107 protein-coding genes and 1 rRNA gene (2 of these 108 cut by a window edge) are annotated in these 111,987 nt (G+C 50.6%); 58 read left to right on the forward strand and 50 right to left on the reverse strand.

Features of this window, described 5'->3' with window-relative positions:
• On the forward strand, window positions 1-621 hold the 3' portion of the coding sequence (locus tag H027_RS0107950; protein ID WP_024871932.1) for a helix-turn-helix domain-containing protein. It extends 198 nt beyond the left edge of the window; only the last 621 of its 819 coding nucleotides appear in the window; its start codon lies beyond the left edge, outside the window; its stop codon occupies window positions 619-621.
• A 33-nt stretch (window positions 622-654) separates the two neighbouring features.
• Here H027_RS0107950 and rloA3 read toward each other — a convergent pair whose 3' ends face one another.
• On the reverse strand, window positions 655-1,170 hold the full coding sequence (rloA3, locus tag H027_RS0107955; protein ID WP_152536703.1) for a retropepsin-like aspartic peptidase RloA3: 516 nt from the start codon (window positions 1,168-1,170) through the stop codon (window positions 655-657).
• A 532-nt stretch (window positions 1,171-1,702) separates the two neighbouring features.
• On the opposite strand from rloA3, the gene ilvG reads away from it, so the two are divergent.
• The 5 genes from ilvG to ilvA all read left to right on the forward strand — a co-directional run bounded on the left by ilvG (window position 1,703) and on the right by ilvA (window position 8,083).
• Window positions 1,703-3,352, forward strand: coding sequence for an acetolactate synthase 2 catalytic subunit (gene ilvG / locus H027_RS0107965; protein WP_024871934.1), 1,650 nt, complete (start codon window positions 1,703-1,705; stop codon window positions 3,350-3,352).
• Window positions 3,349-3,615: an acetolactate synthase 2 small subunit gene (gene ilvM / locus H027_RS0107970; RefSeq protein ID WP_024871935.1), complete on the forward strand. Its 267-nt coding sequence runs from the start codon at window positions 3,349-3,351 to the stop codon at window positions 3,613-3,615. Before ilvG ends, ilvM begins: the two co-directional genes overlap by 4 nt.
• Before the next feature lie 12 nt (window positions 3,616-3,627).
• Window positions 3,628-4,551: a branched-chain amino acid transaminase gene (locus H027_RS0107975; RefSeq protein ID WP_024871936.1), complete on the forward strand. Its 924-nt coding sequence runs from the start codon at window positions 3,628-3,630 to the stop codon at window positions 4,549-4,551.
• Window positions 4,552-4,688: 137 nt separating this feature from the next.
• Window positions 4,689-6,539: a dihydroxy-acid dehydratase gene (gene ilvD, locus H027_RS0107980; RefSeq protein WP_024871937.1), complete on the forward strand. Its 1,851-nt coding sequence runs from the start codon at window positions 4,689-4,691 to the stop codon at window positions 6,537-6,539.
• Window positions 6,540-6,541: 2 nt separating this feature from the next.
• Window positions 6,542-8,083 carry a threonine ammonia-lyase, biosynthetic gene (gene ilvA / locus H027_RS0107985; protein WP_024871938.1) on the forward strand — a complete coding sequence of 514 codons (1,542 nt, stop codon included), beginning with the start codon at window positions 6,542-6,544 and terminating at the stop codon, window positions 8,081-8,083.
• A 48-nt stretch (window positions 8,084-8,131) separates the two neighbouring features.
• On the opposite strand, the gene H027_RS0107990 is transcribed toward ilvA, so the two are convergent.
• Window positions 8,132-9,079, reverse strand: a complete 948-nt coding sequence (locus H027_RS0107990) for a GlxA family transcriptional regulator (RefSeq protein WP_024871939.1) — start codon at window positions 9,077-9,079, stop codon at window positions 8,132-8,134.
• Between the two features lie 95 nt (window positions 9,080-9,174).
• Here H027_RS0107990 and H027_RS0107995 point away from each other — a divergent pair, with 95 nt between their 5' ends.
• Entirely contained in the window at window positions 9,175-9,744 is a 570-nt protein-coding gene (locus H027_RS0107995) for a cysteine hydrolase family protein (RefSeq protein WP_024871940.1), read from the forward strand.
• A gap of 46 nt (window positions 9,745-9,790) precedes the next feature.
• On the opposite strand, the gene H027_RS0108000 is transcribed toward H027_RS0107995, so the two are convergent.
• Both H027_RS0108000 and H027_RS0108005 read right to left on the reverse strand, forming a co-directional pair.
• Complete coding sequence (locus tag H027_RS0108000) at window positions 9,791-11,440, reverse strand: tannase/feruloyl esterase family alpha/beta hydrolase (protein ID WP_024871941.1); 1,650 nt, start codon at window positions 11,438-11,440, stop codon at window positions 9,791-9,793.
• 29 nt (window positions 11,441-11,469) lie between these two features.
• A complete protein-coding gene (locus H027_RS0108005) occupies window positions 11,470-11,979 on the reverse strand; it encodes a phenolic acid decarboxylase (protein WP_024871942.1) in 510 nt (169 codons plus the stop codon).
• 122 nt (window positions 11,980-12,101) lie between these two features.
• Here H027_RS0108005 and H027_RS0108010 point away from each other — a divergent pair, with 122 nt between their 5' ends.
• Window positions 12,102-12,995, forward strand: coding sequence for a LysR family transcriptional regulator (locus H027_RS0108010; protein ID WP_024871943.1), 894 nt, complete (start codon window positions 12,102-12,104; stop codon window positions 12,993-12,995).
• Here the strand turns inward: H027_RS0108010 and H027_RS18330 are convergent.
• Entirely contained in the window at window positions 12,943-13,908 is a 966-nt protein-coding gene (locus H027_RS18330; protein ID WP_161632451.1) for a LysR family transcriptional regulator, read from the reverse strand. The two genes, H027_RS0108010 and H027_RS18330, sit on opposite strands and share 53 nt — an antisense overlap.
• Before the next feature lie 84 nt (window positions 13,909-13,992).
• Between H027_RS18330 and H027_RS0108020 the strand changes: the two genes are divergently transcribed.
• Window positions 13,993-15,465, forward strand: coding sequence for an MFS transporter (locus tag H027_RS0108020; protein ID WP_024871945.1), 1,473 nt, complete (start codon window positions 13,993-13,995; stop codon window positions 15,463-15,465).
• 58 nt (window positions 15,466-15,523) lie between these two features.
• Here H027_RS0108020 and H027_RS0108025 read toward each other — a convergent pair whose 3' ends face one another.
• Entirely contained in the window at window positions 15,524-16,927 is a 1,404-nt protein-coding gene (locus H027_RS0108025; protein WP_024871946.1) for a glycoside hydrolase family 1 protein, read from the reverse strand.
• Between the two features lie 311 nt (window positions 16,928-17,238).
• Here H027_RS0108025 and H027_RS0108035 point away from each other — a divergent pair, with 311 nt between their 5' ends.
• Window positions 17,239-18,825, forward strand: coding sequence for a carboxylesterase/lipase family protein (locus H027_RS0108035; protein ID WP_024871947.1), 1,587 nt, complete (start codon window positions 17,239-17,241; stop codon window positions 18,823-18,825).
• A gap of 11 nt (window positions 18,826-18,836) precedes the next feature.
• On the opposite strand, the gene H027_RS0108040 is transcribed toward H027_RS0108035, so the two are convergent.
• From H027_RS0108040 to bfr (H027_RS0108050), 3 genes are all read right to left on the reverse strand, one after another.
• Window positions 18,837-19,523: a type 1 glutamine amidotransferase gene (locus H027_RS0108040; RefSeq protein WP_024871948.1), complete on the reverse strand. Its 687-nt coding sequence runs from the start codon at window positions 19,521-19,523 to the stop codon at window positions 18,837-18,839.
• A gap of 114 nt (window positions 19,524-19,637) precedes the next feature.
• On the reverse strand, window positions 19,638-20,105 hold the full coding sequence (gene bfr / locus H027_RS0108045; RefSeq protein WP_024871949.1) for a bacterioferritin: 468 nt from the start codon (window positions 20,103-20,105) through the stop codon (window positions 19,638-19,640).
• A gap of 9 nt (window positions 20,106-20,114) precedes the next feature.
• Complete coding sequence (gene bfr, locus H027_RS0108050; protein ID WP_024871950.1) at window positions 20,115-20,579, reverse strand: bacterioferritin; 465 nt, start codon at window positions 20,577-20,579, stop codon at window positions 20,115-20,117.
• Window positions 20,580-20,730: 151 nt separating this feature from the next.
• Here bfr (H027_RS0108050) and H027_RS0108055 point away from each other — a divergent pair, with 151 nt between their 5' ends.
• A complete protein-coding gene (locus tag H027_RS0108055; RefSeq protein WP_024871951.1) occupies window positions 20,731-20,928 on the forward strand; it encodes a (2Fe-2S)-binding protein in 198 nt (65 codons plus the stop codon).
• A 184-nt stretch (window positions 20,929-21,112) separates the two neighbouring features.
• On the forward strand, window positions 21,113-23,380 hold the full coding sequence (locus tag H027_RS0108060) for an EAL domain-containing protein (protein ID WP_024871952.1): 2,268 nt from the start codon (window positions 21,113-21,115) through the stop codon (window positions 23,378-23,380).
• Between the two features lie 15 nt (window positions 23,381-23,395).
• Here H027_RS0108060 and H027_RS0108065 read toward each other — a convergent pair whose 3' ends face one another.
• The 4 genes from H027_RS0108065 to H027_RS0108080 all read right to left on the reverse strand — a co-directional run bounded on the left by H027_RS0108065 (window position 23,396) and on the right by H027_RS0108080 (window position 28,071).
• Window positions 23,396-24,544, reverse strand: coding sequence for an MBL fold metallo-hydrolase (locus H027_RS0108065; protein ID WP_024871953.1), 1,149 nt, complete (start codon window positions 24,542-24,544; stop codon window positions 23,396-23,398).
• Between the two features lie 96 nt (window positions 24,545-24,640).
• Window positions 24,641-25,210, reverse strand: coding sequence for a TetR/AcrR family transcriptional regulator (locus H027_RS0108070; RefSeq protein ID WP_024871954.1), 570 nt, complete (start codon window positions 25,208-25,210; stop codon window positions 24,641-24,643).
• Window positions 25,211-25,271: 61 nt separating this feature from the next.
• A complete protein-coding gene (locus H027_RS0108075; RefSeq protein WP_024871955.1) occupies window positions 25,272-26,588 on the reverse strand; it encodes a cobyrinic acid a,c-diamide synthase CobB in 1,317 nt (438 codons plus the stop codon).
• On the reverse strand, window positions 26,578-28,071 hold the full coding sequence (locus tag H027_RS0108080) for a cobyric acid synthase (protein ID WP_237657934.1): 1,494 nt from the start codon (window positions 28,069-28,071) through the stop codon (window positions 26,578-26,580). Before H027_RS0108080 ends, H027_RS0108075 begins: the two co-directional genes overlap by 11 nt.
• 170 nt (window positions 28,072-28,241) lie before the next feature.
• Here H027_RS0108080 and H027_RS0108085 point away from each other — a divergent pair, with 170 nt between their 5' ends.
• A complete protein-coding gene (locus H027_RS0108085; RefSeq protein WP_024871957.1) occupies window positions 28,242-29,354 on the forward strand; it encodes an SDR family oxidoreductase in 1,113 nt (370 codons plus the stop codon).
• 17 nt (window positions 29,355-29,371) lie between these two features.
• The gene (locus tag H027_RS0108090; RefSeq protein ID WP_024871958.1) at window positions 29,372-30,142 is read left to right on the forward strand and encodes an SDR family NAD(P)-dependent oxidoreductase; all 771 of its coding nucleotides are present in this window, start codon (window positions 29,372-29,374) and stop codon (window positions 30,140-30,142) included.
• A 23-nt stretch (window positions 30,143-30,165) separates the two neighbouring features.
• Here the strand turns inward: H027_RS0108090 and xerC are convergent, their stop codons facing one another.
• The 5 genes from xerC to lptM are packed head-to-tail and all read right to left on the reverse strand — an operon-like array spanning window position 30,166 to window position 34,047.
• Entirely contained in the window at window positions 30,166-31,092 is a 927-nt protein-coding gene (gene xerC / locus H027_RS0108095; RefSeq protein ID WP_024871959.1) for a tyrosine recombinase XerC, read from the reverse strand.
• A complete protein-coding gene (locus tag H027_RS0108100) occupies window positions 31,085-31,783 on the reverse strand; it encodes a DUF484 family protein (protein WP_024871960.1) in 699 nt (232 codons plus the stop codon). The genes xerC and H027_RS0108100 overlap by 8 nt, the downstream gene beginning before the upstream one ends.
• A complete protein-coding gene (gene dapF, locus H027_RS0108105) occupies window positions 31,780-32,610 on the reverse strand; it encodes a diaminopimelate epimerase (RefSeq protein WP_024871961.1) in 831 nt (276 codons plus the stop codon). The genes H027_RS0108100 and dapF overlap by 4 nt, the downstream gene beginning before the upstream one ends.
• Before the next feature lie 15 nt (window positions 32,611-32,625).
• A complete protein-coding gene (lysA, locus tag H027_RS0108110) occupies window positions 32,626-33,876 on the reverse strand; it encodes a diaminopimelate decarboxylase (RefSeq protein ID WP_024871962.1) in 1,251 nt (416 codons plus the stop codon).
• Between the two features lie 15 nt (window positions 33,877-33,891).
• Window positions 33,892-34,047: an LPS translocon maturation chaperone LptM gene (lptM, locus tag H027_RS18665; protein ID WP_152536705.1), complete on the reverse strand. Its 156-nt coding sequence runs from the start codon at window positions 34,045-34,047 to the stop codon at window positions 33,892-33,894.
• A gap of 80 nt (window positions 34,048-34,127) precedes the next feature.
• On the opposite strand from lptM, the gene cyaY reads away from it, so the two are divergent.
• On the forward strand, window positions 34,128-34,442 hold the full coding sequence (cyaY, locus tag H027_RS0108120) for an iron donor protein CyaY (protein ID WP_024871963.1): 315 nt from the start codon (window positions 34,128-34,130) through the stop codon (window positions 34,440-34,442).
• Between the two features lie 10 nt (window positions 34,443-34,452).
• Window positions 34,453-34,737 (forward strand): Rdx family protein, encoded by a 285-nt coding sequence (locus H027_RS0108125; protein WP_024871964.1) that lies wholly within the window; start codon window positions 34,453-34,455, stop codon window positions 34,735-34,737.
• A 34-nt stretch (window positions 34,738-34,771) separates the two neighbouring features.
• Here H027_RS0108125 and H027_RS0108130 read toward each other — a convergent pair whose 3' ends face one another.
• Entirely contained in the window at window positions 34,772-37,261 is a 2,490-nt protein-coding gene (locus H027_RS0108130; RefSeq protein WP_024871965.1) for a class I adenylate cyclase, read from the reverse strand.
• Between the two features lie 181 nt (window positions 37,262-37,442).
• Here H027_RS0108130 and hemC point away from each other — a divergent pair, with 181 nt between their 5' ends.
• The 15 genes from hemC (at window position 37,443) to H027_RS0108205 (ending at window position 53,321) form a co-directional block, all read left to right on the forward strand.
• Entirely contained in the window at window positions 37,443-38,369 is a 927-nt protein-coding gene (gene hemC / locus H027_RS0108135; RefSeq protein ID WP_024871966.1) for a hydroxymethylbilane synthase, read from the forward strand.
• Window positions 38,366-39,094 carry a uroporphyrinogen-III synthase gene (locus H027_RS0108140; RefSeq protein WP_024871967.1) on the forward strand — a complete coding sequence of 243 codons (729 nt, stop codon included), beginning with the start codon at window positions 38,366-38,368 and terminating at the stop codon, window positions 39,092-39,094. The genes hemC and H027_RS0108140 overlap by 4 nt, the downstream gene beginning before the upstream one ends.
• A 17-nt stretch (window positions 39,095-39,111) precedes the next feature.
• Window positions 39,112-40,176, forward strand: a complete 1,065-nt coding sequence (locus H027_RS0108145) for a uroporphyrinogen-III C-methyltransferase (protein WP_024871968.1) — start codon at window positions 39,112-39,114, stop codon at window positions 40,174-40,176.
• A 12-nt stretch (window positions 40,177-40,188) separates the two neighbouring features.
• Window positions 40,189-41,358: a heme biosynthesis HemY N-terminal domain-containing protein gene (locus tag H027_RS0108150; RefSeq protein WP_024871969.1), complete on the forward strand. Its 1,170-nt coding sequence runs from the start codon at window positions 40,189-40,191 to the stop codon at window positions 41,356-41,358.
• 324 nt (window positions 41,359-41,682) lie between these two features.
• Window positions 41,683-42,903, forward strand: coding sequence for an ammonium transporter (locus H027_RS0108155; RefSeq protein ID WP_237657935.1), 1,221 nt, complete (start codon window positions 41,683-41,685; stop codon window positions 42,901-42,903).
• A 522-nt stretch (window positions 42,904-43,425) separates the two neighbouring features.
• Window positions 43,426-44,175, forward strand: coding sequence for a methyl-accepting chemotaxis protein (locus tag H027_RS17670; RefSeq protein ID WP_420804656.1), 750 nt, complete (start codon window positions 43,426-43,428; stop codon window positions 44,173-44,175).
• 8 nt (window positions 44,176-44,183) lie between these two features.
• A complete protein-coding gene (locus H027_RS0108165) occupies window positions 44,184-44,549 on the forward strand; it encodes a response regulator (protein WP_024871972.1) in 366 nt (121 codons plus the stop codon).
• Between the two features lie 10 nt (window positions 44,550-44,559).
• A complete protein-coding gene (locus H027_RS0108170; protein WP_024871973.1) occupies window positions 44,560-44,868 on the forward strand; it encodes an STAS domain-containing protein in 309 nt (102 codons plus the stop codon).
• Between the two features lie 9 nt (window positions 44,869-44,877).
• Window positions 44,878-47,079 carry a chemotaxis protein CheA gene (locus tag H027_RS0108175; protein WP_024871974.1) on the forward strand — a complete coding sequence of 734 codons (2,202 nt, stop codon included), beginning with the start codon at window positions 44,878-44,880 and terminating at the stop codon, window positions 47,077-47,079.
• Window positions 47,079-48,722 carry a methyl-accepting chemotaxis protein gene (locus H027_RS19360; protein ID WP_024871975.1) on the forward strand — a complete coding sequence of 548 codons (1,644 nt, stop codon included), beginning with the start codon at window positions 47,079-47,081 and terminating at the stop codon, window positions 48,720-48,722. The genes H027_RS0108175 and H027_RS19360 overlap by 1 nt, the downstream gene beginning before the upstream one ends.
• A 33-nt stretch (window positions 48,723-48,755) precedes the next feature.
• A complete protein-coding gene (locus H027_RS19365; protein WP_024871976.1) occupies window positions 48,756-50,399 on the forward strand; it encodes a methyl-accepting chemotaxis protein in 1,644 nt (547 codons plus the stop codon).
• A gap of 11 nt (window positions 50,400-50,410) precedes the next feature.
• On the forward strand, window positions 50,411-50,959 hold the full coding sequence (locus tag H027_RS0108190; RefSeq protein ID WP_081741438.1) for a chemotaxis protein CheW: 549 nt from the start codon (window positions 50,411-50,413) through the stop codon (window positions 50,957-50,959).
• 2 nt (window positions 50,960-50,961) lie between these two features.
• Window positions 50,962-51,777 (forward strand): CheR family methyltransferase, encoded by an 816-nt coding sequence (locus H027_RS0108195; protein ID WP_024871978.1) that lies wholly within the window; start codon window positions 50,962-50,964, stop codon window positions 51,775-51,777.
• Entirely contained in the window at window positions 51,774-52,247 is a 474-nt protein-coding gene (locus tag H027_RS18335) for a chemotaxis protein CheD (protein WP_024871979.1), read from the forward strand. Before H027_RS0108195 ends, H027_RS18335 begins: the two co-directional genes overlap by 4 nt.
• Before the next feature lie 15 nt (window positions 52,248-52,262).
• The gene (locus H027_RS0108205) at window positions 52,263-53,321 is read left to right on the forward strand and encodes a protein-glutamate methylesterase/protein-glutamine glutaminase (RefSeq protein ID WP_024871980.1); all 1,059 of its coding nucleotides are present in this window, start codon (window positions 52,263-52,265) and stop codon (window positions 53,319-53,321) included.
• A gap of 70 nt (window positions 53,322-53,391) precedes the next feature.
• Here H027_RS0108205 and H027_RS0108210 read toward each other — a convergent pair whose 3' ends face one another.
• The 16 genes from H027_RS0108210 to earP form a co-directional block, all read right to left on the reverse strand.
• Window positions 53,392-53,814 carry a F0F1 ATP synthase subunit epsilon gene (locus tag H027_RS0108210; RefSeq protein WP_024871981.1) on the reverse strand — a complete coding sequence of 141 codons (423 nt, stop codon included), beginning with the start codon at window positions 53,812-53,814 and terminating at the stop codon, window positions 53,392-53,394.
• A 17-nt stretch (window positions 53,815-53,831) separates the two neighbouring features.
• Window positions 53,832-55,220 (reverse strand): F0F1 ATP synthase subunit beta, encoded by a 1,389-nt coding sequence (gene atpD / locus H027_RS0108215; protein WP_024871982.1) that lies wholly within the window; start codon window positions 55,218-55,220, stop codon window positions 53,832-53,834.
• 32 nt (window positions 55,221-55,252) lie between these two features.
• Window positions 55,253-56,116, reverse strand: a complete 864-nt coding sequence (atpG, locus tag H027_RS0108220; RefSeq protein ID WP_024871983.1) for a F0F1 ATP synthase subunit gamma — start codon at window positions 56,114-56,116, stop codon at window positions 55,253-55,255.
• A gap of 44 nt (window positions 56,117-56,160) precedes the next feature.
• Window positions 56,161-57,702 (reverse strand): F0F1 ATP synthase subunit alpha, encoded by a 1,542-nt coding sequence (atpA, locus tag H027_RS0108225; RefSeq protein WP_024871984.1) that lies wholly within the window; start codon window positions 57,700-57,702, stop codon window positions 56,161-56,163.
• Between the two features lie 14 nt (window positions 57,703-57,716).
• A complete protein-coding gene (atpH, locus tag H027_RS0108230) occupies window positions 57,717-58,250 on the reverse strand; it encodes a F0F1 ATP synthase subunit delta (protein WP_024871985.1) in 534 nt (177 codons plus the stop codon).
• A gap of 14 nt (window positions 58,251-58,264) precedes the next feature.
• Window positions 58,265-58,735: a F0F1 ATP synthase subunit B gene (gene atpF / locus H027_RS0108235; protein ID WP_024871986.1), complete on the reverse strand. Its 471-nt coding sequence runs from the start codon at window positions 58,733-58,735 to the stop codon at window positions 58,265-58,267.
• Window positions 58,736-58,773: 38 nt separating this feature from the next.
• Entirely contained in the window at window positions 58,774-59,001 is a 228-nt protein-coding gene (gene atpE / locus H027_RS0108240; protein WP_015880175.1) for a F0F1 ATP synthase subunit C, read from the reverse strand.
• A 43-nt stretch (window positions 59,002-59,044) separates the two neighbouring features.
• Window positions 59,045-59,824, reverse strand: a complete 780-nt coding sequence (gene atpB / locus H027_RS0108245; protein ID WP_024871987.1) for a F0F1 ATP synthase subunit A — start codon at window positions 59,822-59,824, stop codon at window positions 59,045-59,047.
• Between the two features lie 8 nt (window positions 59,825-59,832).
• Window positions 59,833-60,222 carry an ATP synthase subunit I gene (locus H027_RS0108250; RefSeq protein WP_024871988.1) on the reverse strand — a complete coding sequence of 130 codons (390 nt, stop codon included), beginning with the start codon at window positions 60,220-60,222 and terminating at the stop codon, window positions 59,833-59,835.
• A gap of 206 nt (window positions 60,223-60,428) precedes the next feature.
• A complete protein-coding gene (locus tag H027_RS0108255; protein ID WP_024871989.1) occupies window positions 60,429-61,337 on the reverse strand; it encodes a ParB/RepB/Spo0J family partition protein in 909 nt (302 codons plus the stop codon).
• Between the two features lie 11 nt (window positions 61,338-61,348).
• Window positions 61,349-62,137 carry a ParA family protein gene (locus H027_RS0108260; RefSeq protein ID WP_024871990.1) on the reverse strand — a complete coding sequence of 263 codons (789 nt, stop codon included), beginning with the start codon at window positions 62,135-62,137 and terminating at the stop codon, window positions 61,349-61,351.
• An 11-nt stretch (window positions 62,138-62,148) separates the two neighbouring features.
• Window positions 62,149-62,778, reverse strand: coding sequence for a 16S rRNA (guanine(527)-N(7))-methyltransferase RsmG (gene rsmG / locus H027_RS0108265; protein ID WP_024871991.1), 630 nt, complete (start codon window positions 62,776-62,778; stop codon window positions 62,149-62,151).
• Window positions 62,779-62,782: 4 nt separating this feature from the next.
• Window positions 62,783-64,672 carry a tRNA uridine-5-carboxymethylaminomethyl(34) synthesis enzyme MnmG gene (gene mnmG / locus H027_RS0108270; protein WP_024871992.1) on the reverse strand — a complete coding sequence of 630 codons (1,890 nt, stop codon included), beginning with the start codon at window positions 64,670-64,672 and terminating at the stop codon, window positions 62,783-62,785.
• Between the two features lie 548 nt (window positions 64,673-65,220).
• On the reverse strand, window positions 65,221-65,676 hold the full coding sequence (gene mioC, locus H027_RS0108275) for an FMN-binding protein MioC (RefSeq protein WP_024871993.1): 456 nt from the start codon (window positions 65,674-65,676) through the stop codon (window positions 65,221-65,223).
• A 65-nt stretch (window positions 65,677-65,741) separates the two neighbouring features.
• Window positions 65,742-66,305 carry an elongation factor P gene (gene efp / locus H027_RS0108280; RefSeq protein ID WP_024871994.1) on the reverse strand — a complete coding sequence of 188 codons (564 nt, stop codon included), beginning with the start codon at window positions 66,303-66,305 and terminating at the stop codon, window positions 65,742-65,744.
• Between the two features lie 34 nt (window positions 66,306-66,339).
• The gene (gene earP, locus H027_RS0108285; RefSeq protein ID WP_152536706.1) at window positions 66,340-67,506 is read right to left on the reverse strand and encodes an elongation factor P maturation arginine rhamnosyltransferase EarP; all 1,167 of its coding nucleotides are present in this window, start codon (window positions 67,504-67,506) and stop codon (window positions 66,340-66,342) included.
• Window positions 67,507-67,604: 98 nt separating this feature from the next.
• Between earP and H027_RS0108290 the strand changes: the two genes are divergently transcribed.
• Together H027_RS0108290 and H027_RS0108295 are read left to right on the forward strand one after the other, a co-directional pair.
• Window positions 67,605-68,486, forward strand: coding sequence for a DMT family transporter (locus tag H027_RS0108290; protein WP_024871996.1), 882 nt, complete (start codon window positions 67,605-67,607; stop codon window positions 68,484-68,486).
• A 45-nt stretch (window positions 68,487-68,531) separates the two neighbouring features.
• Window positions 68,532-69,623: an AI-2E family transporter gene (locus H027_RS0108295; RefSeq protein ID WP_024871997.1), complete on the forward strand. Its 1,092-nt coding sequence runs from the start codon at window positions 68,532-68,534 to the stop codon at window positions 69,621-69,623.
• On the opposite strand, the gene H027_RS0108300 is transcribed toward H027_RS0108295, so the two are convergent.
• Entirely contained in the window at window positions 69,624-70,538 is a 915-nt protein-coding gene (locus tag H027_RS0108300; RefSeq protein ID WP_024871998.1) for a LysR family transcriptional regulator, read from the reverse strand.
• 169 nt (window positions 70,539-70,707) lie between these two features.
• Between H027_RS0108300 and H027_RS0108305 the strand changes: the two genes are divergently transcribed.
• From H027_RS0108305 to H027_RS0108340, 8 genes are all read left to right on the forward strand, one after another.
• A complete protein-coding gene (locus tag H027_RS0108305; RefSeq protein WP_024871999.1) occupies window positions 70,708-71,019 on the forward strand; it encodes a copper-binding protein in 312 nt (103 codons plus the stop codon).
• A gap of 129 nt (window positions 71,020-71,148) precedes the next feature.
• The gene (locus tag H027_RS0108310; protein ID WP_024872000.1) at window positions 71,149-71,472 is read left to right on the forward strand and encodes a hypothetical protein; all 324 of its coding nucleotides are present in this window, start codon (window positions 71,149-71,151) and stop codon (window positions 71,470-71,472) included.
• Between the two features lie 65 nt (window positions 71,473-71,537).
• On the forward strand, window positions 71,538-71,756 hold the full coding sequence (locus H027_RS0108315) for a DUF3820 family protein (protein WP_024872001.1): 219 nt from the start codon (window positions 71,538-71,540) through the stop codon (window positions 71,754-71,756).
• Window positions 71,757-71,943: 187 nt separating this feature from the next.
• On the forward strand, window positions 71,944-72,249 hold the full coding sequence (locus H027_RS0108320) for an ArsR/SmtB family transcription factor (protein WP_024872002.1): 306 nt from the start codon (window positions 71,944-71,946) through the stop codon (window positions 72,247-72,249).
• Between the two features lie 19 nt (window positions 72,250-72,268).
• On the forward strand, window positions 72,269-73,318 hold the full coding sequence (locus H027_RS0108325) for an alkene reductase (protein ID WP_024872003.1): 1,050 nt from the start codon (window positions 72,269-72,271) through the stop codon (window positions 73,316-73,318).
• Window positions 73,319-73,474: 156 nt separating this feature from the next.
• Complete coding sequence (locus H027_RS0108330) at window positions 73,475-74,077, forward strand: TetR/AcrR family transcriptional regulator (protein ID WP_024872004.1); 603 nt, start codon at window positions 73,475-73,477, stop codon at window positions 74,075-74,077.
• 216 nt (window positions 74,078-74,293) lie between these two features.
• Window positions 74,294-75,187 carry an NAD(P)/FAD-dependent oxidoreductase gene (locus H027_RS0108335; protein WP_024872005.1) on the forward strand — a complete coding sequence of 298 codons (894 nt, stop codon included), beginning with the start codon at window positions 74,294-74,296 and terminating at the stop codon, window positions 75,185-75,187.
• A 236-nt stretch (window positions 75,188-75,423) separates the two neighbouring features.
• A complete protein-coding gene (locus H027_RS0108340; protein ID WP_024872006.1) occupies window positions 75,424-76,128 on the forward strand; it encodes a DNA-binding protein in 705 nt (234 codons plus the stop codon).
• A 73-nt stretch (window positions 76,129-76,201) separates the two neighbouring features.
• Here H027_RS0108340 and mnmE read toward each other — a convergent pair whose 3' ends face one another.
• The 6 genes from mnmE to H027_RS0108365 form a co-directional block, all read right to left on the reverse strand.
• Window positions 76,202-77,563 carry a tRNA uridine-5-carboxymethylaminomethyl(34) synthesis GTPase MnmE gene (gene mnmE, locus H027_RS0108345; RefSeq protein WP_024872007.1) on the reverse strand — a complete coding sequence of 454 codons (1,362 nt, stop codon included), beginning with the start codon at window positions 77,561-77,563 and terminating at the stop codon, window positions 76,202-76,204.
• A gap of 108 nt (window positions 77,564-77,671) precedes the next feature.
• On the reverse strand, window positions 77,672-79,324 hold the full coding sequence (gene yidC, locus H027_RS0108350) for a membrane protein insertase YidC (RefSeq protein ID WP_024872008.1): 1,653 nt from the start codon (window positions 79,322-79,324) through the stop codon (window positions 77,672-77,674).
• A 3-nt stretch (window positions 79,325-79,327) separates the two neighbouring features.
• The gene (gene yidD, locus H027_RS18670; protein ID WP_081741440.1) at window positions 79,328-79,585 is read right to left on the reverse strand and encodes a membrane protein insertion efficiency factor YidD; all 258 of its coding nucleotides are present in this window, start codon (window positions 79,583-79,585) and stop codon (window positions 79,328-79,330) included.
• Entirely contained in the window at window positions 79,552-79,908 is a 357-nt protein-coding gene (gene rnpA / locus H027_RS0108355) for a ribonuclease P protein component (RefSeq protein WP_024872009.1), read from the reverse strand. The genes yidD and rnpA overlap by 34 nt, the downstream gene beginning before the upstream one ends.
• Window positions 79,908-80,045 carry a 50S ribosomal protein L34 gene (gene rpmH, locus H027_RS0108360; RefSeq protein WP_024872010.1) on the reverse strand — a complete coding sequence of 46 codons (138 nt, stop codon included), beginning with the start codon at window positions 80,043-80,045 and terminating at the stop codon, window positions 79,908-79,910. The genes rnpA and rpmH overlap by 1 nt, the downstream gene beginning before the upstream one ends.
• Window positions 80,046-80,293: 248 nt before the next feature.
• The gene (locus tag H027_RS0108365; protein ID WP_024872011.1) at window positions 80,294-83,764 is read right to left on the reverse strand and encodes an acyl-[ACP]--phospholipid O-acyltransferase; all 3,471 of its coding nucleotides are present in this window, start codon (window positions 83,762-83,764) and stop codon (window positions 80,294-80,296) included.
• Window positions 83,765-83,902: 138 nt separating this feature from the next.
• Between H027_RS0108365 and H027_RS0108370 the strand changes: the two genes are divergently transcribed.
• From H027_RS0108370 to H027_RS18345, 7 genes are all read left to right on the forward strand, one after another.
• A complete protein-coding gene (locus H027_RS0108370; protein WP_024872012.1) occupies window positions 83,903-84,658 on the forward strand; it encodes a helix-turn-helix domain-containing protein in 756 nt (251 codons plus the stop codon).
• 152 nt (window positions 84,659-84,810) lie between these two features.
• Window positions 84,811-86,196, forward strand: a complete 1,386-nt coding sequence (gene dnaA / locus H027_RS0108375) for a chromosomal replication initiator protein DnaA (protein WP_024872013.1) — start codon at window positions 84,811-84,813, stop codon at window positions 86,194-86,196.
• A gap of 17 nt (window positions 86,197-86,213) precedes the next feature.
• Complete coding sequence (dnaN, locus tag H027_RS0108380; protein WP_024872014.1) at window positions 86,214-87,317, forward strand: DNA polymerase III subunit beta; 1,104 nt, start codon at window positions 86,214-86,216, stop codon at window positions 87,315-87,317.
• Window positions 87,318-87,322: 5 nt separating this feature from the next.
• Window positions 87,323-88,396, forward strand: a complete 1,074-nt coding sequence (recF, locus tag H027_RS0108385) for a DNA replication/repair protein RecF (protein WP_024872015.1) — start codon at window positions 87,323-87,325, stop codon at window positions 88,394-88,396.
• Window positions 88,397-88,416: 20 nt separating this feature from the next.
• A complete protein-coding gene (gene gyrB / locus H027_RS0108390; protein ID WP_024872016.1) occupies window positions 88,417-90,837 on the forward strand; it encodes a DNA topoisomerase (ATP-hydrolyzing) subunit B in 2,421 nt (806 codons plus the stop codon).
• A 175-nt stretch (window positions 90,838-91,012) separates the two neighbouring features.
• Complete coding sequence (locus H027_RS18340) at window positions 91,013-92,026, forward strand: polyamine ABC transporter substrate-binding protein (RefSeq protein WP_024872017.1); 1,014 nt, start codon at window positions 91,013-91,015, stop codon at window positions 92,024-92,026.
• Entirely contained in the window at window positions 92,023-94,458 is a 2,436-nt protein-coding gene (locus tag H027_RS18345; protein ID WP_024872018.1) for a putative bifunctional diguanylate cyclase/phosphodiesterase, read from the forward strand. The genes H027_RS18340 and H027_RS18345 overlap by 4 nt, the downstream gene beginning before the upstream one ends.
• A gap of 10 nt (window positions 94,459-94,468) precedes the next feature.
• Here the strand turns inward: H027_RS18345 and H027_RS0108405 are convergent, their stop codons facing one another.
• The 4 genes from H027_RS0108405 to glyQ form a co-directional block, all read right to left on the reverse strand.
• Window positions 94,469-95,443 (reverse strand): GGDEF domain-containing protein, encoded by a 975-nt coding sequence (locus H027_RS0108405; RefSeq protein ID WP_024872019.1) that lies wholly within the window; start codon window positions 95,441-95,443, stop codon window positions 94,469-94,471.
• Between the two features lie 29 nt (window positions 95,444-95,472).
• Window positions 95,473-96,714, reverse strand: a complete 1,242-nt coding sequence (locus H027_RS0108410; protein ID WP_024872020.1) for a valine--pyruvate transaminase — start codon at window positions 96,712-96,714, stop codon at window positions 95,473-95,475.
• A 105-nt stretch (window positions 96,715-96,819) separates the two neighbouring features.
• Window positions 96,820-98,892: a glycine--tRNA ligase subunit beta gene (glyS, locus tag H027_RS0108415; protein ID WP_024872021.1), complete on the reverse strand. Its 2,073-nt coding sequence runs from the start codon at window positions 98,890-98,892 to the stop codon at window positions 96,820-96,822.
• 12 nt (window positions 98,893-98,904) lie between these two features.
• Window positions 98,905-99,819 carry a glycine--tRNA ligase subunit alpha gene (glyQ, locus tag H027_RS0108420; RefSeq protein WP_024872022.1) on the reverse strand — a complete coding sequence of 305 codons (915 nt, stop codon included), beginning with the start codon at window positions 99,817-99,819 and terminating at the stop codon, window positions 98,905-98,907.
• Between the two features lie 106 nt (window positions 99,820-99,925).
• Here glyQ and H027_RS0108425 point away from each other — a divergent pair, with 106 nt between their 5' ends.
• The 8 genes from H027_RS0108425 (at window position 99,926) to cbl (ending at window position 107,150) form a co-directional block, all read left to right on the forward strand.
• On the forward strand, window positions 99,926-100,501 hold the full coding sequence (locus H027_RS0108425; RefSeq protein WP_024872023.1) for a DNA-3-methyladenine glycosylase I: 576 nt from the start codon (window positions 99,926-99,928) through the stop codon (window positions 100,499-100,501).
• A gap of 16 nt (window positions 100,502-100,517) precedes the next feature.
• Window positions 100,518-101,528, forward strand: a complete 1,011-nt coding sequence (zntB, locus tag H027_RS0108430) for a zinc transporter ZntB (protein ID WP_024872024.1) — start codon at window positions 100,518-100,520, stop codon at window positions 101,526-101,528.
• A gap of 117 nt (window positions 101,529-101,645) precedes the next feature.
• Window positions 101,646-102,647, forward strand: coding sequence for a sulfate ABC transporter substrate-binding protein (locus H027_RS0108435; RefSeq protein ID WP_024872025.1), 1,002 nt, complete (start codon window positions 101,646-101,648; stop codon window positions 102,645-102,647).
• Between the two features lie 42 nt (window positions 102,648-102,689).
• Window positions 102,690-103,223, forward strand: a complete 534-nt coding sequence (locus tag H027_RS0108440; protein WP_024872026.1) for an RBBP9/YdeN family alpha/beta hydrolase — start codon at window positions 102,690-102,692, stop codon at window positions 103,221-103,223.
• A 219-nt stretch (window positions 103,224-103,442) separates the two neighbouring features.
• Window positions 103,443-104,279: a sulfate ABC transporter permease subunit CysT gene (gene cysT / locus H027_RS0108445; RefSeq protein WP_024872027.1), complete on the forward strand. Its 837-nt coding sequence runs from the start codon at window positions 103,443-103,445 to the stop codon at window positions 104,277-104,279.
• Window positions 104,279-105,094 (forward strand): sulfate ABC transporter permease subunit CysW, encoded by an 816-nt coding sequence (gene cysW, locus H027_RS0108450; RefSeq protein ID WP_024872028.1) that lies wholly within the window; start codon window positions 104,279-104,281, stop codon window positions 105,092-105,094. The genes cysT and cysW overlap by 1 nt, the downstream gene beginning before the upstream one ends.
• A gap of 17 nt (window positions 105,095-105,111) precedes the next feature.
• A complete protein-coding gene (locus tag H027_RS0108455; protein ID WP_024872029.1) occupies window positions 105,112-106,197 on the forward strand; it encodes a sulfate/molybdate ABC transporter ATP-binding protein in 1,086 nt (361 codons plus the stop codon).
• The gene (gene cbl, locus H027_RS0108460; RefSeq protein ID WP_024872030.1) at window positions 106,194-107,150 is read left to right on the forward strand and encodes an HTH-type transcriptional regulator Cbl; all 957 of its coding nucleotides are present in this window, start codon (window positions 106,194-106,196) and stop codon (window positions 107,148-107,150) included. The genes H027_RS0108455 and cbl overlap by 4 nt, the downstream gene beginning before the upstream one ends.
• 10 nt (window positions 107,151-107,160) lie before the next feature.
• Here cbl and tusA read toward each other — a convergent pair whose 3' ends face one another.
• Genes tusA through H027_RS0108480 form a run of 4 tightly spaced genes read right to left on the reverse strand, consistent with a single transcriptional unit; the run spans window position 107,161 to window position 110,889 of the window.
• Complete coding sequence (gene tusA / locus H027_RS0108465) at window positions 107,161-107,409, reverse strand: sulfurtransferase TusA (RefSeq protein ID WP_024872031.1); 249 nt, start codon at window positions 107,407-107,409, stop codon at window positions 107,161-107,163.
• Between the two features lie 39 nt (window positions 107,410-107,448).
• On the reverse strand, window positions 107,449-108,702 hold the full coding sequence (locus H027_RS0108470; protein ID WP_024872032.1) for an ABC transporter substrate-binding protein: 1,254 nt from the start codon (window positions 108,700-108,702) through the stop codon (window positions 107,449-107,451).
• Window positions 108,703-108,704: 2 nt separating this feature from the next.
• Entirely contained in the window at window positions 108,705-110,177 is a 1,473-nt protein-coding gene (locus H027_RS0108475; RefSeq protein ID WP_038149227.1) for an ATP-binding protein, read from the reverse strand.
• Entirely contained in the window at window positions 110,167-110,889 is a 723-nt protein-coding gene (locus H027_RS0108480) for a response regulator (protein ID WP_024872034.1), read from the reverse strand. The genes H027_RS0108475 and H027_RS0108480 overlap by 11 nt, the downstream gene beginning before the upstream one ends.
• Window positions 110,890-111,098: 209 nt before the next feature.
• On the opposite strand from H027_RS0108480, the gene hemG reads away from it, so the two are divergent.
• Both hemG and H027_RS0108490 read left to right on the forward strand, forming a co-directional pair.
• A complete protein-coding gene (hemG, locus tag H027_RS0108485; protein ID WP_024872035.1) occupies window positions 111,099-111,623 on the forward strand; it encodes a menaquinone-dependent protoporphyrinogen IX dehydrogenase in 525 nt (174 codons plus the stop codon).
• 315 nt (window positions 111,624-111,938) lie between these two features.
• Window positions 111,939-111,987: ribosomal RNA gene (locus H027_RS0108490) — 16S ribosomal RNA — on the forward strand (it continues 1,495 nt past the right edge of the window).

A 111,987-nucleotide genomic window follows, 5' to 3' on the forward strand; every position in this document is an offset into this window, starting at 1 on the left:
TGTCCCAGAAAGCAGACAATAGAATTTATGCCGTCGGCCAGCCTCGGCTTCATCGCCATCCGGTTTAAAAACGGACAGCTGCGCCATTTTACCGACCGTAATTTCCTTGAATTGCACGACAGTTTACCCGCGCTTACCACCTTATGGGGCCGGGAGGCGGAGGCATTACATGAGCAACTGTTGCTGACCACCTCCCGCGATACGCAGATCCACTTGATTGAGCAGTTTCTATTGATTCGTCTGCACAAACATCACCACAGTGGTGAAAACACGCTCGATCGCCTGATCGAACAGATTTATTACGCCCCCAATCAGCGAATCGAGTTGTTGAGTGCAAAAACAGGTTGGAGCCAGCGACATATCGAACGGAGTTTCAAGCAAGCCTTTGCGCTTTCGCCAAAACGATTCGCCCGTCTGGCGCGTCTCCACCACACGCTGCGGCAGATCTCGTTGCAACCCCAACAACATTTACTCGATATTGCGTTAGAAAGAGGCTTCAGTGATCAGCCACATTTCATCCATGAAGTGCAAACGATCACCGGCATGACGCCTGGAGAAATCCAGCGGTTACTGCGGCAGCAACCGCATTATTACAATCCGCCGTCCAGAATACCGACGTGAACCGGGAGCCGTATTCATCTGAATACAAATAGCTTATTTTGGGCAGGTTGGTTCGGTGGTGAACTGTTGTTTCACATCAATCAGGCCCAGATGCTCAATGGTGCGGCGACCAATCAACACCGGATATTTCATATCCGCACGATCGCGCAGGGTGAATTGTTCCTCATAGACCTGATTGCCAATACAAATCTGCATCAGTACCGCCGGACGATGATCAACGCCGCCGGCACCACGCAGGGTGACATTCCGCAACACGGCACGTTCATAGGTCATGCTGCGCGGCTGATTATTGTCATCCTGCACATCCACCACGAAACGCACCCAATCCTGACCATTTTTCGAAAAATGCTCCAAATCGCGGGCATCCAGTGATGAAGTCAGCGCCCCGGTGTCCATTTTGACATTCAAGGGCAAATTGCCCGGTAATAATAGGGCCTTTTCTATCCAGCCAAATACTTTTGGCGAAGATACGGAAGAGGTGGGTTCTGCTGCATTGACCATACTCGTGAATACCATCATGAACGCGATAAGAAATGCTCTGTAAACCATGCTAACTCCGGTGAGTGAAACCATCTTATAGAGCATAGCTGACGAAACTTAAAGCAAGCTGAAATCTGAAAATAGCATGGGCGACAGCGAAAAACCGCCCTCAGCGCGATATTGGTTGATCCCACCAAAAACAAAATCACAACAACCATGTTTAAGAGTAATGCCGGCGTTTGCTAGTCGATTATTCTGCTTTGTTGCCGATCTTATGGTTTTTTAAGCCAGTTAAAATGCCATCTCGCTTAAGAAATAAACAACCGTAAATTAAAAAAGATCTTGTATTCCCGAGCAGGAATATGCTAATTCTGTGTCACGCCCGCATATTATTGCGGAACAAACCGGATTTTTTGAATTTTATGAGCAAGATTCAGTCTCTGATTAGCATTATTGTGATCCTGGTCGTGGTGGTGATTATTCCACCGCTCGGGGCGCGATTAGCTACTCGCTAGTCAGGACGAAAAGACTCACAAACCCCCGAGCACACCACTCGGGGGTTTTTTTTTAAGCCATTTTTGCAGTCAAAAGGGACAAGGAAATGAACGGGGCCCAGTACTTAGTCAAAGCATTACACCAGCAGGGTGTTACCCAGGTTTTTGGTTATCCGGGTGGCGCGATCATGCCGGTGTACGACGCACTGTACGATGGGGGTATTCCTCACCTGTTATGTCGTCATGAACAAGGCGCGGCGATGGCCGCTATCGGTTACGCTCGGTCTACCGGTAAAGTCGGCGTCTGTATCGCCACCTCCGGCCCGGGTGCTACCAACCTGATCACCGGTCTGGCGGATGCACTGCTGGATTCGGTGCCGGTAGTGGCGCTGACCGGTCAGGTCGCCTCGCCGCTGATCGGTACTGACGCCTTTCAGGAAGTAGACGTACTGGGCCTGTCACTGGCCTGTACCAAACACTCGTTCATGGTGCAGTCAGTTGACGAACTGGGTCAGGTCATCGCCGATGCGTTCCGTATTGCCCGTTCCGGCCGCCCTGGCCCGGTACTGGTTGATATCCCGAAAGACATTCAGTTGGCCAAGGCTGAACTCGATACGCTGATGGAACTGGCTGCAGAACAGTTTGAAGAAGATGAACAAGAGGCCATCGTTGCCGCCCGCAAGCTGTTAAGCGAAGCGAAAAAACCGGTGCTTTATGTCGGTGGCGGGGTGGTTGCGGCCGATGCAGTGACAGAACTGCGCGAATTTGCCGCGGCCACACAGATGCCATCGGTGACCACGCTGAAAGGGATTGGTTCGCTTGATCCGAACTGCCCACATTTCTTAGGCATGCTGGGGATGCACGGCACCAAAGCCGCCAATCTGGTGGTACAGGAAGCCGATTTACTGCTGGTAGCCGGTGCCCGTTTTGATGATCGGGTAACTGGCAAGCTGGCGGCCTTTGCCCCGCATGCGAAAGTGATCCATCTGGATGTGGATGCCGCCGAAGTCGGCAAACTGCGTGCCGTCCAGGTGGCCTTGCACGGCGATCTGCGTCGCGTGTTGCCACAATTGGCCATGCCACTGAACATCTCCGGCTGGCGCGAACATTGTGCCGCGATGAAAAATGACTATCCATGGCGCTATGATCATCCGGGCGAACATATTTATGCCCCGTTGCTGCTGAAACAACTGAGTGACACATTACCGGAAAACAGTGTTGTATGCTGCGACGTCGGCCAGCATCAGATGTGGGTGGCCCAGCACATGCAGTTCAACAGCCCGCGCAACCACATTTCCAGTTCAGGTTTAGGCACCATGGGCTTTGGCTTACCGGCGGCAGTAGGTGCTAAAATGGCGCGCCCGAATGACGAAGTCGTCTTGGTCAGCGGTGACGGTTCCTTTATGATGAACGTCCAGGAACTCGGCACGCTGCGCCGCGCCAAACTGCCGGTCAAGATGGTGTTACTGGATAACCAGCGTCTGGGCATGGTCCGTCAGTGGCAGGAGCTGTTTTTCGACGCCCGCTTCAGTGAAACGATCCTGTCTGATAACCCTGATTTTGTGCGTCTGGCTTCCGCCTTTGACATCGCCGGTGAAACCATCACCCGCAAAGACGAAGTGCCTGCCGCCATTGCCAGAATGCTGGAATGCAAAGGCGCCTACCTGCTGCATGTGTCTATTTCAGCAGAAGAAAATGTCTGGCCTCTGGTTCCGCCAGGTGCCGCGAATCACGATATGATGGAGAGCAAACCATGAAGCAACATCAGCTGAATTTGATCACCGGTTCCCGTCCTGAAGTGCTGGAACGTGTGCTGCGCGTGGTGCGTCACCGTGGCTTTGCTCTGTGTCAGTTAAATATGGAAACCGTACCCGATAGCAGTTCCCTGCGTATTGCCGTGACCGTGGCGAGTGAACGCCCGATCCAGTTATTGCAGAGCCAACTGAATAAACTGATTGATGTCTTCCACGTAGAAGCATTGGATCAATCTGAACAATCTGCCTTAAAGATCAGCGCATAAGGAAATATAAGCATGTCACAGACTACAAAATACATTTGGTTCAACGGTGAAATGGTGGAATGGGATCGCGCACAGGTTCACGTGATGACGCATGCCCTGCATTATGGTTCTTCTGTATTTGAAGGCATTCGTGCTTATGACACTCCGAATGGCACTGCGATTTTCCGTCTGAAAGAACACATCCAGCGTCTGTTTGACTCCGCCAAAATCTACTGGATGGAAATGCCATTCGACAAAGCAGCGGTAGAACAAGCCTGCTGTGACATCGTGACCAAAAACGACATGAAGAGTGCTTACCTGCGTCCGCTGGCCTTCATCGGCAACGTCGGCTTAGGCGTATTGCCAAAAAGCGACAAGGTAGAAGTGATGATCGGCGCGCTGCCTTGGGGTGCTTACCTCGGTGATGAAGCGCTGTCTCAGGGCGTTGACGTCATGGTTTCCTCTTGGAGTCGTTTAGCACCCAACACCATCCCAACCGGTGCCAAAGCCGGCGGTAACTACCTCTCGTCACAACTGATTGCTCGTGAAGCCCGTCGTAACGGTTATGTCGAAGGCATCGCGCTGGACGTAAACGGCTACATTTCTGAAGGTTCAGGCGAAAACCTGTTCATCGTCAAAAATGGCGTGCTGTACACCTCCCCAACCACCTCCGGCATTCTGCCAGGCATCACCCGTGACAGCATCATGACGCTGGCGCGTGAACTGGGTTACACCATCCGTGAAGAATCGCTGCAACGCGAAGCGCTTTATCTGGCTGATGAAATCTTCATGTGCGGTACCGCAGCCGAGATCACACCGGTGCGTTCGGTTGATCGCATGCAGATCGGTGCAGGCTGCCGCGGCCCAGTGACCGAAGCGATCCAGAAAGCCTTCTTTGGTCTGTTCAACGGTGAGACCGAAGACAAATGGGGTTGGTTGACTCCGGTCAACAAATAAGAGCTATGCAGAAGGCGCGGATAACGGCGCCTTCTTGTTTTACAGAATCTGAATTCAGTCAATCTATTTAATACCGCCGGAATGCCCGCAGGCCGTCAGCCAAACTCCGCATTCCCACGGTCAACGAGGAAACAGTGATGCCTAAGTATCGTTCCGCGACTACCACCCAGGGTCGTAACATGGCGGGCGCCCGCGCCCTGTGGCGTGCCACCGGTATGAAAGACGGTGATTTCGATAAACCAATTATCGCTGTAGTGAACTCTTTCACCCAGTTCGTGCCTGGTCATGTGCATCTGAAAGATCTGGGTCAGCTGGTCGCCCGTGAAATCGAAGCGGCGGGCGGTGTGGCCAAAGAATTCAACACCATTGCGGTCGATGACGGTATTGCCATGGGTCATGGCGGCATGCTCTATTCTCTGCCTTCACGCGAACTGATCGCCGACTCCGTGGAATACATGGTCAACGCCCACTGCGCCGATGCGATGGTCTGTATCTCCAACTGCGACAAAATCACCCCCGGTATGCTGATGGCAGCGATGCGCCTGAACATTCCGGTGATTTTCGTTTCTGGCGGCCCGATGGAAGCCGGTAAAACCAAACTGTCAGACAAAATCATCAAGCTGGATCTGGTCGATGCAATGATCATGGCCGCCGACCCAACCGTCAGCGATGCCGACACCGCCGAAGTAGAACGCAGTGCCTGCCCGACCTGCGGTTCCTGCTCCGGTATGTTCACCGCGAACTCCATGAACTGTCTGACCGAAGCGCTGGGTCTGTCTCAGCCGGGTAACGGCTCGCTGCTGGCTACCCACGCCGACCGCGAACAACTGTTCAAGAGCGCCGGTCGTCGTATCGTCGAACTGACCAAACGTTACTATGAACAGAACGATGAAACAGCCCTGCCGCGCTCGATTGCCACCAAAGCGGCCTTTGAAAACGCGATCGCGCTGGATATCGCGATGGGCGGTTCGACCAATACCGTACTGCACCTGTTGGCCGTAGCGCAGGAGGGCGATGTCGATTTCACCATGGCTGACATCGACCGCATGTCTCGTCGCGTGCCGCACCTATGTAAAGTTGCGCCATCGACTCAGAAATACCACATGGAAGACGTGCATCGTGCTGGTGGTATCGTCGCCATTCTGGGCGAACTGAGCCGTGCCGGTCTGCTGCATACCGACGTGCGTAACGTGCTGGGCCTGTCACTGGCCGAGCTGATCGAACAGTACGACATCGCGCTGCATCCGTCTGACGACGTGAAGAAGTTCTACAGCGCCGGTCCGGCCGGTATTCCGACCACCGTGGCTTTCAGTCAGGATTGCCGCTGGCCAACGCTGGATGACGACCGCCAAGAAGGTTGTATCCGCAGCAAAGAATTTGCCTACAGTCAGGACGGTGGTCTGGCCGTGCTGGCCGGTAATCTGGCGATCGACGGCTGTATCGTGAAAACCGCAGGCGTTGATGAATCCATTCTGAAATTTGAAGGCCCGGCCGTGGTGTTCGAGAGTCAGGAAGATGCGGTATCCGGCATTCTCGGCGGTAAAGTGAAAGCCGGTGATGTGGTGATCGTGCGTTACGAAGGTCCGAAGGGCGGCCCAGGCATGCAGGAAATGCTCTATCCGACCTCTTACCTGAAATCCATGGGTCTCGGCAAAGTCTGTGCGCTGATCACCGACGGCCGTTTCTCCGGCGGTTCCTCTGGTCTGTCGATTGGTCACGTCTCTCCGGAAGCGGCAGCGGGCGGCAACATCGGTCTGATAGCCGATGGTGACCTGATCAGCATCAACATTCCGGCCCGTACCATCGACATCAAAATCAGTGATGCCGAACTGACTGCGCGCCGTGCGGAAATGAATGCCCGTGGCAAAGCAGCCTGGAAACCGGTCAACCGTGAACGTGCGGTCTCTTTTGCATTGCGGGCATATGCGAATCTGGCCACCAGCGCCGACAAGGGTGCCGTGCGTGATCGCAGCAAACTAGGGGAATAAGCATGAGCGACACACAACCGCAGGCCAGCGATTATCTTCGCAAGATCCTGCTGTCGCCGGTATACGAGGTGGCGAAAGTCACCCCGTTACAGACGCTGAAAAAAATCTCCGATCGTCTCGGCAACCATGTGGCGCTGAAGCGTGAAGATCTGCAGCCGGTCCACTCCTTCAAATTGCGCGGTGCCTATAACAAGATCGCCGGTTTGACTGAAGAACAACGCGCCAAAGGGATCATTGCCGCCTCAGCCGGTAACCATGCGCAGGGCGTGGCGTTGTCCGGTGCGAAACTGAAGATCCCGGCCGTCATCGTGATGCCGACCACGACCCCGGATATCAAGGTCGATGCTGTACGCCGCATGGGTGGCAACGTGGTGCTGTTCGGCAACAGCTTTGATGAAGCCTATGCCGAAAGCCGTCGTCTGGCGGCAGAACACGGTTATACGTTGATCCCACCGTATGATGATGCGGACGTGATTGCCGGACAGGGCACCATCGGTCGTGAACTGCTGGAACAGGACACCCGCCTGACCCATGTGTTCGTGCAGGTCGGTGGCGGTGGTCTGGCCGCCGGGATTGCGGTTTACATCAAGCAACTGCTGCCCAATATCAAGGTGATCGGGGTGGAAGCCGAAGGCTCGGCCTGCCTGAAAGCCGCGTGGGATGCCGGTGAACCGGTAACCTTACCGCGGGTCTCGCTGTTTGCCGACGGGGTGGCCGTGAAACGCATTGGCGATGAAACGTTCCGCGTATGCCGTCAATACCTCGATGACGTCATTACCGTCACCAATGACGAGATCTGTGCCGCCCTGAAAGACATCTTTGATGACACTCGCGCAGTCGCCGAACCGTCTGGCGCACTGTCACTGGCCGGTCTCAAGAAATATGTGGAAACCACGCACACCCGGGGTGCCCGCATGGCAGCGATCATGTCGGGCGCGAACGTCAACTTCCACAGCCTGCGCTACGTATCCGAACGTTGCGAACTGGGTGAAAAACGGGAAGGCGTGCTGGCGGTGACCATTCCGGAACGCAAAGGCGCGTTTCTGGAGTTCTGCCAGATCCTCGGCAATCGCATGGTCACCGAGTTCAACTACCGTTATTCCGCCGAAGCCGATAAAGAAGCCACCATTTTTGTTTCGGTACGCCTGAACAACGGCACCGAAGAGCTGTTGCAGGTGATCGCGGAACTGCAGAAATCGGGCTATTCGGTACTGAATATTACCGATAACAGTCTGGCGAAAAATCATGTGCGCTACATGGTTGGTGGCCGTCCGTGCAAACCGGTAAAAGAGCGCCTGTTCAGCTTCGAGTTTCCGGAACAACCCGGCGCGTTGCTGCGTTTTCTGGAAACACTGGGCACACTATGGAACATCACCCTGTTCCACTACCGGCATCATGGGGCTGACTACGGTTATGTGTTGTGCGCGTTTGAACTGAACGACGACGACATGCCAGCATTCAACCATCATCTGCAGGCTCTGGGCTACCCGTCGCGTGATGTCAGCGACGATGTCACCTACAAACTGTTCCTCGCACCACGCTGATTGCCGGTTGCTGCTTTGTGTTGAATCCCCCGCTTGCGGGGGATTTTTTTATCCGCCAAATCGCTGCCGGTAGGCCAGCGGCGACAAACCAAGCTGGGCTTTGAACAGCTTGTTGAACGACGCCCGATCATCGTAACCAATCTGCCAGATGATCTGCTCTACAGGCAGTGACGTGGTCTCCAGCAACTCGCGCGCTTTTTCCAGCCGTAAGTGCTGAAGATAGCGGCTGAGGGTCAGTTGTGTCGCCGCCTGAAAACGCCGCTGCAAGCTGCGCGGGCTCATCGCCGCCAGCCCCGCCAGTTGTGACAGTGGGCAGGGTTCGTGGTAATGCGTCTCCAGCCATTGCTGCAATTTAAGAATGACATCATCACCATGCTGTTTCGGTGGCTGAAAGCGCCGGTAATAACGCTGTTCGCGCTCACCACTATCCCACAACAGATATTTACTCAGCTGTGCCACCAGCGTGGCACCGTAATAACGGCGCACAATCCGCAGCGCCAAATCAAGCCAGGCCATGATGCCGCCAGCGGTGATCAGATCGGCCTCTTCGATAACGACTGCATCCAGATTTAAATGAACATTCGGAAACTGCTGGTGAAACATCTCCTCCAGCAGCCAATGGGTCGTGACCACGCGACCATCCAGTAATCCACTTTGCGCCAGCACACAGGCCCCTACACAGGCCGAAGCCAGCACCGCTCCGTGTTGATGTTGTTTATGTAACCACGCCGCTAACCAGTCCGGGCAAAGCGGTCTCTGTCCTGCACAGCACGGCGGTAAAATGACCACATCCACGCACTCGTCTGCGTGCCAACAAGGTAATGTTGATGGCAGACCTTCTTGCCCAGCCAACAGATAACGCCACTCCACCGGTCGTACGCTGTCATCCTGCGCACGGAAACGCTCGACGGCAGAAAATACCTCGCCCAGACCGTACAAGGCCGAGGGAAGCACCGATTCATACGCCACGATGGCAATACGCAGGCTGGCGGTCATTTGTCGTTTTACACCCTAAAAATGTCATTTACGCCAACAGCGTAAAACGCTTCGCTCGCTTAATCTAGTTTCACTGCAAATCAAAGGAGAAAAACATGAACAAGAGTGCGCTGTTAATCATCGATGTACAAAACGACTATTTCCCCGGCGGAAAAATGGCTCTGCATCAGCCGGAACTGGCTTTAGAAAAAATCACAGAATTATTGCAGTATTATCGTCAGCAGCAGTGGCCGGTGATCCATATTCAGCATGAGATGCACGATCGGCCGAACCGTCCAGCCGCGTTTTTCCTGCCACAGACGGAAGGACAACAACTGCATCCGGCCGTGTTACCCGCAGAAAATGAAACTCTGCTGATTAAGCATTTCCCCAGCTCCTTTGCCGGAACCGGATTATTAGACGTGTTGCGGCAACAGCAGGTGGAGCAGTTGATTATTTGTGGCATGATGACGCATATGTGTGTCGACACCACGACCCGAGCCGCGTTTGATTTAGGCTTTGACGTGCAGGTCGCTATCGACGCGACCGCCACCAAAGCGCTGGCCTTTGGCGGTGACACGGTGTCGGCCGATCAGGTGAAAAACACTGTCGCCGCCGCCCTGCATGGCACCTTTGCGCAGGTGCAAACTACCGACGCGATCCTGCAACAGTTGTCTCGCCCATAATGAAGGTCAGCCAGAGCGCACAGGTCGCCGCTCTGGCTGACAGGTGTTACAGACAGCGGTAAGAGCTGAGTTTATTCACATCGCCACCGGTGTAATGTGCGGTTTGCGGATAAGCACAAATCGGCTGATGTTTGCCGGGAAAGGCTTTCCCCGTGGCCGGTAACGATGCCGGTGCCTTGTTGATTTCCACCCAGGCCTGGATCGCGGTCAGCGGATCAAAGTTATCCAGTGCCGGACCATCGCCACAGTGGTTCATCCCCGGCACCATAAACAGACGCGACCAGTCACGCTGTTGGTTGATATCCCCTTTCGAGGTATTTGCAGTCGTGGTCTCATACCATTTTTGAATGTCGCTGGCCGAGAAAACCGGGTCAGACAGCCCCTGGAAAATCACCATCTTGCCGCCACGGGCGACATAGGTGCTCATTTCAGTGGCGATCGCATCATTCAGGGCGCCCATTTCATTCGTTTTTGCCGGATCACGGTCAAAATCGAATTTCGTCATGTCTGCCACCGATTGTGCCGGCGTCATGTAGTAATGGAACAGCGAATCGGTCCCCAGAATGATATTCAGCGCGTTGGGTTTTGTCGCATCGGTGGAAGAGCCGAGTTTCCACATCCGCCAACCCGGTGCGTTCACACCAGAGTCATACGGCCAGCCACTGTAAAGCGCATTGCCTGCACTGTCTTTCGCTCCGCCGAAAACCAATTTCAGCGCCTTAATTTTCTCGGCCGATAAGCAGTTCGCCGTCTGATCGGACTGACACTGCAACACCACCGGATCAAAATGGCAGGCTGGATAGTTATTGATGATGCCGTCTTTCAGGCCATCTTTGTCATCACAGGCGTTCAGCACCGCCTGACTCACCAGCGTCAAATCAGACTGCGTCAGCGCCTGCGATAAAACCGGACGTCCTTGCGCATCTTTCGGTGCCACCGCCAGTAATTTCTGGGTATCCCACGCTTCGCCAATCGCCGCCCAGCTTAAGTGAAATCCGGGGTTCCCGACTACAACCCCGTTAAACTCGGTCGGGTAGCGTTGGGCCGCCAGCATGGCTTCGCGGCCACCGTTGGAACAGCCCATGAAATAGGAATAGCGGATCGGCGCGGCGTAATAACTGTCGACCAGATATTTTGCCTGCTGGGTGACCTTGCCGATCGCGGCATAGGCATAATCGAGCCGAGCCTGCTGATCGACGGCAAACGAAGCATCACGACCTTCATGCCCGCCATCCATCGAGACTACCGCATAACCGCGTACCAGCGACGGCGTGGCGGTCGAACCATGGCTGGGCACACTGCCAATGGCCTGCCCGAGGAAACCGTCTAAGCCACCGCCACCCTGAAACATGAAGCGGCCCTGCCAGTTATCCGGCATCCGTAATTCAAAGCGAATGCCGTACTCTTTACCATCGGGTCCGGTATGTGCGCCAATCATACCGCGCACCAGACAATGCGCCGGCAACTGAAGACCATCACCACTGGCACCGGTGAGGGTAGTGCTTTTATCCAGTTGCACCTTCCCGGCTTTCACCCGTTCCGCCTGTGTGATTTTCACGCCCGGCAAGGCGTGCTGCGTCATTTGCTGACACGTCCCTGCACTTGGTGACCACTGTGCCGCCATCCCCTGTGAGGCACCTAGTACGCCTCCCGTCAGGCAAAGTAAACGCAGCCATTGTGCTGAATGTGAGTTCATAATTTTCCTTTGTTATGTGTGGGTTATCGTTATTTTTTTAGACTATTCGGAAAATCAGCGGGTAATTCACTGGCGGCGCAGGCAATCACTGACTCGTTGTTTGCACCGCACTCTTCAACGTAGGTGATCGTGGCAAATTCATCAATCACTTCGGTTGGATAGGCCGGGCCGGCCGCACGATATGATTCCATCAGCGGAATATGTTCATTCTGGAAGCAGACCGTTTTCTTCGGATCATTGATCACCCAGCGCGGGAAAAAGATAGTGCCGTGGAACAGTTTATCGGCCAGATTGACGATCAGGCTGACATCGGTGCCGGTCGGTTCGGTCCAGGAAATTTTGTAGACCTGTTTTGCCACCTGCACCATATACACATGCTGATCTTTGACCCAGCGATTGCCGACGATGCCACTGTGAATGCGATAATCGAGGGTTTCCGCGTTTTTCACATAAATCTCATAGTTCCAGCCGTTATCGTAGGTATAGACCAGATGTTTGCCGACAAATCCACTCAGATCGTGCTTTTCAAAACTGCTCATGATTGACTCCTGAAAAGTAAGGATATTCATTTTTCAACCACCAGAGTAAGATTCATAAATTAGATAAAAAAGCGCTCTTTTCCGATAAAAACAATCGAATTATCCGATGAGTTATAGGATGTATGCTGCCAAAATCGACATTGGAACAGTGGATCGTGCTGAAAACCGTGGTGGAACAGGGTGGCTTCGCGCAGGCGGCGACACAGCTCAACCGCAGCCAGTCCTCGGTCAGTTACGCCCTGCAACAGTTGCAGGAACGGCTCGGACTATCCCTGCTGAAAATTCAGGGCCGGAAAGCCGAACTGACTGCGGCCGGTGAAATTCTGCTGGCCCAGGTCACCCCGATCATTACCACCTATTTTGAGCTGGAGATGCAGGCTCAGAGTCTGCGACAGGGCATCAAACCCACCATTCATCTGGTGGTGGATACCGTATTTCCGAAAGATTATCTGTTTCAGGCTTTGCAGCAGTTCCAGCAGCAATATCCCAAGACCCAGGTGCATGTAACGGAGATAGTGCGCTCGGAAAGTGCCCAAAAGCTGGCGCAGGCGGATGCCGATCTCTACCTGATCTATATACCGGAACCGGAAAAACAGCCGGGTTCGCTGTTGCTGCATCTCGACTTTATTGCCGTCGCCCGCGCCGATCACCCGCTGCACCAGCAAAATACTCTGCTAACCCAGGCACAACTGGCTGCCTATCCGCTGATTGCGATCGCCGATCAGCAAACACAGCGGCAGGAAAAACGTAAAATTACGGCCTATTCCGAATGGATACTGACCACCGTTCCGGCAGCCGTCGAGGCGATCCGTCATGGGGTTGGTTATGGCTGGTTACCGTTGAATCAGATCCAGCCCTATCTGGAAAGTGGCGAACTCAAACCGCTGCCGGTGGAACAGCAGATCCGCTCCACACCGATCTATCTGCTGGTCAGCGAAGAACTGTTGTTTGACCCCACCGTTTCTACGCTGGCAGAGCTGGTGAAACAGTGTTGCGGTCTGCGAAATGCTGAATGATCCGCTCACGGATAAACTGCTGTACCGGATCATGCTCATGCAGCCGGTGCCAGATCAGATAAAGCTCTGCCCGCACCTGTTCCGGTTCAAATGGCCGCATCACCAACCCGTCAAACAACGGATGATCGACAACCATGATTTCCGGCAGGATAGCCAGCATCGGGCATTCACGCAGGATGGCCGGTATTGCGGTGATCCCTCCGGCGGTGGCCATGATCGGCCGGGAGAGCCCGTGAGCCGTGAAGTGGTTGTCGATAATGGTGGCCGTTTTATGGGAATAGTTTGATGCCAGCTGCGGCACGGTCGCCAGTTCGGCCAGTGACACCGGCTCGTTCAGTGTGAGCTGTTCGGCATGATAGATATAGACGAACCGGCTTTCGGTCAGCAACTGTTGCCGGAACGCCTCACTGAGTTCCCAGTCACCGCCGATGATGGCCATCTCCACCCGCCCCTGGGCAAACGCCTCCGTCAGCAGCGCCATCGGCACCGGCCGGGAGTGCAGATGAATACCGGGTGCCTGTCGGCGCAGTACGCCCAGCAACGAGGGCAGAATCAGGCGTTCCAGATGTTCATGGATCGCGATGTTGACCTCCTGCCGGATGGTCGCCGGATCAAACTGCGGCGGGTTGAGCTGCTGGCGGATCTGTTCCAACCAGGCTGAAACCTGGGGTGCTAGTGCAACGGTACGCGCCGTTGCCTGCATGCGTTGCCCCTGTTTGACAAACAACGGGTCACCGAGCATCTCCCGCAAACGGTTCAGGGCATGACTCATCGCCGATTGGCTTAAACCCACCCGTTGCGCGGCCCGGGTGACATTCCCCTGTTCGGTAAACAAAGCCTCCAGCACCACCAGCAGATTCAGATCCCAGTGGCGGAACTGCTGGAAAAAGGTATCAGAACGAGAACCATTCATTTTGTACATGCCTGATATGTGTATTATCCATTTGATTCATTATAGCGCGTTCTGAACAATGACAACTTCATGCGAGGTGTCATCATGTTGTACGCAGGTCCGTTAAATCCGCCCGTTATTCGTCAGTTACTCCGAATCAATATCAGCCTTATCGTGAGTGTGGAATTCATCCAGAACGCCATGCTGTCGTTTGCCTCCGCCTATCTGTGCGGCGGGTTGGGCATGACCCGGCATATGTTCAGCCTGAGCACCGCCGTTTATGCCGGCACCGCCATCATCATGATTGCCCAGCATCACTGGCTGGTCTCGCAGCTGGGTTACCGGCGTTTCATCCGTTATGCCCTGCTGTTTTTCGCCGTTGGCGCCCTGCTCTGTGCCAACGCGCATACCCCCGGTGCCTATCTCATCGGTCGTTTTATTCAGGCGATCGGCGGCTCGGCCTTCTTCACCGCGGCCCGGGTGCACGTGCAGTTTTTCCCGCCGACTCCGACCGGACGCGGTCTGGCGATCCGCTATATGGCGTACAGTCTCGTCGGTTGCAGTGCCTCAGCCGCGTTCATCGCGGCGATGCTGCTGGAGCATTTCAGTTGGCGGGCGCTGTTTCTGCTGCAATTTCCGCAACTGCTGCTGATTTGGTGGCTCAGCGGTAAGACCGTCAGCAATGTGCGCAAACAACGGCGTACCGGCCGCCTGCACCCCGGCAATATGCTGATGCTGGTCAGTGGCGTGTTTATCCTGCAATGGATCATCGAAAACATGCCCTATGACTTAAGCGAGTTTCGCCAATGGTTGCTGCTGGTGCCACCCGCTGGCATCGCGCTGGCCTGGTTTATCTGGCGCGAATATCAGCGTCATCATTCGTTGCTGCCGTTTCGCCATCTGTTTACCAGCCGCTATCTGATGGGGCTGTTTTATTACGGCATCTGCTATCTGGCACTCTCGTCGGTGAACTATCTGCTGCCGATCTTTCTGCAACAAGGCATGGGGTTCCCGGTACTCAATTGTGGCATCGTATTAAGCGGTGCGGGTCTCAGCGCCTTATTATTCACCTGGCTGCACCTGCGAATGGCAGCGCAGTACCCGCACCAGAAACATTTCCTGTTCTTTGCTTTCAGTTGTCTGGCGCTGTTCGGCTGGCTGTGTAGTCGTTTTACCCCACAGACCCCGCTCTTCGCCATGCTGCTGCCACTGGTGATCCTCTCCGGCTTCACGGCGATCGGTCAGGGGACGGCGGCCCTGAACACATTCCGTGAAACCGACATCCGGATCTTTTCGCAGGCTTATCAGACGAAAAACATGCTGCGCGAACTGATGAATTCCACCGGTGTCACGTTGACCAACGTCGTGTTGCAGCATCGGGAAGCGTTGCACTATACCCGGCTCGCGGAACAGCTCACGCCACAAACCAGTGCGGCCAGTTCTCTGTCGCTGTCCCAACTGGTCTCGCTGACACAACAGCAGGTCACCGTGCTGGCCAGTCAGGATCTGTTCATGCTGGTGGGTGTTGCCAGTGTGCTGCTGCTGTTATTCAGCGTATGGCAACGGCGGATTATCTGAGGCATTGCCTAAAGAAAAAGCGCCGATCAGGGCGCTTTTTTCAGGCAGATTACGGTGTTCAGGCTCCGTTATGGGCAATCAGGTTCTGATACCAGAAGAAACTTTTCTTCTTGGAACGTTTCATGTCTTTCAGATCAAACTCATCGCGGTTGACGTGAATGAAACCGTAACGCTTGCTGCAGCCCTGATGGGTGCTGACCAGATCGATGGCCGACCACGGGCAATAGCCAAACACATCGACACCGTCGCTGATCGCCAGCTGGATTTGTTCAATGTGCTGCTGCAGATAGTTGATGCGGTAACCATCATCGATTGAACCATCCGCCTCCACCTTATCGAAAGCGCCCAGCCCGTTTTCGGTGACAATCAGCGGCAACGCATAGCGTTCATAGATGTCTCGCAGCGTATTGCGGAAGCCGATGGGGTCGATCTCCCAGCCAAAATCGTTTTTCTTCAGGTTCGGATTGGAAGCGCCTTTATAAACACCCACTTCCCCCACCACGATCTGCTGGTCACCGGTCGAACCAACATCGCTGGCGTCGCCGCTGCTGGCAGCCACGGTCTGTGTGGAATAGTAGTTAAAGGCGATGAAATCCGGCTTCGCACTGGCCATGATCTCCATATCCCCTTCCTGAATATCCGGGGTCGCTCCGCGCTCTTCCAGGAAACTCCAAGCGATATTGTTGTAACGGCCATAGACCACCATATCCAGATAGAGCCAGTTGCGGATGGAAGAACAGTTGCTGGCCGCCAGCATATCTTCCGGCTTGGAACTGGCCGGATAAATGGCCGAAATATTCGGCGCCGGACCAATCTTGGCATGTGGCAGCAGCTCATGGCAGGTTTTCATCGCTTTCGCCTGCGCCAGCAGCATGTGATGGTTTTGCTGATACAAATCCTTCAGTGGATTGTCACCAGAGACGCTCTTCGTTCCGATGGCATCACCATGCAGGATCATCATGTTCTGCTCGTTGATGGTCAGCCAGTATTTGACCCGATCACCATACAATTCAAACAGGGTTTCACAGTAAAACGCAAACGCATCGACGGTCGCCCGGTTGGACCAGCCGCCTTTCTGTTGCAACGCATACGGCAAGTCAAAGTGGTAGATGGTGATAATCGGCTCGATGTTATGCGCCTTTAGCTCATTGATCAGGTTGTTGTAAAACGCCACGCCCAGCGGGTTAATCGCACCGGTGCCGTGCGGGAAGATGCGCGTCCAGGCAATCGAAAAACGGTACGCCTTCAACCCCAGCTCGGCGAACAGTTTCACGTCCTCTTTGTAATGATGGTAGTGATCACTGGTCACCTTAAAATCGGTGGTACCGGGAACCACCGGGGCCATATCAATGACTGACGGGCCTTTACCGTCTTTATCCCAGGCCCCTTCCACCTGATAGGCCGAGGTTGATGCTCCCCAGAAAAAATTGCCGGGAAAGGGTTTAAGTTTCTGATGCTGCATGCCGTTTCTCCCTGTTTTGTTACGCACAGAACACGTGCTGCGAATGAGATGATCTGATGAAACCAAATCAGCGATAACAGATATAAACACTGCTACAGGTTGTCCGACCATCGAAAAAAAACCGTTTTGTGATAGCACCGGCAAAAATGTAACCGGTTTCATTTTTTGCTTTGCATGCGGCAATGGCAACCACCCAACAAAAATCCCAAACGGTATGCCACCGGAAAATCCGCTTGCTGCTCTATACTTAAATGACTCAGGTGAACACTATCGGGCTGCCAATGTGGAACGCGTGTAAGACGATTCATTACATGAAGAAGCTTCTGGGCTGGGTCATACTACTTTCCTGCAGCACCTCAACCGAGGCCTTGCCGCTCATCACCACGGCTAGTGGCCAACTGCAAGGCGTCATGGTCAGCCATGATGTGGTCGCTTATAAGGGCATTCCTTATGCGGCACCACCTGTGGGCCAACTCCGCTGGCGGGCCCCCCAGCCGGTCACCCCTTGGTCGGGTATTCGTCAGGCAACCCAGTTTGGGCATGATTGTATGCAATATCCAACGCCGAAAGATCAGGCATTACCGAAGACTCACCTGTCTGAAGATTGCCTCAATCTGAATATTTGGATGCCTGCACAAACCACCCCACAGAAACGACCGGTGATGGTCTGGATTTACGGGGGTGGTTTTGTCGATGGCAATACGTCGGCCGATATCTACGACGGCACCGCATTTGCCAAACGCGGCGTCATTCTGGTCAGCATCAACTATCGGGTCGGCCGCTTCGGATTCTTCGCCCATCCAGCACTCAGCCAAGAAAATGCAGACGGCTTATTGGGTAATTATGGCTATATGGATCAGATTGCGGCCTTAAAGTGGGTTCAGAGAAATATTTCTGCCTTTGGCGGCGATCCGGATAACGTCACCCTGTTCGGTGAATCTGCCGGCGGTTATGCCATACACGTGCTGATGACCTCCCCTTTAGCAAAAGGGCTGTTTCATAAAGCCATTATTGAATCAGGCGGGGGGCGCGTAGAGGCAGACAGCAATATCCGGTTACAAAAGCCGAGCGACAATGGCTATCCCTCCGCAGAAGAAGCAGGATTGCGATTTGCAAGACGACATCATATTACCGGGCAGGATCGCCATGCCCTGGCCGCATTAAGAGCCTTGTCGGCCGACGATGTCATGGATCAGTTGAATATGGAAACGGATGAAAATAGCGAGGAAGGGCGAACTTTTGCCGGCCCGATGATTGATGGAAAACTGGTGACGACCTATCCCACTGATATCTATGAAGCCGGAGCCGGTATCGACATTCCGCTTATCGTCGGGGCGACCGGTAATGATATTGGTGCTGCCCCTGAAATCAGCACCATGTCACAGGCATTGGATATGCTGGGACACGCGCACAGCGAGCAGGTCAGACAGCTCTACAACCCGGATGACCTCTATATTTTCCCTGCAGTTAGCGACTTAATCGCCAGCGATCAGATGATGATTGAGCCCGCCAGATTCATTGCCAGAACAGCCGCAGCACAGGGGCAACCGGTATATGAATTTCGTTTTTCCTATGTTGCCAGCAGCCTGTGGGCCACCGTGCCGGGTGCCATGCATGCCAGTGAAGTGGCCTATGTGTTTAATACCTTACCTTCGGTGTTACTCGATAAGGTCAGCCAACCCGATCGGGCGATGGCAGAGCAGATACAACAATATTGGGTGAACTTTGCCCGCACAGGAGATCCGAACTCGCCCTCGTTACCGCATTGGCCCCGTTATGATCCGCAGAAAGATGACATCCTAATATTTTCGCCGAAGGGAGTAACCGAAACGCGTGCGCAACCCGATCCGTGGCGCCAGCGACTCGATCTGATTGAACAAACTGCGCCGCAATACTGACCGCCCGAGCACTACGCTCTGACAACATACTCCAGCACCTGTGTCATCCACTGTGCTAACTGCTGATAGTGTCGCGGCGATGCCGACAAGATCGCATCGGCATCCTGAATGAAGCGGCCTCCGATCAATTCATCGGCGCAATGCATTATCATGCTGCGGGCATTGGCTTCCGTGGTTTCGAGGTGACATTGCAAGCCAATGACCCGTTTGCCTAACTGGAAGATCTGGTTGTTACAGGCTTCACTGCTCGCCAGCAAGATGGCTTGCGCCGGTAATTCAAACGTTTCACCATGCCAGTGAAAGACATTCATACGTGGCGGTAAGGGTAAGACGTCACCTTCAGCAGGTACGCTTTCGATATCAAACCAGCCAATCTCTTTGGCATAGTTGGAATAAATGCGCGCCCCCTGCGAACTGGCAATCAGTTGTGCACCGAGACAAATCCCCACCACCGGCTTTTCCGCAGCAATAACTGCCGCCAGAAAGGCTTTTTCAGCCCGCAGCCAGGGATAATGCGCTTCATCATTGGCACTCATCGGCCCACCCAGCACAATCAGCAAGTCGACGTCAGCCGGCTCGGGTAACGGGTCATTGAAATACAGACGACAATAGCTGATCTCAGCCTGCTGTTGCTCTAACCAGGGTTGGATATTACCCAGCTCTTCAAAAGGGACATGTTGTAACACATACACACGCATGATGTTGTTCCATATCAGGGAGGTAAACGGCATGACCAGGCAATGAGTACACTAAAAACAATAAGATGCCGTCTGAATGCATCATAATCTCAATTCAGACAGCAGAAGGAAAGATTAAATTTGGGATTGCAGATAATTTTGCAGACCAATCTGATCGATGAGACGTAACTGTTTTTCCAGCCAGTACGCATGATCAATTTCCGTGTCTTCCAGCTGTTTTTCCAGCATTTCACGGGTCTGATAATCCTGTTCATCTTCACACAGTTTTATGGCGGCTTTCAGGTTTTTAACCACGCTGTATTCCAGCTCCAGATCGTTTTGCAGCATTTCCGGCACGGTTCTGCCGACATGCAGCGGTTCGCGTACGGTCATTTCCGGTGTGCCTTCCAGAAACAGAATCCGTTCAATGATCCAGGAGGCGTGCTGTTTTTCCTCATCAGATTCATGGCTGATACGCTCATATAATTTGCTGTATCCCCAATCCTGATACATCCTGGAATGAATAAAATATTGGTCGATGGCTGAAAGCTCACCGGCGAGTAATTTGTTTAACTCGGCAAGGATAATGGGTTTGCCTTGCATACCGCCTCCTTACATCTGACTTTGTAAATAGTTCTGAATGCCGGTCGTGGCAATCAGATTTTGCTGTGTTTCCAGCCAGTCGAGATATTCCTCCTCATATTCCAGGATCTCTTCCAGCAAATCACGACTGACAAAATCCGACGCCTGTTCCGCGACCACAATGGCTTCACGTAATAAGACGAGCTGATCCTGCTGCAGCGATAAATTACACTGCAGCATCTCTTCCGCATGTTCACCGATGCGCAAATATTCGAGATTCTGCAGATTAGGCAAACCGTCGAGAAACAAGATCCGCTCAATCAGCGCGTCAGCTTGTTTCATATCCTTAATCGATTTTTTGTAGTCATGCTCATTTAAGGCATTGAAACCAAAGTGGCGGAACAGGCGGGCATGCAGGAAATACTGATTGATTGACGTCAATTCCCACGTCAGAACCTTATTGAGCATAGCAATGACAACTTTCTCACCTTGCATAGCAGCTCCTCATGTGGTCACACGCTATACCATTTAGCCTAATCGCTATGGGGGATTTCGCAACTTTATCTGCCTAAAATTTCAGCAACCGCATTGCCAAAATCAATAATGAGAAGTATTATCAAATAAAGCACCTAGGTGGAGTCTGGTTATGATCATTTGTCATTGTCATGCCGTGAATGACCGACAAATTAAAGAAGCTATCGCGCACGGCATCGATAGTGTTCGCGGTCTTAACCGTGAGCTTAATGTCGGAAACACCTGTGGTCAGTGCCTGCCTCAGGTTCGCCGCGTACTCGAATCGACCTTAATGCAAATCGCCGAGCCGTCGCCCAAGAAAGTCGCCTGAGCGACACTCAACCACCATATCCTGATGCCGTTTTGGCACATCTCTTTACACCTCATGGGTGTTTTTCCGTTCTGTTTTCTCCAAATCTGGGTATCAACAAAATATTCTGCGGTTTGGTGTGCTGCATTTTACCTTAGGCTCAGATTGAGCCATGCTTACAGAATGTGGATCATGGAAAGAGCCTATGCTGTTAGAATTTATCAAAGGTATCGCACTGCTGTTATCCCTGTGTCTCTTGCAGGGGTTTAATGTTCGCCTTTGTCACCAGAAGCCACGTCTGGAACAAGCCATTGCGGGTCTGCTCTTCGGCGGCATCGCCGTCATTGGCATGATGAGCCCTGTCCAGTTGGCGCCCGGTGTTATCTTTGATGCCCGCACCGTGATCCTTAGCATGGCGGGTCTGTTTGGTGGCCCGGTAGTGGCAATTCCGGCAGCGGTGATCGCCGGCGGCTATCGTCTGTGGCTGGGGGGTGTCGGTGCCCCCATCGGCCTCACCACCGTGGTTGTCGCCGTCAGCAGCGGCTTACTGTATCGCCATCTGTCGCAACGCGGTAAGGTCAAAACCGGCGCCGTGGCATTATTGCTCTTCGGATTTCTGCTTCATGCTTTCATGGTGCTGATTTTTACGCAGTTTCCGGGCCTGTTGTTTAGTTCTGTGATCAGCCAGATCGCCCTACCCTATATCTTCACCTTTGCACTCGGCACCCTGCTGTTAGGGATCATGTTGCAGGATATTGTCAAGAGAACCCAGATGGAGCAGGCGTTACTGGATAGCGAAGCACGCCTGCGGGCCGTGATCCACGCGATCCCGGATATTATGGTGGTGTTGGATGAAGACGGCTATTACCGAGAGGTTCTCTCCTCTCCCTCGCATCTGTTTTACTCGTCCGCTTCCGAATTAGTGGGGCAGTCGCTGTATACGTTTTTACCCCAAGAAACTGCCGAGCGCCTGCTGACCTGCATTCGTGAAAGCCTGCGCACAGCAGAGCCGCAAGCCATTGAATATGAACGCGACACTCCCTTGGGTCATCGCTTATTTGAAGGGCGGGTGCAACCACTGGATTACCACCTTGGCGGAAAACGGATGGTGGTTTTTCTGGCCCGTGACATCACGGAACGGAAAGTGAAAGAAGATGAAATCAGTTATCTCGCTTTCTACGATCACCTCACCGGCCTGCCCAATCGCCGCCTCCTGCAAGACCGTCTGAATCAGGCGCTGGCATTCAGTGCCCGCTCCGGCCAGCTCGGTGCCTTACTGTTCATTGATCTGGACAACTTTAAGACGCTGAATGACAGCCAGGGCCATGATATCGGTGACTTGTTGCTGCAACAGGTGGCGGGTCGCATCTCGAAATGTGTCCGGGAAACAGACACCATTGCCCGTTTGGGCGGCGATGAATTTGTCGTCATGCTGGAACAACTTGGTTCACAGGAAGAACTGGCCGCCACGCAGGGAAAAAGTATCGGTGAAAAAATTCTCAACGAACTGCGGCGCCCCTATCAGTTGGCGGGCAATGAATATAACAGCACCGCCAGTATCGGCATCACGCTGTTTAACGCGCACAAGGAAAACAGCGAAGAGTTGATGAAACGCGCCGATATTGCGATGTATCAGGCAAAATCGGCGGGCCGTAATACCTTGCGCTTCTTCGATGACAAAATGCAATCGCTCGTCAGCTCCCGCATCGGACTGGAAAATGATCTGCGGGAAGGCATCCGCCAGCAGCAACTGGTGCTCTATTATCAGCCACAGGTGGATTTGCATGGTCGTATCGTGGGCGCAGAAGCCCTGGTTCGCTGGCAGCATCCTGAACGAGGGATGATCTCTCCGGCGGAATTCATCCCGCTCGCGGAAGAGTGCGGCCTGATCCTGCAACTCGGTGATTGGGTGCTCAACGAGGCGTGCCAGCAATTGCAGCGCTGGAGCATCCATCCGGACACCTCTCATATTTCGCTGGCGGTCAACATCAGTGCCCGCCAGATCCATCAACCCGATTTCGTGGAGAAGGTGCTGACCGCCGTGCAACTCGCCAACATCCTCCCGCATCGCTTAAAACTGGAACTCACGGAAAGCCTGTTGCTGGCAGACACCGAGGAGATCATCCAGAAAATGATTGTCCTGAAAACATTCGGCATCGGCTTCTCTCTGGATGACTTTGGCACCGGTTATTCATCGCTGTCGTATCTGAAGCGTTTGCCGCTGGATCAGTTAAAAATCGACCAGTCGTTTGTCCGAGATCTGCTGACAGACCCTAATGATGCCGCCATTGCCAGTATGGTGGTGACGCTGGCCCACAGCATGGGGCTCAACGTCATCGCCGAAGGGGTGGAAACCGAAGCCCAGCGTAATCGGTTAGCCACGCTGGGCTGTTATACCTATCAGGGCTATCTCTTTGGTCGTCCGGCACCGGCCGAGATGCTCACGCCGCTCTCATCCGAGAAAATCCTCTGAACCGGATCGACCCCATTACTCCTCCCATACCGGGTCATCAAAGCGCTCGGTTGGGTTGCCACTCTTCGTCGCGATGATGGGCGACAGACTGGCCATTTGCCACTCCGTCTGCGGCCACCACTTTTCTATCGTCGTGTGATGTGTTGGCTCAATACTTTCGCCCGGCCGGGGCATATTCACCACCACCCCCGCCGCGTTGGCCGCCGCCAGCACGCGTTCTGCCGGTTCGGTCCAGCTATGGGGGGCCAGCTCAAACAACCCCCAGTGCACCGGGATCATCACCTCGCCCCGCACCTCCTGATGCGCCCGTACCGCCTGCTCAGGGCCAAGATGCCAGTCAGGCCAAAACGGGTTGTATTGCCCGGTTTCCATCAGAGTCACATCGAAGGGGCCCAACCATGAGCCGATGTCTTTGAACCCCGGGAAATAGCCGGTATCACCGGAATAATAGACCCGATGAGCCGGGCCAATCAGTGCAAACCCTGACCATAAGGTTTTGTTGGATTGCGGGATCAATCGACCGGATGCATGGCGGGCCGGTGTTGCGACCACGTCGATATCATTGACTTGTGTAGCATCCCACCAGTCCATTTCGGTAATTTTATGTGGCGGAACGCCCCAGTATTCGAGGTGAGCCCCCACGCCCAAAGGCACCAGAAACTGAGTATCCCAGTCACTCATGGCTTCAATGGTGGTGCGATCCAGATGGTCGTAATGATCGTGCGATATCAGCACCGCATCAATGTGCGGTAAATCCGCCAGTGGAATTAATGGCTGATACCAGCGTTTGGGCCCCAGCCAGGCAACCGGCGACGTCCGCTCACTCCACACCGGATCAATCAGAATCCGGGTACCATCCATTTCAATGAGTGAGGTGGAATGACCCAGCCAGGTCACTCGCAGATCCCGCGTTAATGGCTGTGCCAACGCCGCTTTTACCTCGGTGACTACCGGTATGGCTTGTTGCGGTGTCGCATGCGGGCTGGCCCGCAACGATTGCATCATCGCATTTTTCATATCACTCCAGATCGGCTGCGGATTCTCAAATTTATTGCCGTGCCACTGGGGGGATTGGGTGAGATTACTGAACCGAGCACCTTTCGGCGCTTGGCCCAATGAGCGGTAACCCATCAGATTCATCCATTTTGCAAACAGACCAGACATAACGGAACCCTCTTAATGACGACCCTGCGTAACGAGGTATGGGGGATATTCTTGGCTCAATATGAGTGATTAATCAATCAATAAAAGAGCAAAATTTTAATCGATGGCGAGAACCCGCCAGAAGGCTTCAAAACCCGTATGACAATAGTGTTCTGTTGCCGCAGGTTCACGGATAATAAAATCCATCGTTGTTTCGGCCATGGCAAGCATCATCGCCGAGGCAAAAGCACACGAATTCTGCAACTTGCTTTGTTTGATGCATTCATCCATAAGCACGCCGACCTCGGAAAAAATGGCCATGCCGGCGGCCCGTGTCTCTGCGGTGATCCGGTCTGAGACACTGAGTTGCCCCATCACCTTGCGTTTGTCCGGGTTGAGCGCCCCCCAGTGGATGTATTTTGACCATACAAAATACATCCTTTCGCGCAGTGACTGGGTTCGCGGGTAATCCGCCAGCATCTCTCGCCCCATCTCTTTTTTAAGTTCAAGATAGAGCTGATTCAGTAATTCATCTTTTGTCTTGAAATAGGTAAACAGTGTGCCTTCTGCCACCCCAGCCGTGCGCGCAATCTTCGCCGTGGGCGCTTCGATACCCAGCACAGCGCAGACACTAATGGCGGCTGCGAGCAATGCGTAGTATTTATCTTCACTTTTAGGGCGGGCCATCAGAACATCAACAGATAATAAATGAGTATTCACTCAACTATAGCAATGTCATGCCCTCATTTCAAGCCACCACGTCATCACTGCATGTTGGTTTAAACCAGGCCAGACAGGCTTCCGGTTGCTCCCCCAGATACCAGTGCACATATGACGCCAGCAGACGCCCCTGCTGATAGATGGGTTCCGGCTTGCCATGCACCGGATGCGCAGCTTCCAAGGTGGCTTCCGCACGGATCTGGCTGCTGGAGAAATGAAAGGTATGCCCGCGCACTTCACCAAACGGAAAGGGGGCCGACAAGACACCCAACCCGCCCAGATGGGGCTCCATCAACGCTTCACCGGGCAATACCCCCAACAGCTCACGTCGGTGCCCAGCCTGATCCGTAAGACCATTCAGCAGATAAAGCATGCCGCCACATTCGGCAACCGTCGGTTTATCGGCCCGTACATGGGCACGGATCGATTGCAGCATCGTCTGGTTATCGGCCAGCGCATCCAGATACAGCTCCGGATACCCACCCGGCAGATACAACGCATCCGCCTCTGGCAGCGCAGCATCAGAAAGCGGAGAGAAAAAGCTCAATTGTGCGCCCATCTGCTGCAATGTCTGCAGATTATCGCGATAAATGAAACTGAATGCCGCATCGCGCGCGACCGCAATCGTCACACCGTTCAACCCTTCATCCCAGACTTTATGGCTGATCGGGTCACTGAATTCACAGGGCGGTGGCAGTTGTAATGCACCGTGACTGGCCAGTTGTTCGGCCGCCAAGTCTAAGCGTGCATCCAGATCTGAAAGCTCTGCGGCCTGAACCAAACCCAGATGCCGTTCCGGCAGCGTGATCGCCTCATTCGACGGCAGATAACCACAAAAATGGATCCCCTCCGGCAGGCTGTGCTGCAGGTAACGCGCATGACCGGCACTGTTGACGCGGTTGGCCACCACACCAAACACTTGCAGATCCGGCTGATAATGCGCCAGCCCGTACACCAGTGCGCCGAACGTTTGTGCCATGGCCGAACCATCGATCACCAGCAGCAGCGGAATCGCAAACAGACGGGCGATATCGGCAGAGCTGGTATGTCCGTCATACAGGCCCATCACCCCTTCGATCAGGATCAGATCGGCCTCCTGCGCGGCCTCGGCCAGACGCCGACGGCAGTTATCCTCGCCCATCATCCACAAATCCAGTTGGTGCACTGGTAAACCCGATGCCCGCTCCAGCAGCATGGGGTCCAGAAAATCCGGCCCGGTTTTAAACACCCGCACCTGTTTACCTTGCTTTGTCCAATAACGCGCCAGAGCAGCCGTCACCGTCGTCTTACCACTGTGGCTGGCTGGTGCGCTGATCAACAGCGCCGGACAGGATCTAGTTGGCATGTCGTTGTTCCCACTGCGTCAGAAGAGTGAACAGTTTATCCATATTCAGATGATCGGCCAGACAATCGGCCAGCAGGTTGATGCCCTCTTCACGCAACTGCGACATCTCCGGCGCCCGATCACTCTGTAATCCTGCCCAGCGCAGCAATGCATTACAGGCGGCCGGTTCATCAAACAGCCCATGCAGATAGGTGCCCAAAATCAGCGCATCATCTGAGAGCACCCCATCGGCCATGGTCACACCGTCACTCAGCAAGGCCATCGGCTGACTCATCCCCGCCGGTATCTCTGTCACCCCGGCATGAATTTCATAACCGCTGACAGGTACGGTTTCATCCGCTAGCGTCAGCAAGCCATGGACCCGGCGCAACTGCTTTTCCGCCGCCAGCGTTGTGGTGATCGGTAACAGCCCGAGCCCCGGCATACTGCCGGACACCCCTTCCAACCCGAGCGGATCATGCAACATCTCGCCCAGCATCTGATAACCGCCGCAGATCCCAATCAGCTTGCCGCCAAAGCGCAAATGACGGGCTATCGCCCGATCCCAACCCTGTTCACGCAGAAAGCGCAGATCGCCCTGCACCGATTTTGAGCCTGGCAAAATCAGCAAATCCGCCGATGGCAACGGCTGATTCGGCGGCACCATGATGAGGTCAATATCTGGATGCAGTCGCAGTACATCGAAATCGGTGTGATTACTGATCCGTGGAAAACAGGGCACCACGACTCGGAATTTACCGCGATTGCTTTGCTGTACGGCAATCGCATCTTCCTGTTCCAGATAAAGACCATGCAGATAAGGCAACACGCCTAACACCGGTTTGCCGGTTGTTTGTTCCAGCCAATCGAGACCACCCTGCAGCAGTGAAATATCGCCGCGGAAGCGGTTAATGACAAAACCCAGCACCCGGTTCTGTTCGCTTTCCGACAGCAAGGCCAGCGTGCCATACAAGTGGGCAAACACGCCGCCACGATCGATATCCGCAATGATGATAACTGGACAATCCGCCGCTTCGGCAAACCCCATATTGGCGATATCGCGATCACGTAGATTAATTTCTGCCGGGCTGCCCGCCCCTTCGATAATCACCGCCTGATAATGTGCCTGCAAATGATGATAGGAGTGCATCACAGCGCCCATCACCTTCGGTTTGTAATCGTGGTAGGCACAGGCATCCATATCCGCTAACGCTTTACCGTGCACAATCACCTGCGCCCCGATATCGGTATTCGGCTTCAGCAACACCGGATTCATATGCACAGACGGTTCAACTCCACAGGCTTGTGCCTGCACGGCCTGTGCACGACCGATCTCTCCACCCTCTGCCGTCACCGCACTGTTCAGCGCCATATTCTGTGATTTAAACGGTGCCACCGACCAGCCTTGTCGTTTCAGCAGGCGGCACAGCCCCGCCACCAGCGTACTTTTTCCGGCATCTGACGTGGTGCCCTGCACCATTAATGAGAAGTTGATTAATGACAAGATTTATCCTTAAATCGTATTAAGCTCACAAAAACCGGCATTTCTCTCAAACATAGCGTCGCACCTTAATGTGAATTTAATAATTCATCTATAGAAGGTAAGTGTTTTATAAAAAAACTCAGAAATAGCCCGAAACTAGCACTTTTAAGGTTCAAATTTAAGGAAAAGATATGCGTTGTCTCTTTATCACAGGTTCAACTGGCTTCCTCGGTGGCGCTGTGATTTGTAAAGTTTTGCAAAGTTCTTATAAATGGGATCGGATCTTACTTTTAGTTCGGGGAGAAACACCTGCTGCAGCACTTGCAAGACTGAGAAACAATCTTGATTCCTTCGAACTGGCGCCTGAACTGAAAAACAAAATTACAGAAGAGGATCTGATTCTCGGCGATCTGAAGACACCGGAATTATTCCTCGATGACCCGCGTCTGGAACTGGTGACCCACGTCATCAACTGCGCGGCGGTCGCATCTTTCTCGAATAACCCATTGATCAAACCGGTCAACGTCGACGGCACGTTCGCACTGGCCAAGAAAATGGCCTCTGTACCTAACATGCAACGCTTTCTGCAGGTTGGCACCGCCATGTCATGCGGCCCAGAAAAAGGCATGGTGGTACCGGAAAACTATAAGCCAAAAGGCAAAGTCCATCATTTTGTGAAATACACCGCGTCGAAAGCGGAAATTGAAGCCAAAATTCGTAAAGAATTGCCTAACCTGCCGTTTGTGGCAGCGCGCCCATCGATTGTTGTCGGCCACACGAAACTGGGTTGTAAACCTTCAGGCAGTATTTTCTGGGTATTCAGAATGGCCTTATTGTTACGTCAGTTTACTTGCAGCCTGCAGGATAAGATTGATGTGATCCCGGTTGATTACTGTGCTGACGCCTTGGTGACCATGATAGAAAAAGAAACATTACCTTATGATTTCTATCATATTTCTGCAGGAACAGATGCCTCCACCTCATTTGCCGAAATTGATCAGGCAATAGCCAAAGCACAAGGCATCCCCGCAGTCGGCGACGACTACAAACAGGTCAGCTTTGAAGAAATTGCCGAGCGTGCTCATGAGTTTTCCACCCTGTTCGGCCATTGCAACAAGCGTTTGATGCTGAAAGCGATCCGTTTATATGGAGAGTTTGCCGCCTTAAATGTACTGTTTGAAAACTATCGGTTGCATGAACTGGGTTTACCGCTGCCACCGAAATTTAGCGAATATGCCGGTGTGTGTGTCGCCACCTCGAAAGACATTCCGGTACCCAAGCAGATGATGGTTGATTTTAAATAAACGCAACGCTCATCGGCATGAACGAGAAAAAAACCGTTTTAATTACCGGTGCCTCTTCTGGATTAGGAGAGGCTTTTTCGCATCTGTTAGCGGCACAATTTCAACAAATCATTCTGGTAGCCAGAGATGAGAGCAAATTACAGGTGCTCGCCCTCGAATTACGTCGGCTCTATGCCGTCGATGTGCTCTGCTGGCCACACGATTTAACCATCGCCGACGATCTCCAGCGGCTGATCGCCAACATACAGCAGCATAAAATCGATCTATTCATCAATAATGCAGGGGAAGGGATTTATGGAGAATTTCATCAGATCCCCGCGGCCCAATACGCCCATCTGATCGAGCTTAATATCACGGCGCTGACAGCCCTGAACCATGCGGTGATCCCGCAGCTCATCGCCAACCAAGGCATGGGAGTGATCAACATTGCGTCGTTAGCCGCGTTGCAGCCACTGCCGTTCATGGCGGTTTATGCCGCGAGTAAAAGCTATGTGTTACACCTTTCTGCCGCTTTAGCGGAAGAATACCGTCACAGTGGCATCACCATCATGGCGTTGTGTCCGGGATTTATCCAGACCCCGTTTATAGACAAGGCTGCCATCAACCCCCGTGGTTTTCCGCTGGCAAACCCGGTAACCGTCGCCGCACAAGGCTGGAATGCATTCCTGCGACATAAAAGTGTCTATATCACCGGCTATCGGAACCGTCTGTTAGCACTGCTGATGCGGTTAAGCCCACGTCGGCTGGCAACCCGAGTCGCCTTTTACCTGATGCGCCAGCGCCACTGAATACGGCGAGTGCAACAAGGTCGTTACTCTTCTTCGGGTTTGAGTTTGCGGCGTTTGGAGCGCGGATGCGTCTGGTCATAAACCGTAGCCAGATGCTGAAAATCGAGATGGGTATAGATCTGGGTCGTTGCGAGATTGGCGTGCCCTAACAGTTCCTGTACCGCACGTAAATCGCCGGAAGATTCGAGCATATGAGTCGCAAAGCTATGTCGCAGTTTATGCGGATGAATATGGCTGTTGAGCGTTTGTTTCTGCCCCCACTGCTCTAAACGGATTTCCACCATTCGCGCCGTGATGCGTCGTTTACGGCTGCTGAGAAACAGCGCCGGTTCGCCTTCCGTCTGAAACGCGGGCCGGATCTTCAGCCATTTCTCCAGCCACTCCAGCGCCAGCCGACCAATCGGCAGAATGCGTTCTTTGTTGCCCTTGCCTATCACCCGCACCTGGCGGCTGCTCATATCGAGATCAGACCCGTCGAGCGCCACCAGCTCTGACAGACGCATACCAGTGGAATAAAACAGCTCCATGATGGCGCGATCACGAATCGCCAGCGGATCCTGCTCATCGGTAATATTCAGCAGTTGATGTACCTGATCCACATCGAGATTTTTCGGCAACGGACGCCCGAGCTTTGGCAAGGCGACGCCGCGTGCGGGATTCGCCGCCAGAATGCCACGGATCACCAGCCAGTCGGCAAAGCTGCGCAGCGCCGACATTTTCGTGCTGATCGTGCGCGGTGAGGTGTCTTTATGTTTGCGCAAGGTATGCGCCCATTGTCGTACCAGCGGATTGTTCAGTTCCGACCAGTCACGGACGTTTTTTTCCTGCAACCAGGCTGCCATGGCTTGCAGATGACGCTGATAATTATTCAGCGTATGCGCACTGAGCTGGCGTTCGACACGCAGATATTCCAGATAGGTGTGCAGGGTGGCGGCAAGAGGATCATTCACAGGAACGTGCCAGTGTCGGTAGTAACAGGGTCACAAAGCGGCCTAATTGTTCCAGCAACAGGCTGTCCATACCCGGTTGATAATGCTGAGGATTCGCATGACCAAACGCCAGAAAACCCCACTCGCCATATTCACCGAGCCGTAACAGTGCCATCGAATGCACCAGCGAACCCTGACCGAAAATCAGCTCGCGATCGCAGTCATTCACCCGACCAAAATAGACCAGCTGATCCGCCATCGGATAGAGACACAACCGCTGGAACAGCGGATACTCCATCTCATACGGCTTATCAAAGCGTTTTGCTTTGACCCGGGCCTGATTCACCCACAAGGCACAGGCCGGGATCCGCAGCCGTTCCCGAAATGAGCTATGCAGGCATTTCCACAACTGACGCAACGAGGTGCAGGCGAATAAATCCGCATACACATCGGTATAGACGCGGAAGATGAATTCGTTGCGGCTGGCATTGGCCAACAGCTCCTGTCGCTCCTGCTCCAGTAGCTGCAACCGTTCACGCTGACGTTCCAGTTTCAAATCAAACAACGACACCGCGCCACGCTGTTCATGGGGGATCGTCAGATCTTCCAGCAACGCCTTATGCCGCAGAAAAAAATCCGGATGCTGTTTGAGATAGTCAATCACCTTGCTCTCTTCCAGCATCAGCTCCAGCGCCCCCAGATTGACACTCATAGCTCGATTTGTCCGTCAAACACGTGTTCTGCAGGGCCGGTCATATACACCGGTGTGCCGGGGCCATTCCAGGCAATCGACAGCGAACCGCCCGGCAGGTTGACCTTGACACGGCCTTTGAGTTTTTCCTGCTGAATACCGACCACGACCGCCGCGCAAGCACCAGTACCGCACGCCAGTGTTTCACCGGCACCGCGTTCATAGACGCGCAGATTGATTTCATTCGCCGACACCACTTCCATGAAGCCGACATTGACGCGTTCCGGGAAGCGGTCAAACGATTCCAGTTTCGGACCGAGTGTTTCTACGGGGGCCGTCTTAACGCTGGGAACCTCGATCACGCAATGCGGATTGCCCATCGACACGGCACCACACATCACCGTCTGTTCGGCCACTCGCAGCAGATAGAGCTTTTCAGCTTTCTGCGCCCGGAACGGGATCTTGGAAGGTTCAAACTCTGGTACGCCCATGTTGACCGTGACCTGATCGTTATCTTCAATCTGCAGCACAATACGGCCACTGACAGTGCTGACTGCAATGCGATCTTTATTGGTTAAGCCCTTCAGGCGGACAAAGCGGGCAAAACAGCGGGCGCCATTGCCGCATTGCTGCACCTCGGAACCATCGGCATTGAAAATGCGATAGTGGAAGTCGAGATCAGGATCATACGGCGGTTCGACCAGCAGCAACTGGTCAAAACCGACACCAAAATGACGATCACCGAGGCGTTTCAGCGTTTCCGCATTAAAAAATACCTTCTGCGTGACGCCATCGACGACCACAAAGTCATTTCCCAGACCGTGCATTTTGGAAAACTGGATCAACATGCAGCCAAGCTCCTGTTACGGCAACAGATGTTCAAATTGCCACTGTGATGCCAGCGGTTCACGCTCGCGCACCAGATGTGGCTGCTCACCGTCCACCAGCACTTCGGCAGCGCGGGAACGGGCGTTGTAATTGGAAGACATGGAGAAACCATACGCGCCCGCAGAACGAACTACCAGATAATCGCCCGGTGCAATCGCCAGTTCGCGATCTTTACCCAGGAAATCACCGGTTTCACAGACTGGGCCCACCACATCATAACGCTGTGCAGTACGTGGCAGCGCACGATTGACCGGCACAATGTTCATCCAGGCACTGTAGAGGGACGGACGGATCAGATCGTTCATCGCCGCATCGACAATCGCGAAATGACGATCTTCCCCGGCTTTCAGGTATTCCACCTTGGTCGCCAGAATACCGGCATTCGCCATGATGGCGCGCCCCGGTTCAAACAACAGCGTCAGATCGCGATTCTGCAATTTCTGCTTCAGTGCCGAGGCATATTCGCTCGGGTGCGGCGGGGTTTCGTCATTGTAATTCACACCCAGACCACCACCGACATCCAGATGATGGATTTTGATACCAGCAGCCGCCAGTTCGTCGATCAGTGCCAGCAGTTTATCCGCAGCTTCGAGGAACGGTTCGATTTCAGTCAGTTGCGAACCGATATGGCAATCCACCCCGCTGATTTGCAGGTTAGGCAGGCTGGCGGCGTATTTATACACCTCCGGCGCACGCTCAATCGGAATACCGAATTTGTTCTGTTTCAGACCAGTCGAAATATACGGGTGCGTACCCGCATCGATATCCGGGTTAATGCGGATCGAAATGCGCGCCACCTTGCCCATGCTGCCCGCGACCTGATTCAGGCGCTCCAGCTCCGGCTCTGATTCCACGTTGAAACAGAGAATGTCCTGTTCCAGCGCATAGCGCATTTCGGCTTCGGTTTTACCCACACCCGAGAACACCACTTTCTTCGCATCACCACCCGCGGCGATCACACGCGCCAGTTCACCACCAGAAACGATGTCAAACCCGGAACCCAGACGCGCCAGCAGATTCAGCACGGCGAGATTGCCATTGGCTTTTACCGCGTAACAAATCAGGTGTGGCACGTCACCCGCCGCCGCATCAAATGCTTTCCAATGACGCTCAATGGTGGCACGGGAATAGATATATAAAGGGGTGCCGTATTGAGCAACTAACGCGCTGACGGCACATTGTTCGGCCAGCAGCTCGCCATCTTCGCGATAATTAAAAAAATCCATGGCTCCATCGTTTCCTTATGATTGGGTCTGGTGGTTGTCGGTCTGATTTTGCGGCTGGGCGGTCTGCTGCTTCGCCGGTGGCTGCTGTGGCATATACAACGGCCCTTTCAAACCGCAACCACTGAGCAAACCTGCCAGTAACAACACGATACCCACACTGTATGTGCGCATTTTCATGATCTTGTACGATTCGGTAATTTAGCCCACTATAATCTCACTCATCGCAGTAAATGCAAATAGGACAAGCCGCAATGAAAGACAGTGAATTTCACGCACTGGTGGAAGGACGCTACCAGGTGATCGAACAAGCCATAGATAATTGCGATACCGACATTGATTGTGAGCTCAATAGTGGCGTCGTCACGCTCACCTTTGTCAACGGCAGCAAAATCATCATCAACAAGCAAGAACCGCTGCATCAGATCTGGGTGGCCACCCGTGAAAACGGCTACCACTTCGACTGGAAAGACGGCCTGTGGATCGACAACCGCGGCGGCCGGGAACTGATGGAACTGTTGAGTGATGCCTGCAGCAAACAATCTGGCGAAAGCGTCACGTTACGCTGAGTGAGCTCTCATGGATAAACCGATCGTCGATATTTATTACTGCCGCCAGTGTAACTGGATGTTGCGTGCCTGTTGGATGGCACAAGAGCTGTTACATACCTTCAGCGAAGAACTGGGTAGTGTCAATTTGCACCCGGATACCGGTGGCCATTTTGAGATTCTGGTGAATGGTATCACCATCTGGGAACGTAAGGCCGATGGCGGTTTTCCCGATGTGAAGGCGCTGAAACAGCGGGTTCGCGATCAGATCGCGCCGGAGCGCGACTTAGGCCACGTCGATAAAAAAACAGATTAACACTAATCAAAACGGCTCCGTCAGGGAGCCGTTTTCAGGATGCCTGCTGCGCTATATCTCGCACAGCCGAACGATATGGCATCACCTGTAAGGTGTCCGCACCAGGCACCAGCTCGTAAAATTGCGGCAGGTTGAAATTGATCACCTGTTCGGTGAAATCGAAACGCTGGTGGGTCATGGTGTAGTAGCGGTTCACGTTCTGTACCAGATCTTCTTTGCTGCCAGCATATTCGTGATAAATCTCGACTTTATTGTTTTCATCCAGAATATAGACGTTAAAACCGTTGTCGTTATCCTCAAAGAAATACTGAATCAACCCTTCACTGGCATAGGCATCCACAATCGGCGGCACATGCAGACCGTTATCAGGTTCCGCCGTCTGCCGCTCCAGTTTGTTATCCGAAACCTGCCGGTAGAAATCGATCGCACTGCTGAGCTGACGCACGGAGACGCCACGACGTTCGAGGAACAAGGCATAACGCGATTCACCGACAGACAGCAGTTTCACCATGCGCTGTTTATCCAGCGCCAGTCGCAACGAAATACAGGAATTAACCAGTTCCGCAAATTGCTGGCGAATTTCATCCCGGCAATATTGGCTGTAACAGAACACATCGATCGCATCCGGTGCGGCCGCATCCTGATGCATCTTGCCCAATATGGTGCTCAGTGCCTCTACGACGGCATCCAGCCCGTTAAAGTGCAGCGTGCGGACTTCATTCCATGAGTTGCGATACACCAGATCCACCGTCCCAATCAGGCACTCCTGACGGGAACCAAAGCAGAGCACATCCTCACCCAACTCCAGCACTGGCGGCATCTCTTCCGGCCAGTCAGCGGTCGGATCCCGCTCCAGATTGAGGAAGATACCGAGATGGCGAATTTCGCACGGACGGCTCAGCGCCAGATTGCTTGCTGGAGGTAATTCCACCGGGAAGGTATTAGCCAGATCCTGACAAAATTGATGCAAAAAGGTACGGGTGATATCAGAACCGGCCTGACGAATATCGACCTGTGTATCAGACACCATCAGGCCATTGAAATAGGCCCAGGCCACCAGTTTGGAGAGATACCCGTTATATTCCAGTGGCGCACGACCAATAATATCGAGCGGCCTCAGCGAGTATTTATACAGATACCAGCCCTGACGGTTCAGATGACCTGGCGGCACCTGGATCAGGCTCAGATGCGATTCCCGGAGATCCGGTGCAATTTTCAGGTTAATACGTTGCACCTTACCCGGCAGCGCTTCAAATGCGGTATAGAGTTTCCGCGACAGGATCCCGATATCTTCTGGGTTGATGGATTCACTGATGTTGTTACGACGTGCAAACTGAATGAGTTTGCTGTAACTCTGCATCAATGAGCTCAATAGCTCTTCATAAGCTATCTTGACCTGTTCGACTTTCCACTGGTCGTGATTGTCGAGATGGCGCAGAGTGTCATGACTCCAGCCCCATTCGCGCACCAGTTTAACCAGCAAATCACGCCGCCACTGGCCATGTTGTGCCGGCTGGTTACGACTTAAGGGATCGCAAATTTTCAGATAGAAACAGCGCCGTGCCAAATCCAGCCGTTTCGTGTCGCCCAGACTGGTAAGGTAGCGAGTCACCTTGTCCAGCATCAGATAATAGGCATCCAGCGACAAGCCAAAATCATCATGTTGCTGGAACCAGCGCTTCGCCTGCACCGCCAGCAATTCCGTATCAGGGAATTCGGCAGAATAGGCTTCCATGACCAGAATCTTTAAAACCGCCTTGTAGGGCGAATCCAGCCCCTTGTAAAGCAACCACAGCGCGGAGCCGAAATACTCTTCCGCCGGTATGTGACAAACCCCACCCAAATCCAGCCAGTCATTTTCAGAAATCATACCGGTGCTGAACAAGGCGGCAGCTAACGCGTCATATTCATCTTCACGATCTACCGGAATTAATCGCCATAACAGTCGTTTACCCGCCACCCGCATGGCACTGCGATAAAACTCTTCCAGTAACAACAAATGCTGGGCACTGCCGCAGTTGTCCAACCCCACCTGAGCACGATTACCGACCCGGAATTTATTTTCCGGGATCAGGAAAAAATTCATTTCGATGCCGTGCTGTTCTGCCAATCGAGAAATGAGCTGACATTTCTGCTCAAGCAAAACCAGACGTTCAAAGGATAAGGCGGGATCGTGGCAGACCCAAATATCGAGGTCGGAAGTTGCACTTTGACCAATCGATGAGGTACTGCCCATCGTATATACCGCCGATATGCAGCACTCTTTGACCTCAGGCTCAGCGGTGTGACCACATTGCGTCACCAGAAACTTGCGCTGTGCCACATCCGGCTGAAAATTGGCAATACCACAGGGCACCTCACCAGATGTATAGCCTGGAAGGAGTGGGTGATGGTAATGCAACAGAACCGGCAGAATGGAGAGCATTCTCCGTCCTGCTTCGTTCATTGCCTCTAGTGCCCGGTCCATCTTGATCTGATTGATGGCATCGAAACGGGCAACCAGCAACTCAAACTGTTTAAACAACCGTTTGGCCTTAGTTGATCAAAGCTGAATACTTTACCAGCTAATGCTGGTGTGATTTCTTCATGTTAGCACAGCTAAGCGCGCGGTAAACCTCCCCGCAATGGTGCGATGTCATGCTCAAGGTTCAACCTGCGTCTGCTACCATGTTACTATCTGTTTAAAACCACGGATACAGACACTTATGACCGAATTGCGCATCGCCACCCGAAAAAGTCCACTGGCCCTCTGGCAGGCCAACTTTGTCAAACAGCAACTGGAACAGCACCACCCAGATTTAACCGTGACACTGGTACCTATGAGCACGCAGGGCGACAAAATCCTGGATACTCCGCTGGCAAAAATCGGCGGTAAGGGTCTGTTTGTCAAAGAATTGGAACAGGCAATGCTGGAAAACCGTGCTGATATCGCCGTCCATTCGATGAAAGACGTTCCGGTGGAATTTCCTGATGGCCTTGGTCTGGCCGTGATCTGTGAGCGGGATGATCCACACGATGCCTTTGTCAGTACACACTTTGCCAATTTGTACGAGTTGCCCCAAGGGGCTTGTGTCGGGACGTCCAGCCTGCGTCGGCAGTGTCAATTACGGGCCTTACGCCCAGATCTGGTGCTCCACGACCTGCGCGGTAACGTGAATACCCGGCTGGCTAAACTGGATGCCGGCGAATATGACGCCATCATTCTGGCAGCCGCCGGTTTACGCCGTCTGGAAAAAGCCGATCGCATTCGTTCATTACTGCCACCAGAACTCAGTCTGCCGGCCAACGGACAAGGGGCGGTCGGGATCGAATGTCGTCTGGATGATGAAAAAACCCGGGCATTGCTGGCACCGTTGGAACATAGCCAGACACGCTATTGTGTGCTTGCCGAACGCGCCATGAATCGGGCGCTGCAAGGCGGATGTCAGGTTCCTATAGGTTCCTTTGCGGTCATGACTGATAACGCGCATATCTGGTTGCGCGGCTTAGTAGGAGCCATTGACGGCAGTCGCATCATCCGGGGGGATATTTCCGGTCCGAGAGAACAGGCAGAGCAACTCGGACAGCTCTTGGCTGAACAATTGCTGGCGCAAGGGGCCGATGAAATCCTGCGTATGGTTTATGGCGCATGAGACCGTTGATCCTGCGCCCGCAACCAGCCGCGAATGAATTGGCGGCGCGTTTGCGCCAGGATGGTCATGCGCCTTGGGTTTGTCCCCTCTTCCACTATCAGCCGGGCTGCGAATTATCACAATTGCCCGCCTTGTTGGCCGATGCAGAGGTGATCATCGCCGTCAGTGCCGCCGCCGTACAATTTGCCCAGCAGCAACTCCAGGCACAACAGTTGTCATGGCCACGCCACCCAGCCTATCTGGCAGTCGGCACCACCACCGCCCGTGAATGGCAAAAAAACCTGCCGGTCACGGTAGTCACGCCGGATGATGCCCGCAGTGAAGGATTATTAACCTTACCCGCACTCGTTTCCGTTCAGGGGAAAAAGATTGTGATCCTGCGCGGTAATGCTGGCCGGGAGCTGCTGACCGACACGCTCCGGCAACGCGGAGCTGACGTCACCTGCGTTGAATGTTACCGTCGTCACTATCTGCAAACAGACGGCACCCGTTTATTGCAGGAATGGCAGGCAGCCGCGGTGGACAGTGTTATCATCACCAGCAGCGAATTATTTCAGCAATTACTCAACCTGTTGCCCGATAACGCCGACCATTGGTTAGCGACCTTACATTGGTTTGCTGCCAGCGAACGCATCGCGGCAGAAATCCGGCATTCAGGTTTTGCACGAATCACCATTATGTCAGGTGCCCAGCACTCCGCTGTGGCGGCTGCATTATTAGAATAATTCAGAGGATGAAATCAATGAGTGAAGCTCAGGAATCCGCACTGCCTCCTGCTAGTCAGGAACCCAAACCACACAGTGTTAAACACCGCACCTCCTCTTCCAAAACAGCTATGGGGCTTTTATTGATCCTGCTGGCAGGTGTTGCTGGTTTCAGTGTTTATGTCTATCAGCAACAGCAACAAGACACTCAGGCACTGAATACCCTGCGCTCCGAGCTTGAACAGCTTCGCAATGAGCAATCGCCAACACAAAAAGAACAGGCTGCCGTCAAGGAATCACTGGCCAGTCTGGGCGAACAACAACTGAAACTGGATGGCCGCCAGCGAGAGCTGGAGCAGAAATGGCTGGAACAACAACATCAGCGTCCTAACGACTGGATGCTGGGTGAGGCTGCTTATCTGGTTCGTATGGCCGGGCGGAAACTGTGGCTGGAACAGGATTTAACAACAGCCGGCATCCTGCTGACCGATGCCGACAGTCGCATCCAGGCGATGGCCGATCCCTCGCTGATCCCGTTACGGAAAGCCCTGGCCGCCGATATTGCGGCGGTAAAATCGGCACCGGATGTTGACCGGGAAGGGTTATCTCTGCGCGTTGGTACCCTGCTGGATAACATCGATCAGTTAAAAATCAAAGGGCTGGAACCTAAACTGGAAGAAGACCCTACCAGTGATGAAGTCAGCGATCAGGTCAGCGACTGGAAAGCCAATCTGGAAAAGAGTGCCAAACATTTTGCTGAACATTTCATTACCATTCATCGTCAGAATGGCGAGGTAGAAGCCTTATTAACGCCTGATCAAACCACCTATTTGCAGGAAAATCTCCGGCTGCAATTACAGTTAGCCCAGCTTTGCCTATTACGTCAGGAACAAGCCAATTTCCGCGACCACCTGCAAAAAGCACAAGCATGGCTCGGCGATTATTATGAAGCCGATGACAGTGCGACCGTATTCATGCAAAAAGAGCTGACCGCCATGCAGGAAGTGGATATTACGCCACATTATCCCAAGACATTCGCGGTGCAGCCATTGCTGGAAAAAACGCTCGCTGAGCGCTGGCAAGCCACCCCGGCCGCCCGCTAAGGAGAAAGAAGCATGATCCGTCTGATACTGTTACTGGTCATTCTGGCTGCCGCGCTGTTACTGGGCCCGCAACTGGCCGATCATCAGGGCTATGTCATGATCGCCATCGCGGGTTACACCATTGAAATGAGTGTTGTGACCGCCACCCTTCTTGCCTTTGTCTTTTATCTGGTGCTGCTACTGACTGAAAATGTGCTGACCCGCTTATTCAGCGTACGGCGAGGTCTCCGCGGCTGGTGGCAAAACCGCCGTTATCTGAAAGCACAGCGTCAGACCCAGAAAGGGATGACCGCGCTGGCTGAAGGGGAATATCAGCGCGCAGAACACCTGATGCTGCGCAGTGCTGAGAAAAGCGATCTCCCTTTGCTCAACTACCTGTCGGCCGCTGAAGCCGCGCACGCCCAAAGCGAATATCAGAAACGCGACGACTATCTGCAGAAAGCCGCAGAACTCGACCCGCAGGCCCAGCTGGCGATTCAGTTAACTCAGGTGCGTCTGTTGCAGGATCAGGGGGAATGGCAACGCAGCCGGGAATTGCTGGAACAATTGCGGTTACGCTGGCCACACCATCCGCAAATTCTGCAGCGTCTGTACCGAATCTATCAGTCACAACAGGCCTGGCAGGAAGAATTGGAACTACTGCCGCTGTTACGCAAGCAGCAACTGTTGACGGAAGAAGAATTCATCGCCGCGCAGGAAAAGAACTTCCGCGCACAGTTCGATAAAATATTAGAGGAGCAAACTGCGGATGCATTGCTCGCCTTCTGGCAGCATCAGTCACGACTCATCCGTCATACCCCACAACTGCAGTTGGCGCTGATAGATAGTCTGATCCAGCATCATCAAGATCAGACTGCCGCCGAACAACTGCTGCCACGGTTGCGCAAGCAGGCCAATGAAGCGCTCTGGCAACGTTGTGCCAATTTGAAACTGGAGGATGCCTCAGCGCTACTGCAGCTGTTGTTACGCCAGCTGAAACAACATCCGCAATCTGCCGTCTTGTTGTCGGCCTTGGGCCATCTTTATTATCATCAGGAGCAATATGTGCTGGCACAAGGCTATCTGGAGCGCAGCATCGCCCTGCAGCCTTCGGCAAAAGATCAACGCACACTGGCTGCTATTTTGGAACAACTGCGGTTGTTTGAAAAAGCGGCTGAATACTATCGTTTAAGCTTGAGTTAACTCTCTTTCCTCCCCTGTTGGCAATCAACAGGGGACTTTCTGATACGCTTATGCTCTGCTTTATTACATCCGCATTGTTTTTGTGCACAACAGCACCAAAATGGTTAGCAAATTCAAATCACATCAATGTTCTGACAAAATAACCACGAAGAAGTTATTGTTTTATAAGCCTTATTCTTCCCGTGAATCAATTTGGCACATTTTGTGTATCTTATTAGCGCCCCAATATAGGGAATAGCACAAATTTGAGTCACAAAATGACTCAAAAAATAGGATGTTGCCACAAAGCACAAATTTGGGGCGCGTTATAAATTGATGGAGGAGATGTTGGTGGAAACCACAAACGCAATAGCAACCCTAACCAGTGGTGCAGATACCCTGTTCTTATTGCTGGGTGCTGTCATGGTGCTGGCAATGCACGCAGGCTTTGCTTTTCTGGAACTGGGAACGGTACGCAGCAAAAACCAGGTCAACGCCCTGGTTAAAATCATTACCGATTTCGGCATCTCAACCTTAGCCTATTTTTTCATCGGTTATTATCTGGCCTACGATAAAAGTTTCCTCAGCAGCGCCAGCACACTGATGACGCAAAATGGTCTGGAACTGACCCGCTTTTTCTTCCTGCTGACCTTTGCCGCGGCAATTCCGGCGATTGTCAGTGGTGGCATCGCTGAACGTGCCCGTTTTTATCCGATGCTGTGCAGCTCCTTCTTGATCGTAGGTTTGGTATACCCTTTCTTCGAGGGGATTGCCTGGAATGGCCGGTTCGGTATTCAACAATGGTTTACTACTCAGTTTGGTGCGCCTTTCCATGATTTCGCGGGTTCCGTCGTGGTGCACGCCGTAGGTGGCTGGATTGGGCTGGTTGCATTAACCCTGCTCGGCATGCGCCGGGGCCGGGTACGTGGCAGCCAGATTTTCAGTTTTGCCCCATCGAATATTCCAATGTTGGCATTAGGTGCCTGGATCCTGATTGTTGGTTGGTTTGGCTTTAACGTCATGTCAGCACAAAAATTGAGTGGTATCAGTGGATTAGTTGCCGTTAACTCCTTAATGGCCATGGTCGGTGGTACGCTGGTTGCCATGCTGATGGGTAAAAACGACCCTGGTTTTATCCATAACGGTCCATTGGCTGGTCTGGTTGCTGTGTGTGCCGGTTCTGACCTGATGCATCCTGTCGGCGCCCTGATTGTGGGTGGTGTTGCCGGTGCGATTTTTATTGTGGTATTTACCCAATTGCAAAAACGTCCGCAGATCGATGACGTATTGGGTGTCTGGCCATTACATGGCCTGTGCGGTGCCTGGGGTGGTATTGCTGCCGGTATTTTTGGTAGTCAGGCATTGGGGGGTGTAGGCGGTGTGTCTTTCATGTCACAACTGCTGGGTACTCTGCTCGGTATCACAATTGCCGTCGTCGGTGGTTTCCTTGTGTACGGCACCATGAAAAAAGTCGTAGGCCTGCGCTTGTCTCAGGAAGAAGAGCATGAAGGTGCCGACCTGGCCATCCATAAGATCAGTGCCGTCATGGACGACATCCAGTCTTAATATCCCACAGATACACCAAAACGCATCCGTTTCCCGGATGCGTTTTTCCTCTCGTTAAATAAACACCGTCTTGAGTTCCATACTTATCTTTTCATTCCTGCACTGGCAACCCAAAACTCTTCGTCTATTCTTAAAACTTGAGGGCCTATAATTCTAAAAGTACGGGAGTTTACAATGCCTTGGATTTCCTGGGTTTTTACGCTTATTGGTACGGGTTTGCTCGCATTTCGTTTACCTGAAGCTGGGTATGCTTTCTTATTTGTCAGCCTGACCACGCAGCTACTTGGCATCTATCAGCAACGCAAATCTATCCCGTCAGAACCGGTCCCTTCCTCAGAATTATCCCTTTCCGCGGTAGCAGAGCCTCAGCCACAGCTGGGTATGCTCAGCCGGGTTATGACCGCCTGGCAACAACAGGTACAGGTCGTATCGGATCTGGTACAACATAATGTCGAAGGGCTGATCCAACCATTTAATGATATGACGGCCCGTATGCGGCAGGAAAATCAGTCTTCGCTCTCAATGTTTGGTGCTCATGACAATGATTCTGCCATCACCAAAACGCTTGATGACACGCAAATCAAACTGGCCTCCGTCATCGACGCCTTTCATTCCGGTTTAGCTCACAAAGCGGAATTGCAGCAGACCATCGGTGATCTCGCGCAGTACATGGACGAAATGAAAAAGATGGCCGCCTCCGTGCAGGTGCTGGCCAGCCAGACCAACCTGCTGGCGCTGAATGCCGCGATTGAGGCGGCACGGGCTGGTGATGCCGGCCGCGGTTTTGCCGTGGTCGCTGATGAAGTGCGAACCTTATCAACCAAATCCGGAGAAACCGGCCGGGATATCGGTAAAAAAATAGAATCCATCACAGCAGCCATTCAGGCCACCATTGATGCCGCCCACCGTCTGGTGCAACACGATGAAAAAAATCTGGCGTTGCTAGACCGCTCCGTCAATGAAGTCACCGAACATCTGGGCGAGGAAATCAACCTGCTGCACGAAGCCGGGCACCGGTTACACGCCCTTTCTTGTGAAACAGAAACTAACATAGAACAAATCATCATCAAGTTGCAGTTTCAGGATCGCGTCAATCAGATCCTGAGTCACTTGCAGAGCGACATGAAACATATTGCCGGTACAGTTGATAGCAATATCAGTTTACTGGATGAAACCCGTTGGAAACGCGATTTCCAACAACGATTTACGACAGAAGAAGAATATCAAGGGCGCGTCAGTCAGACCACAAACAGCGATATTACGTTTTTTTGAGGTGTGCTATGGGTAAAACGGTATTAGTAGTTGATGATTCGATGTCTATCCGTCAGCTGGTCAAAGCGACCCTGCTGACCAAGGGTTACAACGTGGTCGATGCCAGTGATGGTATTGAAGCGCTGAGTAAACTCGGCTCACAACGCGTCAATTTAGTCATCAGTGACGTCAATATGCCCAATATGGATGGCATCTCCCTCCTCAAAGCCATTAAGGCGAAACCCGAGCATCGGTTCACTCCCGTGATCATGTTAACAACAGAATCACAGGAAGCACAGAAACGTGCAGGGCAAGCTGCCGGGGCAAAAGCCTGGATTGTGAAACCATTCCAGCCCGAACAAATGCTGGCCGCTGTTGAAAAATTAATCATGTAGCGGAGGCACTATGCCGGTCACATTGGAAGAGACCACCGTTGGGCAGTGGTGTATGTCGTTGCGTGGTCCATTAACCATCTATGAAGTGGCAGAGATACAGGGTGCCCTGAAACCGCTGACGGCACCTGAATCATTGACCATTGATTTACATGATGTGGATGAAATCGACACCGCCGGGTTGCAGCTCCTGCTGGCACTGCATCAATGGCTGGGTCAACACCTGCATCTGATCCGTCACTCTCAGGCCGTTATCGAAATTATCGACCTGTTTCAACTCGCCGCCTTTTTTGGCGATGATATCGTGCTGCCACAGCATTAAGGAGTGACCATGTTTGATCAGGAACAGTGGGAACAGTTGCTGGCCAGTTTTCTGGAAGAGGCTAAAGAGCTGATTCAGAGTGCAGAAACAGCCTTGCTGGCTCTGGATGAGCAAGTCGTGGATGCCGAGACCATCAATGGTCTTTTTCGGGCCATGCACACGCTAAAAGGGTCTGCCGGGTTGTTTTCCTTAGATGGTTTCGTCCGGTTTGCGCATCACATGGAAAATCTGATCATGCGCGTACGTGATGGCGAACTGACGCTCAACAGCGACATGGTCACGGCATTATTGAGTGCGCTTGATGTTTTAGGTAACGAACTCACCCATCTGGAGCAAACCGGCACACCTTCTGCGCTGGATACTGACAACCCGCAATTACTCGCCTTATTGCAACAGTTGACGGGTGAAACAGTTGCCACGCCCCCCGCCACCACCACCGAATCTGCCGATACAATTGAACGACACCCAGCCCCCGAAGATAAGCCTGCCAGTTGGCATATCTCCTTGCGTTTCGACAGGCAGTTGTTGCAATACGGTTTCGACCCTGCCTCATTTGTTCGTTATTTGAATAAGTTAGGCACCGTACAACACCTCTATCTACTGCAAAACGACTTGCCTGCCTGGCCCGATTTTCAGGCGGAACAATGCTATCTCGGGCTGGAGCTGGATCTCCAAACTGAGGCCAGTAAAACCGAAATAGAATCCGTTTTTGAATTCATTCAGGAGCTGGCGCAGATCCGGATATTGCCTCCCGACAGTCATGTAGAAGACTATCTGGCACTGATTGACGCACTGCCACAGGATAAAGATCGGCTGGGTGAAATCCTGATCGCCAGTGGCTTACTCACCGAAAGTGAATTGCAACGCAGTCTGCAGAAACAAACGGCGCAATCCCCTGCTCCCAAAATCGGCGATGTTCTGATTCAGGAAGGAAACGTTCCGGCGGTGGCGGTCGATGCCGCGCTGCAAAAACAGCAACAGATCCGCGAACAGAAACAGCATGACAGCGCACTGCTGAAGATCTCCGCCAAAAAAATGGATGAACTAATCAATCTGGTCGGTGAACTGGTCATTGCGGCTGCGGGTGGCGAAATGCTGGCCAGACAGCACGGCAATTCCACGCTGCAGGAAGCCATGTCGACAATCAACCAGCATGTGGAACAGATCCGGGAAGTGGCATTGCAACTTCGCATGGTTGAGATTGGTGATACCTTCATGCGTTTTCACCGGCTGGTTAGAGATACCAGCAAAGAGCTGAACAAAGAGATCCAGCTGCACATTGAAGGGGCTGACACCGAACTGGATAAAACCGTCGTGGATAAGATCGCCGATCCACTGACGCATCTGGTACGTAACGCCCTTGATCACGGTATTGAACCAGCAGAAGAACGATTGAGCGCCGGGAAAAACGTCAAGGGCATGGTTCGTCTCAACGCCTATCATGAATCCGGTAATGTGGTGATCGAGGTTCAGGATGATGGTCGCGGTTTAAATCCTGGCCGCATCCGCGAAAAGGCCCTCGAGAAAGGGCTGATAAGCACCACTGACCAATTGAATGACCAAGCGCTGTATCAGCTGATTTTTGCTCCTGGTTTTTCCACGGCTGAGAGCATCAGCAACCTGTCCGGCCGCGGTGTTGGCATGGATGTGGTCAAACGCAGTATTGACGCACTGCGCGGCACCATTGAACTCGATTCCATTCCCGGCAGAGGTTGCTGTGTCCGAATTCGCCTGCCACTGACGTTGGCCATCATTGATGGTTTCCTGATCAGTGTGGGAGAAACACCCTTAGTCCTGCCATTGCAATCAGTCACCGAATGTCTGGAAGCTCGGTATGCCGATATTGGTGATCGAACTTACAGTTATCTTGAATTACGGGGAAAGCCGCTCCCGATCGTGCGCTTACGCGAACACTTTGGGGTCGAGAGTAAAAAACCTCAGCGGGAAAATATTGTGGTTGTCCGGCAAGGCAAGCAGCAGTTGGGGTTGGTGGTCGATACCTTGCTGGGTGAGCAACAGATCGTCATCAAACCACTCGGTGCTCTCTTTGAGCATCTGCACGATATCAGCGGCTCCAGCATTTTAGGTTCAGGGCACGTTGCACTGATCCTGGATATTCCCGGCTTACAGCAACGTGTTCACCATCGCCTGAATATCACGATGGCAACACCATGCGAAATGCGACAAGCAGATCAAGGGAGAAACACATAATGTTTAACAGCATACGCTTAAGGACTCGCCTGCTCTTCGCCTTTATGACGTTAACACTGATCTCTGTCGTTATCGGTGGTATTGGCTATTTAAACATGGGCAAAATCAATCAAATGAGCCAGACCATCACTCAACGGGATTTGGTCGGGTTAGGTAAAATCAAAGATGCAAACACGATCCGCAATGATATTGCCCGAACAGTGCGCGATATGATGCTGGTTCCGACCCAGGAACTCCGCAGTAGTGACAGCGCCAAGCTGCAGCAGCAAATGTCTGCGCTGGAAAGTAATATTGACGAAGCCAGTAAACTTATTATTACCGAACACGGTAAAGAGACACTGCAAAATTTTGCTCATACCTGGTCCATCTATAAGTCTGGTGTCAATCATATGATTGACCTGATCAATCAACAGCCATTGCCCACCGAAACCACCGCCTTCCGATACCTGCAATATGAGTTCATGAGCATTATTAGTGATTCGGTAACTCAGTTAGACGCGCTGAGCAAAAACATGGAGCTGCAATCCAAAAATACCGGGGATGCCATTAACGCCCTCTACAAAGCAAGTTCGCAACAGATGTTTATCATTATTCTGGTTGCAGCCGTATTGGGGATCGCAATGGGGTTCTTTATTGCTTATCAAATTGTGCGACAACTGGGTGGTGAACCCAACTATGCAGCCGAAATAACCCGCCAGATTGCCGCCGGGAATCTCACGGTTAATGTTGAAACCAACGAAAACAACAAGCACTCCCTGCTCTATGCCATGAAAGAGATGGTCGAAAAACTAAACCATATTCTCAGTGAAGTGCGCACATCGTCAGATACATTAGCCAGTGCCTCAGAGGAAGTCAGTGCCACATCGCAATCGTTAAGTCAGGCAGCCAGTGAGCAATCGGCCAGTGTCGAAGAAACCTCTGCCTCGATAGAGCAAATCGCCTCATCTATCGAACAAAACACCGATAACGCCAAAGTGACCGATGCCATAGCTTCTAAAAACACCCAAGACATAGAACGCGGTGGGCAATCGGTCAAAGAAACGGTAAACGCGATGAAACAGATCGCTGGCAAGATCAGCATCATTGACGATATCGCCTACCAGACTAATCTGCTGGCGCTCAATGCCGCCATCGAAGCCGCCCGTGCCGGCGAACACGGTAAAGGCTTTGCTGTCGTGGCTGCGGAAGTGAGAAAACTGGCGGAACGCAGCCAGATCGCTGCCCAGGAAATTAGCCAGGTCGCAGGCAGCAGCGTTTCACTGGCAGAACAGGCCGGAAATCTGTTTGAACAACTGGTGCCGGATATTAAACGCACGTCTGATCTGGTGCAGGAAATCACTGCAGCATCACAAGAGCAAGCCAGTGGCGTCATTCAAATCAATGTTGCCATGGGACAACTCAGTCAGATCACGCAACAAAATGCTTCCGCTTCCGAAGAATTGGCCGCCACGGCGGAAGAGATGACCGCACAAGCCGGACAGCTCATGGATTTAATCAATTATTTTAAGGTCAACACAGAGCCCTTCCGGCAGGCTCAAGCAGCCCCAGTTCAGAAAACACAACCCGCTAAAACCAGAAGATCTCAAACTCGGGCGGAAAATTTCCAACCGGAGACCACAAACGGACAGTTTGTCCAGTTTTAGACGACTCACGGTAAATGAGAAGAGGGAAAGAGCATGATGCTGTTTAAAAATCTGCGTTTACGCACACGCCTGATAATGGCATTTCTGACGATGTCTGTTGTTACCGCTATCGTTGGCAGTATTGGTTATTTCAATATGCGCGATATCAACAACATGGCCATCGAAATGTATCAAAAAGATTTACGTGGTCTGGAGTCTGCAGCCAAAGCCAGAATGAATTTTGTAGCTATCGGCAGATATCTGCGTGCCGCCATGCTGGCTGATACAGATGCCCAAAAGCAGCAACATCTGCAAGTTTTTAGTCAAAGCATGGATAACGTAGAAACAGCAATGAGCGATGCCAGAACGAAATTCACTACTGCGGAAGGCCAAGCTCTGATTGCCGATTTTTATCGTAATTGGTCCGATTATAAAAATGATGCCAATAAAGTTACCGCCATGGTGAAAATGGACCAATTACACCAAATCAATGATGCTAACGAATACCTTGAAGGTGAAATGGCGCCAGTGATTCAACGAGTTCAGGATCTGTTAAACAAAATTGTGTCACAAAAATCACAGCATTCTGCCGAACAAGCAGCTGAAGCACAGGTGATCTACGAACACAGTTCCATGTTGATGTTTACCGCCAGCATCGCGGGTATTCTGGTTGGCTTGGTAATGGGTTTTTTCATTGCTTATCGCATTGTGAAACAACTGGGTGGCGAACCGGATTATGCTACTGAAATCAGCCGCCAGATCGCCGCCGGTAATCTCACGGTTGATGTTGAAACCAATGAAAACAACAAACATTCCCTGCTCTATGCCATGAAAGAAATGGTCGGAAAACTCAGCCACATAATCGGCGAAGTTCGAACCTCTTCCGATGCACTGGCCAGTGCGTCGGAAGAGGTCAGCGCCACATCGCAATCATTAAGTCAGGCCGCCAGCGAACAAGCTGCCAGTGTCGAGGAAACCTCCGCCTCGATGGAGCAAATATCCTCTTCTGTTGCACAGAATACCGAAAATGCCAAAGTCACGGATGCTATCTCTTCCAAGGCAGCACAAGACGTCGAACGCGGTGGTGAGTCGGTCAAGGAAACGGTAAACGCCATGAAACAGATCGCCAGCAAGATCAGCATCATTGATGATATCGCCTACCAGACCAACCTACTGGCACTCAATGCCGCCATCGAGGCTGCACGAGCAGGCGAACACGGTAAAGGCTTCGCTGTCGTGGCTGCGGAAGTGAGAAAACTGGCGGAACGCAGCCAGATCGCAGCCCAGGAAATTGGGCAGGTTGCCAGCAGCAGCGTCTCACTGGCAGAACAGGCCGGCAAACTGTTTGAACAATTGGTGCCGGATATTAAACGCACTTCAGATCTGGTACAGGAAATTACCGCCGCATCGCAAGAACAATCCAGTGGTGTCGCCCAAATCAATGTCGCCATGGGACAACTCAGCCAGATCACGCAACAAAATGCTTCCGCCTCCGAAGAATTGGCTGCCACGGCGGAAGAGATGACCGCACAAGCCGGACAATTAACCGATTTGATCAATTACTTCCAAGTAACCAATACAAATTCTCCTCAGGCAGCCAACCTAAAATCGACACGCCCCGTGAAAAGCAAAGTAAAACAAACCAGGCCAGAGCGCTTACAGACAGATCATGGCGATGAACAATTTGTGCAGTTTTAGGAGCGTGATTTATGGAAGCGTTACAAAGTAATGTTGTGCAGAGCAACATGCCCTATCTCGCCATCAATGACTGGGGTGCTGGCCAAAATTTATCATTTCATTGCATGCAGACCGCACTGGCCCTCCCCATTGATCGAGTTAGGGAAATTATCGAATATGGTCAGGTGACAACGGTTCCTTTAATGCCAAACTATATTCGAGGAGTGATCAATTTACGTGGCAATGTCGTCCCCGTAATTGATTTAGCCCAGCGCTTCGGCGCCAGCCCCACAGAGATAGGGCGTCGAACCTGCATCATCATTTTGGAACTTCCGATCGGTAATACCATCCAGCCAGCAGGGCTTATCGTCGATTCTGTCGATGAGGTGCTGGATATCGACCCTGGTCAGATAGAGCCCCCTCCTGAATTTGGAGCCGGTATCAGCAGCCAGTTTATTCTCGGCATGGCACGCCGCGACAATGGTTTCCTGATCATCCTGAAAGCCGAAGCCCTGTTCAGTGCCGACGAACTGCAACGGATGCAGGAATCCCGGGGAGTCGACATTAGTCTCAGGGAGTAGATATGGATACCAGACTGCCCGCATTAAGCGAACATGATTTTCATATCATCCGCCATCTGATGGCAGATATATCCGGTATTCAGATGGCTTCACACAAAAAAGCATTAGCGGCAGGTCGGTTGATGAAGCGCTTACGTGCGTTACAGCTCGACAGTTTTTCTGATTACGTGAGCCTGCTGCAACAGCCACAATATCAGGAGGAACGGCGGATCGTGGTCGATCTGCTCACCACCAATGAAACCTTCTTCTTTCGCGAAAAACCACATTTCGATCTGCTACTGGACTTAGTGCGACAACATCCACAGAGAGCCTTGCGGCTCTGGAGTGCCGCCTGTTCTTCCGGAGAGGAGGTCTATTCACTGGCAATGACGCTGTCTGAAGGTCTGACGCAAGGCACACATTGGGAAATTGTGGGTTCTGATATCTGTCGGCAAGCTTTAGATAAAGCACAACAGGCCATCTACCCCTTGCAACGAACGGAAAATATTCCCCCGACCTGGCTCAGCCGCTATTGCATGAAAGGCGTACAGGATATGGAGGGGCTGTTCCGTGTGCAGACATCGCTCTGCCAGCATACCCGGTTTTTGTGTCTCAACCTGAATGAACCACTGCCAGCCACTCTCGGTAGCTTCGATATTATATTTCTTCGGAATATGCTGATTTATTTTGATAAAGATACAAAAAACCAGATCTTGCAACGAGTCTTGCAACAGTTAAAACCCGGTGGCTTACTGTTTGTCGGACACTCGGAAGGGCTGCAAAACAGCACTCTTCCACTGACACCCTATGCGACAGCGGTATACAGGAAAAACCTATGAAACAGCCGTTGTATCTCAACCCTGGAGGCTATTTTTTTGGCCAGCTCGATGGCGAACTGATCACCCTGTTAGGGTCTTGTGTCTCATTATGCGCCTGGCATCCGCAGAAACGGTTATTACTGGCAACTCATGTTGTATTACCGGAACGCCCGGCAGATAGTTTATTGAAAGACACACGGTATGGTGATGTAGTGCTCCAATGTGCACTGGCCGATGTATTCCGGCACAAAACGCAGATCAGTGATTATAAATTGGCATTATTTGGTGGTAGTACCACTCTGTATAACGAAAATGACTATAACCACTGCGTCGGTTCCCGGAATGTGGAATATATGCAGTATGTGGTGCAAAACGTCATGAACAGTACGTTAAGTCGCAAAGACACAGGCGGTACCCAACACCGGCGGTTGCAAATCGATGGCATTCATGGCCGTTTTCGTGTTTCGTTACTGGGAAAAAACTCGCCTTAAAAACAAAGAGGTGCAATGAACAAATCAATTCAGATCCTGGTGGTGGATGATTCTGCCTTAGTTCGCCAATTCATGAGCGAAGTGATCCAAAATCAGCCTGATATGAATCTGCTGGCAGCCGCACCCGACCCGATTGCAGCAATGAGCAAAATGCAGAAACAGTGGCCCGACGTCATTTTGCTCGATGTCGAAATGCCCAAGATGGATGGCATTACTTTTTTAAAACAGATCATGGCCCAGCATCCGACCCCTATCGTGATTTGTTCATCGCTCACGGAACAAGGGGCCGCCCTGACACTCGATGCCTTTAGTGCTGGTGCTGTCGCCGTCTTTACCAAAGCCAAGCTCGGTGTGAAACAGCACTTGCAATCCATCGCCAACGATCTTGTTCGTGCGATTCGTGAGGCCAGCCAAGCCAGAACTAAAATGCCACGATTAACAGCAACTTCGCTGAATCCCCTGTCTCCACCAGCTACCCTACACTCTCACAAACTGATTCAGACGACCGATCGTGTCATTGCGATTGGGACCTCCACGGGCGGTACGATTGCATTGGAATCAATATTGACCCGTTTACCGCAGGATGTCCCAGGGATCGTGATCGTACAACACATGCCGGAAAAATTTACCGCCGCTTTTGCCGAACGGTTAAATGGGATCTGTGCCATCGAAGTCCGTGAGGCACGGCACGGTGAGCGTGTGTTACAAGGTTGTGCGCTCATTGCACCGGGGGGTTATCACACTCAAATTGTGCGTAACGGAGCCTTTTACTTTACCGAAGTCTTCGATGCACCGCCAGTGAATCGACATAAACCTTCTGTCGATGTGTTGTTCCGGTCCGTAGCAAAATCAGCCGGACAGAATGCCTTAGGCATGATCCTGACCGGTATGGGTGATGACGGAGCACGAGGTTTACTCAGTATGCGTCAGGCCGGTGCCAGCACCATTGCGCAGGATGAAGCCTCCAGCGTGGTATTCGGCATGCCGAAAGAAGCCATCAAACTGGGTGCCGCAGAGCAGGTCTTCAGCTTGAATCAGATGCCCGCGATGATCACGCAATTTGCACGAAGTTAACGATGTATGAGCTTAAAATGACAATAAAAAGCCAGAAGATCGCTCTTCTGGCTTTTTTAGATACCGGTAATCAGAAGTGTTTACGGGTGATCTCAATGACACGCAATTGTGCCACCGCTTTCGCCAATTCGGTAATGGCGGTTGCATAGTCCACATCGCCCGGATTGCCGTGGATTTTTTCCTCGGCAGCCCGTTTAGCAGCCTGCGCTTTCGCCTCATCCAAATCAGCCGCACGGATCACGGTGTCCGCCAGCACAGTCGCTGCTTCTGGTTGCACTTCCAGCATACCGCCAGAGATATACATCACCTCTTCAGCACCATGCAGTTTAACCAGACGCACCAGACCAGGCTTGATGGAGGTCAGTAACGGCGCATGACCGTGACGGATCCCCAGTTCCCCTTCCGCGCCTGAAACCTGAACGGATTCAACACGACCGGAAAACAACATGCCTTCAGCACTGACCACATCCAGGTGGAAGGTAATCTCAGCCATAGAGCCTCCTGCCTGAATTACAGTTTCTTAGCTTTCTCGACCACTTCGTCGATGGAGCCAACCATGTAGAACGCCTGCTCTGGCAGATCGTCGTATTCACCGTCCAGAATACCTTTAAAGCCACGGATGGTGTCTTTCAGAGACACGTATTTACCTGGCGTACCGGTAAATACTTCCGCCACGTTAAATGGCTGTGACAGGAAACGTTCGATCTTACGAGCACGGGCTACCACCAGCTTGTCATCTTCTGACAGTTCGTCCATACCCAGAATCGCGATGATGTCTTTCAGCTCTTTATAACGTTGCAGAACAGTCTGCACGCCACGAGCCACATCATAGTGCTCCTGACCAACCACCAGCGGATCCAGCTGACGAGAAGTCGAATCCAGCGGGTCTACCGCAGGGTAAATACCCAGTGCAGCGATCTGACGGCTCAGCGTTACGGTTGAGTCAAGATGCGCGAAGGTGGTTGCTGGTGACGGGTCAGTCAAGTCGTCCGCAGGTACGTATACCGCTTGGATCGAAGTGATAGAACCCGTCTTGGTTGAGGTGATACGTTCCTGCAGAACACCCATCTCTTCCGCCAGTGTAGGCTGATAACCTACCGCAGATGGCATACGACCCAGCAGTGCCGATACTTCGGTACCCGCCAGGGTGTAACGATAGATGTTGTCGATGAACAACAATACGTCACGGCCTTCATCACGGAATTTTTCCGCCATGGTCAGACCGGTCAGTGCAACACGCAGACGGTTTCCTGGTGGCTCGTTCATCTGGCCGTAAACCATCGCTACTTTATCCAGAACGTTAGACTCCTTCATTTCATAGTAGAAGTCGTTACCTTCACGGGTACGTTCACCCACACCAGCGAATACGGACAGACCGGAGTGCGCTTTCGCGATGTTGTTGATCAGTTCCATCATGTTTACGGTTTTACCTACACCCGCACCACCGAACAGACCCACTTTACCACCCTTGGCAAACGGACAAATCAGGTCGATAACCTTGATGCCTGTTTCCAGCAGTTCCGTGGTATTGGATTGATCTTCGTAGCTAGGCGCAGCACGATGGATAACCCAGTTATCTTCCGCACCGATTGGACCCTGTTCGTCCACAGGCTCACCCAGTACGTTCATGATACGACCCAGGGTTTTAGTACCAACAGGCACTTTGATACCAGCACCAGTGTTTAATACTTCCGCACCGCGACGCAGACCGTCTGATGTACCCATTGCGATACAACGAACAACACCGCCGCCGATTTGTTGCTGTACTTCCATTACCAGACCTTTGGTCTGGCCTTCGCTCACTATCTTCAGCGCGTCGTAAACCTGTGGAACCGCATCTTGCGGAAACTGTACGTCTACAACCGCACCGATGACTTGAACGATGATACCGTTACTCATGTCAAATCCTCTAAAGCTTGGAAACCTTTGCCTTAAACTGCCGATGCACCGCTGACAATCTCGGTGAGTTCCTGGGTAATCGCCGCTTGACGCGCCTTGTTATACACCAGTTGTAAATCACCAATCAGATTGCCGGCATTATCGGTAGCCGCTTTCATCGCCACCATACGGGCTGCCTGTTCACTGGCTAAATTTTCCACCACGCCCTGATAAACCTGCGATTCCACATAACGCATCAGCAATTCACTCAGCAGATGCTTTGGATCCGGTTCATACAGATAATCCCAGTGGCGTTTTGCCAGCTCTTGGTCATCAGCCTTCGGCAAAGGCAGCAACTGATCGACTGTTGGTGACTGCACCATGGTGTTTACAAATTTGTTGTAAACCAGGTACAGACGGTCAATCTCGCCGTTGTCGTAAGCTTGCAGCATCACTTTTACAGAACCGATCAGGTCATTAACGCTTGGTGCGTCACCCATGCCGGAAACCTGTGCCAGTATATTGCCACCAAAGCGTTCAAAGAAGCTGGCCGCTTTTGAGCCAATAAGAGCGGTAGAAACCTCTACGCCCTGCTCCTTCCACTGTTTCATTGATACCAGCGCTGATTTGAACAGGTTAATGTTCAGACCACCACACAGACCACGATCAGTCGATACGATGATGTAACCCACCCGTTTCACTTCACGTTCAATCAGGTAGGAGTGTTTATACTCCAGGTTACCCAACGCGAGATGACCGATCACCTTGCGCATAGTCACGGCATAAGGACGGCTGTAAGCCATGCGTTCCTGCGCTTTACGCATTTTGCTGGCTGCCACCATCTCCATTGCACCGGTGATCTTCTGCGTGTTTTTCACACTGGCGATTTTATTGCGTATCTCTTTTGCGCCGGCCATTGCTGACTCTCCACATCAGAGGCTGCCTGACGGCAGCCGCGTTATTACCAGGTATGAGTCGCTTTGAAGCTGTCGATCAATGCAGACAGACGAGTTACAACGTCATCGTTGTAGTCTGCTTTTGCATTAATTTCAGCCATCAGATCCGCATGCTCATTGTTGGCATAAGAGAGCAGCGCTGCTTCGAAGTCGCCGATCTTGTTCAGTTCGACGTCTTCCAGATAGCCACGCTCTGCTGCAAACAGAACCAGCGACTGCTGAGCAACGCTCATTGGCGCATATTGTTTCTGTTTCATCAGCTCAGTTACTTTCTGGCCATGACTCAGTTGTTTACGGGTTGCATCGTCCAGATCAGAAGAGAACTGTGCGAACGCTGCCAGTTCACGATACTGTGCCAGAGCGGTACGAATACCACCGGACAGTTTCTTGATGATCTTGGTCTGAGCAGCACCACCCACACGGGATACCGAAATACCTGGGTCAACCGCAGGACGGATACCGGCGTTAAACAGCTGAGTAGTCAGGAAGATCTGACCGTCAGTGATCGAAATAACGTTAGTCGGAACGAACGCAGATACGTCACCGGCCTGAGTTTCAATGATTGGCAATGCCGTCAGAGAACCCGTCTGGCCTTTTACCGCGCCTTTCGTGAACGTTTCTACATATTCAGCGTTAACGCGGGAAGCACGTTCCAGCAGACGAGAATGCAGATAGAAGACGTCCCCTGGGAACGCTTCACGTCCTGGCGGACGGCGCAGCAGCAGGGAGATCTGGCGATAAGCAACCGCGTGCTTAGACAGGTCATCATAAATAATCAGCGCATCTTCACCACGATCGCGGAAGTATTCACCCATCGCGCAACCAGAATAAGGTGCCAGATATTGCAGAGATGCAGATTCAGAAGCCGATGCCACGACAACGATAGTGTTAGCCAGCGCACCGTGTTCTTCCAGTTTGCGTACTACGTTCGCAATGGTAGAAGCCTTCTGACCAATCGCTACGTACACACATTTGATGCCAGAATCTTTCTGGTTGATGATCGCATCGATCGCCAGCGCGGTTTTACCGGTCTGACGGTCACCGATGATCAGCTCACGCTGGCCACGGCCGATTGGGATCATCGCATCAACTGCTTTATAACCAGTCTGAACTGGCTGAGAAACAGATTGACGCTCGATTACACCTGGTGCAATCACTTCAACCGGTGAGAAGCCATCGTTTTCAACAGGGCCTTTACCATCAATAGGCTGACCCAGCGTGTTGACCACACGGCCCAGCAGACCACGACCTACCGGCACTTCCAAAATACGACCGGTACCCGTTACTTTCTGGCCTTCAGCCAGATCAGCATACGGACCCATTACAATCGCACCAACGGAGTCACGCTCCAGGTTCAGTGCCAGACCATAACGGTTACCAGGCAGTTCAATCATTTCACCCTGCATGACGTCAGCAAGGCCATGAATACGAACGATACCGTCGCTCACCGATACGATAGTCCCTTCATTGCGGGCTTCGGTGACGACGTTGAATTGCGCGATACGCTTTTTAATCAGCTCGGCAATTTCAGTGGAATTGAGTTGCATGCTTTAATCCCCAATCAAGATTGCAATGCTTCCGCCAAGCGGTTGAGTTTACTGCGAACACTGGCATCGATGATGTCATCACCAATCTTAATGACCAGACCGGCCATCAATGATGGATCCAGCTGACAAGTCAGACGCACTGTGCGCTGATAGCGGGCTTCCAGAGTTTTCTGAATCTTCGCTTTTTCTGCGTCAGAGAGCGCTGTCGCAGACGTGATCTGCGCTTCCAGTTCTTTGTCCAGTTCTGCTTTCAATGCTGAAAATTCAGCAACGACCGCAGGCAGTACACTCAAACGTCCGTTTTCAGCCATCACCCGGATCAGGTTTTGGCCCTGCTCATTGAGCTGTTCACCACAAATCTGGTTAAACAACTGCGCCAGTTGCTCTGGCGCCATTGAGCTGTGAATTAACTGTTGTACGGTATCGTCTTTCGACACTTCGGCCGCAAAGAGCAACATCGATAGCCAGTTATCCACCGCTTTCTGTTCAACGGCAAAATCGAACGCGGCTTTGGCGTAGGGGCGCGCAATGGTTGTCACTTCAGACATAGCCCCGGCTCCCCTTAGAGTTCAGCAACCAGCTTGTCAACGATGGCGCTGTTAGCGGCCCCGTCCAGCTGACGCTCCAGAATTTTTTCCGCACCCGCAACAGCCAGCGCTGCCACATGTTTACGGAGTTCTTCTTTCGCACGGTTGCGTTCAGCCTCAATTTCCGCTCTGGCTTGGTTCAGGATTTTTTCCCGTTCCGCCATGGCGTCCTGATTGGCTTCATCAATAACTTGAGCACGGCGTTTATTGGCCTGCTCGATAATCTCAGCAGCTTGCTGTTTTGCTTCCTTGATCTGTTCCATGGCTTTGGTCTGTGCCAGGTCCAGGTCTTTTTTCGCACGGTCTGCAGAAGCCATACCGTCAGCAATTTCTTTCTGACGTTTTTCGATGGCAGCCATCAGAGGCGGCCACACAAACTTCATACAGAACCAAACAAAAAGGATGAAAGCAATCGTCTGGCCGAGGATGGTTGCATTGATATTCACTGCCCATCTCCCTTAAAAAATGAATGCCCGGTACCGTATTACTTCGCAACCGCGAACATAACGTACATACCCAGACCTACCGCGATCATCGGAATCGCGTCCACCAGACCCATTACGATGAAGAACTGGGTACGCAGCAGTGGCAGCAGATCAGGCTGGCGAGCAGCACCTTCCAGGAATTTACCACCCAGAACACCGATACCGATTGCCGCGCCAATAGCAGCCAGACCCATCATCAGACCCGCAGCGATGAATAACATCTCCATGATTTTTCTCCGTTAAAATATGAACAAAACGTTGATCAAAAAATTAATGTTCTTCACAAGCCATTGACAAATAAACAATTGTCAACACCATGAAAATAAACGCCTGCAGCGTAATTACCAGAATGTGGAAGATAGCCCACGGCACATTCAGGAACCACTGTGACCACCACGGCAGCATCGCGGCGATCAGGATGAAAATCATCTCGCCCGCATACATATTGCCGAACAGTCGCAAACCTAACGAAATAGGTTTGGAAATCAAAGTAACGGTTTCCAACAGCAGGTTAACCGGCACAAATGCCCAGTGATTGAATGGCGTCAGTGTCAGCTCTTTGATGAAGCCACCGACTCCCTTGATCTTGATGCTATAGAACAGGATCAGGAAAAATACGCCAAACGACATGGACAAGGTGATGTTAACGTCTGCAGATGGAACCACGCGCAGGTAGGGAATATTGCTGATTTGTGCCAGATGCGGCAGATAGTCGATAGGCAGTAAGTCCATCGCGTTCATCAGGAAAATCCAGACAAAAATCGTCAGCGCCAACGGCGCAATCAGTTTGTTTTTGCCATGGAAAATACCCTTCACGGTATCGTCCACAAATCCGAACACCATCTCAACAAAACACTGCAGCTTACTCGGTACACCACTGGTGGCTTTGACAGCAACCCGACGGAATAACCAAATAAACAGCGTCCCCAAGACCACGGAAAAAACCATGGAGTCGATATTTACCGTCCAGAAACCACTGCCAACCTGCAAATGATGCAAATGGTGGGCAATATATTCCTGGGAAGTAAGCGTTTCTCCTGTGGAAGCCATGCTAGTTCCTAGTAACGATTGTTGAGGGTTAACGATATTATCCACTGACTAACTAGCATCAGACCAAACGTGATCAGCACAATCGCGTGATTAACATGAAGCCATTTGAATACCACAACAAAACAGACCAGCGTGGTAATCAGTTTTGAGCCAGCAGCCAGATAGATATCCCACAGTACCAGTCCAACATCCAGTTCACGATCGGGTCGCGATGTACTGATAACACTGAACAATAACTGAGGTACCCAGTAAGTTCCGCCTCCGCTTAAGACAGAACCCGCAGCCGTTGCATCTTTTACCAGCCAGGTAATTAATGCCCCAACCACTATCAGAACAAACTGAATAGCAAGCACAGACCACGCCATAGTTTTCACACTCATCGCAGGTCTTGGCAGCATTCAGCTTTCTCCGATTTTGTAACGCCCTATCAGGGCGCATTTTATTAACATAAATTAAACAAAAAAGCATCCATTTATTAAATTTCACACTAACAGTCATTTAACATATAAGTTAAATGTAACCATTTGGTGCAAAAGGATTTTTTTTGCAAATTCAGACAAAACAGTAGCCCAACAAAAACGAAAAAACCAGTCGTTTTTGTGAACTAACTCAAATTAAAAAAATGACGGATCTTTTCGAATTCAGAATAACTTTTATAAGTTAAAACTATCTTACCGTTATCGTCATTTGAGCGAATAATCTGTACGGAAACACCCAATTTGTCAGACAACGATTCCGACCAGGCAAGCCCTTCTTCATCGACCTGTCGTTCCGGCTTAGGCGATGGTGGATTCAAAAGCTTCTGCACCATTTTTTCGGTGTCTCGTACGGTGAGATTTTTCTGAGCCACCGTCCGCGCGGCATCGCTTTGTAATTCACCTTCCAGGCTCAGTAATGCCCGTGCATGCCCCATATCCAGATCACCATGTTCAACCAGCTGTTTCACATCATCATTCAGCTGATTTAAACGTAACAGGTTGCTCACGGCAGAACGGGACTTACCAACCGCCTCGGCCACTTGCTGATGAGATAATTCAAACTCGGTCATCAAGCGTTGTAACGCGACCGCTTCCTCGATGGCATTCAAATCTTCACGCTGAATATTTTCAATCAGCGCAATGGCCACCGCAGCATTGTCTTCCACGTTCTTAATCAGACAAGGGACGGTTTCCAGGCGAACTAACTGACTGGCACGCCAGCGACGTTCACCCGCAATGATTTCAAACTGCTGTTCGGCAATCTGACGTACAACTATCGGCTGGATCACCCCTTGAGCTCGAATCGAGTTGGCCAGATCTTCCAGGGCTTCCTGCGACATATCCCGTCGCGGCTGGTATTTACCAGGCCGTAGCCAACTGACCGGCAGGATCTGCAATTCGCCTTTCTGATCATCCACTTTGTGTTGAACAGCATCCGCCTGAATATCACTTAATATCTGTTTCTGCCGGGCTACCTGACTGGTACCCAGTAATGCTTCCAGGCCTTTGCCCAAACCGCGTTTTTTAGAGGTCATAACGGATTATCTCACGCTGAGGCTTCGGTCTTTTGTTGTTCTTCCCGGCGTAACAATTCGCCGGCCAATCCCAGATAGGCTTTTGAGCCTAGCGAACTTTTATCGTAATACATCACAGGAGTCCCATGACTTGGCGCTTCGGCCAGCCGCACATTGCGCGGAATGATGGTCCGGTAAACTTTATCACCGAAATATTGTTTTAACTGTTCCGAGACTTCGTTGGAGAGCCGGTTACGGTGATCGAACATCGTTCGCAGTACACCCTCGATTTTCAGTTCTGGATTGACCACCGCAGCCAGTTTGCTGATGGTATCCACCAGTGCCGTTAAACCTTCCAGGGCAAAATATTCACATTGCATCGGTACTAATACCGAATCAGCCGCTGACATGGCATTGACCGTCAGCAAATTTAACGCTGGCGGGCAGTCTATAAAAATAAAATCATAGTCATCGCGGATCGGCGCCAGCGCGTTGCGCAGACGAAGCTCACGCGCAAAGACTTCCATGAGTCGAATTTCGGCGGCCGTAGCATCGCCATTGGCCGCAATCAGATCATAACCGCCTGTGGTTTCGGTGATGATCACATCTCGCACTGGCATTTCATCCACCAGCAGTTCATAGATGGTGCGTTCGGTTTCGTATTTGTTAACGCCGCTGGCCATCGTGGCATTCCCCTGCGGATCGAGATCGATCAACAGGACTTTGCGACGTGTCGCCGCCATTGAAGCAGCCAAATTCACGCTGGTGGTCGTTTTACCGACGCCACCTTTCTGGTTTGCTATGGCAATGACTTTTCCCACAGTAGCGGATCCTAATGTTGTTTTTTCACAATAATCAGGTGACGTTCAGCATCCAGTTGCGGCACATCCAAGCGGTGCGCAGCAACCAGTGTAAAGTCTGATGGCAGCGTTTCCAATTCATCCTGCGGATAAACCCCTTTTAACGCAAGGAATACGCCTTGGGGGGCCGGTAAATGCCGACACCAAGTCAGCATGTCCGTCAGTGATGCAAAGGCACGGCTTAAAACCCCATCAAACCCCATCTCATCGTGGAATTCCTCCACCCGAGATTGAACCGCCACGACATTTTTTAAGCCCAATTCAAGAATAACCTGACGGATAAAGCGGATCCGTTTTCCCAAGCTATCCAGCAAGACAAACTGCTTATCCGGTTGCACGATGGCCAATGGTAAGCCGGGTAACCCCGGACCGGTACCGACATCAATAAAGCGCTGACCATCCAGATAGGGCGCAACCACAATACTGTCGAGGATGTGGCGTACCAGCATCCCTTCCGGTTCACGTACTGACGTCAGATTGTATGCCTTGTTCCACTTATGCAGCAACCCGACCAGTGCCAGCAGTTGCTGTTTCTGCTGATCGGACAGCGATATATTGGCTTGTTGCAGCAACGATTCCAATTGAGGGAGTAATGTTTGCATAAAATCAGGCCGATTTACGCAGCAAGCCGCGTTTTTTCAAATGAACTAATAAAATGGAAATCGCCGCCGGCGTCACGCCGGAAATGCGCGATGCCTGGCCGATGGTCTGTGGTTTGATATCGTTCAGTTTGATACAAACCTCTTTCGACAGTCCCGGTACGTCGCTGTAGTCCAGATCCAATGGCAACAGGGTTTCTTCATGGCGGAGTTGTTTGTCGATTTCATCCTGCTGGCGATCAATATAACCGGCATATTTCACCTGGATCTCGATTTGCTCCGCCGCCTGTTGATGCTCAATCCCCGGACCAATGCCTTCAATTGCCATCAGATCCTGATAGTTCACTTCCGGACGACGCAGCAGATCCTCCAGATTCACCGGACGGCTCAATGGCGTTTTCAGGATCGCATTCAGCGATTCTGCCGCTGGATGTTGAGGCTGGATCCAGCAGTCTTTCAGACGCTGCTGTTCCTGTGCCATCATTTCCAGCTTGTGGTTGAAAAATGCCCAACGCTCTTCATTCACCAGACCCAGTTCCCGGGCGATAGGAGTCAGGCGCAGATCGGCATTGTCTTCGCGCAGCAGCAGGCGGTATTCGGCACGACTGGTGAACATGCGGTAAGGCTCTTTGGTACCCAGCGTCGAGAGATCGTCCATCAGAACCCCGATATAGGCCTGATCGCGACGTGGCGCCCAAGGATCTTTATCCTGAGCCCGCAATGCCGCATTGATCCCAGCCAACATCCCTTGTGCCGCCGCTTCTTCGTAACCGGTAGTCCCGTTGATCTGGCCGGCAAAGAACAGGTTCTGCAGACACTTGTTTTCCATATTCGGTTTCAGATCGCGCGGATCGAAAAAGTCATATTCAATCGCATAGCCGGGACGGGCGATGTGCGCGTTGGCAAAGCCTTTCATTGAACGCACGATCTGCACCTGTACATCAAATGGCAGGCTGGTGGAGATCCCGTTCGGATAGAGCTCATGTGTCGTCAGGCCTTCCGGCTCGATGAAGATCTGATGCGCGTCTTTATCGGCAAAGCGCATGATCTTATCTTCGATCGACGGACAATAACGTGGGCCGATCCCTTCGATCACCCCCGCATACATCGGGCTGCGATCCAGATTGGCCCGGATCACATCATGGGTCTGTGTGTTGGTATGCGTGATAAAACAAGGCACCTGCCGCGGATGCTGTTCCGGTTTTCCCAGATAGGAAAAGACCGGCACCGGATCATCACCCGGCTGCACCTGCAATTGTGAGAAATCAACGGAGCGCGCATCAATGCGAGGAGGCGTGCCTGTTTTCAGTCGACCAACCCGCAGCGGCAGTTCACGCATGCGTTCCGCCAGTGTGACAGAGGCTGGATCACCCGAACGACCGCCACGATAATGCTCCATACCAATATGGATCAGGCCGTTTAAAAATGTGCCCGCCGTCAGTACGACCGTTTTCGCTAAAATACGGATCCCAGCTTGGGTGACCACTCCACAGACCCGATCACCGTCGAGGATCAGATCATCGCAGGCCTGCTGGAACAGTTGCAGATTAGGATAATTTTCCAGCGTATGTCGGATTGTCTGTTTATACAGTAAACGATCTGCCTGCGCACGGGTTGCGCGTACTGCTGGGCCCTTGGATGAATTCAGGATACGGAACTGGATCCCGGCATGATCGATGGCTTGCGCCATTACGCCACCCATGGCATCCACTTCTTTCACCAAATGGCCCTTTCCGATCCCTCCGATGGCCGGATTACAAGACATATGTCCTAATGTCTCAATGTTGTGGGTCAGCAACAGGGTTTTCATGCCCATACGTGCTGCCGCGGTTGCCGCTTCGGTGCCCGCATGGCCTCCGCCAACCACAATCACATCGAATTGATCATGATACTGCATATGCAAACTCCAATTATTGCCATCAAGGATCGTTATTTCAGTGGGCGCATATTCTAACGGGTTTACGGGATCAATAACATCAAAGAACGATCTTAAGAGGAATGGGATTGCTTATTAGATCTAGGATCTTTTTATGATCTTCTTATTGATCTTTATTATATGGATCGCGGGTCTCTGTTAATAACTTAAAAATGATCAGATTGATCAAGGTGTTGAGATGGATCCAATCCTGTGGTTTTTCGGGGATCCAGCGAGGTCAAACATGAGTATAACCAGCGTTGTTATGCACAGACTCAAGTGATCTATCTGGTTGTTAATAGGATAAAAAGAGCTTAATCAGTGGTTTTCAGTATGGTTATACACAAAACTTTTTTTGATGATCCTAAACTGTGCGTATCTGTATTTTTATGACGATCCAATTGTCAATCTTCTGTGGATAAATCTGTGCAAGGCTTTTTCTGACACGATCGTTTGTCGTAGTGGATAAGATCATAAATCGAAAATGGGATCACGTCACGTTGTCATGGTGATCCCGGGTAGAGGGGGGATCAGTTCAGTAACAGGTGCCATGTGGTGAACCACAGATCGGCGGCATCTTCGGGGATCTCATGCTGCGTGACATCAATTTCCAGACGTTCACCGATCTTTTGGGCATTGGTCTGTTCCAGTAATTGATCCAGCAGACGGCCTGCGGCACAAAAGGTATCGTAATTGCTATCGCCAAGTGCCACGACCGCATAGCGAAGATCGGCCAGTTGCAACGGTTTTTGTACCAGATCCTGAGTAAACGCATGCAGATTATCCGGTACTTGTCCGGCACCATGGGTTGAGGTGACCACCAGCCAGACGGTATCCGGACCTTTGCTGGCCAGCAGTTGAACCAGATCCGGTTGATAGTGCAATGTGGTGGTGTGTTGGTGGGTTTGCAACTGCTCGGCAAGATGTTCGGCCACATATTCTGCGGCACCGAGGGTTGAGCCAATGATGAGATCAATATGAGCCATTGTGTTTCCTTAAATAAAAAAGGAGCCGTGATGGCTCCTTTTATAAAACAAGGCGATGCAGAAGACTACACGCGGCGTTTGAATTCACCGGTACGGGTGTCGATTTCGATCTTGTCACCGATCTTAACGAAATCGGCAACAGAGATGGTGGCATCAGTGCCTTTCAGTTTAGCAGGCTTCATGACTTTGCCTGAAGTGTCGCCACGAACTGAAGGCTCAGTGTATTCCACTTCACGTACGATAGTGATTGGCAGTTCCATGGAGATCGCTTTACCTTCGTAGAAGGTTACTTCGCAGATGTCTTCCATGCCGTCGATCAGGTAGTTCAGTACGTCGCCCAGGTTTTCTTTTTCGATGTCGTACTGGTTGTATTCAGTATCCATGAACACATACATTGGATCAGCGAAGTAAGAATAAGTACATTCTTTACGTTCCAGCTGTACGGTGTCCAGTTTGTCATCGGCTTTGAACACAGTTTCTGCGCCTGCGCCTGACAGCAGGTTTTTCATTTTCATTTTAACAACGGCAGAGTTACGGCCGGATTTGTTGAATTCGGTTTTCAGCACGACCATTGGGTCTTTACCGATCATGATGACGTTACCGACACGGATTTCCTGAGCGATTTTCATGTGTTCAATTCCTGAATTTAGCTTAAGCTTAGATTTACGCGCAGCATTCTAGCTGTTTTTTGACAAATTGCACCAGTTGGCTGGCTAAATTTCCACCAGCGAGTGCAGTTTGCGGCCAATGTTGTGCCTGTTGCTGCCATTCAGACCAATGAGATTGTACTGTCAGCCAGTTCTGTTTTAACTCGTCCGGATGTTCCTGATTGAAGTGCATGAACAGTTCCCGGACTGCCTGCGCGAGTTCGGCGGACATGGTTTGGCTGTAACGAGCAGAAAAGGCTTCCAATTTTTCCAGATGAGCCGCATCTTCCTGCGGATAGATATGCCACAGAAACGGCCGCGCGGCCCATTGTGCGCGCAGGAATGAATCTTCACCACGGACAATATTGAAATCACAGCACCACAGCAGCTGGTCGTAGCCGGTCTGATCGGTCATCGGGATGACCTCTACGGTCAGCGAGCCTTGTTGCCAGCGGCCACCGGCCTGACAAACTTCGGCGGGTAACAGTGCCCGTAAGCTGTTCAGTGTCCGGCCCGCCGGGATCAAACAGCGTACCGGGATGGGGTGTTGCTGCCAGCAGGCCAGCAACGCGGGCAATGCCTGATTTTCATAGCTGAACAGGCTGATAAATAACTCATTGTCCTGGGGGGCTAACAGACCTCTTGCGTGACAAAATTGCTGGCGGTAATCGGGTTGTTGTAACCAGCGCTCCCGCTCTGAAAACAGGTTGTTTTCACAGAGCAAGCCACCACTTTGGGCACTGAAACCGGGAAAAAAGAAAAACTTGGTCAGATGCTGCTGACGGGAGGGTAAGCCATGACAGCCATCGATCCAGCTTTCGGCGGTCAGGTATTCCAAATTCAACCAAATCGGCGGAGTCTGCATCTGCTGGAGGGTTTGCAGTACTTCGGTCGGCAGTTCGCAGGCAAACGCTTCAATCACTACCTGGCCTGGCTGCCATTGTGCCGGAAAGGTGGCATTCCAGTGACCGATCAACACATTGTCGATTTGTTGTTCTGCCAGCGTCAGATCCAGTGATGGGCAAATGCGCTGGAACGTCGGTAAATCATCGACCCAGAGGCGTATTGCCTGATGATATTCATTGGCTAGCTGGCGGGCCAGACGCCAGGTAACGCCGATATCACCGTAGTTATCGACCACGGTGCAGAAAATATCCCAAAAAGAATCGGTGGTTTGCGGCATAAGCTTCATCATCACTGCAATATTAAGGCAGGATCGTAACAGAAATTCAGGCAGAATAGCCGGAAAGACGCATTTTGCATTCCATTGAAGAGAGAACTATGCAAGCTAATCTGATGTTATTGCTGACCGCTGCGATCTGGGGGTTTGCTTTTGTTGCCCAGCGTGTCGCGATGGAGCACATGGGGCCATTTTCGTTTAACGGGATCCGTTTTCTACTGGGTGCGGTGTCGCTGTTACCTCTTATTTGGTTTTTTTCGCGTAAACAATCCGTTGCGGTGACTCCCGCCGCCAAGACGTCGATCTGGCTGGCGGGTGGGGTGGCGGGTACGATCTTGTTTGCAGCTGCGGCCCTGCAACAAGTCGGATTACTGTATACCTCGGCAGCGAAAGCCGGCTTTATCACGGGGTTATATATGATCCTGGTGCCATTCTTAGGCCTGTTTTTACGCCATGTCACCGGTTTGAATGCCTGGCTAGGAGCGGGAATTGCTCTGGCCGGCCTGTATCTGCTGAGTATCAATGATGATCTGAGCATGTCTCGTGGTGACATGCTGATGTTTATTGGGGCTATTTTCTGGTCTTGCCATATTTTGTGGATTGATTTTATTGGTCGCAGAGTGAATGCCTTGCAGTTATCCGCCGTGCAGTTTTTGTCCTGCGGTGTATTGAGCATGCTGGTAGCGTTCTGGCTGGAAACGCCGTCGTTGTCCTCTGTCTTTGCGGCCTGGAAAGCCGTGTTGTTTGCCAGTCTGATCAGTGTCGGTGTGGCTTATACCTTGCAGATCGTGGCGCAGAAAAAAGCCAAACCGACTCATGCCGCCATTATTATGAGTATGGAGGCTGTTTTTGCTGCGATTGGGGGCGTGGTCTTTTTAAGTGAATCGTTACCCCTGCGCGGTTGGATCGGTTGTGCACTGATGATGACGGGCATGTTGCTTTCGCAGATCCCGCTGCCTAAATTAAAACGTGCTACTCACTAAACTTTTAATTCATCACGACTTTCAACTCATCAAGGAGCCGGAAGTATGCCGTCTCGTTTTAATGAATTAACGCAACCATTAGTTGCGCTATTACTGCTGGTGTCGATTGTTGCGGCTGCCTTTATTGTGATTGCCCCGTTTCTGGTGGCAACACTCTGGGCCATCATTCTGGTTTCTGCCACCTGGGAGCCTTTCACTTGGGTCTCTGCCCGTTTAGGCGGGCGGAATCATGTAGCGGCGGCATTGGTGGTCACGGTGATGATGTTGTTTGTGGTCGTGCCCTTAGTGCTGGCATCCGTTGAATTTGCGCAACAACTGACGCATTTTGCCCGCATATTACAGCAAAAAATCGAGGCGGGGGTTTGGCCGGATCTGCCGCAGTGGCTTTTAAATGTGCCGTATGCCGGGGGCTGGTTACAGACGCAATGGCAAAGCATCCAGCAGCAGGATTTGCAGGTTTTGACACCACTGAAAGGGTTCATAGCACCCTTGGCGAAGATGATGTTGAGTGTCGCCGGATCCTTTGGTGCCGGTATGTTGATGTTATTGATTAGTCTGCTCATTGCTGGAGTGTTATATGCCAACGGTGAGACTATTCATCGCTGGATTCTGGCCTTCTGTCATAAAATTGCGCCCCGGGAAGGGATCCGTCTTCTGCAGGTGGCACATACTACGATCCGGGGCGTCGTGAACGGATTCATTGGTGCCGCGATTGCCCAGGGGATTTTTGCCTGGTTTGCCTATGTCATTGCCAAAGTGCCGCATGCACTGAGTTTAGGCTTAGCGACCTGTCTGGTATCGGTGATACCAGGCGGGCCTATGCTGCTGTCGATTCCGGCGATCGCCTGGCTGTATCAGCATGGCTCGGTTGGTTGGGCCATTTTTGTGGCGGTCTGGGTGTTATTTGCTGTGGGTTCGATCGATAACGTGGTTAAATCGCTGGTCATTGGGCGTAGCAGTCCGTTGCCGATTGTGTTGATTTTGTTTGGAGTGGCCGGTGGCGCGATCAGTTTTGGTCTGTTAGGGGTGTTTTTAGGGCCGATCTTACTGGCGCTAGTCTATGCCTTGCTCAAAAACTGGGTGAATATTGACAAGTTGGCAGATAAAAAAGCAATACATAAAAAAGTAACGGAATAATCAGGTGTTGGCTGGTTGCTGCCAATCTGTACCAGCCAATTTCTCAGCCAGATAGTCGATCAGCGTTTTTACCTTCAGTGACAGATGCTTACGTGAGGGATAGACCGCATGAATGCCAAACGAAGGGCCTGCCCATTCCGTCATGAACGTGACAAGTTTACCTTCTTGAATATCCGGTCCGACCTGAAAGATGGGTTGTAGAGCGATGCCTTGACCGGCTAATACCACCGCCCGGATGGTGTCGCCATTATTGGTGTGCATTCTGGCTTTTATGTTGATGGCGCGTTCGCCTTGTTTGGCAGAATAGAAATGCCAGATGTCGCCAGTAGGCAGGTATGAATAAGAGATGGCCTGATGTTGCGCCAGTTCTTCCGGCGTAGTGGGTGTACCGTATTTTTCCAGATAGGCGGGCGAGGCACATAACACCGCATGGCTATTTGACAACCGGCGTGAAACGAGCGAGGAATCGGCCAGATTGCCAATGCGGATCGCCAGATCAAACCCTTCTTCCAATAGATCGACCCGGCGGTCATTCAGTTCGATATCCAGAGTAATAGACGGGTGACGTTCCATAAACTCAGCCCACAAGGGTGCAAGATAACGCGTACCAAAGGTGAGAGGAGCATTGACGCGGATATTGCCGACCAGACTGGCATTATTTGCACCGACGGCACTGTTAGCATCATCCAGATCAACTAGAATTTGTTTAGTGCGTTGGTAATAGTCGCGACCGGCTTCAGTGAGTGCGATACGGCGGGTTGAACGTTGCAGCAGACGAACACCCAGATAGGTTTCTAGCTCTTGGATATAACGTGACACCGCTGCTTTAGAACTATGCATCCGCTGCGCAGCCGCAACAAAACTACCGCATTCAACCACTGCTATGAGTGCACTTAAATTACGCAGGTGATCCATTTATTGTTCCGGTTTATGAAATAGTCAATCTTTATAAATGCTATTTATCTGTATGTAAGAAATCAATAGAGTGAACACATGCCAACGGAAAATGGTTTCATGATTTAAGAAATCATGCAGTGATGGATATCACGATACGCTTAAAAGTTGATTTCCAGGAGAATTGAACATGAACAAATCATTATCCCATATCGCTGCGGTTGCCGTATTTTCACTGTTCACTGCCACGGCAGCACAAGCAGACGTTAACCTTTACCATGTCCACGGTACCGTTCAACAAGTCGATGCCACTAATCATCAAGTGACATTAGCACAAGATGCCGTAAGTGAACTGGGTTGGCCGGTACGCACTATCACTTATAAAGTGGATGGTGATAATGTATTGACTGGTATCTCTGCCGGACAAAGTGTGGATGCCAGCTTCACTGCCGATTCTGTTTCTCAGCCGTTGATCCATTTCATTACGCCAACCTCGCGCTAATTCTGGTTTTACCGGCCGGTTTTGTCCGGCTGGTGTTCTTCTGTATTCGTTATTTTTTCTGATTTGCGAGTTTTTACGCCTGATCCCTTGCTGTCTCAGGCGCGCCTTCTGTTATTTAGGAGTTATACCATGAACAAATCTTCTATGTTTCGCCTTAGTTTGGCTGCCATTGGCTTGGCGATGACCGTTTCTGCATCTGCGCAATCGGTTGCATTTTCTGGGTTACATGTCGATGGTGGATTAATGAAAGAGATGAGTAATCAACGTTATCAGTTGAAATCCATCAAAGATCCGGTAGCGCAAGCGCGGTTAAGTTCAGTCACTATTCATGATAGTGGTGCTCAAAATGGTGGTTTGATGAAAGAGATGAACCCAAGCAAATCAGCAGGGATCGATAATCCTGCCGCGCAGGCTCACCTCAATCAAGTCGCGCTTTCTGACATCGCCGATTAAAAACATTTTCATCCTGAATGAGTCGCGGTATTTTAAGCTCAAACCTTGAACTGAAATAACGTCTCATGTTTACACAACAGCATCTGCTTCAACTGGCTCGTACGGCCATGCCGTTTGGCAAATATCAGGGGCGGATGCTGATCGATTTACCTGAAGAATATCTGCTTTGGTTTGCGAAAAAAGGGTTCCCGCAAGGTCAGCTTGGCGAGTTGATGGCATTGTGTCTGGAGCTTAAAATCGAAGGATTGGATCAGTTAATCAAACCATTAAAAACTCCTCGATAATCTTTCTGATATCTATTCTTTACTACTGATTTACAATAAATCCGCAATCACAGATCCAGGATTTCGGTCAGTCTATCTGCTGTATTTTTTTCCTCTGTGTTGATAAAAAATGGGATATTGTTATTTTTATATTTGTATATCGAAATATTTCGATATACAGTAATGCCATCTGTTCAGGTAAACGATTATGAATAATCAGGAAGTCGACATCATCATCAAGGCGCTGGCGAACCCGGCCCGGCGAGATATTTTATATTGGCTGAAACATCCGGAGCAGGAGTTCCCGGATCAGAAAAGTTCGTATGTTGATGGTGTTTGTGTTGGACAGATTTATGCGAAGGCGGGCTTATCTCAATCCACCATTTCTGCCCATCTGGCGACATTACAGCGAGCCGGACTGCTAAATTCCAAGCGCTTGGGGCAGTGGGTGTATTACCAGCGAAATGAAACGGTGATTGATGAGTTTACCGCTCATATGAAGCAGGCTTTATAACTTTACTCAGGAGTATGGTATGACGACCTTGTTTGATCCGATCCAAGTGGGAGAACTATCACTCCCTAACCGCATTATTATGGCGCCACTGACCCGTTGCCGTGCCAGCGAGGGTCGTATCCCGAATGCACTAATGGCTGAATATTATGCACAGCGCGCTTCAGCGGGGCTGATTATCAGCGAAGCGACTTCAGTTACCCCAATGGGTGTAGGATACCCGGATACCCCTGGTATCTGGTCGGATGAACAGGTCGAGGGCTGGAAACTGGTTACCAATGCTGTCCATCAGGCGGGAGGCCGGATCGTGCTGCAGTTGTGGCATGTCGGTCGTATTTCTGATCCCATTTATCTCAATGGTGAATTGCCAGTAGCGCCAAGTGCCATTGCTGCGGAAGGTCATGTCAGTCTGGTGCGTCCGCTGAAAAATTTTGAAACGCCGCGGGCATTAGCGTCTGATGAGATCCCTGCAATTATTGAGGCATATCGCAAAGGCGCTGAAAACGCGAAGAAAGCCGGGTTCGATGGTGTAGAAATTCATGGTGCCAATGGTTATTTGCTGGATCAATTCCTGCAAAGTTCGACCAATCTGCGGACAGATAATTACGGCGGCAGCATCGAAAATCGCGCCCGATTAATGTTGGAAGTGACTGACGCGGTGATTTCCGTCTGGGGGGCGGGTCGGGTAGGCATGCATTTAGCGCCTCGCGGTGATTCACATTCGATGGGGGATAGCGATCCGGCGGCCACTTTTGGCTATGTTGCCAAGGAGCTGGGAAAACGTCAGATAGCCTTTATTTTTACCCGTGAACATTTTAATGCACCCGCTTTAACTCCAATGCTGAAAAAGGCATTTGGCGGGACATTGATTGCGAACGAACAATTTGTTGCTGATACCGCACAACAGGTTTTGAATGAAAGTCATGCTGATGCCGTGGCTTTTGGTAAATCATTTATCGCAAATCCGGATCTGGTGGCGCGGATAAAGCAGCATGCACCATTGAATGAGCTTCGTACCGATAAAATGTATGGTTCAGGTCCGGAAGGTTATACCGATTATCCCTTCCTTTAAGCGGCAGTGATGAGCCAGGTATATTGTTATCCCTGGCTCTTTATTTTTCTAAAAATGTAACATTGTAACTATTTAATCTACCTGATGATTTGCAGGTTTATTTCCAATACCATTAGAATCAGTAAATAATAATTCAGTCGTATCGGAATAGTATCCATGAGTGATAAACCTGCCAAAAGTAGAAAACAGCAAGCATTAGAAACTAAAATACGGATCTATCAGGCTGCTGTGGCTTTAATGGAGAAAAATAATTATCAAAGTATAACGATTGAGGATATTAGTAAAAAAGCAGGTGTTTCAGTCGGAGCGTTTTATCACTATTTCAAATCAAAAAACGATATCTTTTTCGAAATCTATCTGGAAGCGGATCGTTATTTTGAGGAGTATGTGGCTAGCGCATTAACTGCACCGAGTGGCTGCTCACGTGTTCTGGAATATTTTTCCCATTATGCCCGTTACTGTCTGAATGTTGGTTTTGATACCGTAAAATCGCTGTACAACACAGATAATAAGCTGTTTGTTAAATACGAACGGTTTATGTTGTCTTTACTGCAACAAATCATCATTGAGGCACAAAATCATCAATTAATGACCACCGAACAGAGTGCTGCTCAGATTGCTGAATGTTTATTGATTGCGGCTCGCGGTGTCATTTTTGATTGGTGTTTACATGATGGCCAATACGATTTGGAATCGGCGATGCAGCAATATATTAAACGTTTATTGTCTACCTTTGTTATAAAAAACGGTATTAATTGATTTAACTATCTGTTTTATAAGGGTGTATTGTGTATGCAGCCTTATGTTTTTTGATCCAATTCAAAATATTGTAATTAATCCGCTACCTGTGCATTTGTAGCATTGACCATTTATTCCTCGCTTTTTATTCTGAACTTATTCACTGAATTGATTCAGTCAACGGTTTTGCTATTTATCTCTGCTTTGTGTGTAGTAACGGATGTAGGCAGGTGAACCATGCTGAAAAAAAATAGCTATATGGATATCGGACACAATGCTATTTCTTTCTCTGGAGATAGCTATTTTGGTTCAATGAAGGAGACGATTACTCCCAGTTTTGTACCCCAAAATATTATGGTTATTGGTGGTGGGGTGGCAGGCATGGAGGCGGCCAGAGTAGCGGCCCGCCGGGGGCATAAGGTTGAGTTATATGAACAAAAAGGCTATTTAGGCGGTAATTTGGTCGCGGGTGGTATGCCGGATTTTAAGAAGGAATGTCATGCGCTGATCCACTGGTATGGTAGTGAACTGCATGAATTGAATGTACCCATCCATTTACATTCCTGGATAGATGAAGAAGCCATCCGACAAAATGATGCTGATATTATTTTGATTGCCACCGGTTCAACGCCCATCAAACAAAATATCCCTGGTTTTCGGTCTATTTTCAGCGCGGAAAGCGTGCTGACCGGAGCGAAAGATCCGGGGCATGTTGTAATTGTCGCCGGTGGGGGTCTGGTTGGGTGTGAAACGGCACTCTGGCTGAAAAATCAGGGAAAACAAGTCACACTCATTGAAAAACAAAATGAAATATTACCAATTAATAAAACACTGAGTTACAGCAGTACCGAAACGTTAAAAAATTTACTTCCCCAAAAAGGGATTACCATCAAGACCAACACCATTATTTCTCATGCGGTCGATTCACGGATCGTATTACAGACAGAAGGGCAACAAACTGAATTGGTTGCTGATTCGATAGTCACGGCGATTGGCTATCAGGCTAATAATTCTTTGTATGAAACACTACGGGCGGAACGTGAGCATGTTTACCTGCTAGGGGATGCCAAACAGGTTAACAATGTCATGCATGCAGTGCGTGATGCGTTTGATCTGGTCAGTCAGATTTGATTTTTCAAACCTAAAAACCGGGTGATAGATGAAAATTGTCCCGGTTTTTTAACCCTATTTTTTCATTGTATTAACCTCTATCAGATGAGATGTGATTCACTCTGAGATTCTGACATTGTTATGAGTTTAACCCGCGTTTTTTACAGGTGTCCCGACTATACTTGATGCAATTTGATTCTCCGTCCGAATCAGGGTGGCGGATATACACCGAATAACATCAATAATCGGGTAATAGAATGAACGACATTACAATAACGCAAGAGCAAGTGAATGCGGCAGCAGACGCTATTTGTGCAGAAGGGAATCAACCGACAGTACTGGATATTCGGAAGCGTTTACCCGCAGGTTCTATGTCAGTGATCTGGCGATTTTTTCAGGCATGGCAATCGTCTCAGCAGATTGTCGAGACGGATTTAGAAACGACAGTCTCTGCAGAATTGCAGCGTACTTTGGAAGCATTTATTACCCGGCAGCTCACAAGTGTTAAAACAAAATATGAAAGTGAAATTAATACGTTGCGTCAGGTAAACAGTGAGCTGCTGATCGAAATTGAACAACAGGAGCAGCAGTTAATTAAACAAGGTGTTGAATTAAATTCTGCACGTGCAATCAAAAATGAAATCTCTGGCCGATTTGAGCAATTGAATGCGGAATTAAAACGTGCAAGAGAAGAGATCGATGTTGAAAAAGAATCAGCAACACAGTCACGAATGGAGCTTGTTAAGGCGCAATTGAAACTTGAGTCTGTGCCTCGTTTGGAAGCTGATTTAGATCAGTTATACAAGACCCTGGAACAGGAGCGGGTAGCCAAACTGAATGCCGAACACAGTGCAAAAGCGCTGACGGCAAAATTAGAAACGGAAGTGACTGCCAGAAAGAAAGCCGAAACCGATTTATTAGAGCTATTACGCCGCAAAGAAGAGAGTGCGGCCCGCGTTTAAGCCTAATCATGAAAAAGCGGAGCAGGTTATCAGCTCCGCTTTTTCATGGCTGTCGTTTACTTTTTACTGCATTTTACTTTCCGATACAGAACGAAGAAAATATCCGCCCCAGCAGGTCATCGGCACTGAACGCACCGGTAATTTCGCTTAACGCTTCCTGAGCAAGGCGTAATTCTTCCGCCACCAGCTCACCAGCACGATACTCTTCCAGTTGTATTTTGGCTTCCTCCAGACGTTCATCGGCACGTTGGATGGCATCCAAATGGCGACGACGTGCAATGAACCCTCCTTCCAGGGTGCTTTGGAAACCCATACAGGCTTTCAGGTGTTCACGTAATGCATCCAGACCTAAACCTGTTTTTGCCGAGATAGGGTAAACGGCATAGCCATTTTCTTCGCAGACCGTCAGAGCTTCACCTGTCAAATCGGCTTTATTTCGGATCACGGTAATACCAAGGTTTTTGGGTAACCGATCAACAAAATCCGGCCAGATATCATGCGGATTACGAGCATCGGTGGTCGTCCCGTCCACCATAAACAGAACGCGATCGGCCTGTACAATCTCCGCCCAGGCCCGTTCAATCCCGATTTTTTCTACCGCATCGGTGGTGTCGCGTAAACCGGCGGTATCAATGATATGTAGTGGCATACCATCCAGATGAATATGCTCACGCAAGACATCACGGGTCGTTCCGGCAATATCCGTGACAATGGCGGATTCACGACCAGCCAGCGCATTCAGCAAGCTGGATTTGCCCGCATTGGGGCGCCCTGCGATGACGACCTTCATGCCCTCGCGTAATAGAGCACCTTGCTGTGCCTCTCGTTTGACCAGCGCCAGATCGTTCATCACACCATATAATGCGCGGGCAATCTTGCCGTCAGAGAGAAAATCGATTTCCTCCTCGGGAAAATCAATTGCCGCTTCCACATAGATACGCAAGTTAGTTAACGAGTCGACCAGCTGATGTATCCGGCTGGAGAATTCACCTTGCAATGATTGCATGGCCGAGCGGGCGGCTTGTTCACTGGTGGCTTCAATTAAATCGGCAATGGCTTCAGCCTGCGCCAGATCCAATTTGTCATTCATAAATGCGCGTTCAGAAAATTCGCCGGGCCGGGCGAGACGAACGCCATTGATGGTCAAAATACGGCGCAGCAGCATATCCAACACCACGGGGCCACCATGCCCTTGAAGTTCTAATACATCTTCGCCAGTGAAGCTGTAAGGTGCTTTAAACAGCAAGGCAATCCCCTGATCCAGAACTTTGCCATCGGTATCGCAGAAAGGCAGCAATTCTGCGTGGCGAAGTTTCGGTATTTTACCTAAAACCTGTTCTGCCACCTGGGTACATAGCGGGCCGGAGACGCGCAGGATGCCAATGCCACCACGACCGGGTGGGGTGGCCAGCGCAACGATGGTATCTGTGTGCATGCCGATTCTCTGAATAGGATTCTTTTTGAAATTGTAATGAATATTGTGGTGAAAGCCGAATAAAAAGCCCCGCATCATGCGGGGCCGGAAGGTTAGCTAGCCGAAAGACTATTTCTTGCGGGTATGCAGACCTTTTTTCTCCAACTGACGGAAGATCAGTGTTTGCTGAGTAATGGTCACGATGTTACTGACCACCCAGTACAGAGTCAGACCAGAAGGGAACCACAGGAACATGAAAGTGAAGATGATCGGCATAAATTGCATCACTTTCTGCTGCATCGGGTCGGTCACTGTGGTTGGGCTCATCTTCTGGATGTACCACATGGAGGCACCCATCAGCAGCGGCAACACATAGTAAGGATCTTTTGCCGACAGGTCAGTCAACCACAACATGAACGGTGCATGACGCAGTTCTACCGATTCCATCAGTGTCCAGTACAACGCGATGAAAATAGGCATCTGTACTAACAGAGGGAAGCAGCCACCCAACGGGTTAACTTTTTCTTCTTTGTACAGTTCCATCATGGCCTGAGACATCTTCTGACGGTCTTCGCCAAAACGTTCACGCAGAGCAGCCAGTTTTGGTTGCAGCATACGCATTTTCGCCATGGAGGTGTATTGCGCCTTAGACAGCGGATACATACCACCACGAACAATCAGCGTGATCAATACGATGGCCACACCCCAGTTATTGACTAGGCTGTGCAGGAATTTCAGCAGTTTAAACAGCGGCTGGGCAATAAACCACAACCAGCCATAATCGACGGTCAGATCCAGGTGTTGTGCTGTTGCTGCCATTTGTTCCTGCAGTTTTGGACCAATCCACAGGCTAGAACCGACGACGGCTTCGGAGTTTGCTGCGACTGTTGTCAGCGGCAGTTTGATACCGATGATGGCATCACCACTGTCTTTAACATCCGCTTTCACATTGACGGCATTGCTGTAGATGTGATTTTTGGCGTCCGCTTTACCTGTCCAGGCAGTCACGAAGTAGTGTTGCATCATGCCCACCCAGCCTGCTGGTGTGGTGATGTCGAGTTTAGCGTCACCAATATTGGCAAATTTCACTTTTTCGTAGCGATGTTCGGCGGAAGAATAAGCGGCACCATGGAAGGCACTGGACATCATGCCAGGGCTACTAGGCTGATTAGCCGGATCGGCAATGGTTTGTTTCAACTGACCGTAAAATTGCACTTCCAAAGGTTGTGCAGAAACGTTCTTCACCTGGTAATCCACACCAACAGCGTAACTGTTGCGTTTCAGAACAAAGCGTTTAGTGAAGATATTTCCTTTGGCGTCAGTAAAGGTCATCGGAACGACTAATTCATCCTTGCCGTCAGCCAGCGCAAAATCAGAGCCGTTAGCAGTATAAACAGGGCGTTCTGCCTGGTTATCAATTCCATCACGACCAATCAAACCACTTTGTGCGATATAGCTATGCTGAGGTTGTTTTTCCAGCAACACAAACGGTTGGTTTGAATCCTGACTGATGGTTTGCTTCAGCAGTTTTGCTTCAACAACATCACCACCCAGCGTATCAACGGTCAGTTCTAAAACATCAGAGCGCAGCGTCAATAAGGCATGTTTGACTTTGCTGGCATCATTTTGATTTGGAACATCACCCGTAGAGGATGCAGGAACAGAACTTTCAGCGGTAGCCGGGGCTGCCGGTTTCGGGGCCTTATCGACCATCCAGCTCTGCCAGAGCATGAAGGTGACCAGCAATAAGCCGATCAAGAGGAGATTACGTTGAGGTTGCATAGTTTATTTTCTTCGCTTCGATTGCTGAGGTTGCGGAACCGGGTCATGGCCGCCTGAATGTAAAGGGTGACATTTTAATAGACGTTTGCCACCTAACCAAATGCCTTTTATGAGACCGTGCAGGCAAATCGCATCAATCATGTATTGAGAACAGGTCGGTGTAAAGCGGCAACGCGGGCCAAGAAGTGGACTAATGACCCACTGATAGACTCTTATGAGTGCAACTACTAGCCATTGCTGCGGCGTGCGAGGGTGCGCCATAGCTTTTCCAGCAGATGTAATACAGCAGGGTTATCCAGATCGCGGATACCTGATTTGGCGATCACCACAACATCAATCGGCGGCAGTTCATGTTGATGCAGACGGAAACTTTCACGAACCAATCGTTTAACTCGGTTACGCCATACCGCACGTTTTAATGCTTTTTTAGGTATAGCTAAACCCAGACGCGGATGTGTCAGTTCGTTGCGTGTAGCCAACAGAGTGATATGCGGAGAAGACGCGCGGACAGGTTGCGCAAAGACTTTCTGGAAGTTTTCGGGAGTTAACAGACGTAACTCCCGAGGAAAGGTGTGCTTGACCATTAAACAGTGGTCAGGCGAACGCGACCTTTAGCGCGACGAGCAGCCAGAACTTTACGGCCGTTCTTGGTTGCCATACGAGCACGGAAACCGTGATTGCGGGCACGTTTCAGTACTGAAGGTTGGAAAGTACGTTTCATAGCTATAATCCGTGAATTAACTGTACAGATTTGATGCTGTCGCCCATCGACGCGCCGATGAAATGGCGAAAACATCAATTCAAAGAGGCCGGATTTTAAACAGATAACGGCTGTTCGTCAATCTGCCAGCCAAAAACCGACAGAAACAGACATGAGAAATCGTTGTTTTATCCGGATCCTCGTAAAAAAGCCACGATCCAGAAAGATCGTGGCGGGCGATTATATCGGTTTATCTGTGCGGAGCAAGATCACTCGGATGGATCTTGTGTAAGAGTTTTCAGTGCGATCTGACGTGCCAGACTAAAATCCGTTTTTCCGGAGCCTAGTTTCGGTAAGTTGGTGAGTTGCAAAACATGAGATGGCAGCAGTAACGGATGACAACCGTGTGTCAGCATTGCTTTGCGTAGTTCATCAATATCCAGTGCAAAAGCGGTCAGTAAGATGATCTGTTCGCCTTTTTTATCATCAGGCAGATTCACGGCAATGATCTCCGCTTCGCTGCCTAATGTTTGCTGAACAGCCTGTTCAACGGCGCTTAAGCTGATCATTTCGCCGCCGATTTTGGCAAAGCGGGAATAACGATCGACAATGAACAGGAAACCATCCTCATCCAGATGTCCTTTGTCACCGGTAATATACCAGCGGCTACCATCCATCTCTTTGATGACATCGGCGGTTTTTTCCGGGTTATTCAAATAGCCCTGCATGACTTGCGGTCCGCCAATCAGGATCATTCCGTCACTGCCGGTTGGCAGTTCTTCCAACGTCTGTGGATCAACAATACGGACGCTGGAACCGGGCAGCGGCATACCGACACTGCCGATTTTACTGCCAATTTGCAGATCCCAATATTGGGTATCCAGAGAATCTGGCAAATTGACGCTGGCCACCGGGGTGGTTTCCGTTGCACCGTAGCCTTCCAGAATATGTTTATTAAAACGTTTCAAGAATGCTTCGCGTACGGTCGGATTCAGTTTCTCTGCTCCTGCCACTACAATCCGCAAGCTTTCCATCATCAATGGATGCACTTTTGGGTGTTTGGCATACAACCGAAAAAAGGTCGAGGTGCCGCAAAGAATCGTGGCCCGGTATTGTGCCACCGCCTTCGCGACCCCGATGGCATCCGTCGGATCGGGATGACAGATGACCGGAATGCCTTCGATCAGTGGCATAAACTGGTTTACGGTCAGGCCAAAGGCGTGAAACAGTGGCAAGCAGGACATCAGTACATCCTGTTGCTGGGTGTTTACGACGTCGGAGATCTGTTTCAGATTTGCCATGATGTTCTGATGACTGAGCATGACTCCTTTCGGTGAGCCTTCGCTGCCGCTGGAGAACATAATGGCCGCGGTCTGCTGGCTGTCATGCGCATAGTTGCAAAGATGTTTCAGGATCCGGGTCGGCAGCAATCGGATGGCGAGCCAACGCCAGAATGTCTCATTGAAGTGGATCTGAGCCCGTAAATCCTCCAAATAAATGATATAGCGTCCTTCCAGAACAGATACGGCATCAGGGTTACGTTTGACCAAGCGCTCGATAAAGCGGCGGGAGGTATAGATAGTCTGGATCTCTGCCTGTTCAATCGCTGCCTGAAGAGCTGCTTTGTTGGCCGTATAATTCAGATTGACGATGGTCTTTCCTGCCAGCAATGTCGCCATGTTGCAGAGCACTCCACCGTTGCTGGTGGGTAACAGCAAGCCGATATTTTGTTCCGGACTGATCTGATGAATGCGGTGTGCTAACGCCCAGGCGGCGGTCAGTGCTTTATCTGCCGTCAGGGGCTTGGATATACCATCCGCCAGTGACAGTTTACGGCGTTCAGCCTTTTTCACGCTGCTGATCCAGGCATTGGTCAGTGTCGGCAAATTTTCCACATGGCGTTGCCAGGATTGTACCGACAGATCAAACACACGTTGCTTGATCGAGGCAGCATGGCTGGTTTTCGGTTGTGGCTGCCCAAAAGCAACGATAATTTCGCGATAATAGCCACTGCGGCGTAAGGTTTTCAGTTTATTTGAGGAACGAGAGAACTGACTGCCCCATAAACCACGCAGATAAAACGGCACGATGACGACGTCGTCGTTGACATGACGACAGGCCAACTCAAAGCCGCGGCGAAATTCGCCCAGATGGCCGTTGCGACTGATGCTGCCTTCTGGGAACAGGCAGACCACCTCACCTTGATTCAGTAATTCACTGATGGTTGCCAGCGCACGTCGGCTACCGGCATTGGCGATGGGGATACAACCATACAAACGGAATAACCATTTCAGATACTTGTGTTCATAGATGCTTTTAATCATCACAAACCGTACCGGGCGCGGACTGGCAATTTGCACAATTGCCCAATCTATCCAGCTGACGTGATTTCCAAGCAGTAATACGCCGCCAGTCGCCGGAATGTTCTGAATACCCTGAATATCCACCTTATAGCGTTGTTTCAGCAAACTCTGTGCGATAAACAACAGCATGGTCTGGGGCATTTTACAAATGGTATAAACACAGCCCAGTACAGTGACCACCGCCATCAGATACAGCAGATGTTTGCCGTCATAACCCAATTCAGCCACGATCACGGTGAGTATCAGAAATGACAGCATGGCGATGTTCTGAAACAGGTTGTTACCCGCAATCACCTTACCTAACTCATCTTCCCGACTGTGGAATTGGATCAATGCATTCAGGGGAACGATAAACATACCGCCTGCGGTACCGATCAGCAGGAAGTCGATGACATACCAAGGTACCTGGGTGAAATGCGGTAACATCACCAGACCAGCAGCAACCCCAATGATGCCAACCGGAATCAGGCTGGTCGCAATGTAGTTACGTGAAACACGCGCCGCCAATGTCGAACCCAGTGCAATCCCTATCCCGGTACAGGCCAGCACTCCCTGTAAAACCAGTGTGTTTTGAATACCGGCAGCCTGTTTGGCAAAGGCCGGAAATGCGGCCAGTAAAACCTGACCTACCGCCCAGAACAATGACAGACCAATGACGGACAAACGGATCACATCCCGTGCAACAACAGGTTGCAGCTCCTTTTGAAATTGTTTGGCTGTCAGGCTGTTTTTCCAGTCAAAGGCCGGCATGGGTGCCGGATGTTCCAAGGTGGGAAGACGGTATAGCAAGGCGAGTTCCAGCAAGGTACAACCGACCAGCATCCAGCCAGCAGGTGCTAACGATTGCAGGATGGGGCCGCTGGTTTTTGTACCCGTCGGAAACCACAGTTCAAAGACCACGGTAAAAGCGATCGTGCCAGCCAGAATGGCAATGATGGAAACTGCCTGCACCGCACCATTGGCCTCGGCCAGATGGTTTTTACCAAATAGCGCCTGAATGTAGCCATATTTGGCCGGGGAGTAAAAAGTGGCTTGTATCGCAAGCAGGAATGTCATGGTAAACGCTGGCCAGAACCAGCCCATGTAATAACAGAGTGTAATGGCTAGTGTTAATCCGACCGCGATCCAGGCTGACCAGCGCATCACGATATTTTTGGGATACTTATCGGAACTGAAACCCGCAGGGGCAAAAAGCATAATGAATGGCAGCAGGATCAGTGCATTCACGATGGCGGTCAGAATAACCTGATGTGACCCGTCATAAATTTTAAAAACGGTATTTTGAATGATGATTTTATGCCCGAGATCGACAAAAGCATTCATAAAGCCAGCCAGCAAAAAAGCGAGGGCGCCACGCTGATGGAGTAGTTTAAACATGACGGAAGTCCTGATTTCCATATAACAGTCACTATATCGTGGGCACTGGTATTGTTTTTTACAAATGGAATTACTTTTGTTGCATCATTCACACCTCGTGGTATTGCATATCAATACTTTTATCTTCTGGAGAGCTTAATGAGTCAGACCCATTCCTTGTTGCAGGCACTGAAAAAACAGTTGAGAGCGCAGGGTAAAACCTATGCCGATGTCGCGGTTCAACTCGATTTAAGTGAAGCCTCGGTAAAACGTTTGTTCGCCAGTGAGAGTTTCAGTCTGCAACGCTTAGAACAGTTGTGTGACTGGTTGCAGATCGAATTTGCCGAACTGATGCAACAGGCACGGCAGCAACCACAATTAACCCAGCTGACTTTGCAACAGGAGCAAGAAATCGCTGCCGATCAGCTGTTACTGCTGGTGGCGGTGAGTGTGATCAATGGATTTACCTTTCAGGATTTGTTATCGCACTACGCCCTGACAGAGATAGAGTGTGTACGTAAACTGGCGGCATTAGATCGACTGAAGATCATTGACCTGCTACCGGGGAACCGGATCCGCCTGCGTTTGGCAACACATTTCAGCTGGTTACCGGATGGTCCGATCCAGCGATTTTTTCTGCTGCGGATCCAGCAGGACTTTTTCCATTCGCGTTTTGATAAAGAGACGGAAAAATTACAAGTCTTGAATGGCTTGTTGTGTAACAGCAGTAACCGCGAATTACAGCAGTTGATGTCGCGCTGGGCGCGGGAGTTCAGTGAATTGACCCGGGGCGATCGCAGTCTGCCCATGGATGAAAAGCATGGAACCACGCTGGTATTGGCGGTCCGGCAGTGGCGGCATGTCCTGTTTGACGAGATCAGTCGATCATCGGTGAACAATGCTGTGGATAAATAGTGAGCATCTGCCAATGTTATCCATTCATTATCCACATTATTAGTCACATGATCGGTAATGATTGTGAAGATCCTGCGAACAAGATCTGGAGATCGATCCGCAAAAGGGAGTAAAATAGAAGGTCTTTATGAATGATCAGACAGGGGTGAAAAGTGATCGCTTCGCTATGGCAGCAATGCCTGACTCGGCTGCAGGAAGAATTACCATCCGGTGAGTTCGGCTTGTGGATCCGGCCGCTTCAGGCAGAGTTTGGTGATCGTTCGCTGACCCTCTATGCCGCCAACCGGTTTATTCTCGACTGGGTGCGCGATAAATATCTGTTACGGATCAATAGTCTGTTCACTGAATTGTGCGGTGCGGATGCCCCGACGCTGCATTTTGCGGTTGGTCGCCGTCCGACGGCGGCTTCTGTACCGGTGAGTCCGGCTTCTGCACCGGTGGCAGAGGTGCGGAGTGAACCTGCCATCACGGTACCCTCCTGGACCAGCAAACAGGATGCGATGCCGGAAATCAATCACAAGAGCAATATTAACGAAACCTATACATTTGTTAATTTTGTTGAAGGTAAATCAAACCAGCTGGCATTGGCGGCGGCCCATCAAGTGGCTGAAAACCCGGGTGGGGCCTATAACCCTCTGTTTTTGTATGGTGGTACCGGTTTAGGCAAAACCCACTTATTGCATGCTGTTGGCAATGGCATCCGGGCGCGGAAACCCAATGCCAAGGTGATCTACATGCAGTCAGAGCGTTTTGTGCAGGATATGGTCAAGGCGCTGCAGAACAACGCCATTCAGGAGTTCCAGCGTTACTACCGCAGTGTTGACGCGCTGCTGATCGACGATATCCAATTTTTTGCCAAAAAAGAGCGTTCACAGGAAGAGTTTTTCCATACCTTTAATGCGTTGTTGGAAGGCAATCAGCAGATCATTCTGACCTCCGACCGTTATCCGAAAGAGATTGATGGGGTTGAAGATCGGTTGAAGTCCCGTTTTGGCTGGGGGCTGACCATTGCGATTGAGCCGCCGGAACTGGAAACCCGAGTGGCCATTCTGATGCGCAAGGCCGAAGAGAATAAAATCCATCTGCCGCATGAAGTTGCCTTCTTTATTGCCAAACGCCTGCGCTCCAATGTGCGGGAACTGGAAGGGGCTCTGAACCGCGTGATTGCCAATGCGCGTTTTACCGGAAAACCGATCAATATTGATTTTGTTCGTGAAGCATTGCGTGACATGCTGGCATTGCAGGAAAAATTGGTTACGATCGAAAACATTCAGAAAACAGTGGCTGAATATTACAAAATCAAAGTGGCGGATCTGCTATCCAAACGGCGCTCCCGCTCAGTAGCTCGCCCGCGTCAATTGGCGATGGCATTGGCCAAAGAGCTGACCAACCACAGCCTGCCGGAAATTGGCGATGCTTTTGGTGGTCGTGACCATACCACTGTGCTGCATGCTTGTCGTAAAATTGCCGAATTGCGCGAAGAGAGTAATGATATCAAAGAAGATTACTCAAATCTGATCCGAACCCTTTCCTCTTAAACGCGGAGAAACAGTCCATGCAATTTTCCATCAGCCGTGACAGCTTGTTACGGCCATTGCAGTTGGTTTCCGGCTCTATCGGCGGCCGTCCGACCTTACCAATCCTGAGTAACATACTGCTCAATGTGACGGAGTCGCGTCTGTCTCTGACTGGGACTGACCTCGAAGTGGAAATGATCGGTCTGGTGCCGCTTAATGGGATTGTGGTGGGTGGCAGTGTTACCACACCGGCGCGAAAGCTGCTGGATATCTGTCGGGGTTTGCCCGATGGTGCACAACTGGATTTTGTACTGGAAGGGGAACGTCTCATTCTGCGTTCCGGCCGTAGCCGTTATTCACTTTCAACCTTGCCAGCTACTGATTACCCGAACATTGAAGAATGGAATTCCGTACTTGAGTTTGATATCAGCCAGCAGGAACTGAAACGGTTGATGGAAGCCACACAGTTTTCAATGGCGAGCCAGGATGTGCGGTTTTATCTGAATGGCATGTTGTTTGAAACCAGCGGTCAAGGGTTACGGACAGTTGGTACTGATGGGCATCGACTGGCAACGTGTCGTCGTGAGGTCTTAAATGAACCGCAGTCAGAGCATCAAGTTATTTTACCGCGCAAAGGGGTATTAGAACTGGCGCGTTTGCTGGAAAATGACGAACGTCCTATTCGACTGCAAATTGGCCAGAATAACCTGCGTGCTGAAGCAGATGGTTTTATTTTTACCTCTAAACTGGTGGATGGTCGTTTTCCTGACTATCGGCGAGTCTTCCCACGGCAGAGTGACAAAATTCTTATCGCGGAACGCGAATTGCTGAAACAGGCTTTCTCGCGGGCAGCGATCCTCTCTAACGAAAAATTCCGTGGCGTTCGTCTTCATTTGAAGACCAATCTACTGCACATTACAGCCAACAATCCGGAACAGGAAGAGGCTGAAGAAATTGTTGATGTGCAATACGAAGGGCCGGAAATGGAGGTTGGATTTAATGTCTCCTATGTGCTCGACGTGCTGAATGCGTTAAAATGTGAGCAGGTGAAGTGGTACCTGACAGACGCGAACAGCAGTGCGCTGGTGGAAGATGCCAGCAATGACGACGCACAGTATGTCGTCATGCCGATGCGTCTATAGACCGCATGCTGCACAAGCTGCAGATCCAACATTTTCGAAATCTGAGTCAGGCGGAGATTTATCCGTCTGACGGGATGAATTTACTGTTAGGGCTGAATGGGAGTGGCAAATCCAGCGTGTTGGAGGCCATTCATTACCTGAGCCTTGGACGTTCTTTCCGCACACATCTCACCAACCGTGTGATCATGCAGGGAGAGAAGGCGTTTACGCTTTTTGCCCAACTGCAATTGGATGACCAGTCGGTCAGTGTGGGGCTGCAAAAAGATCGGCAGGGCGATACGCAACTGAAAATTGGTGGCAAGAACGCAGATAAGCTGGCACAACTGGCCAGTTTGTTACCGCTGCAGTTGATTCATCCGGAAGGTTATAATCTGCTGACGGGCGGGCCACAACAGCGACGGGCATTTGTCGACTGGGGAGTGTTTCACGCGGAGCAGGCGTTTTTCCCATTATGGGGAAAGGTACGACGCTTACTGAAACAACGCAATGCATTGCTGCGGCAATCTGCGCAATATGCACCTCTGGCGTACTGGGATCAGTTGCTGGTGGAATGCAGTCAGGCGCTCAGTGTATTCCGGCAACAATACTGTCAGGCACTGCTACCGTTGGTACAGCAGATCTGTCAGGAGTTGTTACCCGAATATACTTTTCAGGCCACCTTTTATGCCGGGTGGCAGCAGGAGCAGGACCTAAGCTTGCTGCTGCAGGAAAATTTTGAACGTGACCGGCAGTTGGGTCACACCGCGATTGGCCCGCATCGTGCTGATTTGCGGCTTCGGGCTGAAGGCGTTCCGGTACAGGATTTATTGTCCCGGGGTCAGCTCAAGTTGCTGGTTTGCGCATTGCGGCTGGCGCAGGGATTGTATCTGCGCCAGCACAGCGAGAAAACTTGCCTGTTTCTGATAGACGATTTTGCTTCAGAGCTGGATGCGGAGAAACGCTATGTCTTGGCTAAACGGTTGCAGCAATGTGAGTCACAGGTGTTCATCACCGCCATTGATCAGCAACCGTTGCAGGGCATGATGCAAGAATTTGATTGCCGCTTGTTTCACGTGAAACAAGGCAACATCACCGAATAGTCGATAATGCGAGAATAAACATGAGCGAGAATACTTACGACTCCTCGAGTATTAAGGTACTGAAAGGGCTGGATGCGGTACGTAAACGCCCTGGTATGTATATCGGGGATACCGATGACGGTACTGGTCTGCATCACATGGTATTCGAAGTGATGGATAACTCCATCGACGAAGCACTGGCCGGTCATTGCACAGATATCGTCGCGCGTATTCATGAAGATGGTTCTGTTTCGGTTCGCGACAATGGTCGTGGTATCCCGGTGGATATGCATAAGGAAGAAGGGCGTTCTGCCGCTGAAGTTATCATGACTGTGCTGCATGCCGGTGGTAAGTTTGATGATAACTCCTATAAGGTTTCCGGCGGTCTGCACGGTGTGGGTGTTTCGGTCGTAAACGCGCTGTCAGACAAACTGCTGCTGACCATTCACCGTAACGGCAAAATCCATCAGCAAACCTATTTCCTTGGTGAGCCTGATGCACCGCTGGCTGTGGTCGGTGAGTGCGATGGTAACACCGGGACTGAAATCCGCTTCTGGCCAAGCCCGTCCATATTCTCAGATGTGACATTCCGTTATGAGATTCTGGCGCGTCGTTTCCGCGAACTGTCATTCCTGAACTCTGGTGTTTCCATCCGTCTGATTGATGAACGTGATGGTCGCGAAGATCATTTCCACTACGAAGGCGGTATTCGCGCCTTTGTGGAATATCTGAATCAGAATAAAACACCTATCCATCAGAAGGCGTTCTATTTCGATCTGGCACGTGAAGATGGCATTTCCGTCGAAGTGGCCATGCAGTGGAATGATGCCTATCAGGAGAATGTTTACTGCTTCACCAATAACATTCCGCAACGTGATGGTGGTACCCACTTAGCCGGCTTCCGTGCTGCGCTGACCCGCACGCTGAACAATTACATGGACAAAGAAGGTTACAGCAAGAAAGCGAAAACCTCTGCGTCCGGTGATGATGCGCGTGAAGGGTTGACCGCCGTTATTTCGGTGAAAGTACCGGATCCGAAATTTTCGTCCCAGACCAAAGACAAGCTGGTTTCCTCCGAGGTAAAAACAGCGGTTGAACAGGCGATGGGTGAGAAGCTGGATGAATACCTGCTGGAAAATCCGGGTGAAGCCAAGGTTATCGTCGGCAAGATCATTGATGCGGCACGCGCGCGTGAAGCTGCGCGTAAAGCGCGTGAAATGACCCGCCGTAAAGGTGCACTGGATATCGCCGGTTTACCGGGCAAACTGGCGGATTGTCAGGAGCGGGATCCAGCATTATCTGAACTGTACATCGTGGAAGGTGACTCTGCGGGCGGCTCTGCAAAACAAGGCCGTAACCGCAAATATCAGGCGATTCTGCCTCTGAAAGGTAAGATCCTGAACGTTGAGAAAGCACGTTTTGATAAAATGCTTTCCTCACAGGAAGTCGGTACTCTGATCACTGCATTGGGTTGCGGTATCGGTCGTGACGAATACAACCCAGATAAAATGCGTTACCACAACATCATCATCATGACCGATGCGGATGTCGATGGTGCGCATATCCGTACATTGTTGCTGACTTTCTTCTACCGTCAGATGCCAGAGATCATCGAACGTGGGTATGTCTATATTGCTCAGCCGCCACTGTATAAAGTGAAGAAAGGAAAGCAGGAGCAATACATCAAAGATGAAGACACCTTGCTGGAATATCAGACAACACTGGCACTGGACGGCGCAGAACTGTATGTGAACGATTCTGCACCGGCGATATCAGGTGCCCAGTTGGAAAAACTGGTGCTGGAATACCGCTCGGCACAGCATTTGATCGTCCGTCTGGCTCGTCGTTTACCTGAAGCGGTTTTACAACAGCTGCTGTGCATGCCTGTACTGAGCTCAGAGCTATTGCGAGATGAAACCCAGGCCAAGGCATGGGTTGCCCAGTTGCAAAGCAATCTGGACGTTAATGGCACTAATGGCTCGCAATATACACTGTCAGTACATCGTCATGCAGAGCATGGGGTTTATCTGCCACAAATCCTGCTGCGTCAGCATGGTGTGGAAAAGCATTATCAATTAGGTTTTGAATTCCTGAACTCGCCTGAATATCAACAGATCGTCAGCGTTGGTCAGCAAATCTCTAATCTGATTGAGCCAACAGGCTTCTTGAAGCGGGGCGAGAAAGTCCGTCCGGTGACCAGTTTTGAAGAAGCCTTGCAGATCCTGCTGGATGAAGGTAAACGCGGTTTATATATCCAACGCTACAAAGGGTTGGGTGAGATGAACCCCGAACAGTTGTGGGAAACGACAATGGATCCAATGACGCGTCGTATGCTGCAGGTGACCGTCGAAGATGCTATTGCTGCCGATCAATTATTTGCCACACTGATGGGGGATAACGTAGAACCTCGTCGTGAATTTATTGAAAGTAATGCACTGAAGGTTGCGAATCTCGACGTGTAACACTTTAAAAAATAAGAGAGATATTAACCCCGTTCAGGTAACTGACCGGGGTTTTTTTATATCGAAATGAAAGTCAAAACTAACGGTATAGATGGATAGTCTATAGTTAAAAGAGTGCTTCTCTTGGCACTGAGTACGGGACTAAAAAATATTATTATGCTGAAGGACAGACGGGATGCGATATTGGTTTGGTCTGCTGCTACTGTCGATCACTGGCTATTGTCAGGCTTCTGAATTGGTTATTTACACTTGGGAGTATTATCTGGCTCCAGAGGTAAAAACTCGATTCGAGCAGGAGACAGGAATACACATTAAAGAGGTTAATTACGACAGTGACGAAGCAAGAAATCGTCTGTTGTCGGGTGGCTATCCGCCAGAATTTGATATAGTTTTAAGTGATAGTTTGTCCCTTAAGGATCCGGTATGGCATGACCTCTTTATTGTAATACCCTTAGCGCTCCGTAAGCAGAATGAAGCGACAGATCCACTCTTTACAGAGCGGTGTGGTGAATTAGCCGTACCCTATATGTGGGGAACGCTTGGTATTGCATATCGTCGTAGTCAGGTCTCCAATCCTATAACGCGCTGGCAGCAACTGCTGTCTCCAGAGCCTGGGTTATCTGGACGGATCGTGATGGTCGATGACACCTTTGACTTGGTGTCAGTAGCATTAAAGGCTGCAGGCTATTCCATCAACACGCATGCTGAGCCGGAATTAAAAGCGGCGTATGAACTATTACGCAAGCAACGCCCCTTTGTCGCAAGATATCAACTGTCTTTTGCTGCTGTTTCAGATAGCGAGGCTGGCAGAAAAATCGCTGCAGCGATGGTTTACAGTGGCGATTTTTATATTCTTCAGCAAAAGTCTCAATATAAGGACTGGGTGTATGTTGTACCGCAAGAGGGATCACCTTTATGGCTGGATTGTCTGTCGATCTTGAAATCCAGTCAGCATCAGGCGGATGCGCAACGTTTTCTGGCATTTTTAACACGTACTGATATTGCACTGCTAAATGGTGAATCCATAGGGTTTACCCCTGCACTCAAGAAAAGCTATTTGTCTGCCTCTTTAACGAATAACAGTGTCATCTATCCGCCACCGGAACAATTACAACGTTCAGAATTCTATAAGGCAGATGCCAGCCAGGATGCTCTGCGTAATACCATCTACTTTTCGGTGCTGAAATGAAAGGGTTACACCGGAAATTGCTCTTAACGCTGTTACCGGTGGTGATCTTGCCGTTGCTGGCGCTTGGCTTACAAAGCATGCTCAAGCTGAATGAGATGGCGGACCGTAATATGGAGTTGCGGTTAAAAAGCATTGCTATAACGATTAATGAAAATTTGAGCAATGAATTGCGTCGGAATATGGTTGAATTGGCGCAATTGCCCAATGCAGAGGCACTAATTGCTTATCTGGCGACCAAGGCAACAGGGATACAAAAAGTTTATATGGGCACCCGAGTACAGATGATGTTTCATCATTTGCTGGTTGGTAACAAAGGCTTCTTGCAATTGTCATTACTCAATGGTGATGGTAATAAGGCCCTGTTGCAAGTGGGTGAGGGTGTTGATCCTTTTCACGATATGGCACCCAGTAATCAACAATTCATTCAATATTGGGCAGAGAACCACGCTGATGCTGATCAGTTTAATTACCTGCTTTATTCGCCTGAAATAGATGAGTTTGTTTATAAACAAGGATTACGTTTTATTCGCTCCGGTCCTGAAATTTCGCGTGATGGTGGCGAACCAGTTCAATCTTACCGGTTGATCCTGACCTATTCTTTACGGAAATTCGGTGAGCTCTTTCTAAAACAGCAAGAACAGCAAGGCATTCATTTACTATTGCTGGATAAGTTAAATGTCTACATTGCCGGTACCGCGCCTTTAGGATGGCAGAGTCGTGAACAAACAGGTGATGAAATTTCACTGCCGGATGGTGATTATTTAGTTCGGCGTTTAGCGCTGGCTGATGGTTTGATCTTGCAAGCGCTTATTCCTAAACAATTAATGACCTCAGAAATTAGGACGCTTCGGATGACGACGGCCGCATGGTTGCTGATCAGTGGTTTGATTTTATTGGTCATGCTACATATCGTGCTTAAACGCCAAATTCTAAATCCGGTGAGTGAGTTACGTGATTTAATGAAAAGAGTGGCGACGCATGAAATCAGTGAGATTGAGCCTGTACCGATTGATGATGAGATGTCAGAGCTGCACAACCATTTTGCGGGGATGCTGGGGCGTTTGGCCGTCTCAAAAAGGGAACTGGAGCGAGCTGCATTTATTGACCCATTGACTGGGATTGGTAATCGAGCCGCTTTTATCCGCTGTTTGCAAAGCATCGTGGAACGTCACAATCAGGATTTGGGGCATTTTTACCTGACCCAGTTGAAATTGCATAACATCACTTGGATAAATAATACCTTTGGTGCAAAAACGGGGGATCAGGCCCTACAGTTTATTAGTCATGTTTTGTTGCAATTGCTGCGTAACCATCGCATAGCCAACGCAAAAGGTGTGTGTCTCGCTCGATCAGGCTCTGATGAATTTATATTTACCATACCTAAACTCGATCCAGGCGCATCAACATCAAGCGAACTTTTAGCGGATGCCGATACGATCTGCGCCCAATTATCCTCCCGATTAAATCAACCGGTTCTGCTGGGAAACTATGCTATCAAGCTGCGCTTCAGCGCCGGTATTATCAGTTTTCCTGAGATTGCCAACAGTATTGAGGAGTTAATGGAAGGGGCCAGTAAAGCTCGACGACAGGCTGCACGCTATCAGGGCAATTATTGGATACAGTTAGATAGTGAGATGATTTTAAGCTTACGCGAAGATAAATGGCTGGAATCTGAATTACACAAAGCAATCAGTGAACAACAGTGTTATGTGGTTTATCAGCCACAGTATGACCTGCAAAGTGGCCAGATCATGGGGGCAGAGGTATTAATACGCTGGCTTCATCCGACATATGGTCTGGTTCCCCCGGATCGCTTTATCCCGATTGCGGAAAGATCGGGTCAGATTCTGGACATTGATCTTTGGGTATTGGAACAAGCCTGTATTTTCTTAGGAAAGCTGATTGCAAAAGGTGTTGTTAATTTCCGCTTGGCTGTGAATGCTTCGGGTACAGAACTCTCCAATCCGGCTTATCCGGAAGCAGTGCGCAGTATGCTTTGTCGTTATGACATTTCACCGGATCGTTTTGGTATTGAGATTACAGAGACTGCACTGGTTGAACTGGATGAGGTCGCTCAGATTACCGTTCGAGCTCTCAAAGATATAGGGGTGGAAATTGAACTGGATGACTTTGGTACAGGCTATACCTCGCTGAGTCATCTGACCAATCTGCATTTGGACGTTCTAAAAATAGATCGTTCTTATACTATGCAAATCGAAAGTAATCCTAAATTAGTGGATTCGATTTTGCAGTTAGCGGATGCTTTTTCCTTGAGAGTGATTGCGGAAGGGGTTGAAACCATCGAGCAATTACAATTGCTACAGCAGAAAAAATGTCACATGGCACAAGGATTCTTATTGTCGAAACCCATTAACGAAAATGAATTGGCCAAGTTACTTTTTGACGATATGCAATCAAGAGCAGCAGACTAACCTGCATGACTTAATTCATTATGTGACTGTATTGTGTCACCTGATTCCGGCCGGAATGCTTGGAGTGATAGAGTGCAGCATCAGCCTGCTGCAGCCAATGTATTGCGGAAGTCTGCTGGTTTGTGACCTCTGCCAGACCGATACTGATCGTGAAATTAATTTTATTGCCATCAAAAAGCACACATTCATTTTCTATTCGACGGCGTAAACGCTCGGCAACCAGTTGGGCAACAGGTTCATTGATTTCTGGTAAGAGGACGCCGAACTCTTCACCACCGTAGCGTCCGGCCATATCAGAACAACGAATCATCTGTTTTAAGATAGCAGATGCTCTACGCAATATTTCATCACCTGCCGGATGCCCATAGGTATCATTCACTTTTTTGAAAAAGTCGATATCTATCATCATCAGCGTACTGACTTTGCCATGACGCTGATAGCGACTATATTCATTTCGCAGGCACTCTTCCCAATATCCACGGTTATATAGTCCGGTTAAGCGATCAGTAATAGACAGCATGGTCAGTTGTTGGTTGGCTTCTTCAAGTGCCTGTTTACTGGTGGCGGTATCTGTCACGTCATAGATGATCAAACAGACATGGTTGATATCTCCAAGACGTGAAATCAGGGGCATGATGGTGACATTTTGATACATCCGATCACTCATTCCGGTAAATGGACGGTGGGCCCGGAAATCAAAAAGGTAAGGGCGTAACTCCCAAGAGATAAAACTGGCACAACGAAGCGTAAACACGGCTTCAATTTTCTGACGTAACCAAACTTCAGCCAGCTCTGGAAAATAATGGAAAAGGTTATGTTCAGATAACTGGCTGAGATTATAACCGCTGTGGTTTTCCATAAAACCATTCCACAGCGTGACTTGATAGTTGCGATCCAGCACTACCAGACCAACATCAATCGTTTGCAGGATATCCAGTATTCGGTGAAATTCATCCAATGGCAGAGCGTTGAGCATACCAGTCATAGCTTTCAATCCTGTGCGAAGTTTGATTGTTATAGTTGATTGATGACCTGCTGTAAGATAGCAATTCCCTGTTTCACTTTTTCTTCCGGCTGTGCATAGTTCAAGCGGATACACTCATACTGGTGTCGCCACTGTTTATCAGGAATGCCGGGGAAGAAATAGTGTCCGGGGACAATTATTAAACCGCGTTGCTTTAATTTTTCATAGAGCTCCTGTGAAGAAATGGAAAGCCCGTCAAACCATAGCCATAAAAACAGCGCGCCTTCCGGCTTATGAATACGCAGTCTTGGTGCCGGAATAGCTTCCTGTAACCAATGTACCGCTTGTAGTGCTTTCTGTTGATAGAACGGTGCAATGATGTTGGCACTGTGGCGCAGAATATCGCCCGATTCGACCCAGCGTTGCATTAGGGCCGGCCCTACACCGCTGGGGGCCAGATTGATGATGCCGGAGATGTTGCTTAATGCCTGAATGATGGTCGGATTGGCAATGACAATGCCGCAGCGCAGACCGGGCAAGCCGAGTTTGGAAAGACTCATACACAGAATCGTGTTGTCATTCCAGAATGGGTTTACTTCACTAAAGATGATATGCGGGAAGGGTGTGCCGTAAGCGTTATCAATGATCAGCGGAATTTTCTTTGCTCGTGCGATTTCATCCAGGTTGATGATCTCATCATCGGTCAGCACATTGCCTGTCGGATTAGTCGGGCGGGAGACACAGATCATACCAATATCATCACCAACCTCCAGAGCATCAAAATCGACCCGGTATTTGAATAATCCGTTATCCAGAAAATCAATATGGGGTTTACAGGCCACAAATTGATCTTCTGTCAGACCACCATCGGCATAGCCGATGTACTCCGGTGCCAGCGGGAACAGCACCTTTTTCTTCTTGCCATCAACATAATCGCCAGCCAGCAGATTGAACAAATTAAAGAATGCGCTCTGGCTACCGTTGGTGAGGGCAATATTGTCTGCACTGATGTCCCAGCCGTACTCCTGCTGGAACAGGTTAGCTAACGCATGGCGAAAACCATCGTGACCCTGTGGGCCATCATAATTCAGCATGGCTTTCAGCAAAGCACCGTCATTCAAGCGTTGCAGTGTTTCTTGTTTAAATAGCTCTACCATTTCAGGAATGGCGGCTGGATTACCACCGCCCAGCATGATGGCTTCTGGATTTTTCAGCCCTTCATTCAGGTCGTCCATCAATTGGCTGATACCTGCTAACCGCGTGAATTTCTCTCCAAACTGTGAAAATTGCATATCCATATTCCTGACACTCAACCCTCATGTTTCACGTGAAACAGTGCAAGGGGTAGAAAAAAGAAGGCCCGGTAAACCGGGCCTTGAGTCTGGTGCAGCTACCGGTTATTGCTGCAATAATGAAATGTCCGCCGCCTGCAGGAACAGGGCTTGCAGACGCGCCAGCAGCGTCAATCGGTTCAGTTTCAATGCTTCATCATCAGCCATAACCATGACTTTATCGAAGAAGGTATCAACCGCTTCGCGCAGCGCTGACAGTTCAGTTAGTGCCAACTGATACTCACCGCTAGCAAACAGAGGTGCCAGTTTGGTTTCCATCGCAGCAACTTGTTGCGCCAACACTTGCTCCGCTTCATCTTTCAGCAGCGAAGCATCGACGCCGTCTTTCAGTTTACCGTCAAATTTCGCCAGAATGTTGCCGACGCGTTTGTTGGCCGCAGCCAGTGCTTCAGCAGCATCCAGCGTACGGAAATAGCTCACCGCTTTCACTCGGGCATCAAAGTCAGCAGGACGGGTTGGACGACGCGCCAGCACCGCCTGAATTACGTCAACAGCAATACCCGCTTCCTGATAGGAGGCGCGGAAACGACCCAGCATGAAGTCTACGACTTCTTCAACTACCGCTTTATTGCTGATCTTGCCGTCATAGAGTTCAGCGGCTTTGCTGACCAATGTAACCAGATCCAGATCCAGCTGTTTTTCCACGATGATACGCAGCGTACCAATTGCCGCACGACGCAGTGCAAACGGATCTTTGTCGCCCTTCGGTGCCTGACCGATACCGAAAATGCCAGCGAGGGTGTCCAGCTTATCTGCGATAGCTACAGCACAAGCAACCAGACCATTCGGCAGGTTATCACCGGCAAAACGTGGCATGTATTGCTCGTTCAGTGCGACCGCCACATCTTCGGCTTCGTGGTCGTGACGCGCATAGTGCATACCCATCACGCCTTGCGTGTCGGTGAATTCCATGACCATGTTGGTCATCAGGTCACATTTAGACAGCAGGCCAGCACGGGTAGCGTGTTCGACATCCGCGCCGATCTGTGCTGCGATGAACGCAGAGAGTTCAGCGATACGAACGGACTTGTCTTTCAGTGTACCCAGCTGTTGCTGGAACAGCACGGTATCCAGACTTTCCAGACGGGATGCCAGCGAATGTTTCTTATCGGTGTTAAAGAAAAACTCGGCATCAGACAGACGAGGGCGAACTACACGTTCGTTACCCTGAATGATTTGGGTCGGATCTTTAGATTCGATGTTGCTGACGAAGATGAAATTCGGCAGCAGTTTGCCGTTGTTGTCATAGACCGGGAAGTATTTCTGATCACCCTTCATGGTGTGAACCAGCGCTTCTGCCGGAACGGCCAGGAATTTTTCTTCGAAAGTCGCAGTCAGGATCACCGGCCATTCCACCAGCGAGGTGACTTCTTCTAGCAGAGCCTCTTCGATATCAGCGATACCGCCCAGTTTCTTCGCTGCAGCTTCGGCACCGGCTTTGATGAAAGCTTTACGTGCTTCGTAATCAGCCTGCACTTTGCCTTTTTCCAGCAGCAAAGCAGGGTATTGATCGGCATGGCTGATTTCAAACTGCGCTTCACCCATGAAACGGTGACCGCGAATGATGCGGGCGGATTGCAGACCTAACACTTCACCGGCTACCAGTTCACCACCGAACAGCATACACAGGGTATGTACCGGACGGATGAACTGAGTACGTTTTGCACCCCAGCGCATTGGTTTCGGAATTGGCAGGCCCGCCAGTGCGGTTGCGACCATCGCTGGTAACAGTTCGGTAGTTGGTTGGCCGGTAACATTGGCACGGAACACCAGCCATTCACCTTTGTCAGTGGCAAGACGTTCAGCTTGTGCCACTTCGATACCATTGGATTTTGCCCAGCCCGCCGCAGCCGGAGTCGGGTTGCCTGCAGCATCAAACGCAGCGGTAACAGCAGGACCACGTTTCTCAACCTGTTTGTCAGCCTGCTTATCGGCCAGGGCGGTAACTTTCAGTGCCAGACGGCGAGGTGCTGCAAACCACTGAACGCCCTGATGCGCCAGACCGGCTTTTTCCAGTTCAGCGGTAAAGTTATCAGCAAACGCCTGCGCCAGTTTACGCAGTGCCTTGGGTGGCAGCTCTTCGGTGCCCAGTTCGATTAAAAAATTTTCTGTTGCCATTTGCTTATACCTTTACGCTTTAGTTGCATTGCACATCGGGAAGCCAAGACGTTCACGAGCCGCGTAGTAGGCTTCCGCGACTGCTTTGGACAACGTCCGGATACGCAGGATGTAGCGCTGACGTTCGGTCACAGAGATTGCGTGACGGGCGTCGAGCAGGTTAAAGGCATGTGCCGCTTTCAGAATACGCTCGTAAGCTGGCAATGGCAGTGGTTGTTCCAGTCCCAGCAGGTGCTGGCACTCTTTTTCACACTGATCGAACAACTTGAACAGGAATGGCACATCCGCGTGTTCAAAGTTATAGGTCGACTGTTCTACTTCGTTCTGATGGAACACGTCGCGATAGGTCACTTTACCCAGTGGACCGTCAGCCCAGACTAGATCGTACAGACTGTCGACGCCCTGAATGTACATGGCCAGACGTTCCAGACCGTAGGTGATTTCGCCGGTCACTGGAGAGCATTCCAGACCACCGACCTGCTGGAAGTAGGTGAACTGCGTTACTTCCATGCCGTTCAGCCACACTTCCCAGCCTAAGCCCCACGCGCCCAGCGTCGGGTTTTCCCAGTTGTCTTCGACGAAACGGATATCGTGAACCAGTGGGTCAAAGCCCAGTTCACGCAGCGAACCGAGATACAGCTCCTGAATATTGTCTGGCGATGGTTTCAGAATAACCTGAAACTGATAATAGTGTTGCAGACGGTTCGGGTTTTCACCGTAGCGGCCATCGGTTGGACGACGGGATGGCTGCACATAGGCGCAGTTCATCGGTTCCGGACCAATGGAACGTAAAAATGTCATTGGATGTGAAGTACCAGCGCCCACTTCCATATCGAGCGGTTGTGAAATAACACAACCCTGGCGGGCCCAGTAATCTTGCAGGGATAAAATGAGTCCCTGAAATGTTTTAATATCAAATTTCTGCATGATAGATAATACGCTTGATTAGTCAGTGAATACTGAGCGGATAAACTGAAGAAGTATAACCCCGTAAACGGCGGGAATATAGGCAAATTCCACCCAAGGAGTGAGAATGGAGCGACATTGTGCCTGGATCATGACAGATCCCGATTATATTGCGTATCACGACCAGCATTGGGGACGTCCGGAATATGATGATCGGAAGTTGTTCGCCATGCTGTGTCTCGAAGGGCAACAGGCGGGATTATCCTGGTTGACGATTCTGAAACGCATGCCGGATTATCATCTGTTGTTTGCCGATTTTGATCCGGTGGCACTGGCTGCATTTGATGATGAACAGGTTGAGGCGTTGCTGACTGATCCACGTATCATCCGCAATCGTTTAAAGGTGCAGGCCATTATTCAGAATGCCCGGGCTTATCTTGCGTTGCAGCAACAGGATATTTCCTTTGCACAATGGATTTGGCAGTTTGTTGACGGTCAACCCATCATCAATCGCTGGCAGCAACGTTCCGACGTTCCGACATCCACCCCTCAGGCGGAGGCAATGTCGAAGGCGTTGAAAAAAGCGGGGTTTAAGTTTGTCGGGCCGACCATCTGTTATGCTTATATGCAGGCGGTAGGCATGGTGAACGATCATCTGATTGACTGCCCGTGGCATAGTTTATGTAAACATTCGCTGTCCTGATTTTCATAGGTGATGTATGTCGGAAAACTTACCCTTCCATCCGAAATTACCGTTGCATGCTCCTAAGGCGCTGGTGCCCATGGAGCCTGTGCTGGCCATGCAGTTGGATGGTAATGGGCGCTATCATAAATTATCTGCCGGTGGTTCGGTGCCGACAGAGCGTTGCTGGCTACACCTCGATTATTCCACCGATAGTGCCAAAGAGTGGCTGGGACATACCCCTTTGCTTCCTGACGTCGTGCGCCAGTCGCTGATGGGCGGTAGTAACCGGCCTAAATTGGTTAAAATCAATAATGGCTTGTTGCTGACACTGCGTGGAATTAATCACAACGAAGGTCAACGGCCAGATCAGATGGTGGCAATCCGCTTTTTTATAACCGATCAGCTGATTGTTTCTACCCGGCATCGCCGTGTTTATGCGGTTGAACAGATCGTCAGAAATTTGCGGCAAGGTTTGGGGCCGCGTTCTACCTCCGAGTGGCTGGTTGATGTGTGTGAAAATCTGGCGGAGCAGAGCGGTGATTTTATTGATGAGGTGATGGATAAGATTGTCCGTCTGGAAGATGAGATTCTGGAGCAACGCATATCATCACGCCGGGAACTGGTTGAAATCCGCCGTCAACTGATTGTGTTGCGTCGCTACCTGGCCCCACAGCGGGATGTCTTCAGCCGTCTGGCCAATGAAAAAATCAGCTGGCTGGATAAAGAAGACCATCGTCATCTGCAGGATATTGCCGACCGTATGGGACGCTGGCTGGAAGATCTGGATGCCAGTATCGCCCGCACTTCCTTGCTGGCTGATGAAATCAACGCGATCATGACGGAGGCTATGAATCGGCGAACTTATATTATGTCATTGTTTGCTATGGTTTTTTTGCCATTATCCTTTTTTACGGGGTTACTGGGTGTCAATTTGGGCGGCATTCCAGGGAATACGTCGCCGATTGGATTTGGACTGTTCTGCATGTTCTTGCTGGCGTTCGCCGGCGGCATTATGGCGTGGCTCCGGCTCCGAAAATGGGTGTAGTGAGGCCATATTTTCATTTCTTTATGCTTTTTTTGGATAATTAAAGCGAATCAATTTAGTTCTGTTTATGGTGTTCTTCCGGCAACTTTAGCGTAAAAGGCTGTTACGGAGTTTGTCATGAAAAAATCAGTACTATTTGCTCTGGGTGTATTAACGTTATCGGTCATGTCGGGTTTGCAGGCCGCAGAAGTGAAATTACTGAATGTGTCCTATGATCCAACGCGGGAGCTTTATCAGGATTACAACCAGTATTTCTCAGATTACTGGCAACACAAGCAAGGCGATAAGGTCGATGTCAGCCAATCCCATGGCGGTTCCGGCAAGCAGGCGCGGGCGGTTATTGAAGGGCTGGATGCAGACGTCATCACGCTGGCTTTGGCACAGGATATCAATAAGGTAGCCCAGCAGGGGCTGGTGGCGGAAAACTGGGAAGCCCGGTTACCCAATCATGCGACGCCTTTTACTTCCACCATTGTTTTTCTGGTGCGTAAAGGCAATCCGAAACAGATCAAGGACTGGGACGATCTGACTCGGCCCGATGTCGAGGTGGTGACGCCGAATCCCAAAACATCCGGTGGTGCGCGCTGGAACTATCTGGCCGCCTGGGGTTATGCACTGCATAAAACCGGCAGCGAGCAGGGGGCTCGTGATTTCATTAGCAAACTTTATCATAACGTCAAGGTACTGGATTCCGGTGCGCGTGCAGCAACGACCAGCTTTGTGGAACGTGATTTGGGGGATGTGTTGATTGCCTGGGAAAACGAAGCCTATCTGGTGCTAAATGAATTGGGCAAAGATAAATTTGAACTGATCACTCCTTCGGAGTCCATTCTGGCTGAACCGCCGGTATCAGTCGTCGATAAAGTGGCAAAAAAGCATGGTACAGAGGCGGTTGCAACAGCGTATGTTTCACAGCTTTACTCCGATGAAGCGCAACGTATAGCTGGAAAACATTTTTATCGGCCAAGTAATCCGGTGATTGCCAAAGAATTTGCCCAGCAATTTAAGCCAGTAAAACTGTTTACTATCCGTGAATTAGAAGGTAGCTGGGCAAAAGCACAGCAGAAGCATTTTGCTAATGGCGGCACTTTTGATCAGCTGTATGCTCCAGGTCAATAAATTTCCCGGCTGAGTTATCTGTCGCTAATGAGAGTTTCTGTAATGAACAATATCCTGCTCGTTCCCGGTTTGTATGATAGCGGTCCGCAACATTGGCAGACGTTGTGGCATCAACACCACCCACATTGGTTGCGGATCGCACAATCAGATTGGACAACACCAGATTTGCTGTGTTGGGCGGCTCCGGTGCTGGAATTATTGCAAAACAGTCAGACACCGCTGACTCTGGTAGCGCATTCGTTCGGTTGTCTGGCCAGTCTCTATGCTGCACGTCAAATGCCGGAAAAAGTGCATTCATTATTTTTGGTGGCGCCCGCAGACCCTGATCTATTGGGGGTACAGGAAGCCCTGATTAATCATCCGACCCCGGTTGCCGGGCGTATTATTGCCAGCAGCAATGACCCTTGGATGCCACTGGATCGGGTTTGTTTCTGGAGTCAGCGTTGGGGATTACCATTGAGTTTATTAGGGCCTCTGCGTCATATTAACACTGAATCGGGGCATGGCGCATGGCCGGATGGGTTGGCGTTACTAAATTGGCATTGCCAGCTACAAGATAAAGCGGTAAACGGTTAATCAGCCCGATTACGGCAATTTACAGCGTTTTGATGGTGTGGCTGATCCAGATGGCCACACCATTGTCTGATTTCCTTTCTCCTCGTTATGCATGAAAAATTCCGCTATATCCAAAAAATGGATATAGATTGCTTTTTTTCTTATTTGTTTTACAACCCGACAGCCTGAAGAATACGCATAAAGCGATAGTGCATACGTCGCACTGTGAGGGAGTTATTCATGCGTTTTCGATCTCGTTCGGTATTACCCGGCTTTGCTCCAACACTGGGTTTCAGTCTGCTGTATCTGAGCCTAATGGTGTTGTTACCCTTGTCAGCCCTGGTGTTGTATAGCGTGACCAGACAGGACATGAGCCATTTCTGGGCTGTGGTCAGCAGTCCGCGGGTGGTGGCCTCTTATAAGCTGAGTTTTGGTGCCTCGGCTATTGCGGCATTACTGAATACGGTATTTGGCTCGGTGATTGCGTGGATTCTGGTGCGGTATCAGTTTTTCGGCAAACGCATCATGGATGCGCTGATCGATCTGCCATTTGCAATGCCGACAGCGGTATCTGGGATTGCATTATCGGCCATCTATGCCGGAAATGGCTGGATAGGGAAATTGGTTGCCCCTTTCGGTATCAAACTGGCTTTTAACCCGGTAGGGGTAGTCATTGCGTTGATGTTTATCGGCTTGCCGTTTGTGGTGCGGACCATGCAGCCTGTGCTGAAAGAACATGAGCGCGAACTGGAAGAAGCGGCAGCCTGTCTGGGTGCCAGCCGTTGGACTACGTTTCGTCGGATTATTTTTCCTGCCATGGTTCCTGCGGCACTGACGGGTTTTGCGTTGGCATTTGCCAGAGCCGTCGGCGAGTACGGTTCGGTGATATTCATTGCTGGTAATTTGCCGATGGTGTCTGAAATCGCGCCACTGATGATTATGAGTCATTTGGAAGAATACGATTATGCCGGCGCTGCAGCGATTGCGGCGGTGATGCTGACTGTATCGTTCACGCTGTTATTGTTGATTAATCAGTTACAAGCCTGGAGTTGGCAACGCCTGGGAGGATCCCGTTAATGAATACCATTACCAATGAACCTCGTTGGGTCCGTTATTTACTGATTTTTCTGGGGGCGGGCTGGTTTATTGCACTGCTCCTGTTACCACTGGCCACCATTTTTATTCAGGCTTTCGCCAAAGGGATCGCATTCTACTGGCAGAGCCTAGTCGATACCGATGCACTGGCCGCGTTGCGCTTAACACTGTTTACCGTGATTTGCTCCGTGCCGATGAACATCCTGTTTGGTTTGACGGCTGCCTGGGCCATTGGACGCTTTCGCTTTCCCGGTCGTCAGATGCTGATCACCGTGATTGACTTGCCATTCTCTGTTTCACCAGTCATTGCTGGTCTGATGTTTGTCTTGTTGTTCGGTAATCATGGCTGGTTTGGGGAATGGCTGCAGGCGCATGATCTGAAAATTATCTTTAATACGCCGGGTATTATTATTGCCACCATGTTTATCACCGTGCCATTTGTCGTCCGCGAACTATTGCCACAAATGGAGGCGCGGGGCTCCGAAGAGGAAGAGGCGGCACAAGTTCTGGGAGCTAACGGTTGGCAGACATTCTGGCGCGTTACGCTGCCGGGAATTCGCTGGAGTTTGCTCTACGGCGTGATCCTGTGTACGGCCCGTGCCGTCGGGGAATTTGGTGCGGTTTCCGTTGTCTCCGGTCACATTCGTGGTCAGACGAATACCCTGCCATTGCATATTGAAATTTTATATAACGAATACCAGAGCAATGCAGCGTTTGCTGTGGCTTCGCTGCTGGCTTTGTTTGGTCTGTTTACCCTGTTGGCGGAAACTCTGCTAAACCGCCTGCGCCATCGTTAATTGAGGAGATGTAAGTCATGAGTATTCAGGTAGAGCATATCGAAAAACGCTTCAACCAGTTTGCCGCATTACATGACATCAACATCACCTTCCCAACTGGGGAGCTGGTGGCGCTGTTAGGTCCGTCCGGCTGTGGTAAAACCACGCTATTGCGTATTATTGCCGGTCTGGAACAAGCAGATAGCGGCCGTATCTTACTGAATGGTACCGATGCCTCTGAGATGCATGTGCGGGATCGCAATGTGGGTTTCGTGTTCCAGCATTATGCGCTGTTCCGGCATATGACCATTTTTGAGAATGTTGCCTTTGGTTTGCGGGTAAAACCGCGCAAACTACGTCCGAGCGAAAATGAAATCCAGAAAAAGGTAAAAAGTCTGCTGGATCTGGTGCAGTTAGGGCATGTGGCCGATCGCTATCCGACACAACTGTCCGGTGGTCAGCGGCAGCGAGTAGCACTGGCACGTGCACTGGCGGTTGAACCACAGGTTCTGTTGTTGGATGAACCATTCGGGGCATTGGACGCGCAAGTCCGTAAAGAGTTGCGTCGTTGGTTGCGTCGTCTGCACGATGAATTGCATGTGACCAGTCTGTTCGTCACACACGATCAGGAAGAAGCGCTGGAAGTGGCCGATCGCGTGGTATTGATGAATGCCGGTCGTATCGAGCAGTTTGCAACGCCACAAGAAGTTTATGAGCAACCTGCAACCGAATTTGTGCATCGTTTCCTGGGTACAGTCAACCTGTTCCATGGTCATCTGCAGAGTGGTCAGTTTGATATTTCAGGGTCGACACTGACCAATAATGTTTCTGGTGATACCCGCACTGACGCGAATACAATAGCCTATGTTCGTCCGCATGAGCTGGATTTGCTGCCAGCTCATATTCCACAAGGCATTCCTGCCACCGTTGTGCGTATTTTGCCTTTTGGTGCCGCCTATCGGGTAGAAGTGACCGCCAATAATGGGGTCGCGCGCACCTTGATCGAAGTGGATGTGCCGCGGGAACGCGTTGCTGTGTTACAGTTATTACCCGGACAATCTGTAAGGCTGGTCGCTCGCCAAGCGCAACTGTATCAGCCCGAAACAAAGGAACATGTGGCTTGAATTTCCAACAGCTCAAGATCATTCGCGAAGCAGCCCGCTGCCATTTCAATCTGACGGAAGTGGCCAATACCCTCTATACCTCGCAATCTGGCGTCAGCCGCCATATTAAGGAATTGGAAGATGAGCTCGGTGTCGAGCTTTTCATCCGGCGAGGTAAGCGACTGCTGGGAATGACTGAGCCGGGAAAAGCCCTGTTGACCATGGCTGAGCGGATCCTGACGGAGGCGAACAATATTCGGCGGTTGGCCGATAATTTTGCCAACAGTGATCGTGGGCGTCTGCATGTGGCAACAACACATACCCAGGCCCGCTACGCCTTGCCGGGCATCATCAAAGAATTTCGCACGCAATATCCGCAAGTGCAGTTGGTGCTGCATCAGGGCAGTCCGAGTGAAATAGTGTCGATGTTACTCAGTGGTGAAACCGATATTGGGCTGACCAGTGAGTTGATGGCTGACTATGACGAAATTGCGGCCTTTCCGTATTACAGTTGGCACCATGCCGTACTGGTGCCGCGTGGCCATCCATTGACGGAGTTACCGCAGGTCTCGTTAGAGGATTTGAGCGCCTGGCCATTGATTACCTATCAGAGTGGATTAACCGGGCGCACAAAAATTGATGCCGCGTTTGCGATGGCAGGCATTGATCCTGATATTGTATTGAGTGCTCAAGACTCGGATGTGATCAAAACCTATGTTGAATTAGGGCTGGGTGTCGGGATTTTAGCCGATATGGCGATCGACTCGGTGAAAGACAGTAATCTGGTGCGTCTGAATGCAGAACATCTGTTTCCGGCCAATACCGCCTGGTTTGGTTTGAAAAAAGGCAAGCTGCAACCGAACTTTGCGTGGCGGTTCTTGCAGATTTGCAATCCATCCCTGGCGATTAGCGATATTCAGGCGCAAGTCTTTGCAACGGGTGAGCTGCAGACGTCTCTGCATTATGAGATTTGAGCGAGTTTAACTAGTTCAGCCCTTTACGGATCAGATAACGGTAGGGGGGCTGTTGTGTTTCGCTGGCTAACAGCGTGTGATCCATAAAACGGCAGAAGCTGGGAATATCCCGTACTGTAGCCGGATCATCGGCAATCACCAGCAAGATTTCACCATCTTGCATCAGGCGTACTGTTTTACGCACCATCATGACGGGTTCAGGGCAACGCAAACCACTCGCGTCCAGAGTCTGATGAATGTTATCCGCTGAAAAGGTCATGTTTGCGCTCCTGAATCTACAACTGTGTAGAGCATAACATTAACGTTGCGCGGAAAGTATAGCGCGTGCCAACTGGTGAGCAGCCTGCTTCGCGTTACCTTTAGGATCGTTAAAATAACTGACCAGTACATCCCCAATGGCTTGTTTGACATTGCTGGAATTTGCCATGCCTTCAGCCATGCTGGGCACCAACTGTTGCTGATCTATGGCCAACTGCAACTGTTGTGCTGAATTCTGTGCACATTGGTCAAAATCAGTTAATGTCTGATTTCGTAAAACAGGAATAGAACCTTTTACCCGATTAAAGGCATGTTGAAAGTCAGATGTCATGATCATATTGACCAACTGCAACTGGGCTTGTTGCTTGGATGGGCTTTGTACATTGAACATGGCAAAAGAATCTAAATTATAACTGAATTTACCAGCTGTTCCGGGGGCGGGCAGACATAAGATATCTTTTCCGGGAACCACACTGGCAGCGGTCAGCTCACCTTTTACCCAATCGCCCATCAATTGCATGGCAGCGGAACCCTCAATTAACATATGCGTGGCCTGGTTCCATTTGGTATCACCATAGTCGTCAGCGATGTAATCCCGCAATTGATGAAATAACTCCAGCTGATGCTCCATCGTTTCACTCTGCAGAGCCGTTTGATCTAAACGGATGAATGCGCGACGATAAAAATCGCTGCCACCTTCACCGAGCACAATCGCTTCAAACAGAATACTAAGCTGCCATTGATCATCACCAATAGCGAGAGGGGTGATCCCTTCCTGCTTCAGGCGTTTGGCAATAGTTAATAGCTGAGGCCAGCTTTCAGGGGGGGAAAGATGATAGCGTTTCAATACTTTGGGATTGACCCATAACCAGTTAACCCGGTGAATACCGATAGGTACGGCAACATAATGACCTTTGTATTGCACGCTGTGTTGTACAAATTCGGGTAATACGTTATCCCAGTTACCGAGTCTTGCGGCTTCATCCAGATTACGCAAAAAACCCAATCCAGCCCATTCCTGCAATTCACTGCCTTTAAGGTGTGCCGCTTCCGGCGGTGTACCTGATAATGCCCGGCTTTTCAGCACCGTCATGGCCGATTGACCACCGCCGCCAGAAATTGCCGAGTCCTGCCATTCGTTGCCAAGGGCCTGCCAATAGCTGCGAAAGACATCAGCGGCTTTAGCTTCACCACCGGCTGTCCACCAGTGCAAAACTTCAACGGATGATGCCATAGCAGAAACAGAAACCAGTGATAGCATCAAACTGGAAACAAGATATGAACGGAGGGTCATTATCAATTCCTTGGCAGGGCAAGAATAGCCTGTAAACCACCGTGAGGCCGGTTTTCCAACACTAAATCGCCACCGTGGGCTCGTGCAATACTGCGCGCAATACCTAAACCAAGGCCATTACCGCTGCTATCCTGCGCCAGCCGGTAATAAGGTTCAAATACCTTTTCCAGCTGTTGTTCAGGTAAGCCAGGACCTTCATCGATGACGTAGAGATATAGCATGTTGGTTTTGCTGTTTTTTTCCAAATCATCCATCACAATCACGCGAGCTTGATCACCATATTTAATCGCATTGTCAATCAAATTGGCGATACAGCGTTTGAGCGCTAGCGGTTTTCCTCGGTATAAATATTTGCAATGACCCTCAATCGTTAAGTGTTGCTCCAGTAAGTTATAGTCTTCTGCCATACCGGCCAGCAACACATTAATATCAATAGCCTCAATGTTTTCATGGATATGAGTGTCTTTTACGGTCTGCAATGCACCTTTAACCATCATTTCCAGGTCATCGAGATCTTTGTTGAATTTGGCAATCTGAGAATCATCATCCAACAACTCAACCCGTAACCGTAAGCGGGTGATAGGCGTCTTAAGATCATGGGAAATTGAGCTGAATAGTTTTTCCCGATCGCTGATATAACGACGGATCCGCTGTTGCATGATATTGATGGCACGTGTTACGGCGACAACTTCACTGGCTCCCGCTTCGGGTAACGGGGGTTGGTCGATATCCTTACCCAAACTGACGGCTGCGGCAGCCAGGTGGCGCAAGGGACGGGTTTGCCAGCGAACTAAAGCAAAAGTAAACGGAAATAAAATGATGGTCAGTAAGATGATAAAACGGAACTGATGCGGAGAAACCACATTTTCATCCAGCGACATATAAGGTGCCGGAAGTAACGCGGCCAGATATAACCATTCGCCATTATCTAACTGGATCTGCGTCACCAGAATAGGCGGATTGATAGGCTCCATGAGTAAGGTATAACGCGACCAAGAAGGTGGAATGTCGGAGAGCAACGTTTGGTTGTCAAACACGTGCAGATCAGCGGGATAAGAAAAATCAGCCTTAATCTGCATACTTTGCCCGAGTTTATGCAACAGAGTTTGATTGACTTCTTTCAATACCAACTGTTTTTTGAAGCTGTTGGGAATCGCATTGAGCTTGATCTCTTGTTTATTTAAGGAAACAAAAAATCGGCTCCCTCCCATATTACGCAGTTGATCCAAAGCGATTGGGCGGTACTGTAATGGTAACGATTTAAAAAAGCTGACCGTGGCTGCAGCGGAATTAGCGAGATCTCGTGTGGCAGCCAACATGCCATCCAGTTCGCGCTTTTCCAGTTGCTGCATCCAGATACCAGAAATAAGGCTTTGTGCCAGAACAATGGCGAGTAGCAGTAACAATAACATCCGCGACAATAACGAGCGCGGATAAAATAACAGGAAAAAACGACTAACGCGGTTAATCTTCATGCTCAACATCAGCAATCAGCATATAACCACTCCCACGAATCGTTTTAATGATGCGGGGGCCTTTACCGTTATCGCCCAGTTTTTGTCGTAAACGGCTAATCTGAACATCAATGCCACGTTCCATGGGGAGGGATTCACGGCCCCGGGTCGCATCGCTGATCATGTCGCGATCTAAAATCTGCCCTGGATGCTGTAAAAACAGATGTAGCAGGATGAAATCACTCCCCGTTAAATCGATACCTGAACCATCCTCATAGGTGAGCAATTGTGTTCTGGTATCAAGCGTCCATCCGGCAAATTTCAACTTGCGGCCAGAAACCACTTCTTTTTCGGGCTGACGGAATTCGGCGCGACGTAATAACGCCTTGATTCGAGCCATCAACTCCCGAGGGCTAAAAGGCTTCGCAATATAATCATCAGCACCGAGTTCCAGACCAATCACGCGATCTGCTTCATCAGATGCGGCGGTCAGCATAATAATTGGAACCTGAGATTTGCGTCGGATCTGTTGGCAAAGGCTAAACCCATCATCACCAGGCATCATGATATCCAGAATAATGAGCTCGGGTGTTGATTGCGCCAGTTGCTGATACATTTCAACACCATCACAAGCAGTTAAGACATCAAACCCAGCCCGGGTCAGATATTCTTTTAACAACTCCCTGATCTCCTGATCATCATCTACTATCAGAATTGGTTTGCCTTTTGCCATGAATAACCTTCGTATCAACTAACGATGCAAGGATTGAACACATTATGTTGCAAAAAAGCAAGGAAACGCCAAAGAAGGTAGGGATAAATTGCCATTTGTATCTGTAACCGGTTCCAAATCGAACTGATTATTGCAAACATGACAAAATAGAAAAATTTCTGATATGAATTAGCTATAACTGAAAAGAACATTGCTGGGTGACCCAATAGATGACAAAACGAATACTGGTGCTCTATTCAACAAGAGAAGGGCAAACACGTAAAATAATAGAGGCTATATTAAATGCAGCTCCAGAATGGCAAGCCGAAGTCTATGACTTACATACTCAGCCCGTCGTAGAGCTTGCATCCTATGACAAAATACTGATTGCAGCTTCGATCCGCTATGGGCATTTCCATCCCAGTCTTAATCAATTTATTAAGCAACACCACATGGCATTAAAAGAAAAAGAGGCGGCTTTCGTTGCTGTTAACCTTGTCGCAAGAAAACCAGAAAAAAACACACCAGAAACCAACCTCTATACACGCAAATGGTTGCAACAATCACCATGGACACCACAGCATGTTGCAGTGTTCGCGGGGGCACTACGTTACTCGCGTTATAACTGGTGGCAGAAACGAATTATTCAATTCATTATGTGGATAACCGGCGGCAGTACAGATACAACCCATGATATTGAGTTCACAAATTGGGCAAACGTGCAAAAATTCGCCGAACAACTACTAAAATCATAAAAACATCAAAAAAGCGCTTGCCTAAAAAGAACGGGCCCCTATAATGCGGCCCCACTGAGACGGCAGACGCCGCAACGAGTTGAGATTCAGCACGTTAACTCAGTAAAGATTCAAGTTGCCAAGCCGTTTGTGATAAACGCCGCTTGACAACGAAGAGGGAAAGCGTATGATTCGCCTCCCTGGCCTAACAGCCACGCTCTTTAACAACATATCAAGCAATCTGTGTGGGCACTTGCGTAGATTGATTAGATTGAAAAAATTTAATCAATGATACGAAGTGTCTGTAAAGACAAGTCATTCATTGAGCCAAAACTTTAATTGAAGAGTTTGATCATGGCTCAGATTGAACGCTGGCGGCAGGCCT

The organism is Tolumonas lignilytica, assembly GCF_000527035.1.
Lineage (GTDB): Bacteria > Pseudomonadota > Gammaproteobacteria > Enterobacterales > Aeromonadaceae > Tolumonas > Tolumonas lignilytica.

Coding starts and splice junctions, on each gene's coding strand:
- gyrB (WP_024872016.1), top strand. CDS start 88,417: ATGAGCGAGAATACTTACGACTCCTCGAGTATTAAGGTACTGAAAGGG.
- atpG (WP_024871983.1), bottom strand. CDS start 56,116: ATGGCCGGCGCAAAAGAGATACGCAATAAAATCGCCAGTGTGAAAAAC.
- hemC (WP_024871966.1), top strand. CDS start 37,443: ATGACCGAATTGCGCATCGCCACCCGAAAAAGTCCACTGGCCCTCTGG.
- bfr (WP_024871949.1), bottom strand. CDS start 20,105: ATGCAAGGCAAACCCATTATCCTTGCCGAGTTAAACAAATTACTCGCC.
- H027_RS19360 (WP_024871975.1), top strand. CDS start 47,079: ATGTTTAACAGCATACGCTTAAGGACTCGCCTGCTCTTCGCCTTTATG.
- efp (WP_024871994.1), bottom strand. CDS start 66,305: ATGAAAATCGCTCAGGAAATCCGTGTCGGTAACGTCATCATGATCGGT.
- H027_RS0108210 (WP_024871981.1), bottom strand. CDS start 53,814: ATGGCTGAGATTACCTTCCACCTGGATGTGGTCAGTGCTGAAGGCATG.
- H027_RS19365 (WP_024871976.1), top strand. CDS start 48,756: ATGATGCTGTTTAAAAATCTGCGTTTACGCACACGCCTGATAATGGCA.
- H027_RS0108055 (WP_024871951.1), top strand. CDS start 20,731: ATGATCATTTGTCATTGTCATGCCGTGAATGACCGACAAATTAAAGAA.
- atpA (WP_024871984.1), bottom strand. CDS start 57,702: ATGCAACTCAATTCCACTGAAATTGCCGAGCTGATTAAAAAGCGTATC.
- H027_RS0108425 (WP_024872023.1), top strand. CDS start 99,926: ATGGAGCGACATTGTGCCTGGATCATGACAGATCCCGATTATATTGCG.
- H027_RS0108125 (WP_024871964.1), top strand. CDS start 34,453: ATGGATAAACCGATCGTCGATATTTATTACTGCCGCCAGTGTAACTGG.
- recF (WP_024872015.1), top strand. CDS start 87,323: ATGCTGCACAAGCTGCAGATCCAACATTTTCGAAATCTGAGTCAGGCG.
- H027_RS0108010 (WP_024871943.1), top strand. CDS start 12,102: ATGCTGCCAAAATCGACATTGGAACAGTGGATCGTGCTGAAAACCGTG.
- cysT (WP_024872027.1), top strand. CDS start 103,443: ATGCGTTTTCGATCTCGTTCGGTATTACCCGGCTTTGCTCCAACACTG.
- H027_RS18345 (WP_024872018.1), top strand. CDS start 92,023: ATGAAAGGGTTACACCGGAAATTGCTCTTAACGCTGTTACCGGTGGTG.
- cyaY (WP_024871963.1), top strand. CDS start 34,128: ATGAAAGACAGTGAATTTCACGCACTGGTGGAAGGACGCTACCAGGTG.
- glyQ (WP_024872022.1), bottom strand. CDS start 99,819: ATGCAGAAATTTGATATTAAAACATTTCAGGGACTCATTTTATCCCTG.
- H027_RS0108140 (WP_024871967.1), top strand. CDS start 38,366: ATGAGACCGTTGATCCTGCGCCCGCAACCAGCCGCGAATGAATTGGCG.
- H027_RS0108475 (WP_038149227.1), bottom strand. CDS start 110,177: ATGAAGATTAACCGCGTTAGTCGTTTTTTCCTGTTATTTTATCCGCGC.
- H027_RS0107995 (WP_024871940.1), top strand. CDS start 9,175: ATGAACAAGAGTGCGCTGTTAATCATCGATGTACAAAACGACTATTTC.
- H027_RS0108330 (WP_024872004.1), top strand. CDS start 73,475: ATGAGTGATAAACCTGCCAAAAGTAGAAAACAGCAAGCATTAGAAACT.
- ilvA (WP_024871938.1), top strand. CDS start 6,542: ATGAGCGACACACAACCGCAGGCCAGCGATTATCTTCGCAAGATCCTG.
- H027_RS0108195 (WP_024871978.1), top strand. CDS start 50,962: ATGGATACCAGACTGCCCGCATTAAGCGAACATGATTTTCATATCATC.
- H027_RS0108455 (WP_024872029.1), top strand. CDS start 105,112: ATGAGTATTCAGGTAGAGCATATCGAAAAACGCTTCAACCAGTTTGCC.
- rpmH (WP_024872010.1), bottom strand. CDS start 80,045: ATGAAACGTACTTTCCAACCTTCAGTACTGAAACGTGCCCGCAATCAC.
- H027_RS0107975 (WP_024871936.1), top strand. CDS start 3,628: ATGTCACAGACTACAAAATACATTTGGTTCAACGGTGAAATGGTGGAA.
- H027_RS0108145 (WP_024871968.1), top strand. CDS start 39,112: ATGAGTGAAGCTCAGGAATCCGCACTGCCTCCTGCTAGTCAGGAACCC.
- H027_RS0108100 (WP_024871960.1), bottom strand. CDS start 31,783: ATGAGTGTCAATCTGGGGGCGCTGGAGCTGATGCTGGAAGAGAGCAAG.
- H027_RS0108175 (WP_024871974.1), top strand. CDS start 44,878: ATGTTTGATCAGGAACAGTGGGAACAGTTGCTGGCCAGTTTTCTGGAA.
- H027_RS0108005 (WP_024871942.1), bottom strand. CDS start 11,979: ATGAGCAGTTTTGAAAAGCACGATCTGAGTGGATTTGTCGGCAAACAT.
- H027_RS0108370 (WP_024872012.1), top strand. CDS start 83,903: ATGAGTCAGACCCATTCCTTGTTGCAGGCACTGAAAAAACAGTTGAGA.
- H027_RS0108310 (WP_024872000.1), top strand. CDS start 71,149: ATGAACAAATCTTCTATGTTTCGCCTTAGTTTGGCTGCCATTGGCTTG.
- ilvD (WP_024871937.1), top strand. CDS start 4,689: ATGCCTAAGTATCGTTCCGCGACTACCACCCAGGGTCGTAACATGGCG.
- H027_RS0108470 (WP_024872032.1), bottom strand. CDS start 108,702: ATGACCCTCCGTTCATATCTTGTTTCCAGTTTGATGCTATCACTGGTT.
- dnaN (WP_024872014.1), top strand. CDS start 86,214: ATGCAATTTTCCATCAGCCGTGACAGCTTGTTACGGCCATTGCAGTTG.
- H027_RS0108060 (WP_024871952.1), top strand. CDS start 21,113: ATGCTGTTAGAATTTATCAAAGGTATCGCACTGCTGTTATCCCTGTGT.
- H027_RS0108070 (WP_024871954.1), bottom strand. CDS start 25,210: ATGGCCCGCCCTAAAAGTGAAGATAAATACTACGCATTGCTCGCAGCC.
- mnmE (WP_024872007.1), bottom strand. CDS start 77,563: ATGCACACAGATACCATCGTTGCGCTGGCCACCCCACCCGGTCGTGGT.
- H027_RS0108205 (WP_024871980.1), top strand. CDS start 52,263: ATGAACAAATCAATTCAGATCCTGGTGGTGGATGATTCTGCCTTAGTT.
- dapF (WP_024871961.1), bottom strand. CDS start 32,610: ATGTTGATCCAGTTTTCCAAAATGCACGGTCTGGGAAATGACTTTGTG.
- H027_RS0108190 (WP_081741438.1), top strand. CDS start 50,411: ATGGAAGCGTTACAAAGTAATGTTGTGCAGAGCAACATGCCCTATCTC.
- zntB (WP_024872024.1), top strand. CDS start 100,518: ATGTCGGAAAACTTACCCTTCCATCCGAAATTACCGTTGCATGCTCCT.
- yidC (WP_024872008.1), bottom strand. CDS start 79,324: ATGCAACCTCAACGTAATCTCCTCTTGATCGGCTTATTGCTGGTCACC.
- H027_RS0108325 (WP_024872003.1), top strand. CDS start 72,269: ATGACGACCTTGTTTGATCCGATCCAAGTGGGAGAACTATCACTCCCT.
- H027_RS0108150 (WP_024871969.1), top strand. CDS start 40,189: ATGATCCGTCTGATACTGTTACTGGTCATTCTGGCTGCCGCGCTGTTA.
- atpD (WP_024871982.1), bottom strand. CDS start 55,220: ATGAGTAACGGTATCATCGTTCAAGTCATCGGTGCGGTTGTAGACGTA.
- H027_RS0108090 (WP_024871958.1), top strand. CDS start 29,372: ATGAACGAGAAAAAAACCGTTTTAATTACCGGTGCCTCTTCTGGATTA.
- tusA (WP_024872031.1), bottom strand. CDS start 107,409: ATGACCTTTTCAGCGGATAACATTCATCAGACTCTGGACGCGAGTGGT.
- cysW (WP_024872028.1), top strand. CDS start 104,279: ATGAATACCATTACCAATGAACCTCGTTGGGTCCGTTATTTACTGATT.
- H027_RS0108440 (WP_024872026.1), top strand. CDS start 102,690: ATGAACAATATCCTGCTCGTTCCCGGTTTGTATGATAGCGGTCCGCAA.
- lysA (WP_024871962.1), bottom strand. CDS start 33,876: ATGGATTTTTTTAATTATCGCGAAGATGGCGAGCTGCTGGCCGAACAA.
- H027_RS0108035 (WP_024871947.1), top strand. CDS start 17,239: ATGAAGAAGCTTCTGGGCTGGGTCATACTACTTTCCTGCAGCACCTCA.
- mnmG (WP_024871992.1), bottom strand. CDS start 64,672: ATGCAGTATCATGATCAATTCGATGTGATTGTGGTTGGCGGAGGCCAT.
- H027_RS18335 (WP_024871979.1), top strand. CDS start 51,774: ATGAAACAGCCGTTGTATCTCAACCCTGGAGGCTATTTTTTTGGCCAG.
- H027_RS0108065 (WP_024871953.1), bottom strand. CDS start 24,544: ATGTCTGGTCTGTTTGCAAAATGGATGAATCTGATGGGTTACCGCTCA.
- H027_RS0108410 (WP_024872020.1), bottom strand. CDS start 96,714: ATGCAATTTTCACAGTTTGGAGAGAAATTCACGCGGTTAGCAGGTATC.
- H027_RS18330 (WP_161632451.1), bottom strand. CDS start 13,908: ATGAATGGTTCTCGTTCTGATACCTTTTTCCAGCAGTTCCGCCACTGG.
- H027_RS17670 (WP_420804656.1), top strand. CDS start 43,426: ATGTTTGGTGCTCATGACAATGATTCTGCCATCACCAAAACGCTTGAT.
- H027_RS0108300 (WP_024871998.1), bottom strand. CDS start 70,538: ATGGATCACCTGCGTAATTTAAGTGCACTCATAGCAGTGGTTGAATGC.
- H027_RS0108290 (WP_024871996.1), top strand. CDS start 67,605: ATGCAAGCTAATCTGATGTTATTGCTGACCGCTGCGATCTGGGGGTTT.
- H027_RS0108155 (WP_237657935.1), top strand. CDS start 41,683: ATGTTGGTGGAAACCACAAACGCAATAGCAACCCTAACCAGTGGTGCA.
- ilvM (WP_024871935.1), top strand. CDS start 3,349: ATGAAGCAACATCAGCTGAATTTGATCACCGGTTCCCGTCCTGAAGTG.
- H027_RS0108305 (WP_024871999.1), top strand. CDS start 70,708: ATGAACAAATCATTATCCCATATCGCTGCGGTTGCCGTATTTTCACTG.
- H027_RS0108165 (WP_024871972.1), top strand. CDS start 44,184: ATGGGTAAAACGGTATTAGTAGTTGATGATTCGATGTCTATCCGTCAG.
- rloA3 (WP_152536703.1), bottom strand. CDS start 1,170: ATGGTTTACAGAGCATTTCTTATCGCGTTCATGATGGTATTCACGAGT.
- rsmG (WP_024871991.1), bottom strand. CDS start 62,778: ATGCAAACATTACTCCCTCAATTGGAATCGTTGCTGCAACAAGCCAAT.
- atpB (WP_024871987.1), bottom strand. CDS start 59,824: ATGGCTTCCACAGGAGAAACGCTTACTTCCCAGGAATATATTGCCCAC.
- H027_RS0108075 (WP_024871955.1), bottom strand. CDS start 26,588: ATGCCAACTAGATCCTGTCCGGCGCTGTTGATCAGCGCACCAGCCAGC.
- H027_RS0108025 (WP_024871946.1), bottom strand. CDS start 16,927: ATGCAGCATCAGAAACTTAAACCCTTTCCCGGCAATTTTTTCTGGGGA.
- H027_RS0108020 (WP_024871945.1), top strand. CDS start 13,993: ATGTTGTACGCAGGTCCGTTAAATCCGCCCGTTATTCGTCAGTTACTC.
- H027_RS0108040 (WP_024871948.1), bottom strand. CDS start 19,523: ATGCGTGTGTATGTGTTACAACATGTCCCTTTTGAAGAGCTGGGTAAT.
- H027_RS0108250 (WP_024871988.1), bottom strand. CDS start 60,222: ATGCTGCCAAGACCTGCGATGAGTGTGAAAACTATGGCGTGGTCTGTG.
- H027_RS0108320 (WP_024872002.1), top strand. CDS start 71,944: ATGAATAATCAGGAAGTCGACATCATCATCAAGGCGCTGGCGAACCCG.
- H027_RS0108295 (WP_024871997.1), top strand. CDS start 68,532: ATGCCGTCTCGTTTTAATGAATTAACGCAACCATTAGTTGCGCTATTA.
- lptM (WP_152536705.1), bottom strand. CDS start 34,047: ATGCGCACATACAGTGTGGGTATCGTGTTGTTACTGGCAGGTTTGCTC.
- ilvG (WP_024871934.1), top strand. CDS start 1,703: ATGAACGGGGCCCAGTACTTAGTCAAAGCATTACACCAGCAGGGTGTT.
- atpH (WP_024871985.1), bottom strand. CDS start 58,250: ATGTCTGAAGTGACAACCATTGCGCGCCCCTACGCCAAAGCCGCGTTC.
- H027_RS0108365 (WP_024872011.1), bottom strand. CDS start 83,764: ATGTTTAAACTACTCCATCAGCGTGGCGCCCTCGCTTTTTTGCTGGCT.
- H027_RS0108335 (WP_024872005.1), top strand. CDS start 74,294: ATGCTGAAAAAAAATAGCTATATGGATATCGGACACAATGCTATTTCT.
- H027_RS18340 (WP_024872017.1), top strand. CDS start 91,013: ATGCGATATTGGTTTGGTCTGCTGCTACTGTCGATCACTGGCTATTGT.
- H027_RS0108480 (WP_024872034.1), bottom strand. CDS start 110,889: ATGGCAAAAGGCAAACCAATTCTGATAGTAGATGATGATCAGGAGATC.
- H027_RS0108000 (WP_024871941.1), bottom strand. CDS start 11,440: ATGAACTCACATTCAGCACAATGGCTGCGTTTACTTTGCCTGACGGGA.
- H027_RS0108255 (WP_024871989.1), bottom strand. CDS start 61,337: ATGACCTCTAAAAAACGCGGTTTGGGCAAAGGCCTGGAAGCATTACTG.
- H027_RS0108340 (WP_024872006.1), top strand. CDS start 75,424: ATGAACGACATTACAATAACGCAAGAGCAAGTGAATGCGGCAGCAGAC.
- bfr (WP_024871950.1), bottom strand. CDS start 20,579: ATGCAAGGTGAGAAAGTTGTCATTGCTATGCTCAATAAGGTTCTGACG.
- H027_RS0108405 (WP_024872019.1), bottom strand. CDS start 95,443: ATGACTGGTATGCTCAACGCTCTGCCATTGGATGAATTTCACCGAATA.
- H027_RS0108085 (WP_024871957.1), top strand. CDS start 28,242: ATGCGTTGTCTCTTTATCACAGGTTCAACTGGCTTCCTCGGTGGCGCT.
- H027_RS0108315 (WP_024872001.1), top strand. CDS start 71,538: ATGTTTACACAACAGCATCTGCTTCAACTGGCTCGTACGGCCATGCCG.
- rnpA (WP_024872009.1), bottom strand. CDS start 79,908: ATGGTCAAGCACACCTTTCCTCGGGAGTTACGTCTGTTAACTCCCGAA.
- atpE (WP_015880175.1), bottom strand. CDS start 59,001: ATGGAGATGTTATTCATCGCTGCGGGTCTGATGATGGGTCTGGCTGCT.
- earP (WP_152536706.1), bottom strand. CDS start 67,506: ATGCCGCAAACCACCGATTCTTTTTGGGATATTTTCTGCACCGTGGTC.
- H027_RS0108435 (WP_024872025.1), top strand. CDS start 101,646: ATGAAAAAATCAGTACTATTTGCTCTGGGTGTATTAACGTTATCGGTC.
- hemG (WP_024872035.1), top strand. CDS start 111,099: ATGACAAAACGAATACTGGTGCTCTATTCAACAAGAGAAGGGCAAACA.
- mioC (WP_024871993.1), bottom strand. CDS start 65,676: ATGGCTCATATTGATCTCATCATTGGCTCAACCCTCGGTGCCGCAGAA.
- H027_RS0107990 (WP_024871939.1), bottom strand. CDS start 9,079: ATGACCGCCAGCCTGCGTATTGCCATCGTGGCGTATGAATCGGTGCTT.
- H027_RS0108170 (WP_024871973.1), top strand. CDS start 44,560: ATGCCGGTCACATTGGAAGAGACCACCGTTGGGCAGTGGTGTATGTCG.
- yidD (WP_081741440.1), bottom strand. CDS start 79,585: ATGGCGCACCCTCGCACGCCGCAGCAATGGCTAGTAGTTGCACTCATA.
- glyS (WP_024872021.1), bottom strand. CDS start 98,892: ATGGCAACAGAAAATTTTTTAATCGAACTGGGCACCGAAGAGCTGCCA.